Origin of the sequence: Sphingobacterium sp. xlx-130 (assembly GCF_011007405.1) — a bacterium.
Taxonomy (GTDB): Bacteria; Bacteroidota; Bacteroidia; order Sphingobacteriales; family Sphingobacteriaceae; genus Sphingobacterium; species Sphingobacterium luzhongxinii.
The window spans coordinates 346,028-461,370 of the sequence record NZ_WFKN01000005.1 but is presented as its reverse complement, the minus strand read 5'-3'; the positions used below and the strand labels follow the sequence as shown (position 1 = coordinate 461,370).

General features: G+C 40.9%; 95 protein-coding genes and 3 tRNA genes (2 of these 98 running past the window's edge). 67 read left to right on the top strand and 31 right to left on the bottom strand.

Translation table 11 applies throughout. The annotated features are described in order from the left end of the window. Positions 1-342 carry the 3' end of an SDR family oxidoreductase gene (locus G7B18_RS10870; protein ID WP_164122553.1) on the top strand. The gene continues 522 nt to the left of window position 1, outside the view, so the window shows 342 of its 864 coding nt (coding positions 523-864); its start codon lies off the left edge, out of view; its stop codon occupies positions 340-342. 46 nt (positions 343-388) lie between these two features. On the opposite strand, the gene G7B18_RS10865 is transcribed toward G7B18_RS10870, so the two are convergent. Beyond that, entirely contained in the window at positions 389-1,372 is a 984-nt protein-coding gene (locus tag G7B18_RS10865; RefSeq protein WP_164109900.1) for an aldo/keto reductase, read from the bottom strand. Between the two features lie 118 nt (positions 1,373-1,490). On the opposite strand from G7B18_RS10865, the gene G7B18_RS10860 reads away from it, so the two are divergent. Next, positions 1,491-2,867: an MFS transporter gene (locus G7B18_RS10860; RefSeq protein ID WP_164109898.1), complete on the top strand. Its 1,377-nt coding sequence runs from the start codon at positions 1,491-1,493 to the stop codon at positions 2,865-2,867. A 47-nt stretch (positions 2,868-2,914) separates the two neighbouring features. Here G7B18_RS10860 and G7B18_RS10855 read toward each other — a convergent pair whose 3' ends face one another. The 5 genes from G7B18_RS10855 to purD all read right to left on the bottom strand — a co-directional run bounded on the left by G7B18_RS10855 (position 2,915) and on the right by purD (position 7,018). Next, on the bottom strand, positions 2,915-4,108 hold the full coding sequence (locus G7B18_RS10855; protein ID WP_164122551.1) for an MFS transporter: 1,194 nt from the start codon (positions 4,106-4,108) through the stop codon (positions 2,915-2,917). Between the two features lie 50 nt (positions 4,109-4,158). Then, the gene (locus G7B18_RS10850; RefSeq protein ID WP_240452833.1) at positions 4,159-4,809 is read right to left on the bottom strand and encodes a FadR/GntR family transcriptional regulator; all 651 of its coding nucleotides are present in this window, start codon (positions 4,807-4,809) and stop codon (positions 4,159-4,161) included. A gap of 80 nt (positions 4,810-4,889) precedes the next feature. Beyond that, complete coding sequence (locus tag G7B18_RS10845) at positions 4,890-5,417, bottom strand: potassium channel family protein (protein WP_164109894.1); 528 nt, start codon at positions 5,415-5,417, stop codon at positions 4,890-4,892. Between the two features lie 157 nt (positions 5,418-5,574). Further along, positions 5,575-5,646, bottom strand: a tRNA-Glu gene (locus G7B18_RS10840). Between the two features lie 97 nt (positions 5,647-5,743). Continuing rightward, a complete protein-coding gene (purD, locus tag G7B18_RS10835; protein ID WP_164122548.1) occupies positions 5,744-7,018 on the bottom strand; it encodes a phosphoribosylamine--glycine ligase in 1,275 nt (424 codons plus the stop codon). A 74-nt stretch (positions 7,019-7,092) separates the two neighbouring features. On the opposite strand from purD, the gene G7B18_RS10830 reads away from it, so the two are divergent. From G7B18_RS10830 to G7B18_RS10695, 28 genes are all read left to right on the top strand, one after another. Beyond that, on the top strand, positions 7,093-9,744 hold the full coding sequence (locus G7B18_RS10830) for a TonB-dependent receptor plug domain-containing protein (protein ID WP_240452832.1): 2,652 nt from the start codon (positions 7,093-7,095) through the stop codon (positions 9,742-9,744). Positions 9,745-9,781: 37 nt separating this feature from the next. Beyond that, positions 9,782-10,549 (top strand): enoyl-CoA hydratase/isomerase family protein, encoded by a 768-nt coding sequence (locus G7B18_RS10825; protein WP_164122547.1) that lies wholly within the window; start codon positions 9,782-9,784, stop codon positions 10,547-10,549. Between the two features lie 27 nt (positions 10,550-10,576). Continuing rightward, the gene (locus G7B18_RS10820) at positions 10,577-11,446 is read left to right on the top strand and encodes an SDR family oxidoreductase (RefSeq protein ID WP_164109887.1); all 870 of its coding nucleotides are present in this window, start codon (positions 10,577-10,579) and stop codon (positions 11,444-11,446) included. Positions 11,447-11,450: 4 nt separating this feature from the next. Continuing rightward, positions 11,451-12,086 carry a hypothetical protein gene (locus tag G7B18_RS10815; protein ID WP_164109885.1) on the top strand — a complete coding sequence of 212 codons (636 nt, stop codon included), beginning with the start codon at positions 11,451-11,453 and terminating at the stop codon, positions 12,084-12,086. A 52-nt stretch (positions 12,087-12,138) separates the two neighbouring features. Beyond that, positions 12,139-13,875 (top strand): phospho-sugar mutase, encoded by a 1,737-nt coding sequence (locus G7B18_RS10810; RefSeq protein WP_164109882.1) that lies wholly within the window; start codon positions 12,139-12,141, stop codon positions 13,873-13,875. Position 13,876: 1 nt separating this feature from the next. Further along, positions 13,877-14,419: an NUDIX hydrolase gene (locus G7B18_RS10805; RefSeq protein ID WP_164109880.1), complete on the top strand. Its 543-nt coding sequence runs from the start codon at positions 13,877-13,879 to the stop codon at positions 14,417-14,419. Positions 14,420-14,518: 99 nt separating this feature from the next. Beyond that, positions 14,519-15,832, top strand: coding sequence for a nicotinamide mononucleotide adenylyltransferase (locus G7B18_RS10800; RefSeq protein ID WP_164109879.1), 1,314 nt, complete (start codon positions 14,519-14,521; stop codon positions 15,830-15,832). 91 nt (positions 15,833-15,923) lie between these two features. After that, the gene (gene bshC / locus G7B18_RS10795) at positions 15,924-17,513 is read left to right on the top strand and encodes a bacillithiol biosynthesis cysteine-adding enzyme BshC (protein ID WP_164109877.1); all 1,590 of its coding nucleotides are present in this window, start codon (positions 15,924-15,926) and stop codon (positions 17,511-17,513) included. A 292-nt stretch (positions 17,514-17,805) separates the two neighbouring features. Beyond that, a complete protein-coding gene (gene gcvP, locus G7B18_RS10790) occupies positions 17,806-20,679 on the top strand; it encodes an aminomethyl-transferring glycine dehydrogenase (protein ID WP_164109875.1) in 2,874 nt (957 codons plus the stop codon). 339 nt (positions 20,680-21,018) lie between these two features. After that, a complete protein-coding gene (locus G7B18_RS10785; protein WP_164122545.1) occupies positions 21,019-24,834 on the top strand; it encodes a hypothetical protein in 3,816 nt (1,271 codons plus the stop codon). An 11-nt stretch (positions 24,835-24,845) separates the two neighbouring features. Beyond that, complete coding sequence (locus G7B18_RS10780) at positions 24,846-25,268, top strand: hypothetical protein (RefSeq protein WP_205601704.1); 423 nt, start codon at positions 24,846-24,848, stop codon at positions 25,266-25,268. A gap of 29 nt (positions 25,269-25,297) precedes the next feature. Then, a complete protein-coding gene (locus G7B18_RS10775) occupies positions 25,298-27,325 on the top strand; it encodes a DUF11 domain-containing protein (protein WP_164122541.1) in 2,028 nt (675 codons plus the stop codon). Between the two features lie 41 nt (positions 27,326-27,366). After that, complete coding sequence (locus G7B18_RS10770; protein WP_164122539.1) at positions 27,367-28,947, top strand: gliding motility-associated C-terminal domain-containing protein; 1,581 nt, start codon at positions 27,367-27,369, stop codon at positions 28,945-28,947. Next, on the top strand, positions 28,947-29,954 hold the full coding sequence (locus tag G7B18_RS10765) for a type IX secretion system membrane protein PorP/SprF (protein ID WP_164109866.1): 1,008 nt from the start codon (positions 28,947-28,949) through the stop codon (positions 29,952-29,954). The genes G7B18_RS10770 and G7B18_RS10765 overlap by 1 nt, the downstream gene beginning before the upstream one ends. 18 nt (positions 29,955-29,972) lie before the next feature. Beyond that, complete coding sequence (locus G7B18_RS10760; RefSeq protein WP_164109864.1) at positions 29,973-31,931, top strand: OmpA family protein; 1,959 nt, start codon at positions 29,973-29,975, stop codon at positions 31,929-31,931. A 55-nt stretch (positions 31,932-31,986) separates the two neighbouring features. Next, positions 31,987-32,154 carry a hypothetical protein gene (locus G7B18_RS10755; RefSeq protein WP_164109862.1) on the top strand — a complete coding sequence of 56 codons (168 nt, stop codon included), beginning with the start codon at positions 31,987-31,989 and terminating at the stop codon, positions 32,152-32,154. Between the two features lie 357 nt (positions 32,155-32,511). Continuing rightward, positions 32,512-34,377, top strand: a complete 1,866-nt coding sequence (locus G7B18_RS10750; RefSeq protein WP_164122537.1) for a hypothetical protein — start codon at positions 32,512-32,514, stop codon at positions 34,375-34,377. 11 nt (positions 34,378-34,388) lie between these two features. Further along, complete coding sequence (locus G7B18_RS10745) at positions 34,389-35,963, top strand: CshA/CshB family fibrillar adhesin-related protein (RefSeq protein WP_164109857.1); 1,575 nt, start codon at positions 34,389-34,391, stop codon at positions 35,961-35,963. A 2-nt stretch (positions 35,964-35,965) separates the two neighbouring features. Continuing rightward, the gene (locus G7B18_RS10740) at positions 35,966-37,519 is read left to right on the top strand and encodes a gliding motility-associated C-terminal domain-containing protein (protein ID WP_164122533.1); all 1,554 of its coding nucleotides are present in this window, start codon (positions 35,966-35,968) and stop codon (positions 37,517-37,519) included. A gap of 141 nt (positions 37,520-37,660) precedes the next feature. Further along, the gene (locus G7B18_RS10735) at positions 37,661-38,371 is read left to right on the top strand and encodes an SAM-dependent methyltransferase (protein WP_164122531.1); all 711 of its coding nucleotides are present in this window, start codon (positions 37,661-37,663) and stop codon (positions 38,369-38,371) included. Positions 38,372-38,460: 89 nt separating this feature from the next. Then, on the top strand, positions 38,461-38,958 hold the full coding sequence (locus tag G7B18_RS10730; protein WP_205600187.1) for a hypothetical protein: 498 nt from the start codon (positions 38,461-38,463) through the stop codon (positions 38,956-38,958). Between the two features lie 11 nt (positions 38,959-38,969). Then, entirely contained in the window at positions 38,970-40,067 is a 1,098-nt protein-coding gene (locus tag G7B18_RS10725; protein WP_164109852.1) for a Nif3-like dinuclear metal center hexameric protein, read from the top strand. Then, positions 40,067-40,801, top strand: coding sequence for a zinc ribbon domain-containing protein (locus tag G7B18_RS10720; RefSeq protein ID WP_079645454.1), 735 nt, complete (start codon positions 40,067-40,069; stop codon positions 40,799-40,801). Before G7B18_RS10725 ends, G7B18_RS10720 begins: the two co-directional genes overlap by 1 nt. A gap of 269 nt (positions 40,802-41,070) precedes the next feature. Next, positions 41,071-44,367, top strand: coding sequence for a S41 family peptidase (locus G7B18_RS10715; protein WP_164122529.1), 3,297 nt, complete (start codon positions 41,071-41,073; stop codon positions 44,365-44,367). Positions 44,368-44,427: 60 nt separating this feature from the next. Further along, positions 44,428-45,342, top strand: coding sequence for a CPBP family intramembrane glutamic endopeptidase (locus G7B18_RS10710; RefSeq protein ID WP_164109848.1), 915 nt, complete (start codon positions 44,428-44,430; stop codon positions 45,340-45,342). Beyond that, positions 45,342-45,572: a putative signal transducing protein gene (locus tag G7B18_RS10705; protein WP_164109846.1), complete on the top strand. Its 231-nt coding sequence runs from the start codon at positions 45,342-45,344 to the stop codon at positions 45,570-45,572. The genes G7B18_RS10710 and G7B18_RS10705 overlap by 1 nt, the downstream gene beginning before the upstream one ends. After that, entirely contained in the window at positions 45,562-46,362 is an 801-nt protein-coding gene (locus G7B18_RS10700) for a phosphatidate cytidylyltransferase (RefSeq protein ID WP_164122526.1), read from the top strand. The genes G7B18_RS10705 and G7B18_RS10700 overlap by 11 nt, the downstream gene beginning before the upstream one ends. A 119-nt stretch (positions 46,363-46,481) precedes the next feature. Next, entirely contained in the window at positions 46,482-47,150 is a 669-nt protein-coding gene (locus G7B18_RS10695) for a DUF2461 domain-containing protein (RefSeq protein ID WP_164109841.1), read from the top strand. Here the strand turns inward: G7B18_RS10695 and G7B18_RS10690 are convergent. Next, positions 47,147-48,343: an anhydro-N-acetylmuramic acid kinase gene (locus G7B18_RS10690; protein WP_164109839.1), complete on the bottom strand. Its 1,197-nt coding sequence runs from the start codon at positions 48,341-48,343 to the stop codon at positions 47,147-47,149. The two genes, G7B18_RS10695 and G7B18_RS10690, sit on opposite strands and share 4 nt — an antisense overlap. 72 nt (positions 48,344-48,415) lie before the next feature. Here G7B18_RS10690 and gcvH point away from each other — a divergent pair, with 72 nt between their 5' ends. Then, positions 48,416-48,796: a glycine cleavage system protein GcvH gene (gcvH, locus tag G7B18_RS10685; RefSeq protein WP_164109837.1), complete on the top strand. Its 381-nt coding sequence runs from the start codon at positions 48,416-48,418 to the stop codon at positions 48,794-48,796. Positions 48,797-48,854: 58 nt separating this feature from the next. Here gcvH and G7B18_RS10680 read toward each other — a convergent pair whose 3' ends face one another. From G7B18_RS10680 to mqnB, 3 genes are all read right to left on the bottom strand, one after another. After that, positions 48,855-49,610: a DUF6263 family protein gene (locus G7B18_RS10680; RefSeq protein WP_164109835.1), complete on the bottom strand. Its 756-nt coding sequence runs from the start codon at positions 49,608-49,610 to the stop codon at positions 48,855-48,857. 217 nt (positions 49,611-49,827) lie between these two features. Continuing rightward, the gene (locus G7B18_RS10675) at positions 49,828-50,814 is read right to left on the bottom strand and encodes a pyruvate dehydrogenase complex E1 component subunit beta (protein WP_164109833.1); all 987 of its coding nucleotides are present in this window, start codon (positions 50,812-50,814) and stop codon (positions 49,828-49,830) included. A 246-nt stretch (positions 50,815-51,060) separates the two neighbouring features. Continuing rightward, positions 51,061-51,672: a futalosine hydrolase gene (gene mqnB / locus G7B18_RS10670; protein WP_164109831.1), complete on the bottom strand. Its 612-nt coding sequence runs from the start codon at positions 51,670-51,672 to the stop codon at positions 51,061-51,063. Positions 51,673-51,858: 186 nt separating this feature from the next. Between mqnB and G7B18_RS10665 the strand changes: the two genes are divergently transcribed. The 8 genes from G7B18_RS10665 (at position 51,859) to G7B18_RS10630 (ending at position 57,815) form a co-directional block, all read left to right on the top strand. Further along, positions 51,859-52,272, top strand: a complete 414-nt coding sequence (locus tag G7B18_RS10665) for a 6-pyruvoyl trahydropterin synthase family protein (protein WP_164109829.1) — start codon at positions 51,859-51,861, stop codon at positions 52,270-52,272. Positions 52,273-52,294: 22 nt separating this feature from the next. Then, the gene (gene folE / locus G7B18_RS10660; RefSeq protein WP_164109826.1) at positions 52,295-52,924 is read left to right on the top strand and encodes a GTP cyclohydrolase I FolE; all 630 of its coding nucleotides are present in this window, start codon (positions 52,295-52,297) and stop codon (positions 52,922-52,924) included. 154 nt (positions 52,925-53,078) lie between these two features. Next, positions 53,079-53,714 carry an O-methyltransferase gene (locus G7B18_RS10655; protein WP_164109824.1) on the top strand — a complete coding sequence of 212 codons (636 nt, stop codon included), beginning with the start codon at positions 53,079-53,081 and terminating at the stop codon, positions 53,712-53,714. Between the two features lie 46 nt (positions 53,715-53,760). Next, positions 53,761-54,237 (top strand): glucosaminidase domain-containing protein, encoded by a 477-nt coding sequence (locus G7B18_RS10650; RefSeq protein WP_240452831.1) that lies wholly within the window; start codon positions 53,761-53,763, stop codon positions 54,235-54,237. A gap of 25 nt (positions 54,238-54,262) precedes the next feature. Continuing rightward, positions 54,263-55,090 carry a glucosaminidase domain-containing protein gene (locus G7B18_RS10645; protein WP_164109821.1) on the top strand — a complete coding sequence of 276 codons (828 nt, stop codon included), beginning with the start codon at positions 54,263-54,265 and terminating at the stop codon, positions 55,088-55,090. Between the two features lie 107 nt (positions 55,091-55,197). Then, a complete protein-coding gene (locus tag G7B18_RS10640) occupies positions 55,198-55,905 on the top strand; it encodes a hypothetical protein (protein WP_164109818.1) in 708 nt (235 codons plus the stop codon). Positions 55,906-55,914: 9 nt separating this feature from the next. Beyond that, positions 55,915-56,901, top strand: a complete 987-nt coding sequence (locus G7B18_RS10635; protein ID WP_164109816.1) for a DUF3078 domain-containing protein — start codon at positions 55,915-55,917, stop codon at positions 56,899-56,901. A gap of 83 nt (positions 56,902-56,984) precedes the next feature. After that, entirely contained in the window at positions 56,985-57,815 is an 831-nt protein-coding gene (locus G7B18_RS10630; RefSeq protein ID WP_164109814.1) for an N-acetylmuramoyl-L-alanine amidase, read from the top strand. 68 nt (positions 57,816-57,883) lie between these two features. Here G7B18_RS10630 and G7B18_RS10625 read toward each other — a convergent pair whose 3' ends face one another. From G7B18_RS10625 to G7B18_RS10600, 6 genes are all read right to left on the bottom strand, one after another. Then, complete coding sequence (locus G7B18_RS10625; RefSeq protein WP_164122625.1) at positions 57,884-59,572, bottom strand: sodium:solute symporter; 1,689 nt, start codon at positions 59,570-59,572, stop codon at positions 57,884-57,886. A gap of 105 nt (positions 59,573-59,677) precedes the next feature. Further along, a complete protein-coding gene (locus tag G7B18_RS10620) occupies positions 59,678-59,875 on the bottom strand; it encodes a hypothetical protein (protein ID WP_164109812.1) in 198 nt (65 codons plus the stop codon). Between the two features lie 8 nt (positions 59,876-59,883). After that, positions 59,884-62,322, bottom strand: a complete 2,439-nt coding sequence (locus G7B18_RS10615; protein WP_240452830.1) for a PIG-L family deacetylase — start codon at positions 62,320-62,322, stop codon at positions 59,884-59,886. Between the two features lie 424 nt (positions 62,323-62,746). Continuing rightward, on the bottom strand, positions 62,747-63,004 hold the full coding sequence (locus tag G7B18_RS10610) for a DUF6952 family protein (protein ID WP_021071025.1): 258 nt from the start codon (positions 63,002-63,004) through the stop codon (positions 62,747-62,749). Then, on the bottom strand, positions 62,985-63,299 hold the full coding sequence (locus G7B18_RS10605) for a thioredoxin family protein (RefSeq protein ID WP_164109810.1): 315 nt from the start codon (positions 63,297-63,299) through the stop codon (positions 62,985-62,987). The genes G7B18_RS10610 and G7B18_RS10605 overlap by 20 nt, the downstream gene beginning before the upstream one ends. 63 nt (positions 63,300-63,362) lie before the next feature. Next, positions 63,363-63,995: a peroxiredoxin gene (locus tag G7B18_RS10600; RefSeq protein WP_164109808.1), complete on the bottom strand. Its 633-nt coding sequence runs from the start codon at positions 63,993-63,995 to the stop codon at positions 63,363-63,365. Positions 63,996-64,193: 198 nt separating this feature from the next. Here G7B18_RS10600 and G7B18_RS10595 point away from each other — a divergent pair. The 5 genes from G7B18_RS10595 to G7B18_RS10575 all read left to right on the top strand — a co-directional run bounded on the left by G7B18_RS10595 (position 64,194) and on the right by G7B18_RS10575 (position 69,129). Further along, positions 64,194-64,265 (top strand) — tRNA-Arg (locus tag G7B18_RS10595). A 250-nt stretch (positions 64,266-64,515) separates the two neighbouring features. After that, positions 64,516-65,919: a glucuronate isomerase gene (gene uxaC, locus G7B18_RS10590; protein WP_164109796.1), complete on the top strand. Its 1,404-nt coding sequence runs from the start codon at positions 64,516-64,518 to the stop codon at positions 65,917-65,919. 2 nt (positions 65,920-65,921) lie between these two features. Next, a complete protein-coding gene (locus G7B18_RS10585) occupies positions 65,922-66,950 on the top strand; it encodes a sugar kinase (protein WP_164109794.1) in 1,029 nt (342 codons plus the stop codon). Beyond that, the gene (locus G7B18_RS10580) at positions 66,943-67,644 is read left to right on the top strand and encodes a bifunctional 4-hydroxy-2-oxoglutarate aldolase/2-dehydro-3-deoxy-phosphogluconate aldolase (protein WP_164122524.1); all 702 of its coding nucleotides are present in this window, start codon (positions 66,943-66,945) and stop codon (positions 67,642-67,644) included. Before G7B18_RS10585 ends, G7B18_RS10580 begins: the two co-directional genes overlap by 8 nt. 111 nt (positions 67,645-67,755) lie before the next feature. Further along, a complete protein-coding gene (locus G7B18_RS10575; RefSeq protein ID WP_164109789.1) occupies positions 67,756-69,129 on the top strand; it encodes an MFS transporter in 1,374 nt (457 codons plus the stop codon). Positions 69,130-69,168: 39 nt separating this feature from the next. Here the strand turns inward: G7B18_RS10575 and G7B18_RS10570 are convergent, their stop codons facing one another. Then, positions 69,169-70,347 carry an MFS transporter gene (locus G7B18_RS10570; RefSeq protein ID WP_164109786.1) on the bottom strand — a complete coding sequence of 393 codons (1,179 nt, stop codon included), beginning with the start codon at positions 70,345-70,347 and terminating at the stop codon, positions 69,169-69,171. A 186-nt stretch (positions 70,348-70,533) separates the two neighbouring features. Here G7B18_RS10570 and G7B18_RS10565 point away from each other — a divergent pair. Then, positions 70,534-70,606, top strand: a tRNA-Lys gene (locus tag G7B18_RS10565). Between the two features lie 46 nt (positions 70,607-70,652). Here G7B18_RS10565 and G7B18_RS10560 read toward each other — a convergent pair. Beyond that, entirely contained in the window at positions 70,653-71,984 is a 1,332-nt protein-coding gene (locus tag G7B18_RS10560) for a metal-dependent hydrolase family protein (protein ID WP_164122523.1), read from the bottom strand. 216 nt (positions 71,985-72,200) lie between these two features. Here G7B18_RS10560 and G7B18_RS10555 point away from each other — a divergent pair, with 216 nt between their 5' ends. From G7B18_RS10555 to G7B18_RS10520, 8 genes are all read left to right on the top strand, one after another. After that, positions 72,201-75,356 carry a S41 family peptidase gene (locus G7B18_RS10555; RefSeq protein ID WP_164122521.1) on the top strand — a complete coding sequence of 1,052 codons (3,156 nt, stop codon included), beginning with the start codon at positions 72,201-72,203 and terminating at the stop codon, positions 75,354-75,356. Positions 75,357-75,372: 16 nt separating this feature from the next. Then, positions 75,373-76,065, top strand: a complete 693-nt coding sequence (locus G7B18_RS10550) for an SMUG2 DNA glycosylase family protein (protein WP_164122519.1) — start codon at positions 75,373-75,375, stop codon at positions 76,063-76,065. A gap of 25 nt (positions 76,066-76,090) precedes the next feature. Further along, entirely contained in the window at positions 76,091-76,441 is a 351-nt protein-coding gene (locus G7B18_RS10545; protein ID WP_164109779.1) for a DUF488 domain-containing protein, read from the top strand. Between the two features lie 5 nt (positions 76,442-76,446). Further along, a complete protein-coding gene (locus G7B18_RS10540; protein WP_164122517.1) occupies positions 76,447-76,914 on the top strand; it encodes a hypothetical protein in 468 nt (155 codons plus the stop codon). A gap of 2 nt (positions 76,915-76,916) precedes the next feature. Continuing rightward, positions 76,917-77,978 (top strand): aminotransferase class I/II-fold pyridoxal phosphate-dependent enzyme, encoded by a 1,062-nt coding sequence (locus G7B18_RS10535; protein ID WP_240452829.1) that lies wholly within the window; start codon positions 76,917-76,919, stop codon positions 77,976-77,978. Positions 77,979-78,184: 206 nt separating this feature from the next. Further along, positions 78,185-78,478 (top strand): HU family DNA-binding protein, encoded by a 294-nt coding sequence (locus tag G7B18_RS10530; RefSeq protein WP_079645487.1) that lies wholly within the window; start codon positions 78,185-78,187, stop codon positions 78,476-78,478. Between the two features lie 13 nt (positions 78,479-78,491). Then, positions 78,492-79,328: a tetratricopeptide repeat protein gene (locus tag G7B18_RS10525; RefSeq protein WP_164122516.1), complete on the top strand. Its 837-nt coding sequence runs from the start codon at positions 78,492-78,494 to the stop codon at positions 79,326-79,328. A 299-nt stretch (positions 79,329-79,627) separates the two neighbouring features. Next, positions 79,628-81,181 (top strand): Rne/Rng family ribonuclease, encoded by a 1,554-nt coding sequence (locus tag G7B18_RS10520; protein ID WP_164109772.1) that lies wholly within the window; start codon positions 79,628-79,630, stop codon positions 81,179-81,181. An 82-nt stretch (positions 81,182-81,263) separates the two neighbouring features. Here the strand turns inward: G7B18_RS10520 and G7B18_RS10515 are convergent, their stop codons facing one another. The 3 genes from G7B18_RS10515 to uvrA form a co-directional block, all read right to left on the bottom strand. Then, positions 81,264-81,698 carry an RrF2 family transcriptional regulator gene (locus G7B18_RS10515; protein ID WP_164109770.1) on the bottom strand — a complete coding sequence of 145 codons (435 nt, stop codon included), beginning with the start codon at positions 81,696-81,698 and terminating at the stop codon, positions 81,264-81,266. 47 nt (positions 81,699-81,745) lie between these two features. Continuing rightward, positions 81,746-83,386, bottom strand: a complete 1,641-nt coding sequence (pafA, locus tag G7B18_RS10510; protein WP_164109768.1) for an alkaline phosphatase PafA — start codon at positions 83,384-83,386, stop codon at positions 81,746-81,748. Positions 83,387-83,476: 90 nt separating this feature from the next. Then, on the bottom strand, positions 83,477-86,281 hold the full coding sequence (gene uvrA / locus G7B18_RS10505; protein WP_164109767.1) for an excinuclease ABC subunit UvrA: 2,805 nt from the start codon (positions 86,279-86,281) through the stop codon (positions 83,477-83,479). A gap of 162 nt (positions 86,282-86,443) precedes the next feature. Between uvrA and G7B18_RS10500 the strand changes: the two genes are divergently transcribed. Then, entirely contained in the window at positions 86,444-86,863 is a 420-nt protein-coding gene (locus G7B18_RS10500) for an SRPBCC family protein (RefSeq protein WP_164122514.1), read from the top strand. 36 nt (positions 86,864-86,899) lie between these two features. Here the strand turns inward: G7B18_RS10500 and G7B18_RS10495 are convergent, their stop codons facing one another. From G7B18_RS10495 to xseA, 3 genes are read right to left on the bottom strand one after another with little or no spacing between them, the layout of a single operon-like run. Continuing rightward, the gene (locus tag G7B18_RS10495; RefSeq protein WP_164122513.1) at positions 86,900-87,247 is read right to left on the bottom strand and encodes a hypothetical protein; all 348 of its coding nucleotides are present in this window, start codon (positions 87,245-87,247) and stop codon (positions 86,900-86,902) included. A gap of 45 nt (positions 87,248-87,292) precedes the next feature. Next, entirely contained in the window at positions 87,293-87,517 is a 225-nt protein-coding gene (xseB, locus tag G7B18_RS10490; protein ID WP_164109760.1) for an exodeoxyribonuclease VII small subunit, read from the bottom strand. Between the two features lie 6 nt (positions 87,518-87,523). Next, entirely contained in the window at positions 87,524-88,780 is a 1,257-nt protein-coding gene (gene xseA, locus G7B18_RS10485; RefSeq protein ID WP_164109758.1) for an exodeoxyribonuclease VII large subunit, read from the bottom strand. A gap of 348 nt (positions 88,781-89,128) precedes the next feature. Between xseA and G7B18_RS10480 the strand changes: the two genes are divergently transcribed. Together G7B18_RS10480 and G7B18_RS10475 are read left to right on the top strand one after the other, a co-directional pair. Beyond that, on the top strand, positions 89,129-90,865 hold the full coding sequence (locus G7B18_RS10480; protein WP_164109756.1) for a serine hydrolase domain-containing protein: 1,737 nt from the start codon (positions 89,129-89,131) through the stop codon (positions 90,863-90,865). Next, entirely contained in the window at positions 90,862-92,028 is a 1,167-nt protein-coding gene (locus G7B18_RS10475) for a dipeptidase (protein WP_164109754.1), read from the top strand. The genes G7B18_RS10480 and G7B18_RS10475 overlap by 4 nt, the downstream gene beginning before the upstream one ends. Here G7B18_RS10475 and G7B18_RS10470 read toward each other — a convergent pair. Both G7B18_RS10470 and G7B18_RS10465 read right to left on the bottom strand, forming a co-directional pair. Further along, positions 92,021-92,638 carry a hypothetical protein gene (locus G7B18_RS10470; RefSeq protein ID WP_164122511.1) on the bottom strand — a complete coding sequence of 206 codons (618 nt, stop codon included), beginning with the start codon at positions 92,636-92,638 and terminating at the stop codon, positions 92,021-92,023. The genes G7B18_RS10475 and G7B18_RS10470 overlap by 8 nt on opposite strands. Continuing rightward, entirely contained in the window at positions 92,638-93,144 is a 507-nt protein-coding gene (locus tag G7B18_RS10465; protein ID WP_164109750.1) for an RNA polymerase sigma factor, read from the bottom strand. The genes G7B18_RS10470 and G7B18_RS10465 overlap by 1 nt, the downstream gene beginning before the upstream one ends. Positions 93,145-93,215: 71 nt before the next feature. Here G7B18_RS10465 and radA point away from each other — a divergent pair, with 71 nt between their 5' ends. From radA to G7B18_RS10450, 3 genes are all read left to right on the top strand, one after another. Beyond that, positions 93,216-94,604, top strand: coding sequence for a DNA repair protein RadA (radA, locus tag G7B18_RS10460; protein ID WP_164109748.1), 1,389 nt, complete (start codon positions 93,216-93,218; stop codon positions 94,602-94,604). Between the two features lie 313 nt (positions 94,605-94,917). Continuing rightward, on the top strand, positions 94,918-96,333 hold the full coding sequence (locus tag G7B18_RS10455) for a DUF1080 domain-containing protein (RefSeq protein ID WP_240452828.1): 1,416 nt from the start codon (positions 94,918-94,920) through the stop codon (positions 96,331-96,333). Positions 96,334-96,353: 20 nt separating this feature from the next. Next, entirely contained in the window at positions 96,354-97,769 is a 1,416-nt protein-coding gene (locus tag G7B18_RS10450) for a Gfo/Idh/MocA family oxidoreductase (RefSeq protein WP_164122509.1), read from the top strand. A 12-nt stretch (positions 97,770-97,781) separates the two neighbouring features. On the opposite strand, the gene G7B18_RS10445 is transcribed toward G7B18_RS10450, so the two are convergent. After that, positions 97,782-98,447 carry a TlpA family protein disulfide reductase gene (locus G7B18_RS10445; protein ID WP_164122507.1) on the bottom strand — a complete coding sequence of 222 codons (666 nt, stop codon included), beginning with the start codon at positions 98,445-98,447 and terminating at the stop codon, positions 97,782-97,784. Positions 98,448-98,808: 361 nt separating this feature from the next. On the opposite strand from G7B18_RS10445, the gene nagB reads away from it, so the two are divergent. Together nagB and G7B18_RS10435 are read left to right on the top strand one after the other, a co-directional pair. Then, a complete protein-coding gene (nagB, locus tag G7B18_RS10440; RefSeq protein ID WP_164109742.1) occupies positions 98,809-100,731 on the top strand; it encodes a glucosamine-6-phosphate deaminase in 1,923 nt (640 codons plus the stop codon). Between the two features lie 217 nt (positions 100,732-100,948). Then, entirely contained in the window at positions 100,949-103,417 is a 2,469-nt protein-coding gene (locus tag G7B18_RS10435) for a TonB-dependent siderophore receptor (RefSeq protein WP_164122505.1), read from the top strand. Positions 103,418-103,474: 57 nt separating this feature from the next. Here G7B18_RS10435 and G7B18_RS10430 read toward each other — a convergent pair whose 3' ends face one another. Continuing rightward, positions 103,475-104,428: a helix-turn-helix transcriptional regulator gene (locus G7B18_RS10430; protein WP_164109738.1), complete on the bottom strand. Its 954-nt coding sequence runs from the start codon at positions 104,426-104,428 to the stop codon at positions 103,475-103,477. Between the two features lie 89 nt (positions 104,429-104,517). Here G7B18_RS10430 and G7B18_RS10425 point away from each other — a divergent pair, with 89 nt between their 5' ends. The 3 genes from G7B18_RS10425 (at position 104,518) to G7B18_RS10415 (ending at position 109,826) form a co-directional block, all read left to right on the top strand. After that, positions 104,518-106,977 carry a TonB-dependent receptor domain-containing protein gene (locus G7B18_RS10425; protein ID WP_164109736.1) on the top strand — a complete coding sequence of 820 codons (2,460 nt, stop codon included), beginning with the start codon at positions 104,518-104,520 and terminating at the stop codon, positions 106,975-106,977. A gap of 14 nt (positions 106,978-106,991) precedes the next feature. Then, a complete protein-coding gene (locus G7B18_RS10420) occupies positions 106,992-108,371 on the top strand; it encodes a hypothetical protein (RefSeq protein WP_164109734.1) in 1,380 nt (459 codons plus the stop codon). 99 nt (positions 108,372-108,470) lie between these two features. Beyond that, positions 108,471-109,826, top strand: a complete 1,356-nt coding sequence (locus G7B18_RS10415) for a PepSY-associated TM helix domain-containing protein (RefSeq protein ID WP_164109732.1) — start codon at positions 108,471-108,473, stop codon at positions 109,824-109,826. A 210-nt stretch (positions 109,827-110,036) separates the two neighbouring features. Here the strand turns inward: G7B18_RS10415 and G7B18_RS10410 are convergent, their stop codons facing one another. Next, entirely contained in the window at positions 110,037-110,384 is a 348-nt protein-coding gene (locus G7B18_RS10410; protein WP_164109729.1) for a phage holin family protein, read from the bottom strand. Positions 110,385-110,545: 161 nt separating this feature from the next. On the opposite strand from G7B18_RS10410, the gene G7B18_RS10405 reads away from it, so the two are divergent. The 3 genes from G7B18_RS10405 to typA all read left to right on the top strand — a co-directional run bounded on the left by G7B18_RS10405 (position 110,546) and on the right by typA (position 114,304). After that, positions 110,546-110,959, top strand: coding sequence for a DUF2147 domain-containing protein (locus G7B18_RS10405; protein WP_164109727.1), 414 nt, complete (start codon positions 110,546-110,548; stop codon positions 110,957-110,959). Between the two features lie 146 nt (positions 110,960-111,105). After that, positions 111,106-112,296, top strand: coding sequence for a glycine C-acetyltransferase (kbl, locus tag G7B18_RS10400; RefSeq protein WP_164109725.1), 1,191 nt, complete (start codon positions 111,106-111,108; stop codon positions 112,294-112,296). 208 nt (positions 112,297-112,504) lie between these two features. Continuing rightward, positions 112,505-114,304 carry a translational GTPase TypA gene (gene typA / locus G7B18_RS10395; protein WP_164109723.1) on the top strand — a complete coding sequence of 600 codons (1,800 nt, stop codon included), beginning with the start codon at positions 112,505-112,507 and terminating at the stop codon, positions 114,302-114,304. A gap of 58 nt (positions 114,305-114,362) precedes the next feature. Here the strand turns inward: typA and G7B18_RS10390 are convergent, their stop codons facing one another. Both G7B18_RS10390 and G7B18_RS10385 read right to left on the bottom strand, forming a co-directional pair. After that, entirely contained in the window at positions 114,363-114,866 is a 504-nt protein-coding gene (locus G7B18_RS10390) for an ecotin (protein ID WP_164109721.1), read from the bottom strand. A 99-nt stretch (positions 114,867-114,965) separates the two neighbouring features. Further along, positions 114,966-115,343, bottom strand: the end of a protein-coding gene (locus G7B18_RS10385) for a DUF4407 domain-containing protein (RefSeq protein ID WP_164122504.1). 729 nt of this gene lie beyond the right edge of the window; the window shows 378 of its 1,107 coding nt (coding positions 730-1,107); its start codon lies beyond the right edge, outside the window; its stop codon occupies positions 114,966-114,968.

Here is a 115,343-nt window from a genome sequence, read left to right as displayed (position 1 = left end):
CGTAACGACTTAGCGCAAGCGGCGGCAAACGTATTAGTAAATGATGGATTTGAGAATAGAATAATAGATCTGGTGAATGGTCAACGTGTTTGCTTTCAGGAGATCGCTGATCAATTGGGCGATGTTCTCAAATTGAAGATAATGTATTTGAATGTCTCGGATACAGAATATCAGCAGGCATTGCTCGATGCTGGTTTGCCGCCGATCGTTGTAGGTCTCTTTGTTGGAATATTAAAAAGTATAAAGGCAGGAGAGTTTGATAAGACGGGAATGGATCTCGAAGCTATTTTAGGTAGAACTCCTTTACAGGTTAAAAACTTCCTTGAGGCGTATTATGCGTAGCTATTAAAAAAGTCATCCCGCTATAGCGGGATGACTTTTTTAATAGCTAAATCTTGTCTAGCTCCTCGCGAATGAATTGTAATTCATCCTGTGATAGATTAACCTGGAAAGCTTTTGCATTTTCAATAGCTTGTGTTGCATTACGTGCTCCTGCTAAAACTACTGTAATAGCAGGCTGTAGGCTAGTCCATCGTAATACAAGTTGGGATAACGATGCTTGTTTCTCTTTGGCCAATGGTGCGATTTGATCGAGGAAGGACTTGACTTTTGCCAGATCAAAGTTTTTGAAATATTGGTTGCGATGATCTCCCTCTTGTAGGGTGAGCTTATTAAAGTATTTACCGGTGAGTAGACCTCTTTCCATAGGGCTATATGCAATGATACTTAGATTATTTTCCTGAGCATAAGGTACTAGTTCTTGTTCTATGCCTCTGTTAAGCATGCTGTAAGGTACTTGATTGCTTACAATGTCTAAGGTGTGACGCGCCTCTTTGACTTGGTCTGTCGTATAGTTGCTCACACCGGCTGCACGGATCTTGCCTTGTTGAATTAGTGTTTCTAAGGCTTCCATCGTTTCGTCTATTGGTGTGGTGACATCGGGCCAGTGAATTTGCATCAGATCGATATAATCTGTACCTAGCCTTTTCAAGCTGGCTTCGGTTTCTTTGATGACGCTCTCTTTGCCGGCATATTTGTAAATATCTATGGGAAGCCCTTCATTATTTTTGCTGTGCATTGCCAATATACCCTTGGGTTGCTCAAGGTCCCATCGCATACCGAATTTGGTAAGTAATTGTACTTTGTCACGGGGTATGCCTTTAATGGCTTCGCCAACGATCTCCTCGCTAACTCCCTGACCATATATCGGAGCCGTGTCAATGGAGGTAACACCTTCGTGGTAGGATGCTTTAATGGCTTCGATGGCTTCTTTACGATCTGTACTGCCCCACATCCAGCCGCCGGCGGCCCAAGCCCCGAAAGTAATTACGGATACGTCTATATCTGAGTTGCCTAATTTTCTGAATTCCATGTTTTTCTAGTGATTTGAGGTGTTGTGTGCATTATTATACCTATAAAGATAAACAAAATGGGAAGTATCTTATTCTGTTTGTTTGATAAAGAGTACCTTTGCCGAAAATTTTCTGATAATGCAGTTACGAAAGAACCTTATTTTAATAATAGCCTCTGTGGCCACTTTTGTGGAAGCGTTGGATATTGCGATTATAAATTTGACTATTCCATCTATCCAGGAGCAGTTTCACATTGGGGTAGAACAGGCCCAATGGCTACAGACTTTGTATGTCCTTCTTTTTGGAGGATTCTTGATCATCGGAGGAAGGATGTCGGATCAGAAGGGACGTAAGAAGGTCTTTCTTTGGGGAGGTTTGGTATTTATGCTAACCTCGCTGGGAGCAGGGCTGTCGACTTCTTTTGAATCATTGGCTATTTTTCGCGCTTTGCAGGGCTTGGGTGCCGCATTTATTATGCCTGCATCTTCGTCCATTATAACAAACACCTTTAGGGAGACGCAGGAGCGTAATCGAGCGATCGGAGTTTTCAGCTCTTTCGCTGCAATAGGATCGGGAAGTGGACTGTCCATAGGAGGGTTATTAAGTACATACCTGAGTTGGCACTGGGTATTTTTGATCAATGTCCCTATTTTGGCCGTTACGCTTTTGCTGGCTTACTTTTACATACCGAAGGATGAAGCTTCTGCAGATTCACAGCGTACGGATACCTTGTCCGGAATTTTGCTGGTGCTGGGGTTGCTAAGCCTTGCTTACGGTTCGCATCAATTGCCAGATTTCAAAGAGACCCCAACAATCGTTATCGGTTCTATTTTGATAGGGCTCCTTTTATTGGGGATCGTTATTTATAGGTTAAAGACCGTGTCAGAACCCTTGATAAAGCTCAGTTTATTTAACCACCCTTCTGTGGTGATCTCCAATTTGGTGTTCTTTATTCAAGGAGCTTTCTTTATTGGCTTTTTATTCTTGATTTCTTTGATGTTACAAAGTGATATGGGACATACAGCTGCCTCGGCAGGTCTGATGTTGGTGCCGTTTAGCGTGCTTTCGGCACTTATTGCCAAATTCGTACTTCCGTCGGTCTCTAAGCGTGTTAATTCTGCTCAGATGGGCGTATTGGGTTGGTCTTTCTTGCTTGTAGGTGCGATTGTGTTGTGGGGAGCTCTTTATTTGGGGCATCCATTGTCCATGGTATTGATCGGTGCAGCCTGTATTTCGGGTGTTGGAATTACTTTTTGTTTTACAAGCATGGCTGTATTGAGTATACGTGATGTAGATCCTTCCAATTACGGCGTAGTTTCCAGCTTGACGAGTACCAGTTATTTTTTGGGTGGAGGTATCGGACTGTCGTTTATGACAGTACTGAATGAGTTGCTTCCCTCAGAATGGGCCGTAGGGAATCTGAGTTTGGGACTCTTATTTTTGTACGCGCTTGCAAGTGTAGTTATATTAGTGTATATATCGCGATCGGAGCAAAAGACAGCCATTGCTGCTTAAGTAATTATCATAAAAGCCGGTCTAGACCGGCTTTTATGATAATTGAACTAGGCTTTTCGTCTAATGTTTGGCAAGAATCCGGTAACTATTCCGATCAGTGGTAGAAACGCACAGATGGAGAATACGTATTCAATGCTTGTGTGGTCGGCAAGCCAGCCTAAGACGGCCGAACCTATGCCTCCCATTCCAAAAGCAAAACCGAAGAAAAGTCCGGCAATCATACCTACTTTGCCGGGGATAAGATCTGTGGCATAAACAAGGATCGCAGAAAAAGCGGAAGAAATGATCAAACCGATAATACCAGCTAATACAACAGTCGGTAACAGGCCTACATGGGGGAGTAATAATGTGAAAGGAGCAGCACCCAATATAGATATCCAGATAATCAATTTACGTCCGTATTTGTCACCTAATGGACCACCCAAGATCGTTCCTGCTGCGACAGACGCTAAAAATACAAATAGGTAGATCTGTGAATGTTGAACACTGACATCAAATTTTTCGATGAGATAGAACGTAAAGTAGCTCGTCATGGACGCCATGTAGAAGTATTTTGAAAAGATGAGTACTAACAGAATGATAATGGAGATGATAACAGTGCGCTTTGGTAATGCCTGTTGTGGAGCTGTGTTTATAATTCCACTTGTAGTTGCTGTCTTGACAATAACATTCTGTTGATACCAATTGCCCACGATAGTCAATATAAACATACCTAATACAGCGAGGGTGCCGAACCAGCCGATATAGTTTTGCCCCATCGGTATTACAATTAAGGCTGCAAGTAATGGGCCTATGGCACTGCCTGTATTTCCACCCACCTGAAAGATGGACTGAGCCAGTCCTTTGCGGCCGCCAGAGGCTAGGTGTGCTACACGTGAAGCCTCCGGATGAAATACGGATGATCCGATACCTAAAAGACTTACTGAGGTAAGAATAAGGTAGAAATTGGACGCGTAGGCAAGGCATATTAATCCAGACAATGAAAAAATCATACCGATGGCTAATGATCTTGGATTTGGTTTCTTATCTGTATATGCTCCGACAAAGGGTTGAAGCACGGATGCGGTCAATTGAAAGATTAACGTAATAATTCCGATTTGCGTAAATGATAGTGCGTAGTTGTCCTTGAGCAACGGGTATACGGAAGGGACGACCGATTGCATTAGGTCATTGAGTAGATGCGAAAAGCTGATGGCAAATAGTATAGGATATACGGTTTTGTTTGCGGATAAAGTGGACATAAGATAGTATAAGAAAACATCAGGTCATCTGATGAATTAGGGTAAAAAGATTAAATTCTTCCAATTATTTTAATAGCGATTTTTGTTGCCTTGATAGCGTCTTTATTGCTGATTGCTTGCAATAGGTCTTCGTGAATCTTTTGTGACTCGACAAATGTAGCGGTATCATTATAGAGGGTCAGGAAGAATTTGCTGACGTGTACGGACATTGTTTTGTAGAGCTCATGTAGAATGGTATTGCCACAACTTTCTGCAACAGTGATATGAAAGTCTACGTCTGCATGGATACAATGCAGCATATCTCCATTTTCGGCATACTGTTTTCGCTCTTCCAGCTTTCTTTTCATTTTCTGTAAATGTGCTTCCGTTCTGTTTGTGGCGGCTTTCTCTACGATTTTTAATTCCAACAGTTGTCGAACCTCAAATATCTCTGTAAAGTTAGCGCGTTCAATTTTCTCGTCTAGAACATTATTGCTACTATGACTGACAACAAAGGTGCCGAGTCCCTGCTGCACGTTGACAAAACCTAGTTGAGATAGGAATTTGATAGCCTCACGGATAGTAGAGCGGCCCACACCAAATTTTTGCATAAGCTCCGGTTCTGTAGGAAGCTTTTCGTTAATAGCAAATGCCCCGCTTTCAATGCTATGTTTAAGGCTGTCTGAGACTTCTTGTGCTAGAGATTTTTTTTGTATCATCATATCATCTGATGAATACAAAGATATAAAAATGAATCTTAAAACAAAGCCGAATTGCCGAAAGCTTTTTCTAAATCGACTATTTAGTTTTTGTTTTCATAATTATTGCTCGAGTGCTCATTGGAGTCTTCATGCGGGAAGAGTTTGTGATGGTCTTTTAATCCAAAGCTAAGTGTGCTCCAGCTCTGTCGGTATAATATCTGTAGGAAGGCAAAAATCATGGCCGTAGACCAACCGATCAACATAATTCCATTTACAGCTTCTAAGCCCGCCAAAATACGCCATTCCGAATTGATTGTTATATCACCATAGCCAATTGTCGTAAATGTGATTAGCGAAAAATAGATGGCTTGTTCAAAGCTGCTAAGATCGGAGATATAAGGATTGAAATAATAGGCTGCGGCCCAAAGGGTGCATTGGGAGGCGTGTAGGAGCGTAAGATAGGACACAAGGTAGACCAACATCCAAAGCGTGGGGTATATGGTCTTGGTGCGTTCCATTTGCCGCAGGTATTGTGGAATAAAAATACGGAAGAAGTAAATTGTCGAGAATGCCTGTACAATGACATTTATAGTGATAATTACTAGTCCCGTAAAGATTACTGTTAGCATAATATTATATGACTAAAATTTCAAGAGAGACAAAACTGATCTCGATTTATTTTGCCGAGACAAATATTACAAATATAGTAACTAGGAAGGAAATAGGTTGTATTGCTTTTTTTTGGGGACAATAAAAAAAGCGACTTTATTAAAAGTCGCTTTTTAGTAGCCCGTAGGGGAATCGAACCCCTGTTTCCAGAATGAAAATCTGGCGTCCTAACCCCTAGACGAACGGGCCCTTTTGCTTTGGTGATGCAAATATAGACGCTTTTATCTATTATCCAAAATATTTTTTATCCAAATATTGTAATGCATTGAAAGCTAAAATATTATTTTTAAATAAGGTCAAAGCCAATATCAGTACGAAAGTATTTTCCTTGATAAAAGATCCGGCCAGCATCAGCTGTCGCTTGTTGAAGTGCGGTGAATAAGTCATCTTGTAATGTGGTGACTGCAATAACACGGCCCCCAGCGGTTACGACTTCTCCGTTGACAAGCTTTGTTCCAGCATGAAAGATAATAGATTCTTTTACATTTTCGATATTGCTGATTACCTTGCCGTTTTCATAATCACTGGGATATCCGCCAGAAACTAACATGACTGTTACCGCCGTTTTAGGACTCAACGTGTAAGAGCGGTTTGCCAAATTGCCCTGAGCAACACCTTCTAATAGATCAACTAGATCGGACTCAATACGTGGGAGAACGGATTCAGTCTCCGGGTCGCCCATACGTACGTTATATTCTATAACATAAGGATCGCCACCTACATTCATCAAACCTATAAAAATGAACCCTTTATACGGTATGTTATCAATCTTTAGTCCCTCAACTGTCGGTTTTATAATTCGTTCTTCGACTTTCGTCAGAAACGCCTCGTCGGCAAAAGGTACTGGAGAGATGGATCCCATGCCTCCTGTATTAAGGCCTGTGTCTCCTTCACCGATACGCTTGTAATCTTTTGCAGAAGGTAATACCTTGTAAGAGTCTCCGTCTGTCAATACGAATACAGAAAGCTCTATCCCTTTTAAGAACTCTTCAATTACAACAACAGAGCTGGCCTGTCCAAATTTGGCGTCAGCAAGCATAGCTGTTAGCTCTGTTTTAGCGTCTTCCAGTGTCTCACAGATCAAAACGCCCTTGCCTGCAGCAAGTCCATCTGCTTTTAAAACGATCGGAAGTTTTTGTGTCTCTAAGTAGGCCAACCCCTCTTCCAGATTGGATAATTCGAACGATTTGTAAGCCGCAGTAGGGATATTGTGTCTAAACATAAATTCTTTTGAAAAATCTTTAGATCCTTCAAGCTGAGCACCCAATTTTTGAGGGCCTATGACAGCAATATGTTGTAAGTCTTCTCTTTCTAAAAAGAAATCGTGGATACCTTTTACCAATGGCTCTTCTGGTCCCACAAGTATGAGGTTGATGTCGTTGGCTAGTGCAAATGTTGCTATTCCGTCGAAATCGGTGACTTTAAGATCAATGTTTTGACCGTATTGTCCAGTTCCAGCATTGCCGGGGGCAATATAAAGATTGGTAAGTTTAGGGCTTTGTGCTATTTTATAGGCAAAGGCGGATTCGCGACCGCCAGATCCAACGATTAAGATATTCATGCCACAAACTTAGAGAAATATGCTTTAATTTTTGTTATCTTTCCTTAACAATTTAAAAATCAATTGAGACGACTATGAGATTTCTTCTTATTCCTTTTTTACTGCTGTTCAGTAGTGGCGCTTTATTTTCTCAGGATATTCAAAAGGTTTTAGACGATATGGCTGTGTATAGTGGAAATAATCCGCAAGAAAAGTTATATCTACATCTTGATAAATATGCTTATACCGCTGGAGAGACTGTTTGGTTTAAAGCGTATGCGACAATAGGGCTACAGAATTTGTTTTCTAACCACAGTGGTCTTGCGTATGTGGAATTGATCGATGGGGCAAAAAAGGTGGTCAATTCCATGACGATACCTATTGTTATGGGGCTTGGTATGGGGGATTTTAAGCTAACAGACACTATAACGGAAGGGTCCTATCGTTTACGGGCTTATACAAATTGGATGCGCAATGCTGATGAAAAGTATTTCTATGACCGTACGATTCAAGTGGCCAATGGTCGATCTGATAATATCATAACTACGACCTCTGTCCGAAGTGGGGAGAAAGATAATACCTACCAGATTCAGTTAAGAAGTCTGACGGGAGTTCCTTTGGCTAAAACCCAGGTGCGCTATGAAGTGATATCAGATGGTAAATCTGTGGAACGAAAACGAAGCAATACGGATGAAAATGGTAACTTGACTGTGGAGTTAAGTAAGAAATATACCAATGCTCATATTAAATTGCGCTTTGATAACTTTGAGAAAATACCTGTAAATAAGTTGTTAAAGATGCTGCCTCCGGAGGTGAAGAATGATGTGCAGTTATTTCCAGAAGGAGGAAAGTTGCTGGAAAATAAAATTAACAACATAGCCGTTAAAGCGGTGAATCCGAAAGGACTTGGGATTAAAACTAAAGTGATTTTCAAAGTAGGGGCAGATACGGCTGGTGTTGCGGAGACAAATGATCTTGGAATGGGGGTGACTTATCTTTTTGTTCAGCCCAATAGTGTATTCGATGTGCAAGCAGAATTTGAAGATGGGGCTAAGATGAGTGTACAGATGCCCGAGATTTATAAGACAGGGTATTCGATAGCGGTCAACGTTCAGCATGAAAATAAGGTTTTTGCGCAACTTAATCTTTCTGAAGATCTCGTGAATCAGAAGGATGCCTATTTTGTCGTGCATCATTTGGGAGAGGTCATTTTTGTATCTAAGCAGAAGCTGAGCAAAGACGAACTTGTTTTTTCGGTAGATAAAAAGGTATTGCCTTCGGGCGTATTGACGATTAGTATATTGAATGATCAATTCTTGCCCATTGTAGAACGACCATTTTTTAATTATAATGTTAAAGATGCTTTGCCGGTTGTCGTGAATCTGAATAAGACGAGTTTTACTACCCGAGATAAGGTACAGGTGGATATGATGATCGGCGAGGCGGAGGATTCTGTTCGTTTTGGGGCTTTTTCGGCAGCTGTAGTCGATCTGGCAAAAATTAAGGATAACCCGACATTGGCACCCAATATATTATCTTCGATGTTGTTGAGTGCGGATCTAAAGGGATACATCGAAAACCCGGGATACTATTTTGATGGGGGGAATGAGAGGATGCGAGAAATCGATATGTTGATGTTAACCCAAGGTTGGCGGAATATTGATTGGAGCACATTAGGGAAAGAAATTAAGCCGAAATTTGAAGTTGAAAAATCACAGCGGATAAGCGGATATACTAAAAAACTAGGACGTACCAAGCCGGAAGCTCATGCAAAAGTGCAATTGATATCTACGAAAAATTACATGGATTTTGTGGATACAACATCCAATGAGGACGGGTATTTTGTTTTTGATAATCTTTTGTTTCCTGATAGTATCAAGTTTCTGATCTCGGCAAGAGACCAGAATAAGGGAAAGAACAATATCGATATTGTAATAAATACCCCCGAAAGACCTGCTGTCGGAGATAATCGAAATTGGGCAGATGAGCGTTGGGATGTGAATGCATCGTATGTGGATCAAATTAATTTCTCAAAGCAGTTTTTTGCGGAATTGGAAAGTCGTGGTTTAATGGAAAAAGCGATAGCGATCGAGGAAGTTGTGGTACGCGCTACGAAGAAAAAGAAAGTAGCAGAAAATTCCAGTAATCTCAACGGGCCTGGAAATGCTGATCAGATCATTACGAGTGAGGAGCTCGAAACCTGTCCTACATTGGATATGTGTCTGTCTGGGCGCTTAATGGGGGTGATTTTTAACGGGGGAATTCCTTATAATACTAGGGGTAATGTGCCGATGCAGGTTGTTTTGGATGGAATGTATATCGAAGCGGATCAATTGTCTATGATTAATGTGAGTGATGTGGAGAGTGTGGAGGTGCTTCGGAACGCTAATTATACGTCGATATATGGAGTGAATGGAGGTAATGGGTTGATTATCATTACGTCAAAAACGGGTTTGTCAGCAATGCGTAGCTATGTTCCTAAGGGTATTTTGACGGTGCAGCCTCAGGGATTACATGTTAATAGGACATTTTATAAACCGGTCTATGATGTTGTGGATGGGATGCTGTTGAGTCGGGATCTTCGCACAACTATACATTGGGAGCCCAGTCTTGTCGCGGATAAAGAAGGAAAGGCATCTTTTAACTTTTTTACCTCGGATGGTAAGGGGAAATATCTCATGGTAATCGAAGGGCTTGATCTTACGGGAAGGATTTTGCGTAAGGTTGTGGAACTGGAAGTGAAATAAATATTTTATCTTGTAATATCATTTTAAGCGAGTAACTATGGATTATATACGTACGAAAAAGGAGGATCATATCTTACATGTTTTACTGGACCGTGGTAAATCAAATGCAATGGATCTGAAATTGGTCAATGAGTTGATTGATACGCTGGAGGAGGCTGGACAGGATCCTTCTGTAGAAGGTGTTGTATTGTCCGGTAAGGAAGGATTCTTTTCTTCTGGGCTGGACTTGATCACTCTTTTTGCTTATAACGAGGAGGAGATGCGTGAGTTTTGGAGTAGGTTTATGACTCTTCTTCAACGGTTTGCCTCTTTTTCTAAACCAACTGTGGCAGCAATTACAGGGCACAGTCCTGCTGGCGGATGCGTGATGGCATTGTGTTGTGATTATCGGTTGATGGCGCAGGGTGATTATATTGTTGGACTGAATGAGGTGCCAGTAGGCCTAGTTGTGCCTGAGTCCATATTTACCCTTTATAGTTTTTGGTTGGGTAAAGGTGCGGCTTATCGCAACTTGTTGGAGGGGAAGTTGTTCAAGCCAGAGGAAGCTCTTTCTGTGGGGTTGGTGGATGAAGTTGTGCCCTTTGACCGGATACAGAATGCTGCAATCAGACAGCTAAAGGCGGTAATGCAGTTTGAGAAAAATGCATGGCGTACTACCAAACTAAATTTGAGAGCTGAGCTTATCCGGGCTATGGAGCAGGATCAGAATGCGGCGGTGGAGCAGGTGTTGGAGCAATGGTGGAAGCCGAGTACACGCGAGATTCTGAAAACAATTATTTACAACTTGACACAGAAACGGTCGTAAGAGGGCATGTAACTAAACAAACATATTATGGTACAAGGAGCGTTAAAAGAAGATGCCTTAAGGGGAAAGACCATTTTGGTGACTGGAGGTGGGACTGGCCTTGGTAAGGCTATGGCGACTTACTTTTCCGAATTAGGGGCGGATGTGATTATCTCAAGTCGGAAAATTGAGGTACTGGAGGCTACTGCGCTTGAGATTAACAGTAAAACTGGAAATCCTGTCGTAGCATTGGCCTGTGACATTCGGAATAGTGATGAGGTGGAGCAGCTTATGCAAGAGAGTATAGGTCGATTTGGCAAGGTGGACGTGTTGGTTAATAATGCCGCTGGTAATTTTATATCACCCACAGAGCGACTCTCTGCTAACGCTTTTTCTACGATTATTGATATTGTATTAAAGGGAACAGCAAACTGTACGCTAACCTTTGGGAAGCATTGGATAAAAACTAAGCAGGCTGCGACAGTATTGAATATTGTGACTACCTATGCCTATACGGGATCGGGGTATGTGGTGCCTTCGGCTGTTGCAAAAGGTGGAGTGTTGACAATGACCCGCTCTTTGGCAGTTGAGTGGGGGAAGTATGGTATCCGCCATAATGCCATAGCGCCGGGGCCTTTTCCAACGAAAGGTGCTTGGGATAGGTTGCTACCGGGGGATCTGGCCGCCAAATTTGATTTTAAAAATAGAGTTCCACTAAAAAGAGTGGGAGATCACCAAGAATTAGCTAATTTGGCCGCATTTTTGGTGTCGGACTTTGCTAACTTTATAAATGGGGAAGTGGTTACTATAGATGGAGGAGAATGGTTGCAGGGGGCTGGACAGATGAATGGAATGGAAGCCATCCCTGAAGAGATGTGGGATGTGATCGAAAGTACAATAAAGAAAAACAATAAGTAATATAATGTATAGATTTTTAGGTATTGTGATTTTGCTGTTGGCATTACTGACATCATGTGGACAGCGTCATTCAGAAGAGCGCACAACAAAGGATAGTGTTGAAGTCGTAGCACCTGTTACAGTCGAAGAGAAAAATGATCTTACAGAGGTCGTAACTAGGTTTGTGAGAGCGTATGTAAGCAAGGATAACAATAAGGTTAACAGACTTGTTCATCCTGATCTAGGGATTACAATAATTTATCGTCCTGGAGCGTCCGATACTTTTGTCAAGTTGGACAGTATTGATTTTGCGAAGCCTATGCCGGATTATTTTCCTTACCCAGACTTTAGTAATGATTATACGCTGACTTTTGAGAAATTACCAGAATTTGACTGTGGTACTGAAAAATGGAATAAACTTGGTTTTTTCTGCGATACGACATCGCATCCCAATCAATTGTCTAATATTGTAGCTTTTGAGAAGGAGTTTGATGAGACGATGTTTTCAGAAGAACAGTTGGAAGCAATAGAAGTGGCCGAAGCTGAGAGTTTTCGGGTGATCGTGACGACCGCTACCCCTTTGGTGTTTCACGTTCGGCGCTATAAAGGGATATGGTACGTGACGACGTTGGATCGGGCATATGCAGGTTGTGATGCCTAAGTCTGTGTTTTGGAGCCAGTAGATAGAATAGAAATTTAGAAAATAGAGTATAATGAATTTTGATAAAGAAACGCAAGGACGTATTAATGCTTGGACTTCATCGGAGTATGATCAAGAAACCATAGGGAAGGTCCAGAAATTGATTGACAATAATGAAGAAACAGAGTTGGTCGATTCGTTTTATAAAGAGTTGGAGTTTGGTACGGGAGGATTGCGCGGTATAATGGGTGTGGGCTCAAACCGGATAAATAAATATACTATAGGTAAGGCAACCCAGGGGTTGGCAAATTATCTTAAGCAGCAGTTTCCGAATCAGCAGATTAAGGTGGCTGTGTCTTACGATAGTAGGAATAACTCCCAGTCTTTGGGGCACTTGGTTGCTGATGTTTTTTCAGCTAACGACATTCATGTCTTCCTATTTGACGAATTGCGACCGACACCGATGCTGTCCTATGCTGTGCGTCATTATGCCTGTCAAGGTGGCGTGATGTTGACGGCCTCGCACAATCCGAAAGAATATAATGGTTATAAAGCGTACTGGAATGATGGAGGGCAGCTCGTAGCGCCTCATGATAAGAATGTGATCGCTGAGGTGAACGCTATACAGTCGGTTTCTGAGATCAAGTTTGACCGAAATAGTGCGAACGTAACGCTGGTGACATCGGATTTTGATACGCTTTATATTGCTGCAAATACCCGTCTAAGTATACACCCAGAAGCTGTTCGTAACAATACGGACTTAAAAATCGTGTACTCTCCGATTCACGGTACGGGTATCACTGTTGTGCCAGCGATGTTAAATGCTTGGGGGTTCGAAAATGTGTCTGTGGTAGAGGAGCAAAAGGATCCCGATGGCAATTTCCCAACGGTGGTCTATCCTAATCCGGAGGAAGAGGATGCAATGTCTATGGCGATGCGAAAAGGGCAAGAATTAGATGCGGATGTCGTTATGGCGACAGATCCTGATGCGGATCGCGTAGGGGTCGCAGTTAAAAATACGGAAGGACAGTTTCAGCTGTTGAATGGCAATCAAATCGGAAGCCTTTTGGCGTATTATGTGTTGTCATCGAAAAAGGATAAGAAGGAACTTCAAGCGAATGATTATGTGGTCAAGACTATCGTGACTACAAATCTGATAAGTGATATCAGTGCTAGCTTCGGTGTTAAATGTTATGAAACATTGACTGGATTTAAGTTTATTGGGGAAAAGATGACCCAACTTTTAGGAAAAGAGAACTATCTCGTGGGTGGTGAAGAGAGTTATGGTTTTCTGGTCGGCGATCTGGTACGGGATAAGGATGCGGTCAACTCCTGTGCCTTTATTGCTGAGATGACAGCTTATTTCAAAGAGCAGGGTAAGACTTTGTTTGAGGTTTTATTGGATCTTTATGTAGAATATGGTTTTTATCAAGAGAAGCTTATTTCGTTGACCAAGAAAGGTAAAGCTGGTGCCGAAGAGATTCAAAACATGATGGTGAGCCTTCGGCGTAACGCGCCGAAATCTTTAGGCGGAGTGGCAGTAAAAGAGATACGGGATTACGAACGCCTGCAGGCGGAAGATATTTCTACAGGTCGTATGGATAAAATTGATTTGCCGAAATCTGATGTACTGCAGTTTATTACGGTGGATGGAGATGTTATATCCGCTAGGCCTTCTGGTACAGAACCTAAGATTAAGTTTTATTGTTCGGTTAAAGAGCGTCTGTTGGATAAGTCTTCTTTTAAGATCGTCGCAGAACGTCTTGAGGAGAAAGTAGCGCGTATTATGGCGGATATTGTAAAGGGGTAGTATGGAGAATTGGAAGTTATTGGATTCTCGGTATATTATTCAGCGACCCTGGGCAACTCTTCGCGTCGATAAGTTGGAGTTGCCCAATGGCACAATAAAGGACGAATATTATGTGCTGGAATATCCTACCTGGGTGAATGTGGTTGGTCTGACAGCGCATGGAACACTGCTGTTTGTCAAGCAATACAGGCATGGAGCACAGGAAATAATGGTTGAATTGCCAGCGGGTGTAGTGGAGGATGGTGAAGATCCTGTAGACGCGGCAAGAAGGGAGATGTTGGAAGAAACGGGGTATGCCTTTGATAGTATCGAATATGTGTGCGAACTGTATGCTAATCCGGCTACGAGCGGCAACCTGACCTATACTTATCTCTTACAGGGAGGGAGGAAGATTCAGGACCAAGAATTAGATGCTTCGGAAGATATTGAAGTCGTTGAGCTATCTATTGAAGAAGCTAAGGAGTTTCTCTTTGCGAATAAAGTGGGGCAGGCGTTGCACAGCGCTGCCTTATTCTATGCCTTAAGGAGATTAAACTTGCTTTAAGGAGGTGTTTTTCTGTTCGGTATGATTTGGTCAACGGTTTTTATGCGGACGGAAGAACTGTTTTCCGAATAATTTGTTGTATTTTCTTAACTTTGCCAAATGGCAAGAGAGATATTCGAAACAAAGCGAAAGGCGTTAAAAATAAATCTAGATGCGGCAATCTACGGTACGTTTGCCGAGATTGGCGCGGGGCAGGAGGTAGCTCGTAATTTTTTCGAGGCGGGAGCAGCTTCCGGTACAATAGCAAAAACCATGTCTGCTTATGATATGGCTTTTAGTGATGCGATTTATGGTGTGGAGGAGTCGGGAAGGTATGTGAGTCGTGCCCGCCTTACGAAGATGTTGTCGCATGAGTTCAATCTGTTGACCGAACGTCTGCATATGGAAAAATACGACAATAAGCGTTTCTTTGCTTTTGCTGATACGGTCACAACACTGAATTTTACAAAGACAAATGATCCACATGGTTGGTTGGGAATCCGGTTTCAAAGTGAAGTAGACGGGCCTACCAATGATATTATCATTCATGTTCGTTTGTTAGATAGCGATAACCGGCTGCAATCGAAAGTGCTAGGTATATTGGGTGTCAATCTTGTATTTGCTGCATACTACTATTCACAGGATCCACAGGTCATGATCGAGTCGCTGGTCGACAATCTTTCGGTTGGTTCGGTAGAGATAGATCTGGTCAAGGTGAGTGGTCCAGTTTTCGAGAATGCGAACGAGCGTCTCTTGAACTTGTATCTTATTGCTAAGGGTTTTGCCAACGCGGCGATCTTTAGACCGGATGGTAGGGCAGCCCAAATCAAAGATTTCCTATACAAAAAAGATATTATTGTCTTGCGGACAAAGTACAGACAAAAGTCTTTACCTAACTTTGATCTGTTTAATCTTGCTGTCGAACAATTTAAAAAGAATACGTTGGCAGACCCTGAAAATACGGTGGTGTTGATCGAGGTGTTGATGGGGAATGTGCTGGACGAAGATCTCGACCTGACGGGAGAAGACCTGCAGTATTTTGCGCAACGTGCTGAAGAACTCTGTTCCACAGGAAACAACATTATGGTCTCGAATTTCAGACGGAACAATCACCTTGCAGAGTTTGTAAAGACATTTAAACCTCGTAATGTAGGTATCGCTACTAACGTTTCAAATTTGCGTAATATCTTTAACTCGGATAATTATAACAAAGAAAACTATACAAACGAGCTGCTCTCGTATATTTCTGGGATGTTCAGTAAGAATGTAAAGCTGTATGCCTATCCTTACCTTAATAAAAAGGAGAATAAGATTATAACGACAAAAAATCTTAAGGTGTCTGACGAAGCAAAGCCGCTATATGATTTTCTGATCCAAAATCACTATATCATCGATATTGAAAATTACGATGAGAAGTACGTGAAAACTGTGTAATTGTCAAATATTCGCTATAATTCTGGTTTGGCATTTGCCTTTTTGTAAAAAGGTGTAACTTGTGTGTTCGAAAGATAACATTTTCTAGTAAATGAAGGCAACCTATATCGAATACAAAGACACGAACAGCTTTTCGAAGACACTGCTGGCGTATTTAGCAGGCGAAGACAATCTGGATTCATTTTACGGCAATAAGCCCACAATGGACGGATTTGCGGCGCAGATTCGTTTAAAGGAATCCTTTGCTCATAGAGCAGTCTTGGTGGAGTCACTTCGGTCTTCATATGTTGGGTTGTTGGAAGATGCCATCGAGGTGGAGCAGAATATTAAGCTGCTTGCCGACAAGAATACCTATACGGTCACGACAGGGCATCAATTGAATATCTTTACAGGACCGCTTTATTTTATTTTTAAGATCGCTACAGCAATCCGTCTAGCGAAAGATTTAAAGGAAAAATTTCCGGGAAATAATTTTGTGCCTGTTTACTGGATGGCGACAGAGGACCATGATTTTGACGAGATCAATAATACACGGGTATACGGCAAAAAGATTGTATGGGATGTTCCAAAGGTGTCCGGTACAGGGCGTATGGATACGGGTTCGATGGGCGAAGTGGTGCGGCAGTACTGTGGGATGTTGGGGCTCTCGGAAAACTCAACGCAGTTGACCGCTATTGTCGAAGAAGCTTATTTGAGAGGGAGAAGCCTTGCTGATGCGACGCGTGTATTGGTACATGAGCTTTTTAAGTCTTACGGACTTGTTATTGTTGATGCCGATAGGCGGGAGTTGAAAAAGCTGTACGCACCAGTTATTGAAGAAGATGTTCTGCACGAAAGGAGCTTTGCCGCAATTTCCAAAACCTCTGCCCAACTTGAAGAAAAGGGATATACTGCACAGGTATATGCTAGACCCTGTAATTTTTTCTACCTGACAGATGAGTTTAGAGAGCGGATAGAGAAGAATGCTGATGGTAATTATGAAGTGTTACATCAGGGACTGCTCTTCACTCCGGAAGAGTTGAGCCGTGAAATCGAACAATATCCGGAACGCTTCAGTCCTAATGTGGTGATGAGACCTCTGTATCAAGAGGTAATATTGCCCAATCTCGCTTATATCGGTGGTGGGGCAGAGATTGTGTACTGGCTCCAGCTTAAAGCAAATTTTGACCAGTATCATGTTCCTTTTCCTGTCCTAATACCTCGTAACTCGGCATTGATAACCGAAGATAATATCGTAGGCAAAATATATCGATTGGACCTGACCTTCAAATCTGTCTTTAAGTCTACCTTGGCTTTGCAAAACGAATACGTGAGACGGCATACGACACATCGACTACACCTCAAAGATGAGTGGATGGAGCTGAATGCTATTTTTGGAAAGATAAAACTACGTACGCATAAGATAGACCCGAGTTTGGGACCTAGTACCGATGCTGTGAAAGCACGTCTTAAAAAGGCAATTAACAATCTGGAGAAGAAGTTGCTTAAGGCGGACAAACGTAACCATCAGGATGCCGTATTACAGATCGAACGGATCAAGGAGAAATTGTTTCCGGGCGGAGGATTGCAGGAACGTACGGAAAATTTTGCCGTACTCTATGTCAAATACGGTGATGACCTTATCGCAGAACTGGTAAAACATTTTGATCCCTTAGCCTTCAAGTTTACGATTTTATATTAGTCATAAAGTTCATAGATCGAAGATGTAGTGTACGGTGTGAAACTTTGGCTTTATGAACGGTTTTGCTAGTTTGCATGTTTTATTTGTATGAAAACTCCCTTTTATTTGTTTTTTGCATAATATATTGTGCAATCGATTGATGTTATTATAAAAGTTTCTGCTGATAGGTCCCCTCCAAAAAAGTCTTATAAATTGCGTATCTTTGCACATCGAAAAACAAACCGTTTATGATGAATAAATAAATTGTTTGTCAAAGAGTTAATTACATATAGTCCTTGCAATTGTAAAGCAAATGAGTAACGTATATTACCAAGAAAAATTCCAGGACCGTCATAATGGTCCTCGTGCCGCACAAGTAGAAGAAATGTTGGGTTTCTTAGGTGTAGGTTCGCTAGATGAGTTGATTGAACAAACCGTTCCGGCTCAAATCCGTGCAAAAAAAGCATTAAATCTTCCAGACGCTTTAGGTGAGGTGGCCTACTTGGAGAAAGTAGCGCAAATTGCTGAAAAGAACAAGGTGTTCAAATCGTACATTGGTCAAGGATACTTTGACGTTATCCTTCCAGGTGTGATCCAACGTAATGTTTTCGAAAATCCAGGATGGTATACACAGTATACGCCTTATCAGGCAGAGATTGCGCAAGGACGTTTACAGGCTCTTCTTAATTTCCAGACTGTTGTCTGCGACTTTACAGGGCTAGAGATTGCGAATGCTTCTTTATTGGATGAGGCTACGGCTGCTGCGGAAGGTATGTTCATGTTGTACAGTGCACGTAAGAACAAAGATGCCAATGCATTTTTGGTGTCACCAAATGTATACCCTCAGACGTTGGATGTATTGCGTACGCGTGCGGTACCATTTGGTGTTGAAATCCGCGTTGCTGATATCAATGAAGCAAATCTTGCGGATGATGTGTTTGCTGCATTTATCCAATATCCTGCGGCAGATGGGACAGTAGCAGATTATAAAAACTTCACAGCAGCAGCACATGCTAAGAATATTACAGTCTGTGTTGCAGCAGATCTGATGTCTTTGGCGTTATTGACGCCTCCGGGCGAATGGGGTGCTGATGTTGTTGTAGGTAACTCGCAGCGTTTTGGTGTGCCTATGGGCTTCGGTGGCCCGCATGCTGCTTTCTTCGCGACGAAAGATGCGTATAAGCGGAATATCCCTGGCCGTATTATTGGTGTTACCTCAGATTCAAACGGTGGGTATGCGCTTCGTATGGCTTTACAGACGCGTGAGCAACATATACGTCGTGATAAAGCATCTTCTAACATCTGTACTGCACAGGCATTATTGGCTATTATGGCGTCTTTCTATGCGGTGTATCATGGACCAGAAGGAATCAAAAACATTGCGTCTCGTATCAATGATCTGACAAAATTGGCCGACAAAGCTATTCAATCATTGGGGTATGAGCAGTTGAATAAGACCTATTTTGATACCTTACGTTTCAACGTGGGTAAAGAAGTTGACGGCTTGAAGTCTGAAGCTTTAAACCACGAGCTGAACTTCTATTACAATGAAGGTATTGTGGGTATCTCCATCGATGAGACAACTACATTTGCTGATATACAAACATTAGTTAAGGTCTTTGCCAAAGTTAAAGGAAAGCACCAAAGTGATGTAGATTTAGAAAGTCTGGTAAATAACTTGACGAGTTCTATCCCCTCTGAATTAGAGCGTGTTTCTAGCTATCTGACACATCCTATCTTCAACAGTTACCGTTCGGAGCACGAGATGCTACGTTATATCAAATCGTTGGAAGCAAAAGATCTGTCTCTTTGTCACTCTATGATTCCATTGGGATCGTGTACGATGAAGTTGAATGCGACTACAGAGATGGTTCCGGTTACTTGGGCACGTTTCGGAGGATTGCATCCATTTGCACCAGCAGATCAGACTTCAGGCTATATGCAGTTGATCAACGAGTTAAACGACTGGTTGAGCGAGATCACAGGATTTGCTAAGATGTCTTTCCAACCGAATTCCGGAGCTCAGGGTGAGTATGCAGGGCTAATGGTGATCGATGCTTATCAAAAAAGTAGAGGTGAAGGACACCGTAACATCTGTTTGATCCCTGCTTCTGCACACGGAACAAATCCAGCTTCGGCTTCGATGGCAGGATTGAAAGTTGTCGTGGTAAAAACGGATGAGCGAGGAAATATTGATGTGGCTGATTTGAGAGCGAAAGCCGAAGAGCATGCTGCTAATTTAAATTCTTTGATGGTTACTTATCCATCTACACATGGTGTATTTGAAGAAACTATTATCGAAATCTGTAACATTATTCATGAGAATGGTGGTCAGGTATATATGGATGGAGCAAACATGAATGCTCAGGTCGGTCTTACGAGTCCAGGCTTGATCGGTGCCGATGTTTGTCACCTAAATCTACATAAAACTTTCTGTATTCCTCACGGTGGTGGTGGTCCAGGTATGGGACCTATCGGTGTGGCAGCGCACTTGGTGCCATTCTTGCCAAATCATGAAGTTGTTGAAGTATCTGGCGAGCAAGGTATATCTGCTGTTTCGGCAGCGCCTTTTGGTTCTGCTTCTATTCTTTTGATCTCCCATGGCTACATTGCGATGATGGGTAGCGAAGGGTTGACTACAGCTACCAAAACTGCCATCTTAAATGCAAACTATATTAAGGCGCGCTTAGAAGGACATTATCCTGTGTTATACGCAGGTGCCAATGGGCGCTGTGCACATGAGATGATCTTGGATTGTCGTGGATTCAAAAATGTAGGTATTGAAGTAGCAGATATTGCAAAACGTCTAATGGATTATGGTTTCCACGCACCTACAGTATCGTTCCCGGTAGCGGGTACATTGATGGTCGAGCCTACGGAGTCGGAGTCTAAGCCTGAGTTAGATCGTTTCTGTGATGCCTTGATTACTATCCGTCAAGAGATTGCAGCAGTAGAGGCCGGAGAAGTTGATCAAACGGATAATGTGTTGAAGAATGCACCGCATACTGCAGCTGTTGTTATCGATGACGAATGGAATAGATCTTATTCTCGTCAGGTGGCGGCTTATCCACTTCCTTATCTAAAAGTAAATAAATTCTGGCCTTCTGTAGGCCGAGTAAATGATTCGCAGGGTGATAGAACGCTTATCTGTTCTTGTCCTTCGATCGAAGAATACGCAGAAGCATAGTAACGGATTCTGTAGATATTTTAAAGGCTGCACCATTTTGGTGCAGCCTTTTTTTTGGTCGTCCTCCAGTTTTTTACTTTATATAGTTAGTTAGATAACTAGAGTTTTGTTGGATATTTTTTCTTTTCTGTGGCTATAGTTCTACCATAGTTTTTTGTGTTTTACAATAATACATTGTCATAGAGAGGCTAGGTAGCTCGATGTCTACAAAAAATGAGCTTTTTCATTTGTTTGGTTTGTAACTGCTTGTGTTATAGGGGTAATTTTGTGCTGTCAGATAATTGGTTCGTTATGCAACGTCCAAAAGTCAATACAAATCATTTCTAGATTAGGGAATTTATGAATATTAAAAACTTTGCATTAACCGGGCTTTTATTGTCATCAGTTGTTATTGCTAATGCACAACAGAAACTTTCTGATGGTACAGGTGATAATGGGTTGACCGTTAACCAAAATGCTATCTTAGAACTTGCTAGTAAAAATAAGGGATTGCTTCATACGAGAGTGACTTTGGAGGCTACGACCAAAGCCTATCCAATGAGTGCACACGTTGCCGGCCTTATGGTATATAATACAGAGACGCGCAATGATGTGATACCGGGTATTTATTACAACGATGGTACTAAGTGGGTTTTGGCTTCAGGTGGTAAAGCGACGAGTATTTCATACAATCCTACGACTTACGAAATTTCTTTTGTGGATGTGAATGGTAGTCCTGTAACGATCGATTTTAAAGAGGTCGTTAAGAAAAATGAAACGATTACGACTTTGATCTCTATTGGAGAAGGCAAATATGAATATACTTCAGAGAATGGAACGAAGACGGTAATCAATGTACCTGCTGATGTGATCCAGAACTTTGAGACAATTGTTAAGGAAGAGAATGTCAAGAACGAGATCATCAACCTGATCAAGAATGTTGGTGGTAACGTGTATTACGATGGAGACAAATTTACTTACGTAACAGAGACGGGCGAAACGAAAGAGATCACGATCAAGGAGATTGTAGCGGCAAATGAGACCTTGACAGTACTTAGTTATAATCAGAAAACCAATGCTCTTACTTATAAGGATGAGAAAGGTAAGGAGGAGATTATCAATTTAAATATTGGAACCATAGTTTATGATTCGAAAACAAATACCATTACTTATGTTGATGGTAATGGGGGCGCTACGCCATTAACATTGAATGAAACAAGTTTAGTTTACGATCAAACGACTAAGGTGTTGACTTATACAGACTCCAAAGGCGTGTCGCATGAGATAGATTTAGGAGCTTTAGTTGCAGCTCACGAGACGGTAACTACGATCACAGAAAAGGACGGTGTTTACACGTATACGAACGAGAAGAAGGAGACTTTCGAGATCAACATTCCTAAGTCAGTTGTAAATAACTTTGAGACTATTGTAAACAAAGGGCCAGTTACTGTAAACGGTGATACTTTCAGTACCGTTGAGGAATACATCCAGCATATCGCGAACAGCAGTGTTGCTATCGGCGGTGGTGATTTTGTGACTGTAACTGGTACAGGTACAGCTGCAGATCCTTACAAAGTGGAGGTCAAGGGCGGAGAGAAGAACACGATGCTTGTTACTAACAAGGATGGCCAGCTTGAATGGGCTACCATCGAGAGTATCGTAAAAGGTAATGAGACCGTTACGACTTTGGTAAAAGGTACAGACGGCAAATACACATACACTTCGGAAGACAATACGGTCACCGTTATCGATATCCCTGCGAGCATAGTGGAGAACTTTGAGACTATTGTAAACAAAGGGCCAGTTACTGTAAACGGTGATACTTTCAGTACCGTTGAGGAATACATCCAGCATATCGCGAACAGCAGTGTTGCTATCGGCGGTGGTGATTTTGTGACTGTAACTGGTACAGGTACAGCTGCAGATCCTTACAAAGTGGAGGTCAAGGGCGGAGAGAAGAACACGATGCTTGTTACTAACAAGGATGGCCAGCTTGAATGGGCTACCATCGAGAGTATCGTAAAAGGTAATGAGACTGTTACCGTTTTGGTTAAGAACAGTGATGGTACATTTACTTACTATAATGAGAGTCAGATCGGAGCGGACGGTAATCCAAAAGCAGGAGAGACGGGTGTAGTTATCGATCCTAAAGAGGTGTCTGTGGCATTGAATACGACGACTAATAAATACGAGTTCAAGAACTCAGCAGGAGCTGTGATTGGCGAGATCGATGCGAATGCTGATGCCATTGTGTATAACGATAATTCTACGAACCTGGGAGTAACTAACGTTCAGGGCGCAATCGAGAAGTTATTGGAGAAAATTACGACAGTAGAGGGTACAAAAGGGAATCTAGTTGTAGCAGGAGGTTTAGAGTTCACAGGAGCTACTACCGGAACTGCGAAGTTATTGGCGGATGCTGGTATCCAGATTGCAGATAAAGGCGTAACCAGCGAGAAGTTGACAGCCGGCGTAGGAGTAGATGGTCGTGTAGCTGTTGCGGGTACAGATGGTACTGTAACATGGATGTCTAAAACAGATGCAACTACCAACGATCTCACTTTGGTCGGAAATAAATTGACAAGTACAGTTAATGGAAAAGAATCTTTTGTATCATTGACTGATGCCAATTTAACTTCTGACAAGAAAATTGAGAGTTCAAACATCACTGTTACGGGAGGACAAGGCGCAACATTGCAGAATGTGACTCTTGAAGTGACAGCAGGTACAAATGGACAAGTTATGGTGACCAAAGATGGCAAAACGGCTTGGGTAGATCAGTCTACAATTGTTCCTACGATTACGAATGACTTTAGTTCTCAAGGAAATAAAATGACGTCAAATGTCAATGGTGTTTCCAAAGAAGCTTTGATCGTAAACGAAGTCAAGAACGAACTGTCAGGAACTACTCTAACGACGTCTGTAAATGGTGTGGCCGGGATAGTTGATTTAAAAGACGCAATTCAAGCAGGCCAGAAGGAAACTGTTGTCGCAGAAGGTACTGGTGTTAAAGTAGAAACGGCCGTTGATGGTAAAGTGACTACATATACTGTCTCTGCAGATCCAGCTGAAATTACATTAGCTGGAGATGTTACAGGTGCTGCAAATGCAACAACACTTTCATCAATTCAAGGTACACCCGTAGCAGCTTCTGGTACAAAAGTAGACGGACAAGCATTGGTGTTTAACGGCACAAATTGGGTACCGGGTACACCAAAAGTTGACGTAGCTAATATTACAGATGGTAAAGCTTTAACTTCAACAGATTTAGAGTTGTCTGCTAATGCTCCAACAGCCCTTTTAAAAACAGTATCAGCAAATATTAAAACAGGTGCTGTAACTTCTGACAAGATTTTAGACGGATCTGTACAAGGAGTGGATTTGAATGCAAATGTTGCAGGAACAGGTCTTACTAAAAACGCATCAACAGGAGCTTTAGATGTTAATACTTCAGCTATTGAAACAGTATTGGCGGACGGAACAATTTCTAACGCTACAAATGGTGCAATTACGGTAACCGACGGAAACAATGCTACTTTTAAAAATGTAACGTTGGCTGTTAAAGCAGAAAGTGGCGTAGAAATTCATGACGATAAAGTGAAGTTAGGCGGAAGCTTAACACGTTCTACAACTATTACTCAAAATGCTAACCCGTTAACTATAGCAACAGGTGGAAGTAACTTCAATATCACTGGTTTAGACAAGAAGAAGGTGCAGGCGACAGATGCAACAGCGGGAGTTACACAGCACTTATTAGCCGTAGGAAGCGATAATGTGGTTAAGGCTCTGAAAGCAGCTATGCCAAAGTTCTTCTACATGCCATCTATCATAATACCTACCACACTGACACAGTTAAATGCTGTTGGGTCGGGGAAAGTTACGGGGGATACCTTTAATGACGGAACTCGTGTAGGAACACTCAATCTGTATGGGCGTTATGTTGCTCAGTTTGGAACAACTGGGACGACAACACAACCAAGTAGTCCAGGAGCTCCGGCGTTACCAGTACTACCCGCAGGAGAATTACATTATTATGTGACCTGGTTTGATCAAACTATATTTGAGACTGTTGGCGTAGATGCAAACGGTGTATTGACTTACACAGTAAAAGTAGATGCAGATATTACAGTTGGGTCATTTATGAATATAGTATTTGCAGTTAAAGAAACTAACTAATGATGAATATCATGAGAAAATTAGAGGTTATATTACTGTGTTTATTTGTCTTGATTGGTGCGGATGCATATGCCCAACAGGAATCAACGGAAACTGAGATAAACAAAGCTAAGCTAGAGGTAGCAGCGATTGATTCCGTAATATCTTTAACGGCTTCGCAAAAGCACGAGTTAGAACTTGTAATGCTGGAAAAGAATAGTTTTATGTCTAATCCAGAGATGAGTATTAGTAGAAGGAATTGGACGATTGAGCATAATTATCTCGAGCGTATCGATCAAATTCTACAAGATGGAAACAATGTCGGAAAAGGGAAAGCTCAGGCAAAGTCTTTGAAACAAGTGAGCGCCAAAACAACGTCGAAAGATAAACCTGTATTGGATGAGAAACTGTTGAAAAGGTTGAATCTTCATAAAGTTGCTGAACATATTCAATAATGGTGTTTGCACGACTTAAACGAAAAGAAATGAAAAGACTTATGCAAATATCTATCGTCCACTTTGTATGTGTGTGGTTTATTGTACTAATGGGGCATTCTAGACTTTATGCTCAGGTTACAAATCCAATCCAGGCTACCATCGTGAATGCTAATCCGAATGATACGCAAATATTGGACGCATTAAATGGAGGAGGATTGACATTGACCCTTAGAACGGGGGACGGTTTGAAAAGTGGGGAGAAAAACAAGCAGATTGCAATCTTCAGTAATGGAACGGCAGCTGGATTATTAATGAATGAAGGTATCTTGTTTTCGACGGGGAATGCTTCAGAAGATTTGAAAAGCAGAAATGCAAATCGGGCTAAAGGTGTAAATATCAACACAACATACAATGATGCTGATTTGAGGAGTATTTTCTCTGAGGCAAAAAATGACGCTGTTGTCTATACTTTTACGGTTAAGTTAGCGGATTACACCTCTGCCCTACGGATTGCTTTTCAGTTTGGGTCAGAAGAATATCCAGATTACGTTGGTTCGGTGTACAATGACGCTTTTGGATTTTTTGTTACAGGTCCTAACATTACCGGGAGTTTTAATATGGCTAAAATTCCAGCAAATCAGAAACCCATATCCATCAACACCATTAACTATGGAAAGGCTGGGGTTAATGGTTCTCTGTCCTATTCTGGATTGGATTTAACACAAGGCGAACAGTACGTTAATAATGGGCACAATACAGTTGTTGCAGCTAATGGTAGATTACCAACAAATCTGAACAACGGTCCCAAGCCCGTATTTATTGAATACAACGGTCTTACAAAGTTGATTACTTATGACCTAGTAAACCTACAGCCAGGTGGGACTTATACTTTCAAGATTGCAATTGCTGATGCAAGTGACCATATTTATGATTCTGGTGTAATTATTCAGAAAGTGCAGGGAACTACCGGTGCTGATTTGAAGATTGAAAAGACTGTAAATAATATGACTCCTGCAATTGGGGAGGAAGTCGAGTTTACGCTTACAGGATCTAATTTGGGGCCATATAACGCCACAAACTCGAAGGTTAACGATTTGTTGCCAAATGGTTATGAATATGTAAGTCATCAGGCAAGCAAAGGGACGTATGTTCCATCAACAGGAGTGTGGACAATAGGAGGTTTACAAGCTATTCAAGAGACTGTCACATTAAAAATCAGAGCCAAAGTTAAAGCGACAGGAGCCCATACAAACGTTGCGACAATTTCGGCAGATGATTTGGATCCCGATTACGGCAATAATACATCGTCAGTCACACCAGAAGCGACTTGTGTAGATCAGGTTATGTTCCTTGATGATTTTGGAGTGAGTAATAGAAATGTAAGCTCGGGCAGAGTTAGTTCAAGTTATATGCCTGCTACCGGTTACAGATTTGGTACGCCTTATCCGACTTCTACTTCCTACGGTGAATCTGCTATTGATAATGGATATTATGCTGTAGTTGCTCCAGGTCATATTAAGTATGGATGGAATTCGACTGACTTAGCTTCTTATTTTTGGACACCGAGTTTGGATGAAGCTGGGGCTGTTACAGATATGTCAGGTACACCAACGGGGGCTGCGATGGTAGTCAATGGAGGAAATGCTTTAAAAACATTTTACGAAAGAGGTGTCACATTGCAGTATGGAGCTGCATACAAAGTTTCATGTTGGATTTATGTAGTTGGCAACCCAAGTAAGATTGCCGTTGATATTAAAGATAAAAAAACTGGGGGTATTATCGGAACCATAGAGAGTGCGACTTTTGGGCCTCAAGATGAAAAGAAATGGATTCCTCTAGAATTTTACTTTAAGTTACCAGCGCAAGGCGAATTGACTTGTGATATTGACGATGTGTTTCTTTCTTTTAGAAATGATATAGCGGCAAGCGTGAAAAATGATTTTTATATCGATAATATTGGTATGGAAAAGTTGAAGACAAACAGTGAATGTCAACCTAATAATATAACTACTTTGGTTTGTCCAGTAAGAAAATCAGTCATCACCAACCCTATGCTACCGAGTAAGGCGCGATAAATAAGACTCACAACTAAAGGGATATTATTCAATACCAAAATATGAATATAAAGATAAGTATAAAGACCGTATTCTTGTTCCTGCTGCTAGCAGCAGGAACAAGAGCGTCTGCCCAATCCGGTGCAGGAAGCTTCCTGTCGGATAATGGGCGTAATATATTGACCGAAAATCAGTTTGACGCGATCTACGTCGAGTCCTTATTCATTGGGCCTAATGCCGAGTGGGTGATAGACGGACAGATCGACCTCTATGTAAAGAATATCTGGATAGCGCCTACAGCGAAGATTTCGGGATCGGGAGTGATCAATATACACAATCCGCGCAAAAATCCTTTCTACGATAATTGGAAAGATCAACCAACCTATATCGATGCCAACAACGGAAACTATATCGATGTGCGTATCGTGTTGATGAATGATAACGGGTTACATCTAAAGGATATATCCGGTAGGGACTACCAAGACAATTCTTATCCGGCCGAAGAAAAGGCAGCAGCCCTTAAGCTATCTAAAGCGATAGACCTTCGTGTCAACGGGGCAAATGTGTTTCTAAACGGGAATGATTTTGAACTGGACGTAAATGCACAAATTTTAAATTATAGCACGCAACGTTTGGTCGTTACGGGTAACTCGGTATCGGGGCACTTGATCAAAAATTTCAGTGACCGTAATTCTTCCTTCGTATTCCCTGTGGGTAAAGAAGAACTGGATTATACTCCTGCACGGTTAACGCCTTCGGTGAATAAAAGTAAAGTCTATGTTTCGGTGACGGATTACCTGGCTTCAGGAATGCAGTTTAAAAATGAGACAATTGGTATGGATCGTGTGTGGAGTATCTACGCGGATAAGGGAATGAAAATGGATTATACATTAATCCATAATGTTTCCTCTAATGGAGTGGCGTATGTCGATCCTGAGGCCCAGATCGTCCAAGATGCGGATGGCGGTAATTGGATCGGTAACGTGACTATATTCAACGAGGAATCTGGGCCAGGTGGCGTTGCGCAGTCGATGCATACGCGTAAAGATATTGAAACCCGTACTGCAAAAACGCTATCGGGAACTTGGTTTACAAAATTTGCAAATGCACCTCCCAAAGCAGTGGATGATTATGTGACACTCGAATTTGGTAAGGAGAAAGAAATCAATGTATTGGAAAATGATTTGCCTGGTTCTGCTGCTATCGTGACAAATAGCGTAACTGTGGTGCTGCCTCCTGCAAATGGAACGGTAAGAGTCATCAATGGAGTGATCATCTATACGCCGAATCCTGGTTTTATAGGCACGGATGAGTTTGAATATGAGATAACCGATGAAAATGGATTAACAGCGAAGGCTCGTGTATTTGTTACGGTAGCACCACGAGAACTGTTAATTCCAAATGTCTTTACACCAAATGGAGATGATAAAAACGAAACGTTTGAGATTGTTGGTATCGAAGCATACGATCGAATCGAGCTTATTGTCGTAAATAGATGGGGTAATGAAGTCTACAAAAACTCAAACTACAAGAATGAGTGGAATGGACAAGGATTAAATGAAGGCACTTACTTCTACATCATAACAGCTGCTAAAAGCAATGATGTGCGGGTGTTTAAGGGAAATGTTTTGATTAAGAAATAATGAAAAAGATACTTTCACTTTTAGGGTTTAACCTGGTATTTGCTTTACAAACATTTGCGCAGCAGAATATACAGTTTACCCAGTATATATTCAACTCACTGTCCGTCAACCCGGCTTATGCGGGGTATAAAGAGGAGTGGTTTGGGCAGGTGGGCTTAAGGAGCCAATGGTCGGGATGGACCGGGGCTCCAAAGACTGGAACGATCTCTATCGATGGTGTCATGGATCCCGAGAGTCGCCGCCATGGAGTCGGGCTTCAGGTAACGGGCGATCAGCTTGGAGCGCAAGGAGCGACAAGTATATATGCTAACTATGCCTTACGTCTGCAATTGGATAGGGCTGATGAGCATCGCTTGAGCTTGGGAGTAGCTGGAGGTGTTACACAGTACAGTCTGGATGGTAATAAGCTCGAGTATGTGGATGATGGAGACGGATTTATTCCTCCTGGTAAAATAACCACCTGGAAGCCAGATGTCCGATTAGGAGTTTATTACAACAATAGTAAGTGGTACGCTGGGGTTGCTGTTCAGGATTTATTTGCAGGGAGTAATAGTGGTGTGGATTTTCAATTTAATCAAAACTCGCTGGAGAGCCTTTATCGTAAGGTACACGGGTATTTTATTGCGGGGGCATTGTTTGAGTTAGATCCTGGGCTTTTGCTACGTCCAAGTGTGTTGATTAAGGAAGATTTTAAAGGACCAACGTCTTTGGATGTGAATGCCATGTTTATCTTTAACGATAAGTTTTGGATTGGTGGTGGCTATCGTACGCGGGCTCGGATCTTTGATCGGAAATACAATCAGGTATCCGTGAATAAATTGAGTTCTACGAATTCGCTGAGTGGAGTAGCCCAATTCTATGTAAGTCCAAAACTACGGATAGGTTATTCCTATGACCATATGCTTAACCGTATGAGTGGACTGCAGAATGGTACACACGAGCTTACTTTTGGAATCACGTTTGGTGGACAGTTACGGAAACAGATTTTAAGTCCTCGTTATTTTTAATCACAATCAATTCAAATTATGAAGTTTCTTATAAATAGATATTTTGTACAGTGTAGCATTCTGTGCTTGTTGTTTTCAATGATCTCAGTGGTTTCAAAAGGACAGGAGCGTCCCAGCCGTCGATCATCGGCCGAGCAGTTGTATAACAGCATGGAGTATGCAAGAGCGGCTAGCACATTGGAAAGACTTGTTGACGTTAAGAGGCCGCGAACGATAGATATGGAGCGACTGGCCAATAGCTATTTTTATATCAATCAATATGAAATGGCCGAAAATTGGTATGCACGTGTGGTAGCGCAAAAGGACGCATCTAAAGAGGCCCGGTTGCGCTATGCGGATGTGCTAAAGCAGCAAGGTAAGTACGCAGAAGCCAAAGAACAGTATCTGCGATATATAGCATCATATGGTGATCAGGATATATTACATCGTGCTGTATTGGGCGCCGACTCTGCTATAGCTTGGATGAAAACACCTACAAAACACCAGTTGTATAACGAGAAGAATATCAATACAGCTCTTGCAGAATTTGCTTTGATCCCGACGAGTGGGGGAGTGCTTTATGCCGGTGAGCCAAATAGTCTTTTGGATGCAAAAAGTGGTATGACAGGACAGGCATATCTGAGGATCTATTCTGCAGAACAACAAAAAGATGGTAGCCTAAACTATCCAAATATCCTGTCTGGTGCTTTTAATCATTCGCAATATCATGTTGGGCCTGTATCTACTAATGCAGCCGAAGATGTGCTGTACGTTACGAGAACATACACGGGTAAAGATACTGAAAGGTTTAAGGCGGTAGGTTCTAAATGGAAAAAGCATAATTTGGAATTAAAGATCTTCAAGAAGTCGGGTGATCAATGGTTAGAAGAAGATTTCCCTTACAATAATGTGCAACAGTATTCTTTAGGGCACGCGGTACTAAGTGCAGATGAAAAGAAGCTGTACTATGCCTCGGATATGCCTGGAGGATTAGGTGGTGTCGATATTTGGTTTAGTGAGCTACAGGTAGATGGTCGCTGGGGAAGTCCAAAGAATGCGGGAAGTGATATTAATACGAAAGGTGACGAAATGTTTCCGTCCGTGTTTGGGAACACCTTATATTTTTCAAGTAATGGCCTTGTGGGGATGGGAGGACTTGATATTTTTAAAGTAAAGATAAAGAATGGTCAATTTTCTACTCCTATCAATTTAGGATATCCAATCAATTCGTCTTCAGATGATTTTGCATTTGTTGAAGCGTTTGCAGATCTACAGGGTTCGAGAGGCTACCTTTCTTCTAATCGATCTGGAGGTATAGGGTCAGATGATATTTATTCTTATACCTATGTAACGCCAAAAATAACCATCATCTTGGAGGGGATAACTAAGGATAAATCCACAGGAGCTATTCTTACAGGTACGACAGTGAGTCTTCGGGAAGAAGGAGGACGTATTGTGTCCAAAGATATCACGAATGGAGAAGGGCTTGTGCGTTTTGAGGTAGCAGCAAATACCAAGTTTAGAATGTTAGGAGAGAAATCAGGCTATTTGTCAGATTCATTAGCTATCACAGGAATTCAAGCGACAAGAGACACCGTAGTTAGATATACACTATTGCTGCAGCCGGTGTTTACAAAGGGAACAAAATTTGTCCTTGAAAACATCTACTACGATTTTGATAAGCATAATATTAGACCAGATGCTGCCAAAATATTGGATAAGTTGGTAGCTACACTTAGAGATAATCCGACATTACGCATTGAATTATCGAGTCATACGGATAGCCGTGGGGCAGATTCTTACAATATGAAGCTGTCGCAGCGTCGGGCGCAGTCAGCGGTGGATTATATTGTAAGTAGAGGTATTGCGCGGGATAGACTGGTGGCCAAAGGATACGGTGAAACACGTTTGGTAAATAGATGCAGTAATGGTGTGCAGTGTAGTTCGGCTGAGCATCAGGCAAACCGAAGAACGGAGATTGAGGTCTTAGATTACTAAGATAATGTTGTGTTAAGTTTGTGGATTTGATATTTACAATAAGTTATCAATAGAGGTGTCAAAATACAGTAAGAATATTAAAGAGGGGGCAGTTCGCGATATTTTGGAAGGGCGACTGTTACTTGATGAAGCGATGATCAAATATGGAATATTGTCTCCTGTAACAATAAAGAAGTGGCTACGTGAAGCTCTGGGAAAAGCCGAGAAGGTAGCGGCGGAATAGCGCTATTCTTAAAAATTATCTTTTGGTTAAAAAGCGTATCATTTGTATGATACGCTTTTTTTTGAATTATACGTTTTTCTACCTTAGCTATCGTGTAATCATCATTACATCTACCGTGACTGTGTATGCAGTCAACTATGAAAAAGTCCATTTTTGAAGACGTACCATACCTATGGCGTCTTGAATGTTCTATTTTCTTATTTAACAATTTGATAACGAAGTAACTCTAATTAATGGAGCATCTGTGCTATTGGTGTTTTTAGTCGATTGATGGGGTTGTGTTGTTGTATTGTTGATTTTCTGGTGCATGTTATGTATTGGTTTGCCAAACTGCTTTATTTCTAGGATTAGGAGATTATGAATATTAAAAACTTTACATTAACCGGTGTTTTTGTTTCACTAGTAACGATCGCCGCTGCCCAAGAGCGGCTTTCCGATGGAACTGACAAGAGTGGTCTGACAATAAATCAAAATGCAATTTTAGAGCTAGCTAGTAGAAACAAGGGGCTTTTGCATACTAGGATAGCGTTGGAAATGACGACAAAGGCGGCTCCGATGCAAGACCATGTTGCGGGACTTATGGTATTTAATACAGAGATGCGTAATGATGTTGTTCCTGGGATTTATTACAATGACGGAACGAAATGGGTGCTCGCATCTAGTGGTAAAGCAACAAGTATTTCATATGATCCAAGCACTTACGAAATTTCTTTTATCGATATAAATGGTAATCCCGTTACGCTGAATTTTAAAAATATAGTAAAGGGCAATGAAACGGTAACAAGCCTGATTGATAACGGGGACGGAACTTATGTTTATACTTCTGAAGCTGGATTGCAGACTACAATCAATGTGACAGGAGATGTCTCTAATAAGTTTGAACAGATCATCAAAAATGAGAATGTCAAAAATGAAATCGTTTCGTTGATTAAGAGTGTAGGCGGGAATATTTATTACGATGGTAATAACTTTACTTATCTTACTAAAGAAGGTGATACGAAGACGATTTCTATTAAGGAAATCGTGAGCGCCCACGAAACGTTGACTGTACTGGGTTACGATAAGCCCACGAATCAGCTGACGTATAAAGATGAGAAAGGTGTAGCGAATACTGTTGATCTGGGTACGGGATCGCTTACCTATGATGCGGCAGAGAATAGGTTGACCTATACCGATGCGACGGGCACTCCCAAAGAATTGATCCTGAATACGACGAACCTTCGTTACGATACGGAGCGTAATGCTTTGCAGTACACAAATACTAAGGGCTTGACGGAGAGTATCGGTTTGTCCGCGCTGGTAACGAGCAATGAAACGTTGACTGTACTGGGTTACGATAAGCCCACGAATCAGCTGACGTATAAAGATGAGAAGGGTGTAGCGAATACTGTTGATCTGGGTACGGGATCGCTTACCTATGATGCGGCAGAGAATAGGTTGACCTATACCGATGCGACGGGCACTCCCAAAGAATTGATCCTGAATACGACGAACCTTCGATACGATACGGAGCGTAATGCTTTGCAGTACACAAATACGAAGGGCTTGACAGAGAGTATCGGTTTGTCCGCGCTGGTAACGAGCAATGAAACGTTGACATCATTGGATCAAGATGCAATAGGATTGCAATATAAGGATGAGAAAGGAGTGGTTCATAAAGCGAAGATCGTCAGCGCAAATACAGCGAATATCATTAAAGTTGATGGTGACTTTGGAGCATTGCTGATTGCAGAAGATATTCATGCAAATCAAGAAAAGACAACCGTATCTGGAGGAAAAGGCACGGTAGTTACATTGGAAGAAAACAATAATACTAAGAACTACAAGGTTGAGGTTACGGATGATCTGATCAAAATATTGAAATCGGCAATGCCTAAGTTTTTTTATATGCCATCCATGGTGATGCCGACTTCCAAAGATCAGATTTCAGATCCGACGATTATGGAAGAGAACGCGGGAGTATTTACAATAAAGCTATACAACAGTTACACGAAGCAATTTAATCTTACAGATGCCTCATCAAGCGCAGTCAATGCGGGCAGGGCAACTAAACTTCCGGTTTTGCCAGCAAACCAGCTCGATTATTATGTGACTTTCTACGATAAGACCGTCTTCGAGGGGGTCAGCATATCGAACGAGGGAGATCTGAGCTATAGGATTAAGCAGGATGCAGATATTACCATCGGTTCATTTATGAATATTGTGTTCGCAGTGAGACCTTAATGAGGATGAAAATGACGAATAGAAGTTTCTTGTTGTGTATGATTCTTATCTTTTCTTCTTCCGCAGAGGTGGTAAGAGCTCAATGTTACGAAAACTCCACTGTTAAAGCGGCGTTTGCAACTGGTGGCACGAGTCCCAATAAAGAAAAGGTGCTTTGGCTGAATTGGGGGGGGCAAGGAGATGCCAATTCCCCCTATGGAAAAACAGACGAAGCATTGGCAATAGGAGCCGTCTCAAGAGCTTCCATCGACCTGGGAGAAGGTAAATATCTTTGTATAGAGGCAAAGATTATATCTATTGAAAATGTTTCAGGAAATGATGCCGACGAAAGAGCAATCCAGTCCTATATTCCAGGAACATATACGGGGGATGGTGTTACCTCTGGAGACTTTTTAGATATTCTCTATAATATAGGTGGCGGACGAACCGGAGATAATGAGAGCCAGAATAAAATGGTTTCTGGTATCAGGAATACAAAATCTGGTGGTGGTGCGAAAATAACAATCAGCTGTAAAGCCAAGATTGGTGATATACCGATTCGTTTGCCTGGGATGGTGGTGGCAGATGCTGAGTCACTAGCGGGCTATATGAATAGCAACGGAGACCCAAATAGGGAATATATCTATGCTGAAGCATACGGATCTTGGCATGTGGTAGAGGTGCAAAAGAATTCCAAAGAGGCTGCATATAATATCCGAAAGGAGATTAACTCCAATGGAACACAAACCATTAAATTTTTAGGAGGTAACGATAAGAAAACGGGGGCAGTTGCTTTCTTGGCTTTTAGCGAACAGGCTTATAATAAGTCTGGAACAATTCCGGATCTAGGGGTATCCTTCACGGCTACGTTAAAAGGAGGCGGTTTGACTGCATTGGCCTTAGGATTGCTTAATCCTGCTGCTGACTTGGGAGATGCACCGGCATCTTATGGAAGTCCCATACATTTGTTGCAGAACCTAACTTTCTCGGAAGATAATATTAGTCCAGTACTAGCAGGAGCAGAAAACAAAGAAAAGGTTAAAGCGACAGTAAATATCAACACTGATGAATATCGCGCAGGTGAGCTTAAGCTAACAAAAGGGAGCTATTTGGGGACAGCTCCTCCAGATGAAGATAGTGGGGCCATGTTTTCTAAAGATGCCCTTGGAGACGATAATAGTCCTACGACAAGTCTTTTGTTGAATGAGGAGGACGCATGGCCCGAAGAGTACAAGCGGTTTTCCTACAAACAATATTACATGCCAGGAAATAAGATTAGCGCAAGAATACCTTATAAGGGAGCTAAGGCGGGAAGTAGGATCGCCGGTTGGATTGATTTTGATCTGAACGGGAAATTTGATGATAGTGAGCGAGCAATGGCAGACATTGGTAATGATGGAGACGGTGTGGCAGAGCTAAATTGGGTTGTGCCCGCACTCCGCAGACCTTATAGTACTTATGTCCGTTTACGTTATTTTGATGTTTCTGAACAAGAGACTACGAGTCCTGTTGACAATGTAAACTTTGGAGAAGTAGAGGATCATCGCATTTATATTCTAGGTCCATCTGTCGTCAATCCTACCATTCCTAGCAAAATAAAAAGATAGATATGAAGAAGTTAGTTTTTCTCTGTTCCAGCCTTTTATTTGTGCTTAATTTATATGGCCAACAAGGTGCGGGGAGTTCGCTTTATAGTAATGGGAATACTATTTTAACATCAAATCAATTCAAGGCTATATATACAGAATCGTTATTTATCGGAGAAAATGCGGAGTGGCGAATCGATGGTCAAATTGATCTATATGTAAAGAATATTTGGATTGCACCAACAGCTAAGGTATCGGGACAAGGCGTTATTAATATACACAGTCCGGAGAAAAACCCATTCTACAATAATTGGGGAGCACAGCCCACGCGTATCGATGCAAATGGGGGAAACGCTGTCGATATTGACTTGGTCGTATTAAATAATAAAGGATTACAACTAGCAAATATTGCGGAATCACCTGAAATACGAAAACCTGTTACAGTGACCGAACAACGCGCTGGTCTAAGATTGAGTAGAGGGATAGATCTGGCCGTTGACGGAGCACATATTTTTCTTGATGGTAACGATTTGGAACTCGGAGAAGAAGCCTCGATACGTAATTATAACCATAAGCGATTTGTCGTCACCAATAATCCGCTTGCAGGGCACTTGATTAAAGCGTTCGGAAATCGACGTTCTGCTTTCCTGTTTCCTGTAGGTAAGCAAATTGGCGATTATACCCCAGCTAGCTTGACGCCTTCTTTGAAAAGAAATAAAGTTTATGTTGCTGTTACCGATTATCTAGCATCTGGGCTAAAATTTAAAGACAAAGAGATTGGAATGGACCGGGTTTGGAATATTTTTTCTGATAAGCCGATGATCATGGATTATACGTTGATACATCAAGTATCTTCAAACGGAGTAGCTTTTGTAGATCCCGAGGCGCAGATCATGCAGGATGCCGAAGGGGGAAACTGGATAGGCAATGTTACGAACCTTGAGAGTTTAGACAGAAACGCGACTCATACAAGAAAAGATGTAGAGACTAAATCATCGAAAACACTCTCCGGTACTTGGTTTACAAAAATCGCAACCGCACCTCCTCAGGCTAAGCTGGATCATGCGATAATTGTTTTTGGACAATCCAGAGTTGTTCAAGTGTTGGATAACGACAAACCGGGTTCATCACCGATCTTGGCGAATAGTATCGAGATTATAGAGCCACCTCAACATGCCAGGGCATATGTAGAAAATGGTGCTATAGTCTGTGTGGCCAATGATGATTATTTGGGTAATGACGTATTGGAGTATAAAATTACAGATAAAAATGGCCTTACGGCTACAGCAAAGGTATATATGAAAATCATACCTAGGGATCTATATATACCAAATGTGTTTACGCCCAATAGTGATGGCAAGAACGATAATTATGTGATTTTGGGACTAGAGGCTTACGATCGTGTCGAATTAATTATTGTAGACAGATTTGGGAAGGAGTTATTTAGAGCGGATAGCTATACAAATGAATGGACTGGAGAGGGATTAAAAGAGGGGACTTATTTCTACAATGTGACAGCATTTAAGGGAGGTGACTCACGGTTGTACAAAGGAAGTGTATTGCTAAAAAGGGAGTAGGGAAAAGTGTCTATTTTTCTAAAGTAAACAGGCGCTTTTGGATAAAACTTTCATGGTTCCTTTGGATCACCAACATACATGAAAGTTCTTGATGTTCATTGAATACGGACACTTTCAGAAAAAAATAGCTAGGTTTGCAGTATGGAAAAGGGCAAGCTTTATTTAATACCAGTTCCTTTGGCTGAAGGTGCCGAAAGATCATCATATACGCTATTGCATCAAGATGTGATCGCAAAAGTGCACGAATATGTGGTCGAAAATGAAAAGACTGCCCGGAAGTTTTTAAAGACGGCAGGATTGACTATTCCCCAAAGTGAACTCATAATCCATGATTTTGGTAAGCACGCTCGGGAAAAAATTGATTATAACCTCATGTTTGCTAATGTCTTTAAAGGCAAAGATATAGGGTTGATGTCCGAAGCGGGCTGTCCAGGTGTGGCCGATCCAGGTGCAGAAGTGGTGCAGGAAGCACATAAACGTAATATACAGGTCGTTCCGTTGGTAGGTCCCAGTGCTATTCTGTTGGCCTTAATGGCTTCGGGGTTTAATGGGCAGAAGTTTACTTTTCAGGGTTATCTACCTATTGATAAGGGAGAACGGAGTAAAAAAGTAAAAGACTTGGAGGCACAGAGTCTTCGCGAAAAAGTAACCCAGATATTTATTGAAACGCCATTTCGTAACAATCAGCTTTTGGCAGAACTGTTGAAAGTATGCAAACCTAGTACGAGGATTTGTGTTGCGGCAAACTTAACGGGATCAGAGGAAATGATATATAGTATGTCTGTAGCAGATTGGAAACAGCGGTCTATAGAGCTACACAAGATACCCGCTATATTTTTATTATTTGCCTAACTCTTTTTATCTTTAAAAATAAATTAAACACGTTTTGTGCTCGCTTCAGATTGACTGAAGGGGGGTAGGAAGCGGTGAAAAAATAATAAATGGAAGAACTCTTACAAAATCCTGATTTTCAAAAACTCGTTCCTTATTTGGTGGTAGCATTCTTTATCCAGTTGTTTGTCTGGATTCTGTTTGCAAATACGATACGGACGACTTTAAATTTGATTAAAAAAGAAAACAGGTGCCTATTGCCAAGCCAAGCCTGGTTTGTTGCCTTGCCCTTCTTTAATATTTATTGGAATTTTGTGGTTGTTCGCAGACTTACCGACTCCCTCAATAATGAGTTTTATGATCGGCAGGTCGCTGTAGAAGAAGACCCCACACAGAAGCAGGGGTATATGTATGCAGGAGGCTATATGGTTAGTAATATTCCACTACCGGCCTTTGTCGGATTTATGGCTTCCATTATTGCCTTTGTAGGTTTTGTGTTGTATTGGTTTAAAATATATGAGTATAAAAAGCTATTAAAGCAGCCTTTTGAATATCGGGATGATACTAAAACCGATGATGAAGATTTTCAGAAGGAAGAAAATCTATAAATGCGAATCGTATGAAGCTAAAAGAAATAACACAATATCTTGAACAGATAGCTCCTCTCTCTTATCAAGAATCGTATGACAATTCTGGTCTAATTGTCGGGCATCCGGATGACGAGGTTAATAAGGCATTGATAGCACTAGATTGTACAGAGGAAGTTGTCGATGAGGCAATGGCCAAAGGGTGTAACCTGATTATTTCACATCACCCCATTGTTTTTAAAGGACTGAAAAAATTCAATAATAAGAATTATGTAGAGCGAACGGTGATAAAAGCAATAAAAAATAACATTGCACTGTATGCTATACATACAAATCTGGATAATGTAACTGGCGGTGTCAGTTCCAAAATAGCGGACAAATTGGGCTTAATAGACCAAGCTATACTAAGTCCGAAATCGGGGTTGCTGAAAAAACTAGTTGTGTATGTCCCTCGAGTTCATGTCGAACAGGTTCGTCAAGCACTATTTGAAGCAGGTGCCGGAAGCATAGGCGACTACGACCAATGCAGCTATAATACTGCAGGATATGGTACGTTCAGGCCTTTAGATGGAGCGAAACCTGCCATAGGGGAAGTCGGTGTGCAAGAGCGGGTAGAAGAGACTAAGATTGAAGTTGTTTTTCCAGCGCCAGCAGAACGTGGTATCGTGGTCGCCATGTTGGCAGTACACCCTTACGAAGAGGTCGCCTATCACATCGTAGCGTTGGAAAATAATCTACAGCAAGTGGGATCTGGAGTAATTGGTAACTTATCTGAGCCTATAGCAACAGCAGACATTCTGCCCTATTTGAAAGATCGACTAAAACTAAATGTAATTCGCCATACCAAACTGTTGAGCCAGCCGATTGAGCGTATAGCGGTTTGTGGTGGTGCAGGTGGGTTTCTGTTAAATGAGGCTAAGCGATCAGGAGCTGATCTTTTTGTCACTGCAGATTATAAATATCATGAATTTTTTGACGCTGAGGGAGATCTAATAATTGCGGATATCGGGCATTTCGAATCCGAACAATTTACGCAAGAATTATTGTTGGAGATTATTCAGAAAAAATTTGTTAACTTTGCTGTTCTATTGACAGAAATAGATACAAATCCTATAAAATACTACAGTTAATGGAACAAACCGTAGAACAAAAATTACAAGCATTGTGGGCATTGCAATCGATCCACACAAAGATAGATAAGATTCGTCAAGTACGTGGCGAGCTACCTATAGAGGTTGCCGACTTGGAGGATGAATTGGCTGGGTTAGAAACGCGTCTTGAAAAGATCCGTATTGACCTAGACGACTTAGAGGATTCAATTGTAAAACGTAAAAATATGATTAAAGATGCACAGTCTGCAATCAAAAAATACGAAGGTCAATTGAATGAGGTTAAGAACAATCGTGAGTATGATGCGATATCCAAAGAGATTGAGATTCAAGGCCTAGAAATTCAAGTTTGTGAAAAACGTATCAAAGAAGCTGAGTTTGAAATTAAAAATAAAACAGAAGCTTACGAAAAGACAAAAGGGAATTTAGATTACTCTAAAGGAGAACTTGATGTTAAAAAACAAGAATTAGAAACAATCACATCGGAGACGCAGATTGAAGAAGAAGCGTTGGTGAAGAAAGCGGATACCGCTGCTGGTAAGAACGAAGAGCGCCTTTTGAAGGTTTACAATAAACTTCGCAGCTCTTACCGTAACGGATTGGCTGTAGTTTCTATCGAACGTGATAGTTGTTCTGGATGTCATAATAAGATTCCTGCGCAGTTGCAATCAGAGATTCGTCAACGCAAGAAAATTATCATCTGCGAGCACTGTGGACGTATTATCGTTGACGAAGAGATCGCATCTGAAGATTAATCGTGGTCAATTACAAGACAATATTAGAGGCTGTTCATTTTGGACAGCCTTTTTTTTGTTTATTTCATATGTGTATAATTATTTCATGGGGCTGCCTTTTCAACGGCCCCAGTTTGATTTTCATCTGTCATCCGCCAGCTGGGCAGACTCTAGAGAAGTGTTTCTGATAGAGAGGTATTTTACATCTTATTGCAACAACTTGGATATAACTCTTTTTCTTCCTATAAAATCAAATATCTTTGTCGTTCAATAACCTTGAAAATATCTTTATGTTAAAAAAAGTCTCTAATTTACTGAGCGTAGTCCTGGCTGTCGGTAGCCTGTCTGCGGCTCATGCTCAACAGGAAACATTGCTGTTGCGTAATCCCAGCATTAGCAAGACACATGTCACATTTGTCTATGGTGGGGATATTTGGATTGCCGATAAAAGCGGGCAGAATCCACGTCGACTAACCACCAATCCTGGAGTCGAAATGAACCCCATGTTTTCTCCTGATGGTAAGCAAATTGCTTTTACAGGTAATTATGACGGAAATACAGATGTATATACTATTCCTGTAGAAGGTGGTGAGCCAAAGCGTATCACGTTTCACCCGACAGCGGATTTGGTGAGGGGATGGTTGAATAACAATGAAGTGTATTTTCAGGCAACACGTGAGTTTCAGTACTCACTGGGGTCTCGATTATACAAAACAGGAATTGCCGCAGAGAACTCTACGCCGTTGATGATGCCTGAAGCATATCAAGGAACACCGTCTGATGATGGTCGGTACTGGGCATATATCAAAAACGCTGATCCGACAGAGCGGGATCGTGTGGCCTTCAAGCGTTATCGTGGAGGAGGTATGCCGTCTATATGGATCTTCGATACCAAAACTAAAAATACAGAAGTGATCCCAGGTGAAAACTGTAATGATGTAAGGCCGGTATGGTTGGGGTCGAAAATTTACTTCTTATCCGATAGAGATAAGATTGTAAATATCTATAGCTACGACACCAAATCGAAAAAGGTAGAGAAGCTTACAAATTACAATGATTACGATGTTCGTACCTTGCAGGGTGTGGGCAAAGAACTTACATTCGAGTATGCTGGAAGAATCCATATTCTTGATTTAGGATCAAATAAGGTGAATGCGTTGAATATCGCCGTAACAGCAGATCCTATGTTCAAGAGATCAAAGTATGTAGATCTCAGAGATGATATCCGCAACTTTGATATTTCTCCTACAGGACAACGTGCATTGTTTGAGAGCCGAGGTGAAATTGTTTCAGTTCCTAAGGAAAAAGGCGATGCGAGAAATATTTCTAATTCCGTTGGTAGTCATGAACGATTCCCTTCTTGGTCTCCAAATGGAAAATGGGTTTCCTATCTTTCGGACAAAAGCGGTAAGTATCAGCTTGTCCTCCGTGACCAAAAGGCCGTAGATGAACCGACTTATATCAACTTAGGTACTGGTTTATTCTTTTTTGAACCCACATGGTCGCCAGATAGTAAAAAGCTATTCTTCAATGATGCCCATTTAAATCTATATTATGTCGATATCGTTACAAAGAATGTGGTGTTGGTAGATTCTGATAAATTGGCTTCTATTACCGGGCGTACACGTAACCATTTTGAACCATCTTGGTCGTTTGATTCCAATTGGATTTCTTACGTAAAGAGTCTTAACAATGGTGTCCGCGCTGTATTTATGTATAACTTGAAGACCAAACAGACACATCAGATTACAGATGGTATGAGTGCCGCTGCACAACCTACTTTTAGTAAGGATGGGAAATATCTTTTCTTTACCGCAAGTACGAATACAGGGCTGACGAACTCTGGTCTACATATGTCTGCCTACGAGCGCAATCCACAGTATAATGTCTATGCATTTATCTTATCCAAAAAAACACCGTCATTACTTAAAAACGAGAGTGATGAGGAAACAGTAAAAGAAGATAAAGTAGAAGAACCTAAAAAAGAAGAGAAGGTCGCTGATAAGAAAGATAAGAAAAAACCAGAAACTAAAAAAGAGTCAAAGCCGGCCGCAAAACCGGTAGAGAAGAAGTTGGAAGTAGATTTTGGTGATATTAATAATCGTATTGTGGCTTTACCGCTTCCGGCCAACTTCTACAGATTGGATGGCAGTGTCGAAAATACGCTGACCTACCAGAGGGGAGGTACTATTGGGGCTTTCGATCTCTCCAAAATGGAGGATAAAGCCCTTGTAGAGAATGCGCGGGGATTCCGTATCAGTGCAGATGGCAAAAAGATGATGTACACAACCGGCAGGGATTATTTTATCGTTGCAGCGGGGCAAAAGCCAGCGCCAGGTTCAGGAAAGGTTAATATCGATAACTTTAAATTCGAAGTAGATCCTGCTGCCGAATGGAAGCAAGTATTCAATGAGGTGTGGTCGATGCAGAAAGAGTTTTTCTACGTAGAAAATATGCACGGCGCAAATTGGGATGCTGTAAAGGTGAAATACGAGAAATTTTTACCTTACGTCAATCACCGTTCAGATTTAGGATACCTATTGAATGAGATGATGGGCGAGTTGGTCGTGGGGCACGCATATATTTACCCCGGAGATCAGCCATCATCACCATCCGTGAGTACAGGAGCATTAGGTGCCGACTTAGAGCAAGTAGATGGATACTATAAGATCAACAAAATCTTCACCCGTTTAGATTGGAATCCTTCCTTTAAGGCACCATTGGCCGAGCCTGGATTAAATATTAAAGAGGGGAACTATATTGTCGCAGTAGATGGGGTAAAGCTTACGTCGGCTGTAAGTATATACAAGCTATTGGAAAATAGAGTAGGCAAACAAGTTGTTTTGAAAATCAACACGAAGCCTTCTTTTGACGGCGCTAAAGAGGTTATCGTGAGACCTATTTCATTTGCGAATGAGATTGAATTGCGCCGTATGGATTGGGTCGAAACGAATCGTAAAAAAGTAGACCAATTAAGTAATGGGCAGATTGCCTACGTCTACATGCCGAACACGGGCCAAGAGGGGTATACTAATTTTAATAGATATTATTTCTCACAGATGGACAAAAAGGCACTTTTGTTGGACGAGCGTAACAACGGAGGCGGTTCTGTTGCAGATTACGTCATTGATTTATTGTCTAGAGAGCTTATCGCTGGCTGGGGTATACGTGATGGAAGATCATTTACAACACCTGGAAATGGTATTTATGGACCAAAGGCAATGATCATTAATGAAAATGCAGGTTCTGGAGGAGACATGATGCCTTATATGTTCCGTTTCAAAGGATTAGGTAAGCTTGTCGGTCGTACGACAATGGGGATATTGGTTGGTATTTCGGGCTATCCGCCACTATTGGACGGTGGTAGCATTACCTCTCCCAATTTTGGAGTATACGATCTGAAGGGTAACTATATTATCGAAAATGAAGGTGTTGCACCTGATGTTTTTGTCGAACAAATGCCAAAGGATCTATTGGAAGGAAGAGATCCTCAGTTAGAGAGAACAGTTAAGATTCTTCTAGATGAGATCAAGACTTATCCATATCAAGAAGTCAAAAAGCCAGCGGATCCAAACCGTGCTAATTAAAAGTTATAAAAGGGGGCCTAGCCCCCTTTTCTTATTCTAAATAATAAGTAACTTTAGCCCATGAATCAATATGTTGGTAAACCCAATGGACCATGGAGCTCTTTCGTGATTTTATTGGGACTTACACTAGGATGTAGTGTTGTTGTCCAGTTATTAGTGCTTATCCTTGGTGTCTTTTCAAATGGGTGGGGGGGAGAAATATTAGACAGTGGAGGAGATTTATCTTCTTTTGCTGATCGCCCTTTTTTTTTATACGCCCTATTGGTTTCCAGTTCTTTCGGAACCTTTTTATTACCTGCCCTTGTGTTGCAGAGACTTGAACCCTATTTTAATTATTTTCCCACTGAGAATAAAAGGGTCTGGTTGCCATATGTTGTTGCTGCTGCGTTGTTATTTGCTTTTGGTCCTATCATGCAATTAATTGGCGAAGCAAACATGACGATGACATTACCTGAGAGTTGGAATAAAATAGAAGTGTGGATGCGAACGCAGGAAGATAGCATGGCTGTATTGACAGAGCGGATAGTTATGGTCGATAGTTGGGAGTTCCTAGTTGCCAATATCATTGTCATGGCGGCGATGCCTGCTATCGCAGAAGAATATTATTTCCGTGGATCCTTGATGCATATGATCCAGCGATTGACAAAAAACTATCACCTTACCGTATGGGTGTCAGCTCTTGTTTTCAGCGCTATACATGTACAGTTTTTTGGTTTTTTTCCGCGTATGCTCTTAGGTGTATTTTTTGGATATATGTTTGTTTGGACGCAGAATATCTGGATTCCTATATTGGCACATTTTGTTAATAATGCCACTGTTGCTGTAATAGCCTTTGTTTATACACGACAAGGGAAGACATATGCCGATTTGCAAACATACGAGAGCTATACAATATTTGTGTATATTGGCAGCTTGATGCTAACAATATTGTTGGGCGTATGGTTTTATAAAATTTCAAAAAATAAAGAAGTATAATGGAGAAGGGTTGGAAAAAGATTAAGATATACAGTAGTGCTATCGAAGCAGAGATCGTGAAGCAGATGCTGGTGGAAAATGAAATACCGTCTGTCGCGATGAATAAGCAGGATTCTTCTTATTTGTTCGGCAGGATAGAACTGTATGTCCATGAGGACTTGGAGGAGCAAGCATTGAAGTTAATTGAAGCTGGTGAAGGAGCTAATACAGTAGGAGACGATGTTAACTAGAGCAATTACAGGTTTCTTTTTTATAGCAGTATTGATTGGAGCCCATCTATTAGGGCAAGCTGTTTTTGTATGTTTTTTTTCCTTGATCGGACTTTGGTGTCTATTTGAATTTTACGGTATAGTCCGTAGAGAAGAAGTAAAACCGATGGTGGTATTAGGTCTTCTTGCTATGGCAATCTTGGCCGGCCTTGTAGGTTTGCATTGCATAGGGTTGATCCCTTTTATCAAAGTTTGGTTATTTGTTCCTTTTTTCTCGGCATTGTTTATTGCCGCTTTATTCCAAAAGCGTTTATTTCCATTTAATGATATTGCATATACCTTGTTAGGGATTATTTATGCAGGGATCCCATTTTTGTTTTTTGTGGCATTGGGCTTTGTGAAAGGAACTTTTAACTATTATATTCCTCTTGGTTTCTTGTTGATCCTTTGGTCTAATGATACAGGTGCTTACCTTGCTGGTCGAAGCTTTGGTAAGCGTAAGTTGTTTGAGCGGATATCTCCTAATAAAACCTGGGAAGGTTTTATCGGTGGAGTTGTATTTGCTATGGCTATTGCCTTCAACCTGGAGCAGTATTTTGGCTCCTTAGCTAAATGGGAGTGGGCATCTATGGCGTTGATTATAGGTGTATTCGGCACGTTAGGTGACTTGGTAGAGTCTATGTTAAAGCGTAGTTTGGGGGTAAAGGATTCGGGTAATATTTTGCCGGGACATGGTGGGTTTTTAGATCGTTTCGATGGTCTGTTGATGGCTGCTCCTTTGGTGTTTTTGTTTCTGTTAATGATACAATAGTTATGAAATATCCATGTAGCAGAACTGCACAAAAACGTGCATAATATACTTTGGATATTCCATATGACCATTAAAAGTCAAACCGAGCTTGCGAGCTCGTCTAAGATAATTATCTACATATGAATATTTCAGCAACAACAATCGATTTTCTTTCGGGACTTAAAGCAAATAATTCAAGAGAGTGGTTTCAGGAACATAAAGATCATTACGATGAGGCTTTGCAGAATGTAAAGTTATTCATCGAAGCAATGATTGCCGAGTTGTCAAAGTTCGATCCATTGATCAATACGGATATTAAAGCAGCTAAATGTATGTTTAGGATTTATAGAGATGTACGTTTTTCTAAAGATAAATCTCCTTATAAGTCTTGGCTTGCAGCCGGTATCTCTATAGATGGCAGGAAGCTTGAGGGCCCGGAGTACTACATTCATATTGAACCTCAGAATTCGTTTATAGCTGCTGGATATTGGCGCCCTAAAAAGGAACATCTTGATGCGATCCGACAAGAGATTGATTATAATTATAAAGCGCTGGAGGAGGCGTTGCAAAATGGCCAATGGAAGATTTCTGATCTTTCCCAAGAAGACAAGCTTAGTAGACCTCCCGCAGGATATTCGTCAGAAGATCCGAATATTGAAGTTCTCAAGCTGAAAAGCTTTATCATCCATCAATCACTAGCAAATGAGGATCTCACCCAAGCAGATGCTCTACAGCAGGTTATAGGGTTTTGCAAAAGAATTTATCCCCTTAAGAAATTCATTCAAGAAGCAATCGATGTAGAGCTTTAGTAGGGGAAACTAACTTTACCCATGCATACAGCGGGCGAGTCTTTTAGCCAAGAAACATGATCGGGGCTTCCTGCAACAGTTTCATTTGCCAATATGGCAAACAGACAGGCTTCTTTGGCATCAGGATTCATTTCTATCTCATCCATTGAAGCGACTTTTACAGTCTGCAATTCGGTACGGATATTTTTCATCAAAAGAGGATTATGTATGCCTCCGCCACTTACATATACGGCGATATTATCTAGGCCTGTGGACACCTTCCTAATTCCTTGAACGATAGCTTTGGCAGAGAACATATTGAGTGTAGCCATGATGTCTTCGTGAGACAGCTTGTCTAAATTTGCTTCCTCTATTTTTCTTTGGAGATAGCTGAGGTTGAAGAGTTCTGGACCTGTTGTCTTTGGAAAAGCTAGATCTAAGAAATCTTCTTTTAACAAATGAAGAAGTAGCCTGTCATTGACCTTTCCTGACTGCGCCTTCATCGCGTTTGCATCCATTTCTACACCGAAGTTTTTAAACATATATTGATTCATCATCGTATTTCCAGGACCGAGGTCGCTTGCAAATCCTTGGCTCGATGAACCTTTGTTGGGAAGGAAAGTGAAATTCGAAATGCCTCCGATATTGAGTAATATTCGAGTTTCAGTTGTATCAGTGAATAAAAGGAAATCACCATAGGCTGCTAAAGGAGCTCCTTCTCCTCCTGCCGCAATATGTTTCTGTCGGAAGTCGGATAAGGTAATGATTCCGGTGTGAACAGCTATGTGGTCCCCGTCTCCGATCTGAAGTGTGCTGTTTGGGAGATTATAGTCCTTCGTTAGTATTTGAGGAGCATGATATACAGTTTGTCCATGACTGGCTATCAGATCAACTTCCATTGTATCAATTCCCCACTGGGTTAACGCTTGATTGATAAGTTTCGAGTGCGTAATCGCCACATAAGGGTTGATGCCGCAGAGATCTTGTTGGTTTATTTCAGTCTTTGCAAAGATCTTTCGGATATATGTTCTGAACTGGTCTTCATAAGGTAATGTTTCAAAATGAAGAATATCCAATTCAGTGTCAAAGCCACTCCCTCGAATTTTGCAGAGTGCAATATCGAGACCATCTAAAGAGGTTCCAGACATAAGACCAATGATTAACCGACTTTCCTTTCGGCTTATTTCGTAAAGCTTTGCAATTTGGCTGTTCATATTCTAAAAATACATATAATCGCTTTTGGTAATGTCAATTGTTAATGATATTTTTGAAAAAAAGAACAAAAAATGAATTTTCCAACAGAATTGAAATACACAAAGGATCATGAATGGGTTCGTGTAGAAGGCGATGAAGCCGTAATCGGTATTACAGACTTTGCTCAACGCGAGTTGGGTGATATTGTTTTTGTTGATATTAACACTGTAGGGGAAGAGGTGACTGCGAATGAAGTGTTTGGTACTATCGAAGCAGTAAAGACTGTGTCTGATTTGTTTATGCCCGTAAACTCAACAGTTTTGGCCGTGAATGATGCAATTGATGCCTCTCCTGAATTAGTGAACTCTGATCCATACGGTGAAGGTTGGATCATCCGCGTAAAATTAACGAATCCAGCAGACATAGATGCCTTGTTGACAGCAGATGCTTATAAATCTGAAATTAACGCTTAGTCTATAATGTTGCGTATATAAAATAACAGAAAAGTCCCTCCTAGGAGGGACTTTTCTGTTATTTTATTTCTTTTAGTTCTATGCTGGAAGATATCTTATTTCCTTGTACTTCAATGGTAGTGTTGACAACAGAGTGTTTGGTAAAAAAGGTGTTGGGGTCTAGGATATAGTAACCTGTAGATGTTCCAATACTAGTGCCCGCGTTGTCGGTATAAGTACCTGTCACATTAATCTTATAGCCATCGGCGGTCTTCTCTGCAAAGGTATTTACATTCTTTCCTTTTGCTCCTAATTGTGCCAAGCTGATTTCATTTTCCCAAGAGTCTCCGATAGATAAAGGTTTATCCGGAAAGGCAACGGACATTCCCTGAATGCTAGATCGATCAAAGGCCTCTGCCGGAACATTCGGAAAATCCATTTCCAATACCTTGGCGTTTTTGTCCATTGTGATACTAAGCTTATTCTCCAAGAGAGGTTTCAGCTGTGTAGACATCATTTCCTCCATCTGGTTGGAAGGTTCTTTGGAAGAGTCATAAGAGATAGTAACTATTCCGGCATTGATATCGGTCTTGACCTGGGTATACTTAGCTTCGTACTTCGCCGATGATTCCGTAACTTCTGTTGCTGTCATATTCATGCGCATAGTCATATCCATGATCATGTTTTGCGCACCTTCAATATCCGACTTCATAATCATTTCAATGGGGATGACCTTTCCTTTTTCTGGGTTTAACCTAAAGGTGATCTTCTCTTGTGCCTGTGCGCTTAGCGTGATTGTAGCAGCAATGAATAATGTAGTGAAAAGTCTGTTCATATAGTTCTAATTGTTGATTGTGTATAAGTCTTACTAGGTATAACAAAAATCTGTTGAATACTCGGACTATGATATGTCGTCGAACCAAGCTTTTTGTTACAGCGTTTAGCAATGATTATGTTAAAATAACTCTTTTTATTCAGATTATTGCTCCATATTATAGGGTATAAAAAAAGGAGTCCTTTAGGACTCCTTTGATTTGTATATTTTGTACAAATTATTTTTTACTATAAGTTACCTCTTTTACTGCATTAATCACTTTTGCCACGCTTGGTAAAGTCGCTTCTACCAAAGTAGGTGCATATGCCAAAGGAACGTCTGCAGATGTTACACGCAATACAGGAGCATCTAAGTAATCAAAAGCATTTTTCTGAACATGGAAAGAAATCTCGGAAGAGATAGAGGCCAATGGCCATGCTTCTTCAACAATAACTAATCTATTCGTTTTCTTAACAGAGTCAACTACTGTTTTGTAATCAATAGGACGTACAGAACGTAAATCAATTAATTCTACACTAACACCTTCTTTTTCTAACTCTGCTACCGCAGGGATTACCACTCTTGGTAACATTTTTCCAAAAGAAACAACCGTTACGTCAGTTCCTTCTTGTATGATATTAGCTTTTCCGATAGGAAGATAGTATTCTTCTTCAGGTACCATTCCTTTATCGCCATACATGACTTCAGACTCCATGAAGATAACCGGATCTGGATCGATGATGGATGATTTTAATAAACCTTTTGCATCATAAGGGTTGGAAGGAACTACTACTTTTAATCCTGGTGTGTTCGCATACCAGTTCTCAAAGTTTTGAGAGTGTTGTGCTGCCAACTGTCCTGCATTACCTGTAGGGCCACGAAATACAATCGGACAAGAAAGCTGACCACCGGACATTTGACGGATTTTTGCTGCTGAATTGATGATCTGATCTATTGCAACTAATGAGAAGTTGAATGTCATGAATTCCACAATTGGCTTCAAGCCATGTGTTGCGGCTCCGACAGCGATACCTGCAAAACCTAATTCAGCAATAGGAGTGTCAATAATACGTTTTGGGCCAAATTCGTCTAGCATACCTTGGCTCACTTTGTAAGCACCGTTATACTCTGCAACCTCTTCGCCCATTAAAAATATAGTTTCATCTTTACGCATTTCTTCGTTCATTGCTTCACGAAGCGCTTCTCTGAATTGAATTTCTCTCATTAGTTTTGAAATCGTTTTAATTAACCTTTGATATGCAAAAATACTATTTAATAATGATATTTCATATGCATATAAACTGCCTTTTAGAGGCGATCTGGTAGCTTGCGTATCCAAGCGATATTACGCACGTTTTTTTAGTGTGCGCACTACTTCGTGTTAATCCGTATTTGCGCGGCTTACATTATATGGATATTTCACACGTGCGATAGGTAATGTTGCTGTCCCCATTCGTGTACTTTGCCTGGGTTATTTGTTTTGTATTAGAAAATCTTGCAGCCATTTGTTTATATTTTGGATTGCTAGCGGTATTTCCCAATTATCCCTGTTTCGCTTTTCGACATAATTAGATATAGCACGTATTTGAAGACAAGGTAAGCCTTCTTCGGTAGCGACGAAAAGCACGGCCGCACCTTCCATACTTTCAATTGTTGCTCCGGGAAATCTTTTTTTCAGGACATGAATTGATGGAGTATGTCCATGTACCATATTGACGGTGATCGCTGTTTCTTGTGGGAGGGAGATCGTAATATTTGGAGGGGGTGAAGAACGGAACATACTGTTGCCAAACCCAAGATCTTCCAAAGAGAGAAACTGCTCCGCATCTTCTGCTCCGAGTTCCGAAAAATGGTCTTCTACAATGTTGACTACGCTTCCTAAAGCAATATCCTTAGAGAATGAACCCGCTATTCCAATATTTAAGATGTAATCAGGGCGGGACTGCGTGATCCTCTTTCCCAGCTGGTATGCGGTAGCTGTCATTCCGACCCCCGTAATTAAATAAGGGATCTGTAACTGCGATAGTAAGTCCAAACTCGGGGCAATTTCCCCTTCGGTAGCGGCGACGACTAGAGGTTTCATTTTTCTGTGTTTTAACTTTAATGCAGGTATACTTTGCTTTGTAGTTGCTAAAATAGAGTTTTTTGCGTGATATTATTGTCATAAAAAACACCCAATAATAGGGACTGTGTGTGTAATAAGCTTTATGCTGTACAAATGGGATATATAGGATTGTTTATCAAAGCATTTTTATCTAAGTTTGCGTATATGATATACATTACAAGGCGAGAGCGATTCTGTGCCGCCCATAAGCTGCATCGCGAAGATTGGTCGGAAGAGAAAAACGAAGCCATTTTTGGTTATTGTTCAAACCCCAATTGGCATGGGCACAATTACGAATTGTATGTTACGGTAAAAGGAGAGGTAAATCCAGAAACTGGGTTTTTGATCGACCTGAAGTTGATGAAGCGTATTATAAATACCTACATCATTACTCCAATGGATCATAAGAATATAAATTTAGATGTCGATTTTATGCAGGGTAAAATGGCTTCCACAGAAGTGATCGCTATGGAGATATTTAAAGTATTGAAGCCTCATTTTGAACAAGAGCAGGTTCAGTTACATAGCGTAAAGCTATACGAAACAGAAAATAATTCCGTCGAGTATTTCGGCGATTAATCACATAAAATAATTAGCTAAAATGAGTAATTCTACGGATTTCAATGAAGAATTGGATCGCTATAAAAAAGTAGAACAGTATGATGTAGAGCAGGTAGACCGTATAGCCTCACACTACAACGATATTCTATCTGCCATAGGTGAAGACCCTAATCGGGAAGGTTTGATCAAAACTCCAGAACGGGTGGCTAAGGCTTTACAATACTTAACACATGGCTACGATGTTGATGCTGCAGAAGTATTACGTAGCGCGATGTTTGAAGAAGATTATAGCCAGATGGTAGTTGTTAAAGATATAGAAGTGTATTCGATGTGTGAACACCATATGTTACCCTTTTTTGGGAAAGCACACATCGCTTATATTCCTAACGGACATATCGTAGGATTGAGTAAGATTCCACGTATTGTAGATGCCTTCGCTAGACGTTTACAAGTCCAGGAACGATTGACTAATGAAATTAGGGACTGTATTCAAGAAACATTGAATCCTGCCGGCGTAGCCGTAGTGATGGAGTGTAAGCACATGTGTATGGCTATGCGTGGTGTTCAGAAGCAAAGTTCAGTGACGACAACGTCGGCTTTTACCGGTGAATTTCAAAATGATGTTACAAGATCTGAGTTCTTAAGGTTAATTACAGCCTCATTAGATTAATCAATAATCTGGTTTTAGAATTCAAAAAAAGCTCTGTTTTTCGATAGGAAACAGGGCTTTTTTAGTTATTTATTAAACCCTTTTATCATCCGGATGTCTATGTGGAGGCGTAAAAAAAGTTTTTTTTTTGAATTAGTTCCGTAGATTTGCAGTTATGTTTCAAAATGAAGAACGGGTAAGTGGTTATTTAGAAGGTACTTGTGACGAAGAGAATTCGTTGCTCCGTACGATAAACAGAGAGACGTATCTAAAAGAAACAATGCCGCATATGTTGTCTGGTCATTACCAAGGAAGGGTACTGTCCATGATCAGTAAGATGCTGTCTCCCCGAAAAATTTTAGAGATAGGTACTTTTACAGGTTATGCAACGTTATGTTTAGCAGAAGGGTTAAAAGAAGACGGTATCTTACATACCATAGATATTAATGAAGAGCAGGAAGAGCGAGTCTCTGGTTATTTTCAGCGGTCTGCATACGCTGCTCACATAGAATATCACATTGGGGATGCCTTTGAAGTGATACCTGCCATCGCAGGAGAATTTGATTTAGTTTTTATCGATGCCGATAAAAAAAGGAATTTGGTTTATTACGAGATGTTAATAGATCGTGTTCCTTCAGGGGGAGTGATTTTGATAGACAATGTTTTGTGGAAAGGAAAGGTTTTTGAAGAGAATCCAGATAGCCAGACAAAACAGGTTTTGGAATTAAATGCTACCCTGGCAAAAGACAACCGTGTAGAAAAGTTGATTTTGCCGATTAGAGACGGGCTTTTTGTATTGCGCAAAAAGTAATTGTTGAACTAAAAAGTAGAAAATGCAAAAATGTTTATGCAGCAAAATGTTGCTAATACTAGTATTGTGTTTTGCTTCTGTAACGACACTGTTAGGACAAAAGAAATTTAGTCCTTCAAGTTACATCGAGCAGCACAAGAGCGTTGCACAGCAACTCATGCGCGAAACAGGTGTGCCAGCATCTGTGATCTTAGCAATCGCTATTCATGAAAGTGCCTATGGTAATAGCCGAATTGCAACAAACTTGAACAATCATTTCGGAATTAAGGGAAAAAACAATAGTAAGACCATCAGGTCTGCCTACAAAGGCTATGAATCTGTTTTGGCATCTTACCATGATTTTGTAGATTTACTGCAGCGGAGGAAATCAACGCAGGGATTATTTGATAAGTATTCTCCGTTAGATTACAGCGCTTGGGTCAAAGGAATTGCACGGTCGGGATATTCAGCAACCCGCGACTGGAGTCGCAAGGTTCTGGGGACTATCGATCGTTATGATCTGGATGATCTGGATGTAAAATAATACATTATATACTTTTTGTTTTTTGATGAGATCTGTTTTTTTGCTTTTTGTCCTCTTAGGACTGTTGAGCTCTTGTGCTTCAAAAAGAGGCACAGTGTTGTCCAATCCCAATTCATCCAGTTCTTATGGCTCAAAAAAAACACCTTCCAAAGGAGGGGTCTCTAGTACAGGTCTGTCGTATATTGAACAGTATAAAGGGATCGCTATCCGAGAGATGAATCAATACGGGATTCCCGCGAGTATTAAATTAGCGCAAGCACTTTTAGAATCGGGCAATGGAAACTCTTATTTAGCCCGCGAAGCGAATAATCACTTTGGAATAAAGTGTGGTGGCGTCTGGACCGGAAAAAGTGTAAGAAGGGCTGATGATAACCCGAATGACTGTTTCCGTGTTTACGACAATCCCGAACAGTCGTTTAAGGATCATTCCCAATTTTTATTACGTAAGCGCTATGAGAAGTTGTTTGCGCTTGACAAAGATGATTATAGAGGCTGGGCCAAAGGTCTAAAAGAGGCGGGTTATGCGACTAATCCGCGTTATCCAGATTTACTTATTGACCTGATAGAAAGATATGCTCTATATCAATATGATCGGGCAGAGACCTATGTCGAAAAGGAAAGAAGAGAAGAGCAGGTTGTACATGCTATTGAAACGAAAGTAGAGTCAGAGCCTATTGCTAAACCGGAACAGATAAAATCACCGGTTGCGATGATTATTCACGAAGTAAAACCTCAACAGACATTATACAGTATTAGTCGTCAATACAATGTTACAATTGATCAAATAAGACAATTGAACGGTCTTTCTGGAGATGAGATCGCTATAGGGCAGCTTTTGGTAATTACCAAGTGATATTAAAACTTGTTAAAAATATGGCGTTTTGTTGGTAATAATGTAGCTTTACGGTTGTGAATGCCAATCTAAACATAATATCATTATTGTTTTTTCTTTCTTTTTGTATGCCGACTTATTCGCAGCAAAAGGTGGAGGGCCTGATTTTTGATAAGGATACGAAGCAGCGGATTGGTCGTGTATTGATGATTAATAAGACCAGCGGCGCAAATATCTTTAATAATTCAAGAGGAGAGTTTGCTTTAGATATGTCTCCCGGCGATCAGATTATCGCGCAAAGAGAGCAGTATTTTAGCGATACCTTGACTTATGAAGGTCAAAGCGTGTTGATTTTTAATTTAAAGAAAACTTCTATTTATATAGATCCTGTAACGGTTCTTGGGCGTAAGACACCGGAGCAAATTTTAGCAGAACGTCGAAGGGACTATGATAAAGCCTATAAATTGGCCGATCCAGGGAGTTACCTAAGCGTAGGGCCGACAGGTGCAGGTCTGAGTATTAATGCGATTTATAGCCTCTTCAGTAAAGAAGCGAAAAATGCGAGGCGGTTGACCAGGTATTTTGAAAGGGAATATCAGGAAAATATTGTCGATATGCGTTTTTCTAAAGAGTTAGTCAAGTCGGTTATAGGATTAGAAGGCGAACCGCTAGACAATTTTATGGTAAGGTACAGACCTTCGTATGATTTTGTATCTTTGGCAACACATTATCAACTGGTAAGTTATATAAAGTCGAAGTATGAGTACTTTAAATATGTGCCTTATATTAAGCCTTTACCAGATTTGAATAAAATTGATATTAGTAACAACGATTAGTTATAGTCTATGATGAAACGTTTACCCTTGTTTTTAAGCATTGTGCTGCTGTCCGTCAGCGCGAAGGTGTTTTCTCAAGCAAATCTAAAGGACCTGAGAGAGAAACCTAATACCGAAAAATTGACTGCAGATACAGCAAAAGGCCTTCAGATCAAACAAATTAATGTTCCGATACCTAAGCTCGGATTAGAAGTGGATTATTGGAAGCATTGGACCAAATTTGGTATAAATGCAAATCAAGCATCGTTTAGTGAAAACTGGAATGCGGGAGGGGTAAATTCTGTCGCTATAGGAGGTACGTTTTGGCATAAGTCTGATTATAATAAAGATCGATTCAATTTTGTTACCGAATTTGATTTCAAATATGGGAAAATCTGGAATAAAGATCAGTTGGCTAAGAAAAATTTGGATAGGCTTTTTTGGGATAATAAGCTAGCCTACAAGTTTACGGATACTTGGGCGCTTTATTTTTCATTTACTTTCGAATCTCAATTTGATATAGGTTATAAGTACGATGCAAAGGGAGAAAATATTACCGATACGGTCTCCGCATTTTTGGCGCCGGGATATTTTACAGAGTCATTCGGTTTCGAATATAAACCAGATAAGACATTTTCATTACGATTGGGTACAGGTACTGCTCGGCAGACTATTATTGCAGATAAAAGAATTGCTCCGCCGATAGAAGCAACTAAACCTGTCTACGGTGTTGAGCCGGGGAAAAAATTTAAAAATGACCTCGCTTTTCAGGTGACAGCTAATTTAGATCGTAACCTATCTCAAAATCTTAATCTGAAAGCTCGTTATAACTTATTTGCAGATTATAAAGATATTTCGGATCCGGATCACCGTTTAGATGCAACATTAAGTGCTAAAGTAACGAGTTTGGTTAACGTAGGCCTTACTGGTATTCTTGTTTATAATTCAGATGAATCGTCAAAGGTGCAGTATAGTCAGGCGCTGACATTGGGGGTTATATACGCATTGCCAAGATAGGAATTGATATGCGGTTGAGGGGTGTTGTTATTGGGATATGCTTATTCGGACTTGTGGGCTGCGGTACATCAAAGAAGACCTTGATGTCGCCAAGGACCGTCTCTAGCATAGATCAGGTAAAGCTAGATACGGTAGCGAAAATAATTGAAGCACCCAAATTGGTTATAGACAATGCAATGGACAGCTCACTTGTTCAGGTCCCCCGAGAGTTAACACCCGAGGAACGGATCATTGAACAAAAACGAACTGGTGTGTACAAAGGTGCCGATTGGGCCGCTGCGATACATTACGATCTTCGTAAGCCAAATTTTGTCATTATACACCACACCGCGCAGAATAGTGTCGCTCAGACCGTTCGGACATTTCAGGTTCCACATTCCAAAGTTAGCGCACATTATGTCATCAGTAAGACGGGACAGCTTATCCAGATGCTTAATGATTATGATCGTGCCTGGCACGCCGGTAAATCCAAGTGGGGAAACATTGATGATCTAAATTCAGTATCTATCGGGATCGAATTAGACAACAATGGCAAGGAGCCGTTTCCAGATGTTCAGATCAACGCCTTACTCATCCTTTTGGATACATTGAAGACAAAATATCTTATACCTCAGCTCAATTTTATAGGTCATGCAGATATCGCCCCTATGCGAAAAGACGATCCCAATGTTTTGTTCCCATGGAAGTCATTGGCGCAAAACGGCTTTGGTATCTGGTATAATGAAGATTATTTGATGTCGCCCCCAGCGAATTTTAACCCTATTGACGCGCTGAAGATCATGGGATATGATATGCGTAACCCCGAAGGGGCAATCCGCGCATTTAAGCGCAAGTATATTGTCAAGGAAGTAAATGGAGTGCTGACAGCGCATGATCAAGCTGTACTTTATGATCTGTACCGTAAGTATTATTAGGAATTAGATTTGAGTTAAGAGATGAGAGATTTGAGAATGAATGGTCTCTATTAATAAACCATTAACCATCAATCATTGTTCTTTATTCCTTGCTGTAGTAAATATCCAAATAAAATAACAAGTATACACCCAATAAGGTTGAGCCATAGGAAAGCTACTATATCCGCTTTCCAAATACCAATGATTATAACTTCGGTAATTATAGCAGACCAAAATACGGCTTTCCCTCCGATTTTCTTGAAGTAGAAGGCAACAAGGAATATTCCTAAGATAGTACCGTAAAATAAAGAGCCTAATATATTAACTGCCTCCAAAAGATTACCAAGCTTATTGGCATATAGTGCAATAATTACCGTGAATATGCCCCAGCCCAGCGTAAAGAGACGCGAAGCCTTTAAGTAAGTGCGCTCAGAACCCTGCTTATTGATAAATCGCTTATAGATGTCGATTACGGTCGTCGAAGCGAGCGAGTTTATTGCACTGGCGGTAGCGCCCATCGAGGCAAGCATGATGATCGCTATCAGCAGACCGATAAAGCCCTTTGGAAAGGTGGAGGTCACAAACGATAAAAAGATATAGTTATTGTCATTTACATCGGCGTGTTCATCATTTTTCTTGATGAGTTTGATTACGTCTTCCCTTAGTGATGTTGACGCTGTGTTTAGCGCATTCAACTCTTCGCCTTTGCGTTCTATTCCTGCTTTGTCATTATGCGATAGCGCTTTCGTAAGTTCGTGGATTGTTTGCGATTTTTTTTCGCCGAGAGATTCCTGTTGCTGCAACAGATCCATATATTCAGCCTTATAGCTGCTGTTTTCCAGTTTTTTGGTCTCTATCGAGTTGAAAAATAAAGGTGGGGTATGATACTGATAGTACGCAAATACCAATACCCCAATCAATAAAATGCAAAACTGCATGGGTACCTTTAACAATCCATTCATCAGAAGTCCCATTCTGCTATCACGGATAGAAGACCCTGTTAGATACCTCCCGACCTGACTTTGATCCGTCCCAAAGTAAGACAATTGAAGGAAAAAACCTCCGATCAAGCCTGTCCATACGGTATATTGGTTGTTTAAATCGAACGTGAAATCAATAGCATTGGTTTTACCCGATTTACCTGCAATATGTAGCGCCTCACGGAATCCAATATCCTCCGGGAGAAGTCGGATAACCATAAAACCAGCCGCTAGAAGCCCTGCAAATATGATTCCCATTTGCAGTAACTGCGTATAAGATACAGCCTTGGTCCCCCCATATACTGTATAGAGTACCACCACGCTTCCCATGACCAAAGTGGTATAGGTAACATCAATATGCAAAATAGTAGATAGTATTATGGATGGGGCAAAAATAGTAATCCCGGTAGATATGCCACGTTGGATAAGAAATAGGAAAGCCGTTAATGCTCTCGTCTTGATGTCAAATCGCTTTTCAAGGAATTCGTAAGCGGTAAATACCCGAAGCCGATGAAAGATAGGGACAAAAGTAATACAGAGCACAATCATGGCTAAAGGCAGTCCAAAGTAGAATTGGACAAAGCTCATTCCCGAGGTGTAAGCCAAGCCTGGTGCGGATAGGAAAGTGATTGCACTGGCCTGCGTAGCCATTACAGAGAGCCCCACATTGTACCAAGGCAATTCGCGATCGCCTAATAAATAGCCGTCTATGTTACGAATATTCCTGCTTTTGAATATACCGTAGGTGATAATCAAAAGCAGGGTAGAGAAAAGTACTATCCAATCGATAGGACTCATGAGTAATGCACCGTAAATAAATACATAAATACAATACATAACAATAGCCAGATCACCAATATCCAATAGAACTGGCGCCAACTACGTACTAAAGGAGGGAGTCCCTTATCTGTCATGAGGTTTTTGTGGTAAAAGCACTGTATTGAAGAAAACTGCGAAAATAAACCCGCCTACTAGCCCCCCAATAAGACTTAAAAATGATCCGCAAGAAGCAAAAGCCGTTAGTGCGCCCAATACAGATCCGATTAATAAAATTAAACCTTTTACGTTAAGAGGTTGTACATCGTTTACTTGATTTTCCATATATAATGTTAATTTACTTTTTCTTTTGCGAGCAAATTTACAAATAATCTGTAAGCTCCGGGAACTCCGGCCGGTAATTGTCTGAAAAAGGAAAGGGAGGTATATACAAATTTGCCTTTTCCATAATTTGTTATCAAGAGTGAGCCGTTTTTCGATTCTTCATCTTTATCGTTAATCCGTAGTGGAGTACGGTATCTTTTATCGATCTTATCGGCAAAGTAAAGACCTCTTTCTTGTACCCATGCATCAAAATCGAGCGTTGAGATCTTATTCGGGTAGGTTAAGGCGACGTCTTTCGAATCATAGTTGACCTTTGCATGCTCTTCAGTGACCCTATCTCTCGAGATAGCGAACGGATAGGGACCTATCTGGTCGGCAAAAAGCTTCGTGTTTACATTATATTGCACGAGCACGACACCTCCTTGATTTACGTAGTCCATAAGTAGCTTCTGTGTAGAGGAAGCCTGTGGATTGATGTTGAAGTAGCGGATACCGACTATGACGGCGTCGTATTGGCTTAATGAAGAGGCCGACAATGGACGGTTATTCAAAGGAGTTACCGCTATACCTATCTCGTTTAGCGATTGCGGGATCATATCTCCTGCACCAGGGAGATAGCCTATAGTTTTCACCGGGTTTGTTAGCGCAAAGCTCTTACAACTCACTGTAGCCAACGGAAACCAGGTGATCCGAGGGATATGGTCATAATCTATTGTTTTTATCGATTTCAGAAGTTCACCATTCCATTGGAAGGATATTGAACCACTAGCACTGTTTGAATTATCCGGTTTTACGGCAATCTGCTTGACAAGGCTATTTTCTTTTCCGAATTCTAGATTGATACGTTTAGGAGAGACTTGCCAACCTTCAGGTTGGGGTATATCTACAACAAAATTGTTTTGGCTTTCGTCGTGACGATAGAAAGTGACCTCCATTGTTTTCTGTTCCATATTTGTACTTAGTAAAAGGGAGGAAGACAATTCTGCCGTTAGCGTCGGTATTATGGTTATAGGGCTGTGTATTTCGCCTCGCACAGGATCCACGACCCGGTATTGTATCTCTTGATTTCTGCTCAGAATCTTGCCATTGATTTCAAATGTAAAGGTGACACTCGGAGGGTTGGGATTGGTAGGGTATCCTACATCAGCGGGGTTGACATCAAATTTACCTAAGGAATGTCCCTTTAAAAGCCAGTAAGGTTGAGTTATTTGGGCAAATTTGTATTGTCTTGATAAGGACCAGTTAACATTTGTTGCTAGGTTTTCCTGAACTTCTCCCAAGCTGGTTTTAAGTAGTTTTACCGCAAGATTGGGACGTCGTGCTATTACCTCCAACAAGACATCAAAATCTTTGTTAAGAGGATACTGGTCCGCTTTTGTCGATACGTCAATCCATATACCGGCGCAAGCAGTAATAATGTCTTCTATCTCTTTTATCTTTTGTGCTTTCCAATAATTATCATTGATGTGTTGTATCCGATCACGGAGCTCAAAAAGACTAGATATACTTCGTTCAGGCTCTGTAGGGATAAAATCAGCAATAATGCGCTTTATCAATGGTTCTATGTCTGCACTACCTTGGATTCTATCCCAGCTGGTCGTGATGCCTTCCATAATGTCTCCTTTTGCTTCATCGCCTGCTACATGCTCAAAATACTCGGTACTGTTGCCGCGTGAAGTTGCCGCTCCAAATCCTTGACTTTTGTGCTGCGACCTGCTGCGTGCAGCTATTTCGCCGTATGATTCGCCTAAAAGAGGACTATATGCACCGATGTTTATTTTAAGCTGATCTTCAGAGGTATTATTCATCCCCCCAAAATTAGCTGTATTCCATAGCAGACGTTTCGCTCTCCAAGGAGCCACAGTTCCGAGCTGTTCTGGAAAATATTTTGGATCAGCTGCCGCAAGATATGCTTCATGGGCCAGTATTGCTGAAGCTTGATGATGACCGTGGCCACCACGTTTATCTGGCGGAAATCTGTTTATAATGACATCCGGTCTAAATTTGCGGATTATCCATACAGCTTCCCGGAGGGCGGTCTCTTTGTCCCAAAAATCAAAAGTCTCTGTGTATGTTTTAGAGAAGCCAAAATCATAGGCCGAACTGAAAAATTGTTCTCCCTTATCGATCGATCGAGCTGCGAGTAGCTCTTGTGTACGGATTAGTCCCAGATCTATTCCTTGTTCCGTCCCAATAAGATTCTGTCCACCGTCGCCTCGGGTTAGCGACAGATATCCTGTTCGGTATTTTCGCTCTTGTGCTAGCCATGCTATCAATCGTGTGTTTTCATCATCGGGATGTGCCGCAAAGTATAATACAGATCCTAATGTGTTAAGTTTTTGAAGCCTGATCATGATTTCATTAGCTGGCATATTACCATGTTGAGACTTCGCCGATATAACGAGAGTGCTGATGAAAAAAAATAAGAAGAGTATTTTTTTATACATGATTAAACATACATAAATCCATTTTTATGTGCAATAGAATTTGTGGGACATTTTGGTTACATTCGTTGCTCTACTAGCGGGATCAAAGGTTGTTATAAAAAAAACTTTCATGATTCCTTTGGTTCACCAATCAAAAATGAAAGTTCTTGATGTCCATTGAGTACAGACACCTTCAGAAAAAAAGAGCTAAATTTTATTTAGCTCTTTTTTTACAACAATTAAAAATCTTTAGTCTTAAAATAGTCTTACGACCCCCAAATTAGGGTGTAACCTTTCAACGCTAGTAAAAGTACTATAAAAGCGTAATATAGTAAACGCTAAGTTGAAAAATAATTTTCCACATCGCAAAAGTTATAAACAATAGCGACATGGAATAATATCTTTTGTGAAATAGTAGGATTTTAATCTCCCCAAGACAGGGCTGCTATTTGTCTATGGAGCCTAGGACACGTTGCATGAAGGTATTTAAAGCTTCCTTTTTAGGCGTTCCTTCTTTTATGAGCTTATCAACTTCAATAGCTCCGTACATATTGGATATTAGCTCGCCAATAACATCAAGCTCTTCGTCTTTTAATGAAGAAACTTCTGTCAAGGCTTCTAGCGTTTCGATAGTTTCTAAGACATAATCTGCATCGTTTTGCTCTATAAAGTCTGTTAGGTGCTTAATTACTGGTAACTTCATTTAATAAATCAATTAGTCCTTCTATTTTATTTGTTTGTACCTGGTTTACCAATTTTCCATCTTTAAACGCGGCAAAGGTTGGTAAATTGTTTACATTGGCCAATTTTCTTGATTCTGGATTTTTTTCTGCGTCTACAACAATGAAAGTCACATCCTCATTCTCCATGGCCAATTTTTTAAATTTAGGCTTCATGATGCGGCAGTTTCCACACCAAGAAGCTGCATATTGTACCATTACAGTTTTGTTGTTATTTACAACTTCCTGTAAGGTGTCGTTTTCTAATTCCTGTAACATAGTCGTTTTGTATTTTAAAGAAGAGAGGCGGAAGAAATCCGCCTCTCGAAGGATTGAAATTTCTTAATTGGCCGATAAGTAGGAAGCAACACCATCGCGTGTAGCATTCATTGCTTCTTTACCTTCTTCCCAGTTTGCAGGACATACTTCGCCATGCTTTTGTACGTGTGTATACGCGTCGATCAGACGGATATATTCTTTTACGTTACGTCCTAAAGGCATATCGTTTACCGACTCGTGGAATACTTTCCCAGTCTCATCGATCAAGTAGGTAGCACGGTAAGACACCGCAGAACCTTCTACAAGTGTACCATATTCAGGGTGTTCCACTTCTTTCATCTCTAAAATTCCTAATACGCTAGAAAGGTTGCGGTTTGTGTCAGCGATGATAGGGTATTCTACACCTTCAATACCACCATTATCTTTTGCTGTGTTTAACCACGCAAAGTGTACTTCGTTTGAGTCGCATGACGCGCCAATCACGATTGTATTACGTTTCTCGAATTCCGGAAGAGCTTCTTGGAAAGCGTGTAATTCTGTAGGACATACAAATGTAAAGTCTTTTGGATACCAGAATAACAATACTTTCTTGTTTTCTTTTTGTGCTTTTTCAAAAATGTTGATTGAAATGTAATCGCCTAAATAGTCAATTGCATCTACTGTAATGCTCGGAAAATTCTTACCTGTAAAACTCATAATGTATCTTTCTTTTTTTGTACTACAAAGGTACGTAATATAACGGCAAAAGTAAATTGAAAATACCTATTGGGTATCATCAAAATCTATGTTTTCTATCTTGATTTCATAGCTAAAAGCTATAGTTTTATGTAAAATAAAAAGAGCACTTGTTTAGAAGCTCGGATAATAATACTTTTGTGTACCTTAACTAGAGTTGGCCCCGTAGTTCAACGGATAGAATAGATGTTTCCTAAACATTTGATAGCAGTTCGATTCTGCTCGGGGCTACTAACTTAAATTATAGGAGAGAGAGATTTTTAAGATAGACAACTTATCCCGACTCTATGCTAAAGAAAACTTGCAATCAACGCTAACGTTTTCGTAACTAATATTGAAGCTTAACTACAAATCTTCGTTATCTTGTGCTTACTTTTAAGCTCTAGATATGATAAAGCAAAATTTCTATTCATTTTATACCAGGTATGTTATGTCCTTCGTTTTAGGGGAATCAGGTTTTGCCATTAACTAATTATTATCAATGCGAGCATTTTTAGACGAAAATTTTTTGTTAAACACAGGTACAGCCGAAGAATTATATCATAATTATTCGAAAAGTTTACCGATTATCGATTATCACAATCACTTACCCCCGGAGCAAATAGCCCAAGATACAAAGTTTGATAATCTTGGACAGCTTTGGTTAGCTTATGACCATTACAAGTGGCGGGCAATGCGTGCTCAAGGAATAAGTGAGGAATACATTACCGGGGAGGCCTCGGATAAAGAGAAGTTCTTAAAATGGGCTGAGGTAGTACCTTATACCTTGCGTAATCCCTTGTATCATTGGACGCACTTGGAGCTACAGCGTTATTTTGGAATTACAGCGCTTCTGTCACCCAAGACTGCAGAATGGATTTATGAAGAGACGGCCGGACAGATCGCTGAGGCTGGTTTTTCTGCAAGAGGGCTGTTAAAGCGAATGAATGTAGATGTGGTATGTACAACAGATGATCCTTTGGATAGTCTAGCGTATCACCAACAAGTAGCAAAGGAAGGTGAAAGTTTTAGACTATTACCCGCATTTAGGCCAGACAAAGCAATGAATGCAGGCAATGTGGAGGGGCTGAACGAGTATGTTAATAAGTTAGAGGGAGTTACTGGGTTATCAATAGATAATTTTAAAAGCTATTTAGATGCGTTAAGAAGCAGGCACGACCATTTTTCATCTTGCGGATGTACGGTGTCGGATCACGGTATCGAACACCTTTATGCGGCAGCATATAGTGATCAGGAGTTAAATGCTATTTTTGAGAAAATACGACGAAGAAAAGAGCTCGGGGCAGATGAAGTAGCGAAGTTTAAATCTGCACTTTTAGTCTCTTTTGCAGAGTGGAATCATGAAAAAAATTGGGTGCAACAGTATCATTTAGGCCCGCTTCGGAACAATAATACGCGAATGCTGCAACGCAAGGGTACTGATACAGGGCATGACTCGATCGGAGATTTTAGTCAGGCGCTGGCGCTCTCTCGATTTTTAGATCGATTAGATAGTCGGGATAAACTCGCAAAAACCGTTTTGTATAATTTGAATCCGGCAGATAATGAGCTCTTTGCGAGTATGGTCGGTAATTTTAACGACGGGTCTGTACGGGGTAAGATTCAATTTGGATCCGCCTGGTGGTTTTTGGATCAAAAGGATGGTATGACCAAGCAGATAAATGCACTGTCTAATATTGGGTTGATTAGCAATTTTGTAGGTATGCTAACTGACTCGCGGAGTTTTTTATCTTTTCCGAGACACGAATATTTTAGAAGATTGATCTGTGATATTTTTGGGGAAGATATGGAGCGAGGAGAAATTCCAAATGATATAGAATGGGTCGGTAAAATTATTGGAGATATTAGTTATTATAATGCTCGGGAATATTTTAGATTTTTCTAACAATGGATGGTAAAATTTTAAGCTTTGGAGAGATCCTGCTACGTATTTGTCCAGATCTTTCCACAGATTGGGTAGGAGGCGGCGCATTGCCTTTTTACGTTGGAGGAGCCGAACTGAATGTTGCCTCTGCTCTGGCTTTGTGGGGATTGCCTTCGGCTTATCTGTCAGCGATGCCGGCGAATGATATTACAGGAGATATTTTAACGTATTTAAAGAAAAAAGGTGTTGAGATAGACAACATGCTATTGCAGGGCGATCGTCTCGGGATATATTATCTCCCTAAGGGTAAAGACCTAAAACATACCGGGGTGATATACGACCGGGCAAACTCATCGTTTGCGAATTTACGACGGTCCGACATGGACTGGGATGTCATCTTCGATGGGGTATCCTGGTTTCATTTTTCAGCAATATGTCCAGCGATCTCTCAGGAGGTAGCGGATATCTGTCTAGAAGCGCTTCAGGAAGCAACCCGTCGTGATATTTTCGTGTCTTTAGACCTAAATTATAGGTCTAAGCTGTGGAAATATGGTAAAGAACCCCTGGCGGTGATGACCGAGCTGGCTGCGTATGCAGACCTTATTATGGGCAATGTATGGGCTGCACAACAGATGTTAGGAGCAGCTTTGTATCCCGAGTTGCGCGAGCAGCAGTCTTCTTACCCGCGAGACTTGCTTATGGAGCAAGCGAGGGCGACAAGCCTTGAGTTGATGTCTAGATTTGAAAAATGCGCATATGTAGCGAATACATTTAGATTTGACTATTTGGAGAATGGGATCCAGTATTTTACCACGCTTTTTGGTGAAGGGCAGCTTTTGCAGTCGGAAGATTATGTGGCGACCACAATCGTTGACAAAGTGGGCAGTGGTGATTGTTTTATGGCCGGACTAATATATGGGCTATACCAACAGATAGGGATGCGTAACACGCTCGATTTTGCTACGGCAGCTGCTTTTGATAAATTGTTTATAGCGAGTGATGCGACCCATAATACCGTCGCTGATATTCAAAAACGGATTAAAAATGGATAAAAAAAATAGCGTATTAGAAGCGATCTTGCGTCAGGGCATGTTGCCTTTATTCTACCATGATGATGCCCTTGAGGCGACAGCTATTGTAAAGACACTGTATCAAGCGGGTATTCGGGTATTCGAATTCACCAATAGAGGCGATAAAGCTGCAGAAGTATTTGCGGCATTGTTGACGGTGCGTGATCAAGATATGCCCGGACTGTTTTTGGGGATCGGCACCGTAAAAACGGTGGACGAAGCAAATGTTTTTGTGAGCTTAAGGGCAGATTTTGTGGTGTCGCCGACGATCAATCCCACTGTTGGTGACGTAGTTCATGCTGCAGGACTACTGTGGATACCAGGTTGTATGACACCTACGGAGATCTATACGGCACAACAACACGGAGCTGCATTGATTAAGCTTTTCCCTGCAAATGTCCTTGGCCCTGGATTTATGTCTGCCATCAAAGAATTGTTCAGAGGACAGTTATTTATTCCAACTGGGGGAGTTGATATAGAAATAAATAATTTAAAGTCTTGGTTTGATGCAGGTGTGTGTGCTGTCGGCATGGGAAGTAAATTAATAAATCCGAAAGATACAAAGGATTTGAAAGAAAAGACGATCTCTGCTCTTGACCTGATCAAACAAGCTAGAAAAAACTTTCATGATCTCTCCGGCTCATCAACAGACATGAAAGTTCTTGATGACCATTAAACCGAACGAAGAGAGCTCATTGATTCCTTAAAATATAATGTCGAATCAATAATACGGACACTTTCAGAAAAAAATAAAGCAACCGATATATAAACTAAAAATTATAAGCCGATGACAACAACCAAAATAGGCAACTATAGATGGGTGATCTGTGCCCTTTTGTTTTTTGCGACAACTGTAAATTATATGGACCGACAAGTGCTGAGTTTGTTAAAACCCACACTGGAAGAAGAGTTTGGGTGGTCTAACAGTGATTATGCGGATATAGCCGCCGTTTTTCAATTTGTTTACGCCATATCCATGCTTTTTGCAGGCCGGTTTGTAGACCGTTTTGGTACGAAATGGGGGTATGCCTGGTCTATTATATTGTGGTCTATAGGTGCTATTATCCATGCCTATGCGATAGCTATTGGTGAAGGTATAGTTGGTACATTAGGGTGGATAGGTATTGCATCGGTACCTGTTTCTATAGTGGGTTTTATGTTTGCCCGCGCTGTTCTTGCTGTCGGTGAAGCCGGCAATTTTCCCGCAGCGATCAAAGCGACTGCAGAGTATTTTCCAAAGAGCGAACGGTCATTTGCTACAGGTATATTCAACTCAGGAGCGAATGTCGGAGCTATTTTAGCACCATTGACGGTACCTTGGATCGCAGGGCATTGGGGCTGGGCTGCCGCATTTGAAATTGTCGGTGGAATTGGTTTTCTATGGCTGATTTTTTGGTTTATCTTTTACGAGAAGCCTAGTCGTCAAAAGAGGATGTCCGATGAAGAGCGGGCGTATATCAGCAAGGATCAGGAAGAAGACAAACGGGTAAATGAATCTGAAGAAGTAACGGATCAGCCTGTATCTTGGGTCAAACTATTGGGCTACAAGCAAACCTGGGCTTTTGCTACCGGTAAGTTTATGACAGATGGGGTTTGGTGGTTTTTTCTTTTTTGGCTGCCAGGTTATCTAAAAGATCAATACGGTGTTGTCAATGAGGATATTATGCTGCCATTGGCTGTTTTGTATAGTATGACAATGATAGGGAGTATAGGCGGAGGTTGGTTTCCCAAGTATTACATCGATCGGGGTTATCCGGCTTATGATGGGCGTATGAAAGCCATGCTTGCTATTGCAGTAATTCCGTTGGTCGTACTATTGGCGCAACCCTTGGGGCACTATAGTTTTTGGATCCCGGTCATCTTAATAGGGATAGGGGCCTCTGCCCATCAAGCTTGGAGCGCCAATATCTTTACGACAGTATCGGATATGTTCCCACGTAAGGCGGTGGCTTCGGTGGTCGGTATCGGCGGTATGGCCGGTGGTATCGGTGGTGCATTGATTACCAAAATAGGCGGTTATCTATTTGATCATTATAAAGCACTGGGGCATATTGAGACAGGTTATACCATTATGTTCAGCTTTTGTGCAATAGCCTATCTGTTGGCTTGGAGTATTATGAAATTGTTGGTGCCTAAAATGAAGGTGATTCGATTCGATTAAAATTAAAAAAGGTCAGGGCTAGAAATCCTGACCTTTTACTTAATTTTCCCTAAACACCTTTAAATAACTTGTCATTCCCAACAGGAGTATCCCGAAAAGAGAGAATACGGCATACGAATACCGCAAGCTAAATAATTCAGCTATATAACCAATCAACGGTGGTCCCATTAAAAATCCGAGGTAGCTGATGCTGGATACCATAGCGAGAGCAACTCCTGAGGGTATTTTAGAATGCTTACCTGCGATAGAGTATACGGTCGGTACATTGCAGGATACACCTAGACCTACCAGCATAAAGCCGATAGTACTAGCGTAAATTGTGGGGAAGACTACAGAAAGTGCCATTCCGACAAACATCAACACCCCAGCGAACTGCAACGTTCGTTGTCTGCCAATCTTTCTAATGATTTTATCTCCGATAAATCTACCTGAAGCCATCATAATCATAAAAGAAGCGTAGCCAAGCATGATTAGGCTTTCAGGGGCCAATACAATATCGTGAAAATAAACCCCACTCCAGTCAAACATAGCGCCCTCGGTAGCCATACTGCAGAAGCCAACGATTCCTAATGAGATAAGAATTTTATCGGGTTTAAAGGATGAAGTCGTGCGCTGTATGTTTTGCTCGATTGGAGGAGCGAGGTGCCGTCTGTTCGTCAAGACATTGATCACGATAAGGAAGAATATAATGATGAAGTGGGGTAAAGTCGACAGATTGAGATTGACTGTCAAGAGGCCTAATAAAGCACCTGTAAATCCGGCCAAGCTCCATACGCCATGAAAGGACGCCATTATCGGCTTATTATATAGTCCTTCTGCGAGAACCCCCTGGGTATTTACCGATATATTACACATATTACCGATCACACCAAATAAAAATAAGCATAGGCCTAGTTGCCAGGCGTTGGCGGCAAAAGCGATACTGCATAAGATGATACCATAGGCGATTGCTGTGATGGGAAGTATACGGTGACTACCATATTTTGAGACCAATCTACCTGAAAGCGCCATCGTCACCAATTGACCGATAGGGAGCATCAGCAAAATAGTGCCTAACTGAGCTTCCGTAAGCTGCAACTGTGCCTTAATGATTGGAATTCTGCTCGCCCAAGAAGCAAAGGCAATACCTTGACAGAAATAAAATAGGGAAACTGCTATTCGTATCCTTTTATTACTGGAGGATAGATTATGGGTTGATCCAGATACAATTATAGACATTTTAATAAGAGTTGGCCTGCAAAATTACAGTAAAGACGTCAAGGTTTTGTCATTTAGATATTAAGATTTTGTAGACACCTCCTCAAGGGCAATTAGCTAGAGATATTAAGGGGAGGACGAATTAATGCGGAAGAAATCAAAAAAAACATTGATATTTTAAAGCACAGCAGTTACATTTGTGTTACTGACTTCGTAGCTCAGTTGGTAGAGCAACAGACTCTTAATCTGTGGGTCCTGAGTTCGAGCCTCAGCGGGGTCACGTTAGAAAGTCCTTTTTCATAAAGAAAAAGGACTTTTTTGTGATTTTATTTCTTCAATGTGTTTTTATAAATCTTGCCATCCTTTATGATAACAACGAAGTTTTTTGTCGGGTTGGTCAGCAATTTAAGATCCTTTAGCGGATCTCCATTGACCAGAAGCATATCTGCCATAGCCCCCTCTTCAATCACACCCAGTTTACCGGGGTAGGGGCTTCTTAGTCCCGATAGTTGTAATAACTCCGCATTATCCTGTGTTATCATTTTTATGATTTCTGCATTTGTAAACCATTTTTGCAGACGCAGAATAAAATCATTTTGTTTGTCGTTAAGTTCAGGTTCGAAAAGAAAGTCCGTACCCCAAGCCAGTTTGACCTTGTGTTTTTTTGCTAGAGGCCATACTTTTTCTTGTCCTTCAATAACCGGTTTACGCTTTTCTCTCCGTTGTGGATCCATGTTGGGCGTATCATCGACTAGATTTTGTAAACTCAGCCAAATGTCGTTTTCGGCAAGCAGTTTTAGCGTTTCTTCATCCAGTAACTGTCCATGCTCAACGCATTTTACTCCCGCTTCGATAGCTCTGCGGATAGCTCTTGGGGTGTAGGCATGTACGGTTACGTAGGTCCCCCAGTCTTCTGCTGCTTCGACAGCTGCTTTCATTTCATCAAGCGTGTATTGTGTGACGTCCACCGGATCGTAGGCTGATGATGTTCCCCCTCCCGCCATGAGCTTGATCTGACTAGCGCCAAAGCGTAGGTTTTCTCGTACAGCAGTCAGCACTTCATCCCGCCCATCGGCGATGAATGTTGCCCCATATCGCTCTGCTCGGGAGACTACCCCAAAAAAGCGACGGGATTTTTCATCTGGGGTCCTGAAATCTCCGTGGCCAGCCGTCTGACTGATAGTAGCACCAGAAGGCCATATTCGGGGGCCGGGAAGCTTGCCTGCATCAATGGCTGCTTTGATCGGGAATATAGGCCCCCCTGCGTCTCGTACGCTTGTAAAGCCACGCATCAACATATTGTTAGCCGATTGGCCGATAGTTTTAATTAAAAATTCCTCAGATAGGTCGTTTGTCACCATTTGAGGCATGGTCAATGAACCAAATACCATATGGACATGCACGTCTATAAGGCCAGGCATCAATGTTCTTCCTGTCCCATTGATCTTCACGACCTCCATATCTGTCACCGCAATCGGTGCTGTGCTAATTTTCTGGATGGTGTTGCCGCTGATCAGAACATGACTAGGCGCGGTCAGGGATTGTGTGGCTTGGTCTAGTATTCGGACGTTCTCCAATAAAACATGGTTTTGTTGCGCTTGGGTTGAACAAATAGACGCTGTGCTGAAAAGTAAAGAACAGAAATAGAATAATCGCATGGCAGATGTAGTTTGTTGTTCACTAAGATACAAAGATAAAGTCTGTTTTCGGTTTATGTTAAATGAATTTTGAAACATCAGAAGTTTGGGATAACCGGCTCTGTATAAAGTAAGTCTTCTTGCGTATCATGATTGCTGTTATTGATTATTTCCGTAACTTGCTCCTATATAAAAATCTAATTCAACTGTTAAGTTTTTTTAACCTAATTTATACATATGAAGCACATCCTATACGCCTTGGGTCTTTCTTTAGTTTTTCAGCTTTCTCAAGCTCAGACCGAAGTCGCATTCATGTCACATCCCTGCTTAAGTCCGGATAGCAAGGTCGTGGTGTTTAGCTATGAAGGGGATTTGTGGCGCGTGCCAACAGATGGAGGTGTAGCTTTACGTCTTACAGGTATGACTGGTAGCGAGGTCTCGCCGCGGATCTCTCCCGATGGAAAATGGCTTGCCTTTTCGGCCGATCAGAATGGCAATATGGATGTCTATATTATGCCTTTGGAAGGCGGGGAGATCAAGCAGATGACACATCATGATGGTATGGACGAAGTGGATAGTTGGAGTTGGGATAGTCAAACTATTTATTTTACATCATCACGCTACAATCGTTTCAGTAGCTATAGTGTGTCGATAAATGGGGGGACGGCTAAGCGTCTGTTTGATCATTATTTTAATACCATTCACAATGTGGTGGAGACACCCTCTGGAGAATGGCTATTTAATGATTCGTGGGAGAGTATGACCGCTGCTAATCGTAAGCGTTATAAGGGGGCTTTCAATCCAGACATTCTGTTATACAATCCAAAAGATAAAAAATATAAACAATATACAGATTACGAAGGTAAAGACTTCTGGAGTAGTGTAGACCGTATGGGCAATATTTACTTTGCCTCAGACGAAGCGAATAATGAGTACAATTTGCACACTTTTATTCAAGGCAAGAAAACAGCGCTCACCCATTTTGAAACGTCTATCAAGAGACCGCTCGTATCGGCCAATGGTGAAAAGGTGATCTTTGAAAAGGACTATAAGATTTTTGTATACGATGTAGCCTCTAAGAAAGCGATACAGCCTAAGATCGCGCTGAGCAGAAATGCTGTATTGGACAAAAAGCAGGACTTTGATGTGAAAGATAACATATCAGACATGGATGTTGCTGCCGATGGTAGAAAGCTAGCCTTTGTGTCCAGAGGAGAGCTTTTTGTGGGGGACATCGAAGGCAAATTTCTTCGAAAAATTTCTAGTCAGGGCGAGCGGATTGTCGAGGTCAAATGGATGAAGGATAATAAGACGCTGTTGTATAATCAGACGGTCAACGGTTATCTGAATTGGTTTACTATTTCGGCTGATGGTAAAGGTCTACCGAAACAGATTACCGATGATTTAAGAAATAATCGGGATGTTGCATTAAACAAAGACCGTAGCCAGGCGGTATATCTGAGTGGTAGGGATGAAGTACGTCTTTTAAATCTTGCCGATATGAAAAGCAGATTATTGGTTAAGGACGAGATATGGGCATTTCAGAATTCTACTCCCTCATTCTCTCCGGATAGCGAGTATGTGCTTTTTACGGCGTATCGTAATTTTGAACAAGATATTTTCGTGCACCATGTTAAAACGAATAAAACGACTAATTTAACGAATACAGGTATCTCCGAGGTAGGTCCAGTTTGGTCGCCGGATGGCAAGTACATTTATTTTGCCAGCAACAGAACGAAACCGTCCTATCCGACAGGGATGCTGGATGCAAAAATCTATCGGATGGCTTTGGATAAATTTGATAAAGAATACCGAGCGAATAAGTTTGATGAACTCTTTAAGGACGATAGCAAGCCGAAACCGGACAGCAGCACGGTTGGGAAGAAAGGGGTTGTGGCAGTGACGAAGAAAGATTCGGTACAAAAGCTAGCAATGGTACAGATCAATACAGATGGACTGCTGGATCGTGTTACCCAAATCAGTCCGGGGTTTGGGACGCAGTCGAACCCGGTACTCGTAAAAAAAGGTGAAAAGACCTATGTCTTTTATTACTCCAATCATGCTGAAGGAAAGGGAGCCATATACCGTACAGTACTGGAGCCTTTTACACCGAACAAAACGGAAAAGGTCGTAGATGGTGGTGTCGGTTCGCTGATCGAGATGGGGGGTAAGTTCTTTGTATTGAGTCGGGGTGCCATACAAAAGTATAATCTCGAAGCCAACAAGTTAGAAAAAGTTGAGGTTTCGTATAAGTTTCAACGTAACCTTTCCCAGGAGTTTAAGCAGATGTTTTATGAGGCGTGGGCTGGCATCGAGGAGAATTTTTACGACGAACAATTTCATGGTGTCGATTGGAAGGCGGTCAAAAAGAGGTACGAAGCTTATTTGCCCTATGTGAATAACCGGGCAGATCTAAGAGTGTTGCTGAACGATATGTTGGGCGAATTAAATGCTTCGCATCTTGGGTTCAACTCTACTGGAGCCGAAGAGCGAAAAGGCTTTGCAGTGGTTAGTAATGAGGTTGGGGTTGAGTTTTCGAAAGAAAATCCGTTCAAAGTTAGTCGTATCATTGCACAAGGAGCAGCAGATCTGAAGGGAATCGATATTCAGTCGGGCGATGAATTGCTCGCGGTGAATGGTGTTTCAATAGATCAGAGCCGGGATCGGGATGCTTATTTCGCTTTTCCTTCTTTGCAAGAAGAGTTGTCATTGCTGTTAAGCCGAGGGGGAAAAGAAATCCTGGTGCAAGTACGACCACAGGGAGCAGCACAGCAGCGAGACCGTTTGTACAATGAATGGATAAAAGATAATAAAAGACAGGTAGATCAGTCCAGCGGCAATCGAATAGCCTACACGCATATGAAGAACATGGGAGGGGATCAGCTACAGCAATTCTTGCTGGATATGGCCGAACAAGAAAATAACAAGGATGCTATCATACTGGACTTGCGGTTCAATACAGGAGGCAATGTCCATGATGAAGTGCTGCGCTTCTTATCGCAGAGACCCTACCTGCAATGGCAATACCGTGGAGGTAAGCGGGCCCCACAAAGTAATTTTGCCCCGGCGGCAAAACCTATTGTTTTGTTGATTAATGAGCAGTCTCTCAGTGATGCCGAAATGACAGCGGCAGGCTTTAAAGCCTTAAATTTAGGCAAGATTATTGGTACAGAAACCTATAGATGGATTATTTTTACCTCTACAAAGGGGTTGGTAGATGGTTCGATGTATCGGGTCCCTGCTTGGGGATGTTATACACTGGACGGGAAGGATCTGGAGATGACAGGGGTAGCTCCTGATATTTATGTGAAGAATACGGTGGAAGACCGAGAAAAAGGAAGAGATCCTCAGCTGGAGCGAGCAATACAAGAGATCCTGAAGGAATTAAAATAATTGATAAGGAGTGTTTATGAAAGAAAATTTTGCGGATAGAGTCATCGAATTCAATAGTGGCTTGCATTACGCAGGAGAGCTTCCGGATGGTTTTCAGGTCATGAATCCTTATCTGGACAATCCAGAGACGATGCTGGTGATGCGTCAGTTCTATCGCAAATACTATGAGGATGCGAGCGACCGTCAATTTATTGTAGGTATCAATCCTAGTCGTAAGGGGGCAGGGGTTACAGGGGTGCCATTTACGGATACAAAGCGGCTGCTTAGTGCCTGCGGTATTGAGATGAAATCTGCCCATACCCATGAAATATCTTCTGTATTCCTATACGATATGATTGATGCCTACGGAGGGGCCAAGGCTTTTTATCAACGATTCTATATAAACTCGCCTTTCCCATTGGCGATCATTCGGCAAATCAAAGCTGGGCAATGGGTTAATGCCAACTATTACGACGATCCGTCGCTATTTGCCGCGGTGAAAGACTTTATGATAGATTCGCTGAGAAAGCATATCAGCATGGGGCTCGACGTGTCCAAGGTGTACGTGTTGGGGAAGAAAAATGCAAAATTTATTCAAAAATTAAATAAGGAAGCCAAGTTGTTCGGTACGATAGAAATTTTAGAACATCCCCGGTATATACAGCAATACAAATCGAAAGAGAAGGATCTCTATATAGCCAAGTACCTGGATGCTTTCGAGTCCGAATGATAGCGTCTTAAAAAATTGGAAAGAGATGATTAAGATAAAACGCATTTATGAAAAGCCAGATCCCCAAGACGGGTACCGTATGTTGGTCGATCGGCTTTGGCCAAGGGGCGTTGGTAAGGATGAAGCCGAATTAGATGAGTGGAACAAAGACATCGCGCCATCGACGACATTAAGAAAATGGTTCGGTCATAAACCTGAACTATTTGAAGAGTTTGTGTCGCGTTATAACGAGGAGTTAAAGAAAAAAGGAGACAATTTGCTCCGTATAAAAGAACTGGGCGCAAAAGGGACGTTGACGTTACTTTATGCAGCTAAAGATGAACGAATGAATCAAGCTGCGGTTTTGTTGCAGCTAATTAATAACCTGAAAAAATAACGAAAATGAGGAGTATATTCTGTTTATTGTTCCTTTTTATAGCGGGTAATGTGAGGCTGAACGCCCAAGAGCAGCAAAGTCATAATAACTGGATTTTTGGTCCATCCATAGGATACCAGTACCAAAAAGCAAGTTTTGTCAAAGCTTCTTTTTGGGCACTTACAGATTTAGGGTATGCGAATTATCTCCGTTTTGATGGGGGGGCAAATATGACATGGAAAGCGGGTAAGACTCATGCTATTCCAGAGTTGGGAGTCACTTATTACCTGAGTGCCAAAGCCGTTTGGCCTTTTGTTAAGATGGAGGCCACCCCATATACCATCACGCCAAAAGTAGGAGTTGGTATCTTTAATCTTTTTGAAGTGGGAGCCGGTTATGGTGTTGATTTGGGTACTAAGCAGGGGTTGATGCCTATCAAGGGATTTAATATTTCTGTAGGGGTGAGTCTGCCGCTTAACTACCATCTGTATTAGATATGACTACATTTCAACAGTTGCATCAGCCTACAGGAAGAATGATCTATAAGGATGGAGAAGAGTATCTTTTTTTCGGAGGTACTGCTTACTTAGGTTTCTTGGATAATCCGGATTATATTCATTTGTATAAAAAAGGGATTGATATTTATGGCTTGAATAATGGTACATCCCGCTCCAATAACGTACAGCTGGGCATATATGATGAAGCGGAATGCCGGTTGGCCGAAAGGTTTGATTTTGCCCATGCAGCTCTCTTGTCGAGTGGATATCTTGCCGCTCAAGTTGCGGTAAGGGCATTATCGTCGGGGAAGGAGGTTTTATATGCGCCGGATTCGCACCCTGCATTATGGATGGAAGTAGATTGTGAGGAATGTCGCCCATTTGATGAATGGCGCGACGAGACTATTAATTATATTAACCAGTCCGTACAAAAGGAGTTTGTCATTATATCCAATACATTGGATAATTTGAAACCTGGTTTCTATGATTTCTCCCCTTTTGCTAGTTTGTGTGATCCTTCAAAACACCTGCTTTTTATTCTGGATGATTCACACGGGCTGGGTGTCGTAAAAAAAGATGCTATTTCGGTGGACCTGGGTTTTGCAAGTGATTCTGCTAATGTGGACGTTGTTGTTGTTGCTTCTTTGGCCAAAGGGATGGGGACGGATGCGGGAGTTGTATTCGGGCCTGCTGATTATGTCAAAGAGATCAAGATGCATCCTATTTTTAGAGGAGCGTCACCACCAACTCCTGCAGCAGTTTATGCGCTTATAAATGGACGTCATTTGTACCACCAAGCTTTTGATGTATTACATCGGAATATTGATCTTTTTGGCTGCCTGATCAATACCGATGCTAGGTTGCGTCATATAGCTGATTTTCCGGTATTCACATCTGTTGATCCTCATTTATATAGACATCTTCTCCACAGGCATATTCTTATTTCTAGTTTTCCGTATCCTTTCCCCGATAGTCCGCTGTTAAATCGTATTGTCATCTCCTGTTTACATAAGAAAGAAGATCTACAGTATCTGGCCGAAGCGTATTTTGGAAAAACTTAATAAATATTTGAAAATCAGCAAAATAATGGTAGATTTGCATCCGATTTGAAGTGCGTTCTGAAAGCTTTTTCAGGGTAATCGTTTGAAAATGAAAAAAATATGTTGGATAAATGATCCGAAATATTTTTAAAGCTCATTTAAAAAAGATAATTTTGCAACCCCAAATGTGGGTTTAGGACGAATAATATAATTACAGAATAATAGATATGACTAAAGCAGAAATTATTGCAGAAATCTCTAACAAGACTGGCTTAGAGAAGGTTGATGTACAAGAAACGGTTGAAGCGTTTTTCAAAGTTGTTAAAAATGCGATGATTGAAGGAGAGAATGTATACGTTAGAGGGTTTGGAAGTTTTGTAGTAAAAAAGAGAGCAGAAAAGACAGCACGTAATATTTCCAAAAACACAGCAATTATTATCCCTGAGCACTTCGTGCCTAGTTTCAAGCCAGCAAAAGTTTTTGTTGAAAAAGTGAAAAATGGTAATAAAGTAAAAAAATAGTTAAATTTGCCCTATGCTTAACACCAAACAAATAATAGTAATTGTATTAGTAGTTGTACTAATGGGGGGCTTATTGGCTCAGCCTATTAAAGGCTTGGTTGATAAGGAGCAGGGCAAAACAGAAGCTAACGCAGAAGAACCATCTTCTATGTATACATTGAAGAGTGTTTCTGAGCTAGCAAAACAAGGTATTAATTCTTCTCTATCCCAAGATATTTCCGCAATCGAAGCTCAGGTGGAGAAAGCAGAAGGAGAACAAAAAGTCGCGCTGTTAGAACAGCTAGTGGCCAAATGGGACGATGTGGCAAAACCTATTCCACAGGCATTTATCTATCAGGAGTTGGCACAGCTTTCTCCAAAATTTGACTATTGGTTGAAAGCAGGGGATGCTTTTCGTGCCGGATATACAAATCAGCAGGATACGATGATGGCTTCGGAGCTAAATAGGTTCGCTATTGCAGCTTATGAAAAGGCCGTCGAATTGGATGCCAATAGTCTTTCTGCAAAGACGGGACTAGGTGCAGCACTGGTTACAGGGTCCAATAACCCTATGGCAGGAATTGCTTTGCTGCGGGAAGTTGTTGCGGTAGAACCAAAAAATGTAGAAGCAAATAAAACGTTAGGTTTATTCTCTATACGTTCGCAACAGTTTGATAAAGCAATTGAGCGTTTCAAAACAGTAATTGAAGTAAAGCCAGATGCGGAGTCTTACTTTTATTTAGCTACAAGCTACGAAAAAATCGGTCTTAAGAACGAAGCTATAGCTGCTTATCAAAAAAGCAAGGAAATAGCAGCAGATCCGACCTTATCTCAGTATATAGATCGTCAGATCGAAGCATTGAGTAAATAATAATTAACAAGATTCATTAACATTATTTAAAAACATTAAAGCTATGCCAAGCGGAAAAAAAAGAAAAAGACACAAAATGGCTACTCACAAACGTAAAAAACGTTTAAGAAAAAATAGACACAAGAAAAAATAGTTCTTGTTGATAGTCTAAGGAGATTTATTTCCAAAGGCGCTATACAATCTACGGTAAACTTAGATGTTTTATCGTAGATTGTATTTTTTCATTAAACAAGTTTATGTTTCATTGGGATGATATAAGATAGTGCGCGAGGTACTATTGTCCCCAAATTTAGTAGCTGTTGGTAAAGGAATTAATTATCGATTCGACCCCCGAAAAAGGGGTGACTATTGCTTTACTACAGGACAAGCAACTTGTAGAACTAAATAAGGAACAGGTAGACAATCATTTTTCGGTGGGGGATATTTATCTCGGCCGGATTAAGAAAATCATGCCTGGATTGAATGCAGCATTCGTAGATGTAGGCTACGACAAAGATGCCTTTTTGCATTATCTGGATTTAGGACCGCAAGTACAATCCTTACTTAAGCTTACGCGAGTAGTAAAGAATGGCAGTTATCAAGAGAATCTGCTTAATAGTCTAAAGCTTGAAAAGGATATCGATAAGGCAGGTAAGATTTCGGAAGTATTAAGCCGAAATGTATTATTACCTGTACAGATAGCAAAAGAGCCAATATCAACAAAAGGTCCGCGACTTAGCTCGGATTTATCCATCGCTGGACGTTTTGTCGTACTTGTGCCCTTTTCAAGTTCTGTTTCCATTTCCAAGAAGATCAAAGGAAGTGCCGAACGCTCACGACTCAAAAAGATTGTAGAAAGTATTAAACCTGCAAACTTTGGAGTCATCATACGTACGGTTTCTGAAGGAAAAGGAGTTGAAGAACTTCAAAAAGACCTTCTCGATTTGATTTCGAAGTGGGAGCTTTTTACCAAGCGCCTTAAAAAAGCTGAACCGCCACAGAAAGTCTTAGGCGAAATGGATAGAGCTTCTACCATTCTAAGGGATTTGCTGACTGACGAGTTCACTCATATATATGTTAATGATCCTGTTATCTATGAAGAAACAAAGTCATATGTACAGGAGATTTCGCCGGAGCTGGAGAAGATTGTAAAGCTTTATAAACATAAAGAGCCAATCTTTGATCACTTTGGTGTCGAAAAGCAGATTAAGGCAGCTTTTGGCAAGACGGTTAATTTGCAAGGTGGTGCCTATTTAGTGATAGAACATACGGAGGCATTGCACGTCATTGACGTAAATAGCGGAAACCGGATTGCTAGTAAAGAAAACCAAGAAGATAATGCACTCTTAGTAAACAAAGAAGCTGCAAGAGAAATTGCTAGACAATTGCGATTGCGAGACATGGGAGGTATAGTTGTTATAGACTTTATTGACATGCATAAGCCTCAAAATAGAAAAGAGCTGTATACCTATCTAAAGGAATGTATGAACGTAGATCGAGCTCGTCATACCATACTTCCGCCGAGTAAATTCGGCTTGGTACAAATCACGCGACAGCGCGTGCGTCCAGAAATGAGTGTTGTGACAAATGAGAAGTGTCCTGCTTGTGATGGTACGGGAGAAATTAGGTCAAGTATTGTATTGCTTGATGACATTGAAAATAACTTGAGTTTTATTCTCGAAGAGCAAAACGAAAAAGGAGTGTCTTTATGTGTGCACCCCTATATAGACGCCTACATTAAGTCTGGGTTTATCTCTAAACGAGTCAAGTGGTTTTTCAAATATGGAAAATGGATAAAGGTGAAACCAGTCCAATCCTATTATTTAACAGAATTTCATTTCTTCAATTCGAAGGACGAAGAAATAAAGTTATAAAGAGATTAAAAAAGCTCCTCAAACGAATTTGAGGAGCTTTTCTTTTTACATAACGACAGAATAGTGTCATTATAATATAAACTTAGTCTAAGCTTAGTTCCTTTTCTTTATTAATTAAATGGGCGATACTGGTGTCGTTTAGAATCTGTAGCATTGCATTGCGTACATCTACAAAAGTATCTCGGATGCCACAGGCATGTTCTTCGGTACATTCCTCACAGGATCTATAAAAATTGAGACTTACACAAGGTAATAGAGCGATAGGGCCATCAATGAGACGCATGACCTGAGAGAGAAAAATATCTTCAGGAGCCTTATTTAGACTATAACCTCCACCGGCACCTTTTTTAGAGTACAAAATTCCTGCGTTGCGCATTTCCAACAGGATTTGTTCCAAAAACTTTTTGGGGATACGTTCCTCCTCCGCTATCTTGACAATTTGCATCGGCTCATTGCCATAATTCCGACCCAGCACCATGAGGGCCTTTATCGCATATTTAGTTTTCTTCGAAATCATAATCTGTATTCAGTAGCCTCAAAAATACAAAATAATACAACAACTTACTATTGTCCCAATACCTCAACAATAGTATGCCCGATATTGCCATTAGGTTCCATAACATGAAGCAAGGATGCAAGTGTAGGAGCAATGTCTACAACTTGAACAGGTCGATTGCTCACTCCAGGTTTGATGCCCCATCCCATGAATAATAAGGGGATATGCGAGTCGTAAGCAGACCATACACCATGTGTCGTACCGGTACTGCGTGGAGTACCCGAATACCACTGCGGTTCGGCGATAATCTGGATAGCTCCACTGTTCTTCCGGTTGTACCCATTGATTATTTTCTCACGTATAGGTGCTGGTAAAAACATGTTTTCTCCGTCCTCCATATCCACTACGTAGGCGATGCCATCTTGGCTTTTTAGATTTTTAATGATTGTTCTTTTCACCTGATCTACTTCTAGATTCAGTGAATCTATGAGTTTATAATCGAGGTGAACCTGATAGTTCAATAAGCTTCGGACTAGTTTGTTTGAACCGAATTTATCCTGTAATTCTGCATTCAACTCCCGTTCTATCTGCCTGGTAAAAAGATAGCCTCCATTCCCTTTTTGATCAGTATAATATAGCGGATTATAAGATGCAGCATGATCTGCGGTCAAGAAAAAAGTATAGTTTCCCGCACCAACGGTCTTGTCGAGATAAGCTAGGAAATCTGCAATATCGCGATCCAGACGTAAATAAGTGTCTTCAATCTCTACCGCAGATAAAGAATAACGGTGTCCTACATAATCGGTAGACGATAGGCTGACACAGAGAAAATCGGTGTTATTCGTTGGATTTTTTCCTAGGTTTTCATTCTCAATGGCTGCTTTTGCAAAGTCGAGCGTCAGTGTATTTCCCTGTGGTGTTGTTTTTATTAACTCATACCCGGCATCCTTCATTAATTCTGACGTTTTTCTTGGGAAAGTAGGGGATTTCTCACCTGCCCATTTGCCTTCATAGATATTGTCGTCGGCAATACTATTCGTATAAGTTTTGATGGGATATAGTGTATTCCAGTTTTGCTTTAGATATTTTTCCGGAAGCTTCAGCTTGTTAAATTTACTAACCCATTTTGGAAGATCTTTCATATAGAACGTGCTTGATATCCAGTCTCCGGATTTAGCTTCAAACCAATAAGCTGCATCTGCAAAATGACCTGCCGGAAGGATCCCACCTCTGTCTTTAATGGCAACTCCAATAACCTTAGATTGAAAATTAGTTGCCAATTTTAGTTGATCGGTAATGGTAGATGCTAATAGGTTTCGAGGAGATTGTTTTCCCTCTTTCTCTGTCGTACCCACACCTTGTACATTTTCATCCTGTGTACAATACATAGGTTGACCGGTCGATTGGATGATCCAATCATTGCCTGCGATACCATGGATAGATGGCACAGATCCCGTATAAACGGAGCTATGTCCAATAGCGGTATAGGTCGGAATATAGTTTATTAATGTGTTTTCGCAAGAGAATCCCTCTTTTAGAATCCGTTTAAAACCATCGTTGCCATAGCGATCCGCAAAGCGGTATAGGTAATCCCAGCGCATTTGGTCTACCATTAACCCCACTACTAATTTAGGTCTTTCTACTTGACCGTTTGCATCTTTGATAACCGCCAAAGCAAGTGCTAAAAAGAAGATAATATGTTTTTTCATTGGAATAACTGTTTTAAAGAAAGTTAGGTATTTCTAAAGCTTAGTCTAGAAGATCTGTTCCATCTTTTTAAAGGTTTGTTGAAATACAAATTAAGCCTTTTTAAGATGATTAGTAAGAAATTGACCGGTAAAACTTTCTTTACAAGAAGTTAGATTCTCTGGAGTGCCTGTAAAGACGACCTGTCCACCTTTTTCACCTCCCCCGGGACCGATGTCGATTACCCAGTCTGCAGACTTGATCATATCCATATTATGCTCTATCACGAGGATACTATTGCCTAATGCAATCAATGCATCAAAAGATTTGAGTAATTTCTGGATATCATTAAAGTGTAATCCTGTTGTCGGTTCATCAAAAATAAATAAGGTCTTCTTGCTGTTATTACCTTTGATTAAGAAAGAAGCCAGTTTTATCCGTTGTGCCTCTCCTCCGGATAGCGTACTCGAAGACTGACCCAATTTGATATAACCCAAACCAACATCCTGTAAAGGCTGTAATTTTGCCAGTACTTTGGGTTGGTCTTTGAAGAAAATCAACGCTTCGTCTACACTCAGCTCAAGGATATCTGAGACCGATTTTTCTTGATACTGTACATCTAGGACGTGTTGTTTAAATCGCTTACCACCACAGGCCTCACATGGGAGTACAATGTCGGCCATAAATTGCATTTCAATCTTTACTTCACCATCTCCCTGACAGATGTCACAGCGGCCTCCCTCGACATTGAATGAAAAGGCTGCTGGTTTTAAACCTCCAGCTTTGGCAGCAGGAAGGTTGGCATAGAGCGCCCGGATTTCATCCCAAGCCTTCACGTAGGTGACCGGGTTAGAGCGGGATGACCGACCTATCGGATTCTGATCAACCATTTCCACTTGTTCGATCTGTTGAATATCGCCTTCTATGCCATCAAACTGTCCGGTTTGTTCACCAGAATAATTTCCCATGGCCTTTTGAAGAGCTGGGTAGAGAATACGTTTTACCAAGGATGTCTTGCCAGAACCGGAGACGCCTGTCACCACGGTGAATATATGAAGCGGAAAGTCTACTGTAACTCCTTTCAAATTATTTTCCCTGGCGCCTTTTATAGTGATTGTATCAACCCATTTTCGTCGCTGCTGGGGTACTGCAATTTCCATTTTGCCACTCAGGTAATGACCGGTAAGCGAATTTTTGTCTTTTAAAATCTGTTCATAATTTCCTGCAAAAACCAATTCGCCTCCATTGACTCCTGCTTCGGGCCCAATGTCGATCAGATAATCTGCGGCTTCCATCATTTCCTGTTCGTGTTCCACAACGATTACCGTGTTACCAATATCGCGTAGAGACTTCAATACCGTGATAAGCTTTTGCGTGTCTTTGGGATGTAGGCCGATACTGGGTTCGTCCAATACATAGATAGACCCTACCAACGAACTGCCTAGCGAAGTCGCTAAATTTATCCGTTGAGATTCTCCTCCCGAGAGGGTATTACTGAGTCGATTTAATGTCAGGTAACTTAAGCCTACGTCACACAGAAACTGAATCCGGTTTATAATCTCCCACAAGAGGCGTTTAGCAATTTTAGCATCATTTTCGGATAGATCCAAACTATTAAAAAATAATAAGGCCTGATCTATAGGCAGTAATACCAGGTCTACGATAGACTTGCCTGCGATTTTGACATAGGTAGCGTCTTTACGTAGACGACTGCCTTTGCATTCGGGGCAGTCCGTTTTACCCCGGTAGCGGGATAGCATGACCCGATATTGGATTTTGTAAGTCTGCTCCTCCAGTTCTTGGAAGAAATCATTCAAACCCCTGAAATATTTATTGCCCGTCCAGAGTAATTCCTGTTGGGCGGTTGTCAGGTCGGCATACGCCCGATGTATAGGAAAATCAAATTTTATAGCTGTAGCGACAAGGGCGTCAAGCCAAGTGCCCATCTTTTCACCACGCCAAGGTGCTAAGGCTCCATCGTATACTGACTTACTTTTGTCGGGGACGACGAGATCTGGGTCGATACCGATTACCTTACCATATCCTTCACAGCGGCGACAAGCCCCAAAAGGATTGTTAAAACTGAAAAAATTAGGTGTAGGTTCTTCGAAGGTGATGCCATCCAATTCAAATTTATCGGAATATGAAAAGCGTTGTCCTTCGATATCTACAGCACATTCACCTTTTCCTTCAAAGTATGCTGTCTGTATGGAATCGGCAAGACGAGTGGTTGTATCTTCTTCACCATCTAGGCGGATCCGGTCTATAACAATTTCTATCTCCCCTTCTTTAAAACCTTTGTTTGAAACTGATTTATCTTCAAGGATGTTCTCTATCTTTTCTACTTTGCCGTTAAAGAAAATCCGTACAAACCCCTTTTGGAGCAGCAAGGATAATTCCTCCTTCAGTTTGCGGCCGTTGGTCGGATGTAAAGGGCTAAATAATGTAACAGTCGAATCAATAGGGTGAGTCAAAATCTTATCCACGATAGACGATACGGAATCTTTAGAGACCACCTCACCTGAAACAGGCGAATAGGTTTTGCCAATACGGGCAAAGAGGAGTTTGAGGTAATCATAAATCTCTGTGGATGTCCCTACGGTGGATCTTGGATTGCTTGTGATCACTTTTTGCTCAATGGCAATAGCTGGGGCGATACCTTTGATATAGTCCACTTCCGGTTTGTGCATTCGGCCCATAAATTGGCGAGCATAAGAGGATAGACTCTCTACATAACGACGCTGTCCCTCGGCATACAAAGTGTCAAAAGCTAACGACGACTTGCCCGAACCCGACATGCCGGTGATGACAACTAGTTTGTTTTTTGGAATGTCAACATCAATGTTTTTCAGGTTGTTGACCCGTGCTCCCTTGATTTGAATATGAGATTTTGGATTGTGCTCCTTCTTATTTTGCATAACTTCCAAAGTTACGCATTTTTCTGCTTTCTAGCGGTGTGCCGTTGGGAGTAGTCTGATGCTTTTAATGGAAATCTGATACCTTGATAATAACAAAATTGACGTATTCTTGTTACTAAAGAAAAGACCGGGTGTAACGATCTCGTAAAATAATTTAAACTTATGGATTTTATAGCAATAGAAACTCAAATTAACGCTCGTGTAGAGACTGTCTGGAATGCTTACAACTCCGCGGAAGATATTATGCAATGGAACCATGCCTCGGACGATTGGCATTGTACCAGTTCGATCAACGATCTACGTGTAGGTGGAAAGTTTAAAAATCGAATGGCGGCTAAAGACGGCAGTTTCGGGTTTGATTTTGAGGGTACGTATACGGAATTGAGTCCCTTTAAAAAGATAGCTTATACCATGTCGGATGGACGAAAAGTCGAAATGGATTTCGAATCAGACAAACAGCAAACCAAGTTGTTGATTCGCTTCGAGCCGGAAGCTGAAAATTCCATTGAAATGCAACGAGGAGGGTGGCAGGCTATATTGGATAACTTTAAAAAGTATGTTGAATCCGTATATGCTGTTTGACAGTCTCTCTTTTTGAGACTGTATCTGTTGGATGAATCAATTTAACTTGTTTATTGTTTTTCCTATTTGGTTTTTTAATTCTTTTGGGATCCTGGTTTTTAGAATTGCTTGGCAATTCATGACGATATTATTCCGTGCGCTTGAATATGTAAAATCTCCCAGTATACCAGTTAGGGCTGCGCGGAGTTCAGTTGGTTTGTTTTTGCCCGCTACGACTGTTAGGTAGGCTGTTAGATACTGGTGGTAATTGCAGTCTTGCAGCAAGGTTATTTGAGCAATTCGTTCGGTGGTCGGATCGGCTTTATCCAATAGTTTTTCTAGGGCCTGCTCTGTTACTGTCATTTGCGAAAAGGACGATATAACGTCTGCTATTTCTGTCTCCATATTGACGCTGACTGGAAAACTAACAAGATTGTCAAATTTTGATTGTCATTTGGGATCGGGGTCGTTGTCGTTCGTCTCTTGGAGTTTGGCCAGTAAGGTGTTGACTTCTTCTTCGGATGCTGTTAGTTTAGATTTGCAAATCTGGATCAATTGAGATGCCCGCTTTATCTTGTCGGCCAGTTCGTCTACATTGACATCACCTGTTTCTATCTCGGAAACAATCTGTTGCAATTCGTTAAAGGCGTCATTATAAGTGTAGTTTGATTCCATTTTTTGCTAAGTTTTTAAGATTATTTTACTCGATAATATACCGTCGGCATAGCTTGTTTCTATGGTATCACCTTCATTAACTTGCTCCCTTGAGGTTATTGCTTTTCCATTGATCCGGGTTATACTAAAGCCTTTCTTTAAAAGTAGGTTAGGGTCGGCCATATTGACGATTCGGGAGATACCTTTCAGTGTCTCTTGTTGCTCTTTTAAAATATGACGACTAAACAGCTGGATTCGTTGGGATATCATTTGAATCTGATGTTGTTGTGACGCGAATTTCTGCTTGCTATTCCAAGAAATAATCTGCGCAAAATCTGCTAGTTGCTTTCTTTGGTTCAAAAAAGCTTCCTGTGCACGAAGAATCAGGCGTTCTTGTGCTTGATCTACAGGAATGGCGAAGTTGTGGAATTTCTGAATCAAAAAATCAGCGAGTTCGCTGGGGGTTATAGCATTCTTATAGGCCACCATCTCGCTTACGGTCTCGTTGGTAGAGTGACCTATTCCTGTCAATATAGGGATAGGGAAAATCGCAATTGCTTTGGCAAGGTTGTAGTTGTTGTAGCTTGATAAACCGACTTCGCCACCACCTCCCCGGATAATAGCGACAGCATCATATTTTTCCAAATGGTCGGCGATCACGGCAAGTTGACGAATGATAGAAGGAATGGATTTGTCGCCCTGCAATAGTGCAGGGTATAAGGTGGTCTCAATTTTGTAACCCCAAGGATTATGGGCGATTATTTTAAAGAAATCGGAAAGACCTTTACTGGTTTCTACCGAGATGATAGCAAGTCTTTTAGGGACTGTAGGGAAGGGAAGCTTTTTATTTGCATCAAATAGTCCTTCTTTATGAAGCTGCGCTATACTTTCTTTTTTTTCCTTTTCTAGTTCACCCAGTACAAAAGTAGGGTCTATATCTACGATGCGCAGGCTGAGGCCGTATAGAGGGTCATAGGAGACACCTGCCTGGAATAAAATGGTAATCCCGTCCCGAAGGGGCTCCTTCAGTAATTGGATGAACTGTTGATTAATACGCTCGAAGTCCGTCTTCCACAATATGGAGCGTATTTCAGCGACAATTTTACCGTCTTTTTTCTCAACAAGTTCTGGATAACAGTGACCTGAGTGCTTATAGTGGTTAAGCTTATTCATCTCTGCTTTGATCCAATAGAGACTTTTGTAACGATCAGCAATGGTCTTTTGAATGCTTTTCGTAACCTCTAAAAGGGAAAAAATAGTTTTGTTTTCAACCACTTCAGGCATGATTCAAAGGTACTGAAAAAGTTGGAAGTTAGGTGTCTATTCTGCGAATCTGAATTGCTAGGGAATAAGTTGGGATCAATTTATGGACATTGTCTTATTTAACTGGATATATAATCGAATAAAACACGGATATCACTCAGATTTCATGCGGAATTATCCGAATGAAGTCCGAATGAAGTCCGTGTAATCTACGTATAATATCCTTGTTAATATATAAACTATTCCTAACATGTAGTAAATTTGATACAAGGATGCTATTCCGACTTTTTAATCAACGGGTAAGTTTGTATAGTTTGATTGCGGTTTTGTGCAGCTTTTGACTATATTTACTTTAGAAACCTTATTATCATGATTCGATTATTGACAGTATTTTGGACACTAATAACATTCTTTCTATTGGATATATCTTCTATCCAAGCACAATACAAGCAAACTATTGCTAATAAAACAAAGTTGATTTATGACAAAGGACATCTTGTTCCGGTAAAGCGTTTGGATAAGGTCAAAATTGCGGTAGTTGTACCGGATTTACGAAGGTACAGCACTTTTGTGGAACAGTTGGGACGTTACGCAGATGTATCGTACTTTGATTTTTCGAAGTACGATGAAGAGACGAAATATTTTAATCTGATCATCGTGGCTGGCACAGCGGCTGATCTAAACCAGCAGATGCTGTACATGCTACGACAGTCTTTGGTAAATCGTAAGGATATAATTCTTTGCCGCTTTGAAGATGGTGTAGGTCAGTTGCGGCAGTTATCACCGATATTGGGAGGCCGTGTTACGGAACTCAGTTATCCGCTATTTTCTGAAGAAGCTCAACGGAATCTGGCAATGAGTATTTTTGGCGGACTTGCAGTTACAGAGGGCAGTACAGGCAATAGAAGGGAACAGACTCGCTTGCAGTATAGTTCAGAGGGCTCGGGCTTAAATACCATGAAAATGGGGCAAAAGATCGATCAGATCGCGGCAGAAGCTATCCGTGAAAAGGCTGCACCTGGTATGGTCGTTATGGCAATAAAAAATGGACAGGTTATCTTTGAAAAGGCATACGGCACGCATACGTACGACAAAACACAAGCTACTAAGATAACGGATATATTTGACCTGGCTTCGGTGAGTAAGATTGCTGGAACCACACCTGTAGTCATGCATCTTCAGGAAAGTGGCATTATAGATCTGGACAGCACGATGGGACATTATTTGTGGCAGGCTCAGCAAAGTAACAAAGCTAATATTACGTTACGAACGGTGTTATTGCATGAAGCGGGGTTTATCCCTTATATCCCTTTCTATCGTAATCTGAAATCCGGTGATATGCAGTCGGTATCTTCCGCTTCTCATCAGGTAAAGGTGGCAGACAATGCTTATTTACGGAATAACTATTATCGGGACGTCATGTGGCCGGAGATGTTGCATTCTGCCGTGAAACCTATTGGCAATTATGTATATTCGGATATCAGTATGTACGTGATGAAGGAGGTTGCAGAGCACGAGACAGCTATTCCTATGGAAGAATATATACAAGAGATTTTGTATCGACCTATTGGAATGAAAACAGCTGGTTATAACCCTCGCGAACGTTTTGAAAAAAGTAGAATTATACCTACAGAAAATGATACTTCTTTTCGGAAAGTACTATTACAAGGCTATGTGCATGATCAAGGAGCTGCAATGGCTGGAGGCGTAGCGGGCCATGCGGGATTGTTTTCAACAGCCAATGATCTGGCGATCTATGGGCAATTGTTGCTCAATAGGGGAGAGTATGGTGGGGTACGTTATTTTAAATCAAGCACGGTTGATCTTTTTACTTCTAAGCAATCTAAGACGAGTCGGAGAGGATTGGGATTTGATCGCGCAGATTCGGACCCTAAGAAAGAATACCCATCCCGATTGACTAATGCATCCGTGTATGGACATACAGGGTATACAGGGACTTGTATTTGGGTAGATCCGAAACATCAGCTGATTTATATCTTTTTATCCAATCGGGTGCATCCACAGGTGTCGACCAAGTTGTATGATTTAAATGTTAGGAGTCGGATACAAGACGCCATCTATGAGACGATAAATGAAGCGAAATGAAGCAGTTAATTAGCTTTTTATGTCTAGTTGGTTTGTGCAGCTCTATAGGGTGGGCACAGGATCATAAGGTGCTGCATAAGAGGATGCTGGTTGTCGATGGACATAACGATGTGATCATCGAGAGTGTTCTTCCTGGAAGAGACATAGGTCAGCGATTGCAAAAGGGACATACGGATATCCCTAGGTTGATAGAAGGAGGTGTTGATGTTCAGGTGTTTGCCGTATGGTCTGACGATAAACAATGGAAGAAAGGGGCTTTTCAACATGCTAATGACCAGATTGATGCTTTAAATGATGTCATTCGTCGTAATCCTGATCGGATAGCATTGGCTCAGAGTAGCCAGGATATCGAACAGATACACCAACAGGGAAAAATAGCTGCGTTAATTGGTATTGAAGGAGGAAATATGATCGAGTCTAGTCTTTCGAACCTTGAGGCACTATACCAGCGAGGGGCGAGATACTTGACGCTTACATGGAACTATAATTTACCTTGGGCTACAGCAGCAGCGATTGAAGATCGTAAAAAGCCATCCAGGCAACGTGGATTGTCAAAGAAGGGGCGTGCGATAATTCGAAAGATGAACGAGTTGGGTATGATGGTGGATCTGTCGCATGGTAGTAAAAGGTTGTTTTATGATGTGTTGGAAGTGAGCACGAGGCCTATTTTAGTGTCACATAGCAATGCCGCAGCATTGACACCTCATTTTCGAAACCTAGACGATCAGCAATTGGTAGCCTTGAAGAAAAATGGTGGCGTTATAGGGGTGAATTTTTATTCAGGATTTCTAGATTCGCTTTATGAGACAAAAGTGAAAGATCTTTATGCGAAACATGTGGGGGGTGCTAGTGGAGGAATGTCTGTTTCAAAGCAGTACGGAGCACTTACAAAGGAGCAACAATATCAAGCAAATGCCCCGTTGTCACTATTGATCGACCATATCGATTATCTGGTACAGCATGTTGGGATAGATCACGTCGCTATCGGCTCGGATTTTGATGGGATAGAAGCCCCTCCTCAAGATTTGGAAGATGTGTCTCAGTTTCCGAATCTGACTAAAGCCCTATTAGCAAGAGGTTATAGCGAACATGCCATAGCAAAGATAATGGGGTTAAATTTTTTGCGTATTTTAAGAGCAAACGAGCCTGATGTTGTTAATTAGCATCTTCTTCTAGACGGGTGAGCTCATCATAGTTTTTATTTAACTTTTTTAAGAGAAAGCCGTATAGTACCCTAAAATAAAGTTTAATTATTTTGATAAATAATAAGGCAAAAAGCGTAAAAATAATAGCTAACGCAAGAGCATAAAAAAGTATTTCACCCCAGCTTTCTCGATTTAGGGATTCTTCTATAATAAGTTGAATTAATGCCAGTCCGAATGCTACATAGGCAGCCAAGAGGTTAAACTGAATGTAGCGATGGGCGTTTTTGCGAACGGCTAGTATGCTTTCCATTAGTTTTTTAGTGCTGTTTGTTGTTTTTATCCGAACAAGTAAGCTGTAGAACTGGAAGATGAAATAAAAGATAATCGCATAGAAGATAACATTGTAGACTACATCAATAATTTGAAAAACTAAAAAGTGTTGTTTTTCTGAGGGAACCATAGAGGAGATGGCTAACCATAAGGCAAACTCCAGGCAACAAATGATAAAAATCCATTTTACAATAGACGAAGAACTTCGATGTAACATAGCTTGAAGCTCATTTCTTTCTATTTTCGGAAAATTATTATCTCCGTTCCAGTGTTGTTTTAATAAATCTAATCCATCCATTAATGACCTCCATTCTGATTTATCATACTTTTCAACTTTGTTTTTATTCGGTTCATTTTTACGCGAGCGTTAACTTCACTAATACCTAGTGTTTCAGAAATCTCTCCGTAATCTTTATCTTCCAGATACATGTACACCAGCGCTTTTTCGATATCATTCAGTTGTCTTACTGCCGTGTATAGCGCTTTTAATTGTTCTTCTTGTTCTGTGTCGTATTCTTCATAACGAATGTTTTGTAGGGAGCTGTTCCAATCTACAGTTGTTATTTTTCGTTTGCTACCACGGTACAAAGAAATCGCTGTATTCAAAGCTACCCGATATGCCCACGTTGTAAATTTGGCGTCGCCTTTGAATGTTGGATAAGATTTCCAAAGTTGAATGACCATTTCCTGAAAAAGATCTTTGTGTGTATCCAAGTCCGCAGCGTATAGCTTACAGATCTTATGAAGGATATTCTGGTGCTGTTCCAGTAAACCCACAAATTCTATTTCCGTGCTTTTGTTCATTTAGTTTGGTTATAGGTCGAATTTAAGAAGATATTGTTACATGTAATGAAGGATTTTATTAATTTAGCCTAATGGCCAAGTCGAAATCAGCATATTTTTGTCAATCCTGTGGGTACGAATCTCCGAAATGGTTGGGACAATGTCCGTCCTGTAAACAATGGAATACTTTTGTAGAAGAAGTTGTCGTGACGGGTTCTTCCCGGGTTCCGGAATGGCGTAGTACGACCGTGGGGTCGGGGGCAGCAAAGCGTACCAATAAAGCTGCTATCATACACGAGATCGTCTATTCAGAAGAGCAGCGAATTTTGACACCGGATAAAGAATTCAATCGTGTACTTGGTGGAGGTATTGTGCCGGGATCATTAGTACTCATCGGTGGAGAGCCTGGTATCGGAAAATCAACATTGATGTTGCAACTGGCCCTTTCCCTTCCGGAAGTAAGGACACTTTATATTTCGGGAGAAGAAAGTGAACAGCAGATAAAAATGAGGGCTGAACGACTTTCTCAGTCATCAAAGGCAAATTGCTATATCCTGACCGAAAGTAGTACACAAAATATATTCAAACAGATAGAAGTAGTCAACCCGAATGTTATCGTCATAGATTCAATTCAAACGTTGCACTCTTCGCAGATCGAATCCGCTCCTGGTTCTGTATCTCAGGTACGTGAATGTACTGCAGAGTTGTTGCGTTTTGCTAAGGAAACGAATACACCTGTGCTGATCGTAGGGCATATTACAAAGGATGGTTCGATCGCTGGTCCCAAAGTGTTGGAACATATGGTAGATACGGTTTTGCAATTTGAAGGAGACAGAAACCATGTATATCGAATATTAAGGTCGGTCAAGAACAGATTCGGCTCGTCCTCAGAATTGGGCATTTATGAAATGCAAGGAGCCGGACTCCGAGAAGTGTCAAATCCCTCAGAAATAATGCTCTCCCAGCGGGAGAGTCCGGTCTCTGGTGTCGCTGTGGCCGCTATGCTTGAAGGCGTTCGTCCGTTAATGATCGAAGTACAGGCACTGGTCAGTAACTCGGCTTTTGGTACTCCACAACGCACAGCGACGGGCTTTGATACGAAGCGGCTGAGTATGTTGCTGGCTGTATTAGAGAAGCGTTTTGGTTTCCGGTTGAGTGCACAGGATGTGTTTTTAAATATTGCAGGAGGTCTTCGGGTGGAAGATCCTGCTATAGATTTGGCTGTCATAGCAGCGCTCATATCTTCACAACAGGATATCCCATTACCTGCCCAGGTTACTTTTGCAGGAGAAGTTGGGTTATCTGGCGAAATCAGAGCCGTTAACCGTGTCGAACAGCGTATAGCCGAAGCAGAAAAGTTGGGTTTTGATGGTATCTTTATTTCTAAGTATAATGTCAAGGGGTTGGATGCAAAGAAATATAATATCGCGATCCGACCTATGGCTACGCTAGAGGATTTATTTAGAGCGCTTTTTGGCTAAGGTAGACAGCAACTTGTGTCGAATATTGAGTTTTTGTCGGATTTAACTTTTGTTGGCATCTGTAGCCGTTATAAAATTTCCTACTTGGTGTTTCTTTTCTCAAAAAAGGATGCGTTACCGCAATCGATTTCGTTAAAAAATTGGCTCTTACAGATCTAATTTTAAATCATCTTACCTCTTTTTCTTTATATTCGGATAGTTTAGTAAACCTAAGAACCATTCTGAAAGTAGTAGTATGTTGACTAGAGATAGTGAAATTGGTGCGTTGTTGAAAATAATCGAGCTTGCAAGCTCATGAAATTTATTAGAGTATATGAAAACAAGTAATACACATATGAAGGGAATGTTTAATTTTAAAATATCCACTGTCCTTATCGGCTTATTGGGTGTTATGAGTGTCGGCAACGTTCAGGCACAATCTTCCGGTTCTGATGGCTGGACAAACCTATTTGATGGAAAGACTTTGACCGGCTGGAAATCCGTAGGGGGCAAAGCGCCCTATACGATAGAAGACGGTGCTATTGTAGGGCGTATGACTAAGGGTACTCCAAACTCGTTTTTGATTACAGAGGCGGAATATGGAAATTTTATACTTGAATTGGATATTAAGCTGGAGGGAGATCAAACCAATTCGGGTGTACAGACGCGTAGTCATATCGATATGGCCGCAAATGGAGGGAGAGGTCGTGTGTACGGGAGACAGGTCGAAATAGATCCAACAAGTAGGGCGTGGACAGGTGGAATTTATGATGAAGCCCGGCGCGGCTGGTTGTATCCTTTGGATATGAATGAGAAAGCAAAATCGGCTTACAAGAAAGAAGAATTTAATCATATACGAATCGAAGCAATAGATGATGAGCTACGTACATGGGTCAACGGTGTGCCGACGGCTTTTGTTATTGATACGATCGATAGCAAGGGGTTTATAGGGCTTCAGGTGCACAGTATCCCGGAAGCATTAGATGGGAAGAAGGTTTATTTTAAGAATATCAGGATTCAAACTCAAAACCTGAAGCCTACGGCTTTTCCAAAGGAGGTCTTTATCGTTAACTTAAAGCCGAATAATCTTTCCTCGTCGGAAAAAAGTGCTGGTTATAGCTTATTGTTTAACGGCAAAGATCATGCTGGATGGAAAAGTGTAAAGGGTGACGCTTTTCCGAAAAGCGGGTGGGAAGTCAAGGATGGAGCGATTAAGGTCTTAAAATCTGATGGTGGTGAATCTACCAATGGTGGAGATATTATTAGCAAAGAGCAGTATGCCGCTTTCGATTTTTCTTTTGAATTCAAGCTTACTCCTGGGGCGAATAGTGGGGTTAAGTATTTTGTAACTTTGAAAGAGAAGTCTGCAGGATCGGCTATAGGGCCAGAGTTTCAGATTTTGGACGATGCCACCCATCCAGATGCTAAGTTAGGTAGAGATGGAAATCGTACTTTAGCATCTCTTTACGACCTTATTACTTCTAATAAAGACAGCAGGGCTAGGAGGCCGATAGGCGAATGGAATCGAGGGCGTATTGTAGTAACTGCGGATAATGAAGTTGTTCATTACCTAAATGGTATCAAGATGTTGTCCTATCAACGAGGTTCAAAGGAATTTAGGGATTTGGTTGCGATTAGTAAATATAAAGATTGGGAGCGCTTCGGAGAAGCATTGCAAGGGCATATCTTATTGCAAGATCATGGGGATGAGGTGTCCTTTCGTAACCTTAAAGTGAAAAAATTGAAGTAATTAAGTAATTCTAAGCATAGATGAATCATTATTTATCACGTAGAAGCTTCCTTCAAAGAACAGTCTTAGCTGGAGGAGCCGCCTTGTTGTCCAATAGTGTATTAGGGGAGGTTAGGTTGGCTAGTGCCAATGAACGTGTAAATCTTGCCTGTGTTGGGGTAGGGAATAGGGCAGGAGATATTATCAAAGATCTTTATAAGACAGGACTATGTAATATTGTGGCGTTGTGTGATGTGGATATGGGAGGAAAACATACACAGGAGGTATTGAAGACGTTTCCGGATACTCCTAGATTTCAGGACTTTAGGGTGATGTTTGATAAGATGGGGGGGCAGATAGATGCCGTGTGTATCGGGACGCCTGATTTTGCGCATTTTGCTATAGCCATGTTGGCGATGGATTTGGGTAAGCACGTATATGTGGAAAAGCCTATGGCACATACTTTTTGGGAAAATGAACTGCTCATTCAGAAGGCTAAGCGGTCATCCAAGGTGGTGACACAGATGGGAAATCAGGGACACTCGGAGGCTAACTATTTTCAGTTCAAGGCTTGGAAAGAGTCCGGGATTATAAAGGATGTGACGCGTATAGATGCACATATGAATATGGCTCGACGTTGGCATGGTTGGGATGTGAATATGAAGGGATTTCCTTATCCGGAACGTATACCAGATACATTGGACTGGGATCTGTGGCAGATGCAGACCAGAGGGCATGACTATAACAAGGATTACGTGAACGGTCAGTGGCGTTGTTGGTTTGATTTTGGAATGGGGGCTCTGGGAGATTGGGGAGCTCATATATTGGATACGGCTCATGAATTTCTAGAGTTGGGTCTTCCCAATCGGGTAGAGGCAGTCGTGTTGGATGGCCATAATTCTTTTTTCTTTCCGATGTCATCGACGCTCAAATTTAATTTCGCAAAGCGGAAGAACATGCCAGCCCTGACTATTAATTGGTATGATGGTTTGGACAATCTACCTCCTATCCCGGAAGGATATGGTGTTTCGGGGTTAGATCCGAATATTCCTCCACCAACCAGTGGAAAGATTGAAGCAGCGAAGCTTAATCCTGGAAAGATTATGTATGCTAAAGATTTGACCTTTAAAGGAGGCTCTCATGCTTCTACGCTGCAAATTATTCCCGAGGATAAAGCAAAGGATCTCGCTAAGCAATTGCCAGATATACCTATTTCGCCTTCAAATCATTTTGCTAATTTTTTGAAGGCTTGTAAGGGCGAGGAACAGACGCGTTCTCCTTTCGAACTCGCTGGGCCGTTAAGTCAGGTTTTCTGTCTGGGAGTGATAGCGCAACGATTGAATAGATCTTTTGATTTTGACCCTATAAAGAAGGAAGTTGTCGATGATCGGTTTGCGAATGCACTTTTGGTGGGGCCTACGCCGGCAAAAGGATGGGAACAATATTATAAAATGTAACTAAAAGAGGTGCTATAGCACCTCTTTTAGTTTTTTCTTCAGATTGTCACCATGTAGGTTACGGCCGATAATTATACCGTTGGGATCTACGAGGACATTTTGAGGAATAGCTTTGATACCGTATGGAATTGCAGCACCGTTATTCCAATATTGAAGATCAGAAATGTGTTTCCATGTTAAGTTATCGTCTGCAATAGCTTTTTTCCAGGAATCAAGGTCTTTGTCGAAGGATACTCCTAAGATCTCGAAATTCTGATCTTTGAATTCGCTGTATGCCGCTACTAAATTAGGGTTTTCTGCGCGACATGGTGGGCACCATGAAGCCCAAAAATCGATAAGGACATATTTACCCTTTAGGTCCTGTAATCCATAGGGATTGCCCTCTAAGTCAAATTGTGTGATTCCGGGTGCTTTTTTACCGATGGTCACATTGGAAAGACTTTTTAGGTAGCGTTGGAAAATTTTTCCCTCATTGGATTTTCTGACTGTTTTGTCAAGTGTCTTGAATAAGGCCTCCATTTCTTTGTAGTTTGGATCATAGCCGCCGACGCGCTGAATAAGCTTAATCGTTTCTATTTGAGTAGGGTTGGCCTTAATCTCCTTTATCAAATCTTCTTTTGATTGTGCAAAGAGAAAATACGGTGCTATGCTTAGCAGTAAAAAAAGGATTTTTTTCATATGTGTTTAATTAATTCGTGATCTGTCACTGGACAAATCGGTTTGTTTTTTTGATGATGAAGTTTTCCTATTTTTTCATCTGTCTATGTAGTTCGAATAACTAGAACGTATTCTTATCTCCAAATTTAACTAAAATGAATAGTATTCGTAAGCGCTGAAGTACAAAATGATTTTTTTTATGACGTGTATCTGATTGATTTACTCCACGCTTCACTAATATCTAGTGATTTTATAGGCTTATGCAATAGTTTGCATGTCAAAATGATTTTAAAATTATTTTTTAATTGCACTTTTATTTACGAAAAGCTCATATTATTATTAAATTTGCTATTCACGATTTATCATATTTATTACCTCATAAATGGCAAGATTAAATTTATTAGAGGAAACACGCTTTGAAAAGGTGCCTGTATCTGTACATGCAAGTCAAAGTGCTGCTTCTATTCATGTTGCAAATCGTATCGCTTCATTAATTAAAGAAAAGCAAGCAAAAGGCGAAAAAGCTGTATTAGGTCTGGCAACAGGAGCAACACCTGTTAAAGTTTATAAAGAACTTGTTCGACTACACAAAGAAGAAGGATTGAGCTTTCAGAATGTGGTTACATTCAATTTGGATGAATACTTTCCAATGCAACCTACAGCAGATCAGAGTTACGTAACCTTCATGAAGAAGAACCTTTTCGATCTGGTTGATATTCCAAAAGAAAACATTAACATTCCAGATGGTACGATAGATATTAGTCAGGTGCAAGCTTATTGTGAGGCTTATGAACAGAAGATTTCGGAATTAGGTGGTTTAGATATTCAGATTTTAGGTATCGGTCGTACTGGTCATATTGGTTTTAATGAGCCCGGTTCAGCACCTAATTCGGGTACACGCTTAGTGACTTTAGATGATTTGACACGACGCGATGCTTCGCGCGACTTTGGTGGTAAAGAATACGTACCTACTAAAGCGATCACTATGGGAGTAGGTACCATTTTTAAGGCTAAGGAGATCATCCTGATGGCTTGGAATGAAAAGAAAGCGGAGATTGTAAAGAAAGCAATCGAGGGAGAGATTTCTCCAGAGATTCCAGCTACTTATTTACAGTTGTCTGATAATGTAGAGTTTATTCTTGATGAGGATGCTGCTTCTTTGTTGACACGTTTTGATACACCATGGTTAGCGCACGATGTGGCTTGGACTGAATCATTAACGAAGAAGGCTGTCGTTTGGTTATCTTTAAAATTAAATAAGGCGATTTTAAAGCTTACAGATGACGATTATAATAATAATGGTATGGCTGAACTGGTAACAGAGCAGGGACCGGCTTATAATATCAATATCAAAATCTTCAATGAGTTGCAGCGTACGATTACGGGATGGCCAGGAGGAAAGCCAAATGTAGACGATAGCAACCGCCCAGAACGCGCAGAACCTGCACGTAAGAATGTGATTTTGTTTTCTCCGCATCCTGATGATGATGTCATTTCTATGGGAGGGACTTTTATTCGTCTTGCTGATCAAGGGCACAATGTGCACGTAGCTTACCAGACATCAGGCAATACTGCGGTATGGGATGACGATGTGCTTCGCTACTTGGAGTTTGTACAGGATTTTGCTGTAGCAATCGACGACGATAAGGGGATAACAAGTAAAATATATGCGGAAGCACGGGAGTTTTTCAAAACGAAGAAACCGAATCAAGTTGATCCAGAAATCATCCGGAATGTCAAAGGTTTAATCCGTAAAGGAGAAGCGATCGCGGGAGCTCGTTTTGTTGGTCTACCAGATGAAAATATTCACTTTCAAAATTTACCGTTCTACGATAGGACTAAGTTTGCTAAAGAAGTGTCTTTCGAGGACGATATTTTGCAGACGATGGAGTTACTTCGCCAAGTGAAACCACATCAGGTTTTCGCGGCAGGTGATTTTGCTGATCCACATGGAACGCACAGAGTTTGTTTTGATATTATTTTGGAAGCATTATTACGCCTTCGTAAGACTGACGAGTGGACTAAAGATTGCTGGCTGTGGTTGTACCGTGGAGCTTGGCATGAATATCCTATCCACGAAATTGAGATGGCAGTACCGCTTTCTCCGCAAGAGGTAAAACGTAAGCGTCTGGCTATCTTTAAACATCAATCACAAAAAGATGTGCCGGTATTCCCTGGAGATGATCCACGCGAATTTTGGGTGCGTGCTGAGGACCGTACCAGCGAGACAGCAGATTTGTACCATCAACTGGGATTGGCGGACTACGAAGCTATCGAGGCTTTTGTGCGTTGGAAATTCAATTAGTTATAGAATACGGATCTTAAATAAGAAGGGTTGATAGGCATATGCGTATCAGCCCTTTTACTTTTAGCGGTTATTGGAGCTGATGAATAGAATCGATCATATAAGAGAGGGAAGAAAATTTCGGATTATTAATTTTTTTGTCCGATTCTTTCTTTTTCAGACAGTGTGCTAACGTTATTTTTGTGATTAATTTAGAATTAGTATAAATAAATAACGAATGAAGGCAAAACTGTTTTTCGCATTAATGGGTACCATAGGAATCTCTTCGTTGGCTCATGCACAGACCACCGTAAAAGGTAAGGTCGTTGACTCCAAAGGGCAATCTATTTCGGATATCAGTGTATCGGTGGGCAGTAAATCTACCAAGACTGATGTCAATGGAGCGTTTCAGCTGTATATAGATCAAAAAGGGCCTTTCGAAGTCTTGTTAGGAGGAGTCGGTTTTCAAAGAGACCGGATAAAGGTTGCTCCAAAGGGTAATCAGACATTGTTAGAAGAAATTATACTACACAAAGCGGATCACGCTATTGATCAAGTAGATATAACGGGGTATAACTCTGTTAATACTAAAACTGTCGGCGTTGCGAAGTCTGGTATCTTGGATAGGGATTTACCTCAATCTGTTCAGATTATCAATGCACAGGTCATCAAAGACCAACAGATTAATACACTTGCTGATGCATTAAAAAATGCCAACGGTATAGCTTTAGGAGCCAATCGTGGTGGAGTTAATGAAAACTTCTATGCAAGGGGCTACAGTATGGGCGCAAATAACATGTTTAAAAATGGCGCTCGTACAAATAACGAAGGGCAAATTGAGGCTAGTACGTTAGAATCTGTTGAGATTCTTAAAGGTACAGCAGCCCTGTTGTATGGTGGAGTTACAGGTGGGGCTGTAGTCAATATGACAACAAAGAAGCCAAAGTTCGAGTTGGGAGGAGAGGTGTCTATGCGCTATGGTAGCTGGGATACCTATAAACCCACCTTGGATGTGTATGGACCATTATCTAATAAAGTTGCATTTCGTTTTATTGGAACAGGAAGCTCTGCAAATAGTTATCGTGATGTTGTGAAGTCAAATCGAGTGTATGTCAACCCATCAGTGCTTTACAAAATATCTGATCGTACTGAATTGAATATTAATTTTGATTATTTAAAATCAGATTATACACCAGACTTTGGAATAGGATCTGTAGAAGGTAAATTGAACAATGCAGTAGGACGAAATACCTTTTTAAATGTAAATGGAGCCTTCAATAATACCAACTCAACAAATGGTCAGGCCGCATTGGATCATAATTTTAATGACAATTGGAAAATATCTGCAATCGCTAGTCTGCAGAATTACAATAGAAACTATTACGGATCCGAACGATTGCAAGCAAATGCTCAAGGACTTGCTCCCCGGTCACTAAGCCGTAGGCAAACAGAAGAGTTTACGATGAATCAGCAACTTAATTTAACTGGAAAGTTTAATACTGGCGGTATTAAACACCAGTTGTTGTTTGGAGCTGATGCCGATCAAGCTTCTACCAAGGCCTACGCCTATGATATTTATGCGGATTTAAAAAATCCATCTAAACTAACTACATTTTATGATAGTATTAATGTATTTGACCCTTACGCTGCAGGCATGCGCATGGATATTCCAAATACGGCAAAGAATGCTTGGACTAAGACAGACGTTTATCGTTATGGTACATTTATTCAAGATTTAATATCACTTACGTCTCAGTTCAAAGTATTGGCAGGTATTCGCTACACCTATCAGCGAACTCCATATGCAGATAAATATATCTATAAAACAGGTGTAAAAGAAGAAGTTAAAAATTTGGATATTAAGGGAAATGAGTTAGGGGAAAAAGAAGATAAGGCCTGGTCGCCTAAATTTGCACTAATTTATCAACCTACAGAACAATTAGGCTTTTATGTAAGCTATGCTAATAGTTTTATCGCAAATACAGGTTATGATATTAATTACAAGCCTATGGGACCAACTTTGGAAGATCACTATGAAGCGGGTATTAAGAACGAATTTTTAAAAGGGCGTTTAACGACGAATCTAACTGCGTATAGAATCATCAATAACAATACTGCCCAACAAGCTCTTTTTGACGCTAATGGTAATGCTAATGGGGATCCGAGTATGAAGGAGTTTACAGGAGAATCCATGTCGGATGGAGTTGAGTTGGATATTACAGGACGTATACTACCAGGGTTGGATATTATGGCAGGGTATGCCTACAATTTCAGACGATTTACAAAGACGCTTGATATCATAAAGTATACGAATGATAAAGGCCAAGTTGTAGAAACTTCTGGCAACGAAGAAGGGGTAAGAATGGTAGGTAGCACAGCAAATACGGGTAATGCTACTGTATTCTATACTGTACAAAATGGTAGCATTAAAGGATTAAAGGTAGGGTTTTCTGCATTTTACACCGGAAAACGTAACGCTGGCTGGAATAACAGTAAAATAAACGTTAGAGATGGGATGAATCGTTTGGTACCTGTAGATCCATTTACGACGCTAGACTTGTCTCTAGGCTATACAATCGGTCGTTTAAGTTTATTGGCAAAGGTAGCTAACGTTACCAATGAATTAAGTTATTTCATTCATGAGAATTACTCGGTGAATCCGATTCCGCCACGGAATTTCATGACGACTTTGAATTATAAGTTTTAATCAAGGCATAAAAAACTATAAAAGAAAATCCTGCATCACCTGATGCAGGATTTTCTTTTATAATAAGGGCAGTATCCCTTCAAGATCAGCGAGTAACTGAGCGCCTTCATTGGCGATTAGAAAAGTGTATTTTAAAGAGTTAGGGATAAAGCCAAAGTACTTTTTGAATGCAGAAGTAAAGTGGGTTGAATGTTTATATCCAGTCATTCGTGCGACGTCAGACACACGGTAATCTCCAGTTAAGATAAGCTCTTTGGCGTGTTCCATCTTCTTTTCGGTGATATAGTTCATCACAGTTTTGCCAAAGTATTGCTTAAAATGTGTTTTGAGATATTGTTCGTTCGTACCTACATGTTTGGCCAGTTCGGGGATGGTATAATTTTTTGAAAAATCCCGATGAATAATATTCTTGGCCAGTAGTATTTTATCGTAATGATTCTTATTCGGGATGACTTCATGCCGTTCATTTTCTGCATAGAGCCCTTCGATCTGATGCACTAAAATTTCGATTAATAGGGCTTGTACGCGTAAGCGATTCAAATAACTGTCATGGGTCATGTATTCTAAGGCCTGGGTAATAAGCAAGCGGATTCGATTGTCACTACCTGTTAATAGACCATTTTTAAACCGAAGATTATTTTCTTGAAATTTTACCTTAAAATCGTCCAGGACTTCATCTGACACGAAGAGTGCTATCGCGAGGTTATCCTTATAGATGTTTTTCCACTCCAATATTTCGCCCTTTTTTATAGGATGAATTATATTCTCTCCTCCCCGGATTACATAGGATTGCTGTTTTAGGAAATATGGACAGATGCATGTGTTGTCGGTCGCCGGAAAAAGGATATTCAGAAAGCCATCGATCGGACTGCACAAATGTTGCGAACGACTATCAAAAAGCACGGCATAATGCATATTGAGTGACACGGTCGTCAGCGAAAACGGTGCGGATGCGGTAAGATCCTGCTTTTCTATTTCTGAATTTGAAGTTTTTTTTTCTGATTCCGTCATTTTCTTGTTTAGAATAGTTCTAGATTTGTGGCATCAATATTTTATTTAGACTTGTTCTAAAGACAAAATTAAAGTAATAATCTGAGATAATGAAACAAATTTATCTTGCTGTTCTTTTTCTTTCCCTTTCGATCTGTGCATTTGGTCAATCTTCATTTTCAATAAAGGGTAAAGTACACGAAGAAGAAGGAGCCCCAATATCGCATGTTACCATTAGGATTGACGGTACCTCTCTTATGGCTATCAGTAATGAAGCGGGCTATTATTCGTTTCCAAAGGTACCCAAGGGAAAATATGTATTGTCAATATCTTCCGTAGAAATAGAACCAAAGGCATTACGTCTAAATGTCAATAAAAACTATCCCGAATTACATATCCATGTCAGCACGAAGGGAGATGTCTCTCTTGATGAGGTAAAGGTAACCCGTAATACCGTAAAACGTAAGATCGAAACATCGGGATTTGCCGTGGCTATCATAGAGACAAAAGAAGCTTCATTACGAAATCTGACGACGAATGAGTTATTGGATCGTGCGGTAGGCGTACGGGTTCGCCAGAATGGGGGTGTGGGGTCTCAGGTTGAATATAATCTGAATGGGATGTCAGGAAGTGCAATTGGGTTATTTTTAGATGGAATAGAGGTGTCGACGTATGGATCATCTTTTAATCTGAATAATATTCCTCCAGCGATGATTGAGCGTATTGAGGTATACAAAGGCGTATTACCCTCGCATTTGACAGGAGATTATGTTGGGGGCGCCATCAATGTGGTTCTTAAAAAGGATGTTGCACGTAATAACGCGACAGTTGCACTTTCTTACGGATCATTTAATACCTATAACGCTGACGCAAGCATAAGCCTTCGCGATAAGAAAACAGGTTTGTCTTTCCGGGGGTCGGGCTTCTATACCTACACAGACAATAATTATGAAATGTGGGGTAAATTTGCAAAGTATACGGATCGGAACGGGATTTTGACACGGGACTTTAGAGCGAAGCGTTTTAATAATACCTATAAATCTATCGGTGGACGCTTTGAAGCCGGGTTTACGGATGTCCCTTGGGCGGATCAATTTTTTATAGGGTACAATATCTCTGATACATACAATGAAATACCACACGGGACAACGACCGGACAGCCTTTTGTCGGACGATTTGCAGAATACGACGCGCATGTGTTAAGTTTGAATTATATCAAGCGTGATCTTTTTGTGGAGGGGCTGGCATTAAATATCAATGCAGTGCGAAGCAATCGCGGCACCTACGTTCAAGATACAGTTACCACACTTTATAACTGGGATGGCAAACCAGTGATATTGCATACAGATTATATGATTGAGAACGGCCTAGACCCGATAGTCGTGAAGTCGCCGAACGGAGCCCAGCAAGGCCTGCCTTCGATTGTTCAAGTTGACAGAAAGATAGTCAATACGCGATCAAATTTGGCCTATACCTTAGCCCCCGGGCACCGCATATCGGTAAATCATAAACTGGAAAGGACAGATCGCGACGATACGAATCTGTTGAAGCCGACGAATAAGGATATGGTTACGGTTACCCAGGTGATGAAAAACATTGTATCGGCCAATTATGAAGCCCAGACTTTTTCGGACAGACTCCAAACCAATATACTGATTAAATATACTGCAAACCGTACAAAACAGACAGATCCGCAACCCACATACAATGCTGACGGAAGTTATTTCGTCAACCCTATGACAAAGCATTTTTTTAATGACAACATCGGTTATGGTGCAACCGTCTCGTACAATATTATACCAAAGCTCTTTCTTATTACTTCGATGGAAAATGGCTATATCATGCCTACCGAAGAGCAGATGTATGGACGAACAGAAAACAATATATTACCCAATTTGAACCTGACTCCCGAACAGAATATTAATTATAATGTCGGATTCAGGTTCGGTAGCCTGGATTTTAAGAAACATAAGGTGTCCTTTTACAGCAGTGTGTTTTGGCGGAATGGTAAGGATAAAATTACCCGACAGACCGTTGATAGTATAGTTACCGAAACAGATTTGGATCTTCCCGCGGTGGCCTACGTGAACTTGGGGAAGACACAGTCAAGAGGAATTGAGGCTGAGGTTGTATATGTCTGGGCCAATAAGCTAAATGCAGTAATTAATTTCTCGAAGTTTAATGCTTTGTATAAGCGTAAATACGACGATGCCGGTAAACCGGACGATCGATACAATCTACAGGTTCCGAATGAACCTTATTTCACAATAAATGCCAATGTACAGTATAGGCTTGATAATCTGATCCAACGAAAATCGATCATGAATCTGTATTACAGCACCGGCTTTGTCGGCGCATACGATATTGCCTGGCGTCCATCCGAGCAGGGGTATACACCAACTCAATTTTCCCACGACATCGGTGTGAGCTACCGTTTTCCTTCGAGTAAACTGGTCGCTAGCCTTGACGCCAAAAACATATCGAATGAGGCTTTGTACGACAATTTTGGTGTTCAAAAACCCGGAAGAGGGATTTATTTTAAACTGAATTACACAATAGGTAAATTTTAATAAACAACTATATCATGAGAAAACGTCTTTTATTAAGAGTCGCTCTTTTGGGAGCTATGGTAACATCACTTTCTTTAGGAAGCTGTGATAATGATAACGGATCGGAGCCGGTTATTCCAGAAAACCAAGATACTCGATGGATTACACTAACGGCTGCAATGAAGGGAGTGAATGATGGTGATGGAAATGGGGGAACTTTGGCTTATGCCATCACGCATGATCAGGCGATTGACCCCAGTTTTAATCTTGATATCTTCTCAACGAATAAAGGGTGGAAATTCGATTCTCCGCGCACTTCGCGTATACAAGCTTCTGCAGATGGAAAATTCCTCTACGATATTCAGTATACTGGCGCCGATGGCGGTATTTTTCAAAAATTCAAAGTTAATGGTGAAGGCCGTTTAACCAAAGAAGGAAATGAAGTTAATGCGGCTATCATATTGGGAACAGCTCCCCGTTGGGTGAAATCTGCCGAAGGAGTTGGGGTTGGGGTTACCATAACGGCTGATACAGCTGTTTATTCCGGTAAGTTTCCGACTGCAACTTTTGGATCTATAAAGTCGACCGCAAAAGTGGCAATACTAAACTTAGATAATCCAAGCATTATGAATACGGCGGAGTTTGTTGTTCCATTTACAGCTGAACAACTCGCCGCAGGCTACTCAATCACGCGTATCGATATGCCTATCATTAATCAGGCAAAGAACAAGATATATATTGGCTGTAATATATCGAAGGTGAATCCGGAAGGAACACCGACGCTTGAAAAGCCGAGAGGATCTACTGTAGACGTTGTTACTTGGCCAAGTGATGCAGCAAATATTGTAGGAACAGTAACGATTGTGGTCGATTATCCTTCGTTGAAAAACCCTAAATTGATTTGGTCTGCTAAAAGTAAGTATGGAAATAACGGTTATAGAACGATGATGCAGCATATCGGTGATGATGGGCATGTGTATCAAGCGACAGGTGTAAACACAACTGGTTATCCACATATATTGCGTATCGACAAGAATACCAACGAATATGATAATACTTATTTGTTTGATTTGTCGAAGGTTTTGGGCGTTACCGGTAATGCAGGGATTAAAGCATGGCGGTATCTGAAAGACGGAAAGGCTTTCGTTATGTACGATCTGGATAAAAAAGGAGGTTATTTAGCACTTGTAGATCTAAAAGCAATGACTGCAACAAAGATCAAAACCGACTACGAAGATCAATTGAATTTTGATCAGCACCAAAGTATAGCTGTCGTTGGGGATTATGTTTACGTACCTCTTACGCCCGTTAGTGAGTCTGGAAATGTGTATGTTGTAAATTGGAAGACAGGACAAACTACCAAAGGAGCTCAATTGGCAAATGGAACCGGACATCGTTTCATTGGTGCATACTAGTCGTCCACCCGAAAATCAATATAAGCAGAAAGTATATCTTTCTGCTTATATTATTTAGACTAAGAATAAATAATATACATTTGCAAAAAGTAAAACATTATGTCTTCATCCACTTGGCCTAAGATTCGTAAATTCTTTAATGACATTCACCTTTGGGGTGGTTTGATTTCTGGTATTATTGTGCTTGTCGTCTGCGCGACAGGAACTGTTTATACCTATAATACCGAACTCCGTGAAGCGGCTATTCCGCATTATTACAGGATAAAGCCAGAAGGGACAAAACTGAATGTAGACACGCTTCTTGCTCACGCTAAATCAGATATTAAAGGGAAGTTGGTTGGGGTGAAGGTTCCATTCGCCTCGGATAAGACTACCTTTGCTTTGTACGCTAAGCCCAAAAAGGAGGAAGAAGGGAAAGAAAATTCGGGAGAAAAAGAAACTACTGAAGCTAAAAAACAAGATGCTAAAGCTTTAGCGGTCAAAGAAGGGCAAGGAAATAAGTCTGAGGAAGGGAAAAAAGAACTTGGTGCCGATGGCGGAAAAGCGAAACCAGCTCCAACAGGAGGGGGACGTGGCCCCCGTGCCAATCAGATGGCCTTGAACCCTTATACAGGGCAGGTGATTGGCGATCCTTCTGATGAGAAGACAAAGACTGCTGCAGTGATGCAAACAATGTTTGGACTGCACAGGTGGTTACTACTGAACGAAGTGGAGAATCCTATTGTTGAAGGTGTCGAAAATAGAAAACTCGGTTCGTGGATTACAGGGTCAGCTACTATCTTGTTTTTGATCGGCGTTATTTCGGGTATGATTATTTGGTTTCCAGTAAAAATGCGCGGATGGAAAAATGGACTTAAAATTAAATGGTCTGCTAGATGGAAACGTATAAATCACGATTTGCATAATACGCTTGGATTTTATAGTTGTATCATCCTTTTTTTGATGGCAGTGACAGGTCCATTTTGGTCTTTCGAATGGTACCGCGCTGGATGGCAAAAGACCTGGGGTACCTATAAATCCCCAGATGCACCTAAAGAAGAGAAACCAAAGTTAATATCAGCTATTCCTACAGATGGAAGTAAGCCCCTGAGTATTGAAGAGACAATCTTAGTGGTGAATAAACTGTTGCCTTATGATGGAGATATTACCATTTATTTTGCGAAAGATAGTACAGGAACAATCTCCATATCTAAAAATCGGATTGGTTTTTTTGCTCCTTCGGCAGGGGATAAACTGACTTTAGACCAATATACCGGTGAAGCGCTAGAGAAAGATGTCTTTAGGGATAAGCCTTTTAATGAGAGAGCTGCTGCGTCTATAAAGGCATTACATATTGGAGATATTTATGGGCCTTTTAGTAAGTTGTTATACTTTATTTCATGCCTCATCGCAACATCTCTTCCTGTGACCGGTACTATTGTATGGATTAATAAAATGAAGAAAAAGAAGAAATAAGTTAGTGTGTTTTAGTAGATAAAGCCCCATCAGAGTATCTGATGGGGCTTTATTTTATTTGTCCCTATTTTGTCCCCCCTTAAAATTTACGAAGGATAGGGTATTATTGTAGTTTTGACTATACATTTATAAGAAGATAGGATTACCATTCCTATGTTAACCTTAAAGTCCTTGACAATTCCAACAAGGGCTTTTTTAATGGATCAAAATTTACTTCTCTTTGTTAATGACTTTATCCAATAGCATTTCAATTATGGCAACTACGATGGCGAAGAGTGCCGCGTTCCAAAATCCAGCGACGTCAAATTTAGATCCCATGATGGAATCGCTTAACATAATCATCAGGATTGTAATGATGAAAGAAACTAAACCAAACGTAAGCCAGTTGAGTGGAAAAGTAAAGAGACGTAATATTCCGCCTACAATAGCGTTTACAAAGCCAATGACTAAACCTGTGACGATGGCCCACCCAAAGCCAGCAACCTGTACCCCAGGAATAACGTACGCTGCAATGGCAACAACTAATCCTGTCAATAAAAGGGAAATAATGAATCTCATAATAGTACCTGTTTTTTGTAGAATGATGTTCAAAATTGGTGCCAAATGACACAATACTTTTGTGTAATTCGTAAGCCTATGATAATCTGTTAACAAGATATTGTTATGCACGCATATAAAAAATGTATTATCTTTAAGATATATTTTTAAACTTAATTAATATGAGACGTTTATTATTTTCTTTTGCAGCGCTATTGTTTACAATCGTATCTTATGCGCAGGGTAAGGATCCTATTGTTGGAATGTGGTTAAATCCAAGTGGAGAGGGGAAGGTAGAAATCTATGAATCGAATGGGAAGTTTTCTGGTAAGCTGTATCTCGTTAAAGATAAGTCAAAAAAAGATACCAAAAATCCCGATGAAAATAAGAGATCCCGCCCTTTAAACGGTGTTGTGATTCTTAACAACTTCACAAAAAAAGGTACTTCTTATGAGGGCGGAGAAATTTATGATCCCAAAAGTGGTAAGACCTATAGTTGTAAAATGAAGCTTAAGGGTGATAATGCTTTAGATATTCGTGGATTCATAGGTATTAGTATGTTTGGACGGTCTGAAACCTGGACACGGACTAAATAATGTAAATTTGATAATATTCAGACAAACGATTTCGTAATGTGGTGTGGTAAAATTCTGCTATCTTTGGGACTAAAATTAAATGTTCTAAGGCCCTAACGCTTTGGATATTTTAAAATTATAACTTTCAGATTTTTTAATTTTTTCATATGTACAAAACGTTAAAGCCAGCATTGGAAAAAGAGTTGGCTGCTATCAAAGAAGCAGGACTTTATAAAGAGGAGCGTATCATTATAACCCCTCAAGGAGCAGATATTAAAGTAAGTACCGGACAAGAGGTCGTCAACTTTTGTGCAAACAATTATTTGGGACTGTCTTCGCACCCAAAGGTTGTCGAAGCGGCAAAGAACGCTGTAGATAAATACGGTTATGGAATGTCTTCGGTGCGTTTTATTTGCGGGACGCAGGATGTACATAAAGAATTGGAAGAGAAATTATCTAAGTTTTTAGGTACAGAGGATACAATCTTGTATGCGGCTGCATTTGACGCTAATGGAGGTGTTTTTGAACCTTTATTTGGGGCTGAGGACGCCATTATTTCAGATGAATTAAACCATGCGTCGATTATTGATGGCGTACGTTTATGTAAAGCGCAACGTTTCCGTTATAAAAATTGTGATATGGCGGATTTGGAAGCTCAATTGCAGGCTGCATCAGGTGCTCGCCATAAAATAATCGTTACAGACGGCGCCTTTTCGATGGATGGATCGGTAGCACCATTGGATAAGATCTGTGACCTAGCGGATAAGTATGAAGCACTTGTAATGATCGATGAGTCTCACTGTTCTGGTTTTATCGGAAAAACGGGAAGAGGTACGCACGAGCTATTTAATGTGATCGATCGTGTTGATATCATTACAGGCACCCTCGGTAAAGCCTTAGGTGGAGCTTCCGGAGGATTTACATCAGGAAGAAAAGAAATTATCGATATGTTGCGTCAGCGTTCTAGACCGTATCTTTTTTCGAACACACTGGCACCTGCAATTACAGGAGCGTCTGTAGCCGTGTTGGATATGTTGAGTGAGACGACAGAGTTGCGCGATAAGTTGGAAGCGAATACGTTATATTTCCGTGAGCAGATGACCGCGGCAGGATTTGATATCAAACCGGGATTTCACCCAATTGTACCAGTTATGCTTTATGATGCAAAGTTGGCGCAAGAATTTGCATCTAAGATGTTGGATGAAGGTATTTATGTGATTGGTTTCTATTACCCTGTTGTACCGCAAGGTAAAGCACGTATTCGGGTGCAGATATCTGCTGGACATGATAGAGCACATTTGGATAAGGCTATCGCAGCCTTTACTAAGGTAGGGAAAGCATTGGGCGTAATTTCGTAAGAAATCAAATTATTTGTTAGCGCTGAAGTCAGGACAAAGTGCCTACTCGAGCTTGATATCTCCCTTCTTTGCTTTATTGACGAAAATAAGTCTTAAGTGTTTGAATGTGAAATCAGAAGGTTAACAAAATAATAATATAAAATACTAAAATTTGAGGTGTAAAATAATTATCTTTGCACCCTGAATTTAAAACAAATTTACTTGCTGGATGCAAAATATTAGAAATATAGCGATTATCGCTCACGTCGATCACGGGAAAACAACGTTAGTTGACAAAATCTTACACTTCACAAATCTATTTAGAGATAATGATGGTACAGGTGATTTAATTCTAGATAACAATGATTTAGAGCGTGAACGCGGTATCACAATCGTTTCAAAAAACGTATCTGTAAAATACAAAGATATTAAAATCAATGTAATTGATACGCCTGGTCACGCCGACTTTGGTGGTGAGGTAGAGCGTGTCTTGAAAATGGCAGATGGTGTTGTATTATTGGTGGATGCTTTTGAAGGACCAATGCCTCAAACACGTTTTGTTACACAAAAAGCTTTGGCGTTAGGTTTAAAACCTATTGTCGTTGTTAATAAAGTGGATAAGGAAAACTGCCGTCCTGAAGAGGTTTATGAAAATGTTTTTGACCTATTCTTTAGCTTAGATGCTACTGAAGAGCAATTGGCATTTCCTGTATTATACGGATCATCTAAACAAGGATGGATGTCTACAGACTGGCAAAAACCATCTGAAGATTTTAGCCCATTGTTAGATGCTATTATTGAGCATATTCCTGCTGCTCCTCAAAATGAAGGTACTCTACAGATGCAAATCACATCTTTAGATTACTCAACTTTCGTAGGACGTATCGCTATCGGACGTATCGCACGTGGAACAATCAAAGAAAATCAACCCATTTCATTGGTGAAACGTGATGGTAAGATTGTCAAATCCCGCGTTAAAGAACTTCAGATATTTGAAGGCCTAGGTAGACTTAAAGTTTCAGAGGTTAAAGCGGGCGATATCTGTGCTGTAGTAGGTATAGATGGCTTTGATATTGGTGATACCATCGCTGATTTCGAAAATCCAGAGCAATTGGAGGTTATTCAAATCGATGAGCCTACAATGAACATGTTGTTTACGATTAATAACTCCCCTTTCTTTGGTAAAGAAGGTAAATTAGTTACTTCTCGTCACATCCATGACCGTTTACAAAAAGAGTTAGAGAAGAATTTGGCTTTGCGTGTAGTTCCTACCGAGTCTCCTGATGCTTGGTTAGTGTACGGACGTGGTATTCTCCATTTGTCTGTATTGATCGAGACAATGCGTCGTGAAGGTTATGAATTGCAGGTAGGACAGCCTCAGGTTATAGTAAAAGAAATTGATGGTAAGAAGTGTGAGCCGATCGAAGTATTGGTTGTTGACGTGCCGGCCGAAGTTTCGGGAAAAGTAATCGAATTGGTAACACAGCGTAAAGGAGAGTTATTGATTATGGAAGCTAAAGGTGAAATGCAACACTTGGAATTTGAAATTCCTTCGCGTGGTATCATCGGCTTGCGTAACAATATATTGACTGCTACGGCTGGTGAAGCTGTAATGGCACATCGTCTGAAGGGTTATGAGCCTTGGAAAGGAACAATTCCTGGACGTTTACATGGTGTATTGATCTCTTTGGATAAAGGTACTACAACGGCTTACTCTATTGATAAGTTACAAGATCGTGGTAAATTCTTCGTTGATCCAGGAGTGGACATTTATGAAGGACAGATCCTAGGAGAGCATATCCGTGATAATGATTTAACAATCAATATCGTTAAGGCTAAACAATTGACAAACATGCGTGCTTCGGGTACAGATGATAACACTCGTATCGCACCTGCAATCAAGTTTTCTTTGGAGGAGTCAATGGAGTATATTCAAGGTGACGAGTATATCGAGGTAACTCCACAGTCTATCCGCTTACGTAAAATCCACTTAACAGAAGGTGAACGTAAAGTGAATAAAAAATCTTAATAACAAAAAAAGGCCGGTCAATTTGACCGGCCTTTTTTTATATAGATAGTTTTTCTTTCTATTTCTGCTTTACGCGCTCCTCTGCTGCAACGTATACATCTTCTTCTGCTTTATAGATTTTGAACTGCACTTCATATTCCTCTGGGACATAAATTACTATAGGTAACTTACCATTGTAACGTGTCATTTCGGGCTGAGCTGAAACAAAAAGATGACGATTAGGAGCCCCAGGACAAGCCATTTGTGTCGACGCTACCTGACCATTGGTTGTAAATACATAATAATCATAGCCCCAACCCTGTAGGTCTTTTTTCTCAAGTTTTCCTTGTAGAGAGAAGTGATTACAGCCATCTACTTCCATCCATTTTCCGACAGTGAATTCTATTTTTTTACTATCGTCGCTTTTGGAATGAGGGACTTCAATAATCATTTTCTTATATCCTTTTTCAGGAGTAGGAAATATATCTGTGCTTTGTTTTAATACAGATTGTGCCATAGTTATCGTCGTTAAACTTAAGAGTCCAAATAAAAGGGTAAAGATTTTAGATAGTTGTTTGTTCATTTTCTGTTGTTTGTTTTAATTAATATCTCTTGTATCTGTACCAAATATGATTCCAAAAAGGGAAAAAGGTTTAATAAACAACTATTTTGTTTTTATCACTTAAGTCTGTTTCAAATTTTCATAATCTTGCGTGAGCTTATCCAATCGCTTTTGAATGGCAATGTCTGTTCGTTGTGGGACGAGTTTGTTTAGGGCATTTTTTTCTACATCGACGTTAGAGGATGATTCAAAGAAATGTATTGTACGCTGATCATGTATTGCCGTGTCATAGGTGTCTCTAGCACTCATTAACTTGACAAAAACAGGTAAGCATTCAAAGAAGATAAATAGCATTGCTATAAAGATAACGGCATACTTTGTAGAGCTTTCTTCTGTCCCGTCCAGATTTTTATGGAGGTTGGCTAAAGCAGCATTTCTGTCGGCAAAACCTGCTACATTCACAGCGCTATCTAAACTTTTTGCCGATAGTATGGATTG

Coding starts and splice junctions, on each gene's coding strand:
- G7B18_RS10865 (WP_164109900.1), bottom strand. CDS start 1,372: ATGGAATTCAGAAAATTAGGCAACTCAGATATAGACGTATCCGTAATT.
- G7B18_RS10860 (WP_164109898.1), top strand. CDS start 1,491: ATGCAGTTACGAAAGAACCTTATTTTAATAATAGCCTCTGTGGCCACT.
- G7B18_RS10855 (WP_164122551.1), bottom strand. CDS start 4,108: ATGTCCACTTTATCCGCAAACAAAACCGTATATCCTATACTATTTGCC.
- G7B18_RS10850 (WP_240452833.1), bottom strand. CDS start 4,809: ATGATGATACAAAAAAAATCTCTAGCACAAGAAGTCTCAGACAGCCTT.
- G7B18_RS10845 (WP_164109894.1), bottom strand. CDS start 5,417: ATGCTAACAGTAATCTTTACGGGACTAGTAATTATCACTATAAATGTC.
- purD (WP_164122548.1), bottom strand. CDS start 7,018: ATGAATATCTTAATCGTTGGATCTGGCGGTCGCGAATCCGCCTTTGCC.
- G7B18_RS10830 (WP_240452832.1), top strand. CDS start 7,093: ATGAGATTTCTTCTTATTCCTTTTTTACTGCTGTTCAGTAGTGGCGCT.
- G7B18_RS10825 (WP_164122547.1), top strand. CDS start 9,782: ATGGATTATATACGTACGAAAAAGGAGGATCATATCTTACATGTTTTA.
- G7B18_RS10820 (WP_164109887.1), top strand. CDS start 10,577: ATGGTACAAGGAGCGTTAAAAGAAGATGCCTTAAGGGGAAAGACCATT.
- G7B18_RS10815 (WP_164109885.1), top strand. CDS start 11,451: ATGTATAGATTTTTAGGTATTGTGATTTTGCTGTTGGCATTACTGACA.
- G7B18_RS10810 (WP_164109882.1), top strand. CDS start 12,139: ATGAATTTTGATAAAGAAACGCAAGGACGTATTAATGCTTGGACTTCA.
- G7B18_RS10805 (WP_164109880.1), top strand. CDS start 13,877: ATGGAGAATTGGAAGTTATTGGATTCTCGGTATATTATTCAGCGACCC.
- G7B18_RS10800 (WP_164109879.1), top strand. CDS start 14,519: ATGGCAAGAGAGATATTCGAAACAAAGCGAAAGGCGTTAAAAATAAAT.
- bshC (WP_164109877.1), top strand. CDS start 15,924: ATGAAGGCAACCTATATCGAATACAAAGACACGAACAGCTTTTCGAAG.
- gcvP (WP_164109875.1), top strand. CDS start 17,806: ATGAGTAACGTATATTACCAAGAAAAATTCCAGGACCGTCATAATGGT.
- G7B18_RS10785 (WP_164122545.1), top strand. CDS start 21,019: ATGAATATTAAAAACTTTGCATTAACCGGGCTTTTATTGTCATCAGTT.
- G7B18_RS10780 (WP_205601704.1), top strand. CDS start 24,846: ATGAGAAAATTAGAGGTTATATTACTGTGTTTATTTGTCTTGATTGGT.
- G7B18_RS10775 (WP_164122541.1), top strand. CDS start 25,298: ATGAAAAGACTTATGCAAATATCTATCGTCCACTTTGTATGTGTGTGG.
- G7B18_RS10770 (WP_164122539.1), top strand. CDS start 27,367: ATGAATATAAAGATAAGTATAAAGACCGTATTCTTGTTCCTGCTGCTA.
- G7B18_RS10765 (WP_164109866.1), top strand. CDS start 28,947: ATGAAAAAGATACTTTCACTTTTAGGGTTTAACCTGGTATTTGCTTTA.
- G7B18_RS10760 (WP_164109864.1), top strand. CDS start 29,973: ATGAAGTTTCTTATAAATAGATATTTTGTACAGTGTAGCATTCTGTGC.
- G7B18_RS10750 (WP_164122537.1), top strand. CDS start 32,512: ATGAATATTAAAAACTTTACATTAACCGGTGTTTTTGTTTCACTAGTA.
- G7B18_RS10745 (WP_164109857.1), top strand. CDS start 34,389: ATGACGAATAGAAGTTTCTTGTTGTGTATGATTCTTATCTTTTCTTCT.
- G7B18_RS10740 (WP_164122533.1), top strand. CDS start 35,966: ATGAAGAAGTTAGTTTTTCTCTGTTCCAGCCTTTTATTTGTGCTTAAT.
- G7B18_RS10735 (WP_164122531.1), top strand. CDS start 37,661: ATGGAAAAGGGCAAGCTTTATTTAATACCAGTTCCTTTGGCTGAAGGT.
- G7B18_RS10730 (WP_205600187.1), top strand. CDS start 38,461: ATGGAAGAACTCTTACAAAATCCTGATTTTCAAAAACTCGTTCCTTAT.
- G7B18_RS10725 (WP_164109852.1), top strand. CDS start 38,970: ATGAAGCTAAAAGAAATAACACAATATCTTGAACAGATAGCTCCTCTC.
- G7B18_RS10720 (WP_079645454.1), top strand. CDS start 40,067: ATGGAACAAACCGTAGAACAAAAATTACAAGCATTGTGGGCATTGCAA.
- G7B18_RS10715 (WP_164122529.1), top strand. CDS start 41,071: ATGTTAAAAAAAGTCTCTAATTTACTGAGCGTAGTCCTGGCTGTCGGT.
- G7B18_RS10710 (WP_164109848.1), top strand. CDS start 44,428: ATGAATCAATATGTTGGTAAACCCAATGGACCATGGAGCTCTTTCGTG.
- G7B18_RS10705 (WP_164109846.1), top strand. CDS start 45,342: ATGGAGAAGGGTTGGAAAAAGATTAAGATATACAGTAGTGCTATCGAA.
- G7B18_RS10700 (WP_164122526.1), top strand. CDS start 45,562: ATGTTAACTAGAGCAATTACAGGTTTCTTTTTTATAGCAGTATTGATT.
- G7B18_RS10695 (WP_164109841.1), top strand. CDS start 46,482: ATGAATATTTCAGCAACAACAATCGATTTTCTTTCGGGACTTAAAGCA.
- G7B18_RS10690 (WP_164109839.1), bottom strand. CDS start 48,343: ATGAACAGCCAAATTGCAAAGCTTTACGAAATAAGCCGAAAGGAAAGT.
- gcvH (WP_164109837.1), top strand. CDS start 48,416: ATGAATTTTCCAACAGAATTGAAATACACAAAGGATCATGAATGGGTT.
- G7B18_RS10680 (WP_164109835.1), bottom strand. CDS start 49,610: ATGAACAGACTTTTCACTACATTATTCATTGCTGCTACAATCACGCTA.
- G7B18_RS10675 (WP_164109833.1), bottom strand. CDS start 50,814: ATGAGAGAAATTCAATTCAGAGAAGCGCTTCGTGAAGCAATGAACGAA.
- mqnB (WP_164109831.1), bottom strand. CDS start 51,672: ATGAAACCTCTAGTCGTCGCCGCTACCGAAGGGGAAATTGCCCCGAGT.
- G7B18_RS10665 (WP_164109829.1), top strand. CDS start 51,859: ATGATATACATTACAAGGCGAGAGCGATTCTGTGCCGCCCATAAGCTG.
- folE (WP_164109826.1), top strand. CDS start 52,295: ATGAGTAATTCTACGGATTTCAATGAAGAATTGGATCGCTATAAAAAA.
- G7B18_RS10655 (WP_164109824.1), top strand. CDS start 53,079: ATGTTTCAAAATGAAGAACGGGTAAGTGGTTATTTAGAAGGTACTTGT.
- G7B18_RS10650 (WP_240452831.1), top strand. CDS start 53,761: ATGTTGCTAATACTAGTATTGTGTTTTGCTTCTGTAACGACACTGTTA.
- G7B18_RS10645 (WP_164109821.1), top strand. CDS start 54,263: ATGAGATCTGTTTTTTTGCTTTTTGTCCTCTTAGGACTGTTGAGCTCT.
- G7B18_RS10640 (WP_164109818.1), top strand. CDS start 55,198: ATGCCGACTTATTCGCAGCAAAAGGTGGAGGGCCTGATTTTTGATAAG.
- G7B18_RS10635 (WP_164109816.1), top strand. CDS start 55,915: ATGATGAAACGTTTACCCTTGTTTTTAAGCATTGTGCTGCTGTCCGTC.
- G7B18_RS10630 (WP_164109814.1), top strand. CDS start 56,985: ATGTCGCCAAGGACCGTCTCTAGCATAGATCAGGTAAAGCTAGATACG.
- G7B18_RS10625 (WP_164122625.1), bottom strand. CDS start 59,572: ATGAGTCCTATCGATTGGATAGTACTTTTCTCTACCCTGCTTTTGATT.
- G7B18_RS10620 (WP_164109812.1), bottom strand. CDS start 59,875: ATGGAAAATCAAGTAAACGATGTACAACCTCTTAACGTAAAAGGTTTA.
- G7B18_RS10615 (WP_240452830.1), bottom strand. CDS start 62,322: ATGTATAAAAAAATACTCTTCTTATTTTTTTTCATCAGCACTCTCGTT.
- G7B18_RS10610 (WP_021071025.1), bottom strand. CDS start 63,004: ATGAAGTTACCAGTAATTAAGCACCTAACAGACTTTATAGAGCAAAAC.
- G7B18_RS10605 (WP_164109810.1), bottom strand. CDS start 63,299: ATGTTACAGGAATTAGAAAACGACACCTTACAGGAAGTTGTAAATAAC.
- G7B18_RS10600 (WP_164109808.1), bottom strand. CDS start 63,995: ATGAGTTTTACAGGTAAGAATTTTCCGAGCATTACAGTAGATGCAATT.
- uxaC (WP_164109796.1), top strand. CDS start 64,516: ATGCGAGCATTTTTAGACGAAAATTTTTTGTTAAACACAGGTACAGCC.
- G7B18_RS10585 (WP_164109794.1), top strand. CDS start 65,922: ATGGATGGTAAAATTTTAAGCTTTGGAGAGATCCTGCTACGTATTTGT.
- G7B18_RS10580 (WP_164122524.1), top strand. CDS start 66,943: ATGGATAAAAAAAATAGCGTATTAGAAGCGATCTTGCGTCAGGGCATG.
- G7B18_RS10575 (WP_164109789.1), top strand. CDS start 67,756: ATGACAACAACCAAAATAGGCAACTATAGATGGGTGATCTGTGCCCTT.
- G7B18_RS10570 (WP_164109786.1), bottom strand. CDS start 70,347: ATGTCTATAATTGTATCTGGATCAACCCATAATCTATCCTCCAGTAAT.
- G7B18_RS10560 (WP_164122523.1), bottom strand. CDS start 71,984: ATGCGATTATTCTATTTCTGTTCTTTACTTTTCAGCACAGCGTCTATT.
- G7B18_RS10555 (WP_164122521.1), top strand. CDS start 72,201: ATGAAGCACATCCTATACGCCTTGGGTCTTTCTTTAGTTTTTCAGCTT.
- G7B18_RS10550 (WP_164122519.1), top strand. CDS start 75,373: ATGAAAGAAAATTTTGCGGATAGAGTCATCGAATTCAATAGTGGCTTG.
- G7B18_RS10545 (WP_164109779.1), top strand. CDS start 76,091: ATGATTAAGATAAAACGCATTTATGAAAAGCCAGATCCCCAAGACGGG.
- G7B18_RS10540 (WP_164122517.1), top strand. CDS start 76,447: ATGAGGAGTATATTCTGTTTATTGTTCCTTTTTATAGCGGGTAATGTG.
- G7B18_RS10535 (WP_240452829.1), top strand. CDS start 76,917: ATGACTACATTTCAACAGTTGCATCAGCCTACAGGAAGAATGATCTAT.
- G7B18_RS10530 (WP_079645487.1), top strand. CDS start 78,185: ATGACTAAAGCAGAAATTATTGCAGAAATCTCTAACAAGACTGGCTTA.
- G7B18_RS10525 (WP_164122516.1), top strand. CDS start 78,492: ATGCTTAACACCAAACAAATAATAGTAATTGTATTAGTAGTTGTACTA.
- G7B18_RS10515 (WP_164109770.1), bottom strand. CDS start 81,698: ATGATTTCGAAGAAAACTAAATATGCGATAAAGGCCCTCATGGTGCTG.
- pafA (WP_164109768.1), bottom strand. CDS start 83,386: ATGAAAAAACATATTATCTTCTTTTTAGCACTTGCTTTGGCGGTTATC.
- uvrA (WP_164109767.1), bottom strand. CDS start 86,281: ATGCAAAATAAGAAGGAGCACAATCCAAAATCTCATATTCAAATCAAG.
- G7B18_RS10500 (WP_164122514.1), top strand. CDS start 86,444: ATGGATTTTATAGCAATAGAAACTCAAATTAACGCTCGTGTAGAGACT.
- G7B18_RS10495 (WP_164122513.1), bottom strand. CDS start 87,247: ATGGAGACAGAAATAGCAGACGTTATATCGTCCTTTTCGCAAATGACA.
- xseB (WP_164109760.1), bottom strand. CDS start 87,517: ATGGAATCAAACTACACTTATAATGACGCCTTTAACGAATTGCAACAG.
- xseA (WP_164109758.1), bottom strand. CDS start 88,780: ATGCCTGAAGTGGTTGAAAACAAAACTATTTTTTCCCTTTTAGAGGTT.
- G7B18_RS10480 (WP_164109756.1), top strand. CDS start 89,129: ATGATTCGATTATTGACAGTATTTTGGACACTAATAACATTCTTTCTA.
- G7B18_RS10475 (WP_164109754.1), top strand. CDS start 90,862: ATGAAGCAGTTAATTAGCTTTTTATGTCTAGTTGGTTTGTGCAGCTCT.
- G7B18_RS10470 (WP_164122511.1), bottom strand. CDS start 92,638: ATGGATGGATTAGATTTATTAAAACAACACTGGAACGGAGATAATAAT.
- G7B18_RS10465 (WP_164109750.1), bottom strand. CDS start 93,144: ATGAACAAAAGCACGGAAATAGAATTTGTGGGTTTACTGGAACAGCAC.
- radA (WP_164109748.1), top strand. CDS start 93,216: ATGGCCAAGTCGAAATCAGCATATTTTTGTCAATCCTGTGGGTACGAA.
- G7B18_RS10455 (WP_240452828.1), top strand. CDS start 94,918: ATGAAAACAAGTAATACACATATGAAGGGAATGTTTAATTTTAAAATA.
- G7B18_RS10450 (WP_164122509.1), top strand. CDS start 96,354: ATGAATCATTATTTATCACGTAGAAGCTTCCTTCAAAGAACAGTCTTA.
- G7B18_RS10445 (WP_164122507.1), bottom strand. CDS start 98,447: ATGAAAAAAATCCTTTTTTTACTGCTAAGCATAGCACCGTATTTTCTC.
- nagB (WP_164109742.1), top strand. CDS start 98,809: ATGGCAAGATTAAATTTATTAGAGGAAACACGCTTTGAAAAGGTGCCT.
- G7B18_RS10435 (WP_164122505.1), top strand. CDS start 100,949: ATGAAGGCAAAACTGTTTTTCGCATTAATGGGTACCATAGGAATCTCT.
- G7B18_RS10430 (WP_164109738.1), bottom strand. CDS start 104,428: ATGACGGAATCAGAAAAAAAAACTTCAAATTCAGAAATAGAAAAGCAG.
- G7B18_RS10425 (WP_164109736.1), top strand. CDS start 104,518: ATGAAACAAATTTATCTTGCTGTTCTTTTTCTTTCCCTTTCGATCTGT.
- G7B18_RS10420 (WP_164109734.1), top strand. CDS start 106,992: ATGAGAAAACGTCTTTTATTAAGAGTCGCTCTTTTGGGAGCTATGGTA.
- G7B18_RS10415 (WP_164109732.1), top strand. CDS start 108,471: ATGTCTTCATCCACTTGGCCTAAGATTCGTAAATTCTTTAATGACATT.
- G7B18_RS10410 (WP_164109729.1), bottom strand. CDS start 110,384: ATGAGATTCATTATTTCCCTTTTATTGACAGGATTAGTTGTTGCCATT.
- G7B18_RS10405 (WP_164109727.1), top strand. CDS start 110,546: ATGAGACGTTTATTATTTTCTTTTGCAGCGCTATTGTTTACAATCGTA.
- kbl (WP_164109725.1), top strand. CDS start 111,106: ATGTACAAAACGTTAAAGCCAGCATTGGAAAAAGAGTTGGCTGCTATC.
- typA (WP_164109723.1), top strand. CDS start 112,505: ATGCAAAATATTAGAAATATAGCGATTATCGCTCACGTCGATCACGGG.
- G7B18_RS10390 (WP_164109721.1), bottom strand. CDS start 114,866: ATGAACAAACAACTATCTAAAATCTTTACCCTTTTATTTGGACTCTTA.